The organism is Xanthomonas sp. BRIP62411, from assembly GCF_003993525.1.
Lineage (GTDB): Bacteria > Pseudomonadota > Gammaproteobacteria > Xanthomonadales > Xanthomonadaceae > Xanthomonas > Xanthomonas euroxanthea.
This window is the reverse complement of sequence record NZ_QEZI01000027.1, coordinates 57,672-170,506: the sequence shown is the minus strand read 5'-3', so window position 1 is coordinate 170,506 and position 112,835 is coordinate 57,672. Positions and strand designations below refer to the sequence as shown.

Sequence of the window (112,835 nt, the reverse complement as noted above, 5' to 3'; positions counted from 1 at the left end):
GGCCATCGTCAACTTCGTCACCCGCCAGGGCGGCGACACACCCGAAGGCGCGGTGCGCACCACCGTCGGCGACACCGGGCTGTACCGGCTCGACGGCTATTGGTCGGGCAAGCTGGCCGACGGCTGGTATCTGGCTGCCGGCGGCTTCGTGCGCCGCAACGACGGCTACCGCGACGTGGACTTTCCGGCCGACGAGGGCGGGCAGTTCCGCATGAACCTCACGCACACGCTGGACCACGGCAAGATCACCTTCACTGCCAAGCATCTGGACGACAAGAATGCGTTCTACATGCCGATCCCGCTGTACGACCCGCGCGACACCACGCGTTCGCTGGACCCGTTGATCGACCGCTTCACCGGCACCTTGAGCACTGCGCAACTGAAGCGCGCCAGCATCGTGTCCAGCGATGCCAACGGCGCGCCACAGCGCGAATTGCGCGACCTGTCCGATGGCCGCCACATGAAATTCAACCATCTGGGCGCGAACCTGGACCTGGCCTTCGACAATGGCTGGAGCCTGTCCAACAAGGCCATCGTCAATCGCCTGGACATGACCTTCGACGCGCTGTATTCCAGCAATGCGCCGCAGGACGCCAGCGCGTATGCCAACAGCCGCCGTGCCGCCGCCAGCGCCGCGTTTCCCGGCCTGACATCGCTGGGCTACGTCTACACCGACGATGGCAGCCGCTTCGATCCGGCCAGCACCGACGGCCTGGTGATCCAGGGCCAGTACCGCGCCATGAACGTGCGTGCCGATTCGTTTGCCGACGACCTGCGCCTGCATCGCCGCTTCGACTGGGGCGGCGACACCCACGACATCACGTTGGGCGTGTACGGCGCCTACTACGCGCGTTCCTACAATTCGCGTTACCAGAGCTATCTGTTGGAGATGCGGCAGAACCCGCGCACCATCGACCTGCTCGGCTACGACGCGGCCGGCAACGTGGTCGGCGGCGTGACCAAGGACGGCGTGGTGATCTACGGCGCCGACCGCACCCAGGGCAAGGCCTACACCAGCATGCTGGCGCACTACATCGCCGACACCTGGCAGGTGACCGACAAGCTGCGCCTGGAAGGCGGCGTGCGTCACGAGCGCTACCGCTACCGCGCCTGGAGCATGTTGCGCAGCACCGGCAACCTGGGCATGGCCGACACCCTGGCCGACGATGCCGCGCGCCTGTTCACCGGGGCCCGCGCGCACACCGCGCTGGACGTGGGCGTGACCAACTGGACCGCGGGTTTCAACTACGACATCAACCCGACGGTCGGCATCTATGGCCGCGCCTCGCGTGCGCACCGCGCGCCCAGCGAGGGCGCCAACGAAGGCAACGTCAACATCCCCACCGCCGACCAGTTCGAGCTCGGCACCAAGCTCAACTTCGACACCCTGGACGTGTTCGCCACCGCCTTCTACACCAAGTACGACCCATACAACATCGGCACCAGCGCGGTGAACCCGCAGACCGGCGCGGCCGAATCCAAAGACTACCGCGGCAGCGTCACCAACCCCGGCATCGAACTGGCAGCGGTGTGGACGCCGGCGCAGTGGCTGCGTTTGGATGCCAACCTGACCTACAACGACACCAAGGTCTCCGACCTCACCGAAGTGGTGGCCAATGGCGCGGTGGCGGTGGTCGATGTGGACGGCAACATGCCCAACCGCCAGCCGAAGCTGTACGGCAATGCGGGCCCGACGCTGTACTTCACCACCGGTGCGTTCGACTGGGAAACCTCGTTGCGCTACGCCTACGTCGGCAAGCGCTACGCCGACCTGGAGAACACCACCGAGCTGGCCGCCTACGACACCCTGGCGGCCAACATCCTGATGCGCAACGGGCCGTGGGATGTGCAGCTGTCGGTCGACAACCTGACCAACACCTTTGCGCTGACCGAAGGCAACCCGCGCACCGACACCATCTCCGGCCAGGGCACGCGCGAGCCGATCTACGGCCGCCCGATCTACGAGCGCAACTCGCGGCTGGTAGTGACTTACCACTTCTGAGTGCACCGACGTCCGGGGTGTCGCAGCCTCGCTACCAGCGCTCCACTTCCCGATCCATCGCCTGCAGCGTGGCGTACGCGCTGCAGGCCACAAGGACTGCCATGACACCTTCCCCTCTTGCCTGTGCGCTGCTGTTTGCGGCAGCGACCTGTTCCGGCAATGCCGCCGCCTGGGGCCACCGTGCGCACGCGGCCATCGACAGCGCCGCCGTGCAGGCACTGCCCGACGACGGCCCGGTCTTCCTCAAACAATATGTGCAGGTGATTGCCGACGGCGCCACGCTGCCGGACGGCTGGCGCAGCGAGAGCGAGCCATTTCTCAAGATCGAAGAAGACCCCAACCACGGCTGGTTCCGCGAGCAGTTCGCCTTCATGCAACACCCGCCGCGCTCGCGTTATGCCTTCGTGCTGGCGCTGTATGACGAACAGCGACGCATCGCCAGCAGCGACCCGCAACGGGCGCAGCACATGAACGTACGCTGGGCCGGCACCTTGCCGTATGCGGCCACCGAAGGCTACCAACGCATCGTGGCAACCATGCGGCAACTGCGCACGCTGCGTGCCAAGGGCCAGGACACCCGCGAGCTCGAACGTACCTGCGCGTTCTATGTCAGCTGGTTCGCGCACTACATTGGCGATGGCGCGCAGCCGCAGCACGACAGCATCCACCACGACGGCTGGCAGGGGCCGAACCCGAACGGCTACAGCACCGACCCGAAGGTGCACGGCAAGTTCGAGAGCGATTACGTGGACAAGATTGCGCTGACCCCGCAGGACCTGTTGCGCCGCATGCCGGCCCTGGCGCATCAGCAGGGCGATGTGTTCGAGCAGATCCTGGACTTTCTCGACGTGGGCACCGGCCGTGTCGAGCAGGTCTATCGCCTGGAAAAGGCCGGCGCGTTCGACGATGCCTCCAGCAGCGACGGCCGCGCGATGGTCTATCGCACTGCCGGCGATGGCGCGGCGATGCTGCGCGACCTGCTGGTGCGCGCCTGGCGCGAAAGCGCGCTGCAACCAGAAACATCCACGCTGCCGCGCAGCATGGACCCCAGCCATCCGCAGTACGACCCGGCCACCGGATCTGCACCTGCCGGTAGATCGCCCACCGCATGACCGCCGTTGGCGACATCGGCTGCCGCCAGCGGCGTGCCGACCCGCGCGCCGGCACCGCTCGCTGCGCGCCTGTCGGCAGGACGGCGCAGCGGGCCCTGCGGCTCGGGCCTGCCGTCACGCGGCGTCAATGGACCTTGTTGAGCTGTTGGACAAAGCGCAGCAGATCCTGATTGACAAGCGCTGCCACCGGCAACCGCGCGCGCCAGCTTTTACGATTCCCGATTCCCGATTCCACCAAGCCAGCCACCCGCATGCCGGGCATGCCCATGCGACGCGCAGCTGGCGTCCATATCGGCCTCGGTGGTTCCCGGATGCTCGCGCCGGTCGCTCATCACTCGCCGCGTGCGGGATGCGGCGCAAAGCGCCCGTACGGCCGCGCGTCGTCGGCGCGCTGGCGCAGCACGTAGGCCGCCGCGAAGGCGAGCGCCAGCAAGGTCAGGCACATGCCGACCAGGGCGCCCCAGCCACCGTGCTGCCAGAACCAGCCGCCGAGCGCACCGATTACGCTGGAGCCGGCGTAATACGCCAGCAGATACAGCGATGCGGCATGGCTGCGGTGCGCACCGCCGAGCCGGCTCACCCACGCGCTGGCGGCCGAATGCGCAATAAAGAAGCCGATCGTCAGCAGCACGATGCCGGCCACCACCAGCGCCAGCACATGCGCCAGGGTCAGTGCCACGCCGAGCACGCACAGCACGATACCGGTGCTGACCACAGGGCCGCGCCCGAAACGATCCGACGCCGCGCCGGCCACCGACGAACTGACGATGCCGAACACATAGGCGCTGAAGATCATGCCGATCTGGCTCTGGCTCAGGCCGAATTCCGGCCCGCCCAGCCGGAAGCCGGCGTAGTTGTAGAGGCACACGAACACCCCCATCAGCAGGAACGGCAGCGCGAACAGGAACGGCAGGTTGCGGTCGCGCAGATGCCCGGCCCAGGCGCGCAGATGGAAGCGCAGATTGATGCCGTGCCGGCGCACGAAGTTGCGCGACGGCGGCAGCAACCAGAAGAACGCCAGCGCACACAGCAGGTCGAACACGCTCAACATCGCCAGTGCGGTGCGCCAGTCGTAGTGATCGGTCAGCACGCTCATCACGATGCGTCCGCTCATGCCGCCAAAGGCATTGCCGGCCACATACAGGCCGGTGGCCGCGCCCATCTTGTTGGCCGGCAGCTCTTCGCCCAGGTACACCATCGCCACCGCCGGCACCCCGCCCAGCGCGATACCGGACAAGGTGCGCACCAGCACCAGCGCGCCCCAGTGCGGCAGAAACGCGGCGAGCAGGTTGAGCAGCGCGGCCAGCGCGATCGACACGAACATCAGCCCGCGCCGGCCCAGGTTCTCCGACACCGCGCCGGCGCAGAAGATCGCCAGGGCCAGCGCGCCGGTGGCCAGCGACAACGGCAGCGAGGCGGTGGCCGCGTCCACGCCGAAGGCGCGCGCAAACTCGGGCAGCACCGGCTGCACGCTGTACAGCAGCGAGAAGGTGGCAAAGCCGGCCAGGAACAAGGCCAGCCGGATGCGGCCGCTGGCGGGCGCGTCGGCGGCGGGTGCGTCGGCAAGGCCGGCGTGCGTGCCCGGCGAGCTGCCGGCGCGGCGATCAGGAGAGGACACGGGCGCAGCATCGAGACAGGGACGGCGAGTATTCGCCCGCTACGACCCCCTGTCCAATATATGATGCTGGCAGTTGCCATATGCAGGACAGATAGCATGGAACTTCGCCACTTACGCTATTTCCTGGCCGTCGCCGAAGAGGGCAACTTCACCCGGGCCGCAACGCGGGTGGGGATCGGCCAGCCGCCGTTGAGCCAGCAGATCCAGGCGCTGGAGCGCGATCTGGGCACGCCGCTGTTCCGGCGCACCCACAGCGGCGCCGAGCTGACCCCGGCCGGCGAGGCCTTCCTGGTCGAGGTACGCCGCGTGCTCGCCGACGTGGAGCGCGCCGCAGAAACCGCGCGGCGGGTGGCGCGTGGCGAATCCGGCCGGCTGCGCCTGGGCTTCACCGCCTCGGCCGCCTTCAATCCGGTGGTGCCGCATTTGATCCGCGACTTTCGCCGGCAATGGCCGCGGGTGGAGCTGTTGCTGGAAGAAACCAATACCGCCGGACTGCTGGTGGCCCTGGCCGAAGGCCGCCTGGACGCGGCCTTCGTGCGCTACGGCCTGAGCACGCCGCCCGACCTGCAATTGCTGCGCTTTGCCGACGAGCCGATGAAGATCGCCGTGCCCACCGCGCATCGGCTGGCCGCCCGCAACAGCGCGCCGTTGGCGGCGCTGGCGGGCGAGCCGTTCATCCTGTTTCCGCGCAGCTTCGGTTCCAGCCTGTACGACGAGATCCTCGCCGCCTGCCGGCAATCCGGCGTGACCTTGCGCATCACCCAGGAAGCGCCACAGATGTCGTCCATCGTCAATCTGGTCGCCGCCGAACTGGGCGTGTCGGTGGTGCCCGCCTCCACCGCGCAGCTGCAGCTGCCCGGCGTGCGCTATCTGGAGATCGAAGGCCAGATGCCGCTGGCCCGGCTGGCCCTGGCGGTGTCGCCGGGCGCCCTGGAGACGGCGCCGCTGGTCCGGCATCTGTGGGCGCTGGCGGAAGTGCTTTAAGCGAGGTTGCGTTGCGCCAGTAACAGCGAACGCACCGCGGCTGTTGTAGGAGCGCACCTGGGCGCGATGTGGCTGTCCCGGTAACGCCCTCGCGCACGAGTGCGCTCCTACCCGCAGGCAGGCTTACGTTGCTGGGTCGCGTTCCTCACCACCAGCTCTAGCGCTGGCTTTTTTGAGCCGACATCTGACTAACACACCCTGTCAGCCACACAAGCGACCGCTGATCTTGTAGAAGTGCGCATGCGCACGATGCGGCTGGCCTGCAGACATCATCGCGACTGAAGCCTCTGCCACAGACATCACGCGCCTCGCTATCGCTGGCAGATGCTCTACAGAATTCGAACACATGGCTTGACCTCAACCGCGATTGAGGTCGTTCAATGCCCGCTTCTTCCACCACCTGCGCCTGCCATGCATCTTCGTCACCTGTTGCTGCCCTGCCTCGACCCCGACCTCAGCCTGCGCTTCTATCGCGACGTGCTGCAGCTGCCGCAACACGGCAACAGCGTTCGCATTGGCTGGAGCACGCTGGAATGCGTACAGGCGCAGCAGCCGGTGGGCAGTGTGCATCTGGCGTTCAACGTGGCGCCCTCGCGCTTCGACGCCGCTGCGCAGTGGATTGGCGCACGCAGCAACCTACTTGCCGATCCGCACGGCCGCCGGGAGTTTCGACTGGATGGCGTATGGCAATCGCACTCGGTGTATTTCGCCGGCCCCGATGGCGCGGTGCTGGAGTTGATCGCGCGCCAGGCGGTGCAGGACGTGCTCACCGGCGACGGCGCGTTCCACGGCGAAGAACTGCTGTGCCTGAGCGAGATCGGGCTGCCCAGCAACGATGTCGCGGTGGTGACCAGCAGCGTCGCCCATCACTTCGGCGTGCGGCCATTTGCGCCGGCGGTCGAGGGCTTTGCCGCGCTGGGCGACGATGATGGCTTGTTGATCGTGGTCGATCAGGCACGCCGCTGGTTTCCACAGCAGCGGCAGCTGCCATGGGCCAGCGGTGTGCGGGTCAGCGTGGATGCACCGCAACCGGGGCTGCGCCTGCGCGATGCGCAGGGCTGGGAGTTGCTGGCGGCGTGATTGCCCACGCCGCGCACGTCATGCCGCGGCTGCAGGCGCGGGCAGACGGAAGAATGCCCGCGCGGCGGCCGTGCTGTTGGCCGCGGTCAGCGCCACGTCCTCGCCACGATCGCGCGCGAGTTCTTCGACGATATGCGACAGGAACCTTGGCTCGTTGCGGCGGTCCTTGGGCATCGGCTTGAGCGTGCGCGGCAGCAGGTAGGGCGCATCGGTTTCGATCATCAACCGGTTGGCCGGGATATTGCGCACCAGCTCACGCAGATGCGCACCGCGCCGCTCGTCGCACAGCCAGCCGGTGATGCCGATGTAGTAATCGCGGTCCAGGTAGTCGAACAGTTCTTCGCGGGTGCCGGTGAAGCAATGCACCACGGCCGGGCCGAGCCGGCCATCGAAGCTGCGCATGATCGACAGGAAATCGTCGTGCGCCTCGCGCTGGTGCAGGAACAGCGGTTTGCCGTTGTCGGCGGCCAATTGCAGCTGGCGCTCGAAGGCCTTGTGCTGCGCCGGGCGCGGGGCGAAATCGCGAAAATAATCCAGCCCGCATTCGCCCACCGCCACCACCTGCGGATGCGCCTGCAGCGTGCGCATTTCAGCCTCGCATTCGGCGGTGAATTCCACTGCGTGGTGCGGGTGCACACCGGCGGTGGCGTAGAGGAATCCGGGGTGCTGCTGGGCCAGCTGCAAGGCCAGCGGCGAATGTTCCCGGCTGGCGCCAGTGATCACCAGTTGCGCAACGCCTGCCTCGCGTGCGCGTTGCAGCACTGCGTCGCGGTCGCGGTCGAAGGAGTCGTGGGTGAGGTTGGCGCCGATATCGATCAACTGCATGCTGCGGTGTCGCCTGAAAGAGCAGATGTGATTGTACTGGGTGGACGTTGCCCTCATCCGCCCTGCGGGCACCTTCTCCCGCAAGCGGGAGAAGGGAAACGCACTGCGTCAGCTGCGTGTCATCGGCATACCTGCATGCGAATGGCGGTACCTGTATGCCCTCATCCGCCCTGCGGGCACCTTCTCCCGCAAGCGGGAGAAGGGAGACACACGGCGTCAGCTGCGTGTTATCGGCGGTGCCTGCATGCGAGTGGCGGTACCTGTATGCCCTCATCCGCCCTGCGGGCACCTTCTCCCGCAGGCGGGAGAAGGGAAACGCACTGCGCCAGCTGCGTGTATCGGCGGTACCTGCATGCGAGTGGCAGTACCTGTATGCCCTCATCCGCCCTGCGGGCACCTTCTCCCGCGGGCGGGAGAAGGGAAACGCACGGCGCCAGCTGCGTTTTATCGGCGTACCTGCATGCGAGTGGCAGTACCTGCATGCCATCGGCCTGCACGAACGCACGGCCTTTCCCCTCTCCCGCCTGCGGGAGAGGGGCAGGGGCGAGGGCCGCTTGCGCAGCACACTCACCCCACCACCGGCACCACCATCGCATCGATCTTCGCCGCCAGCGCCTGGATCGCCAGTTGCGCCGAGCGCGAGAGTTGCCGCTGCGGGGCCACGCACAGCGCCAGCGTCATCGGCTTGGTCAGGTGGCGGCGGAACGGCACGAACGCCAGCCGGCCGTCGGCCACATCCGGTGCGGCATCCAGCCACGACATCAGGCCCACGCCGGCACCGGCGCGCACCAGCCCGCGCAAGGTGCGCACGTCGTTGCAGTGAGTCAGCCGCTTCACGTCGATGTGCTGGCGCTGGTACAGCACCTTGGCATGCTCGCCGACGATCAACGGCGCGGCCGGCAGCAGCAGGCGATGCTCCAGCGTTTCGCTCAGCTGCAGCTCGGTGCGGGTGCTGAGCGGGTGGCCGACCGGCATCGCGATGCCCAGCGGGATGTCGGCAAAGGCGCGCACTTCCAGGTCCACACTGCTCACCGGGTCCAGCAGCAGGCCGATGTCCACATCGGCCGAGGTCACCATTTCCATCACCCGCTGGTTGCGCGCGGTGGACAGGTTGAAGGTGATGCCGGGGTACTCCTGCACCAGCGCGGCCACCGCCGCCGGCACCACGCCCTCGCTGAGCGCGTCGATCATGGCGATCTCCACATGCCCGCGGCGCAGCCCCTTGAGCTCATCGAAGCGCTCTAACGTGCGGGCGTAGGCCTTCTCCCAGCCGCGCACGTCCACCAGCAGCAGCTCGCCGGCGGCGGTCAGCCGCAGCCGCCCGGGCAGGCGCTCGAACAGCTGCGCGCCCAGCTCCTCCTCGGCCTTGAGGATCTGCCGGTCGATCGCCGAGGCCGACACGTGCAGCACCTCCGAGGCCTTGCGGATGCTGCCGCAGCGGGCCACCTCGATGAAGTAACGGGTGAAGCGGGAAAAGGTCAGCATGCGGCGGGGCCCGGTTGGTGTTGCATTTTTTGCAATGGCTTGGCTGAAAATCGATGTTTGATAACACACCCCCGGCTTCCTAGAGTCAATCCGGCACCGCTCCCGCCCTCCGCCAGAGACTGGACCCATGGATGTCGCCGTCCCCGCCCTGCCGCTGCACTGCACCTTCGCCGCCGCCGATTGGCAACGCCTGGCCCAGCACTGGCACGCGGTGGCGCTGAGCAGCGAAGTGGGCGAGGCGCCATTCAAGGCCACCCTGCTGGACGAGCCGCTGGTGCTGTACCGGCTGGGCCAGGAGCTGGTGGCCGCGCGCGATGTCTGCCCGCACCGGGGCGTGCCGCTGAGCATGGGCACCGCCGATGGCGGCGGCGTGGTCTGCGCCTATCACGGGCTGCGCTTCGGCGCGGGCGGGCGCTGCAACCACATCCCGGCCAGTCCCAATCAGAACATCCCGGCCAAGATGCGCCTGCACACCTATGCGGTGGCCGAGCGATATGGCCTGATCTGGGTCTGCCTGGCCAAGCCGGCCGGCGTCAGCGAGGCCGAGGTGCAGATCCCGCCGATGCCGGGCTGGGACGAGGAGGGTTTCCAGCAGATCGTCTGCCCGGCGTTCGATATCGGCGGCAGTGCCGCGCGCCAGCTGGAAGGCTTCATCGACGTGGCGCATTTCGCCTTCGTGCACACCGCCACCTTTGCCCAGCCGGACAAGCGCGAGGTGCCGGCCTACACCACCACCGAAACGCCGACCGGCTTCAATGCCGACTATCTGAGCTCGGTGGCCAATTATTCGGTGGACATGCCGCTGCCGGACGTGGACCCCAACTTCCAGTGGCTACGCCATTTCGAGGTGCACCTGCCGTTCACCGCCACCCTCACCATCCACTTCCCGGTGCCGGGCAAGCGGCTGGTGATCATGAACGCGGCCAGCCCGGTGTCCAAGCACAAGACGCGCCTGCTGGTGCCGATTGCGCGCAACTTCGACACCCATCTGCCGGTGGAGGACGTGCATGCCTTCAACCTGCGCGTGTTCGAGGAAGACCGCGCCATGGTCGAGGCGCAACGCCCCGAATACCTGCCGCTGGACCCGCTGCTGGAAGTGCATATCCCGGCCGACCGCAGTTCCATCGCCTATCGCCGTGGCCTGCGCAGCCAGGGCTATAGCGACTTCTTCCTGCGCTGAAAGCCAAGGAGCACGCCATGCAGTTGCACGAGGTGCGCGTTGCCGAGGTCGTCGACCAGGGCCATCGCCAACGCGCGATCCGGCTGGAGCCGGTCGGCGCGCAATTGCCGGCCTTCGAGGCCGGCGCGCATGTGGATTTGCATCTGCCGGACGGCATGATCCGCCAGTATTCGATCGCCAGCGCGCCGCATGTGCGTGACCACTATGTGCTGTGCGTGAAGCTGGCCGACGCCTCGCGCGGCGGCTCGCGGCATCTGTGCGAGCAGCTGAGCACCGGCGACCGCCTGCGCATCTCCACACCGCGCAACCTGTTTCCCCTGCATCCGGGCGAGCGCCATGTCCTGCTGGCCGCCGGCATCGGCATCACCCCGCTGCTGTCGATGGCCGAAGCGCTGGAAGCGCGTGGCGAGCCCTTCGTGCTGCATTACTACGCGCGCCGGCACGCCGATGTGGCGTTCGGGCAGCGGCTGCAGCAGGGCTTCACGCACGGCCAGGTGCAGGTGCATCTGAGCGACGGCGGCGAAAGCCCGCGCGTGCATGTGCCCGACGAACTGGCACAGGCACGTGCGCGCGACCAGCTGTACCTGTGCGGGCCGGCCGCCTTCATGGACCATTTCACGGCGCTCGCCAAGGCACACGGCTGGACGTCCGAGCAACTGCACCGCGAACACTTCGCCGCTGCCGAAACCAGCCTGGCCCACGATGCCGACAGCGCCTTCGAAGTGGAGCTGGCCGCCAGCGGCCGCGTGGTGCAGGTGCCGGCCGAGTGCAGCATCGCCAGCGCCCTGCTGGATGCCGGCATCGAGGTACCGCTGTCCTGCGAGCAAGGCATGTGCGGCGCCTGCCTGACAGGCGTGATTGCCGGAACGCCCGACCACCGCGACAGTGTGCTCAGCGACAGCGAGCACGCGCAGAACCGGCAGATCACGCTGTGCTGTTCGCGTAGCCGCACGCCGCGGCTGGTGCTGGATCTTTGAAGGTGCCTGTCTGTCGTGACTGCCTAAGCACTGACATTGCCACCACGGCTGTGCACGCGTGACGACCGCACTGACCGACGCAGCCGGCGACCACGGCGCATGACAACCCGCGATGACGATGGGCCCGACACGCTGCCCAGCATCGCAAGGGCACTGTGTCCGTCCGAGACAGCGATGCAATGCGCACCGCGCAGGCTCCCGCACGTATCGTGTGCCCGACGTCGGAGAGCACTCCGTCCATGCAGCGCGATTGTTTGCAATCGCCGCTGTGCGTGTCACGCCAACTATGCGGGCGCGCAGCATGCAATACAGCGTGTCCGCAAGCCGCAGCGCTGGAAGCAAGGCTCCGCATCTGGCGGGCGACATGCGCAGCTGCTCACGCGTTACGTCATGCAACGCGGAGGTGTCTTGCAGCCTCACCCGTGCAACGTGCGGCCGGCGTGATCTCCCGTACCGACCTAAACCACCTCAACCGCTGGCCGTCCACCGCGCTGCAAGGCATGCTTTGCGTCTACCGGCGGCGTGATTGCGCCATTGTTTTTTCTTTCCGAGTTCTCCAACGCATGTCCATCGTTCATCGCAGCCTGCTTTTGGCGTTATGCGTCCTGTTGCCCACCGCCGCGCAGGCACGCAACCAAGCCTCGCCTGCACAGCAACGCGAGCAGCAGGTGGCGCAGCTGTTGCGCACCGCCGCCGATCACCCTGCACAACTGCGTGCCTGGCTGCAGGCGATGCCCAAGGGCGGCGACCTGCACAATCATCTGTCCGGCTCGGTGTATGCCGAGGACTACCTGCAGTGGGCCAGCGACGATGGCGCCTGCGTGCAACTGGACGACCTAAGCCTGCGTGCGCCGCCATGCGCCAAGGGTCAGGAGCCCGCACGCGACCTGGCCACGCGCAATGCCGCGCTGTATGGCCAGCTGGTGGATGCCCTGTCGATGCGCAAGTTCCTGCCCAGCCCGTCGCAGCCCACCGGACACGACCAGTTCTTCAGCACCTTCGGCAAGTTCGACGCGGTGGTGCGCATGCGCGTTGCCGACACCGTGGCCGCGGTGCTGGAACAGGCCGCGCGCGACCGCGTGCCGTATGTGGAAATCATCGCCAACCCGCCACAGATGGACCAGGCGGCAACACAGATGCAGTCCCTGCCCTGGCAGGGCGACGACGACGCGGCCAACCTGCGCGCCCTGCAGGATGCCTTGCCGCCCCTGGTGCAGGCCGCACAAGCCGCGCTTGCCGACACCGACGCGCAGGTGCGCCGTGTGCTGCACTGCGACCAGCCCACTGCGCGTCCCGGCTGCCAGGTGACGTACCGCTACGTGCCTTATGTGCTGCGCGTGTTGCCGCAGCCGATGGTGTTCGGGCAGATGGCGCTGGCGCACGCGCTGATCGCCGCCGGCGGCAGCCGCGCGGTGGCGCTGAACATCGTCGCGCCCGAAGACAACCCGGTGGCGCTGGCCGATTACACCCGCCACATGGCGATGTTCCGCTTCTTCGCCGCGCGCTATCCCGACGTGCCGCTGTCCCTGCATGCCGGCGAGCTGGCACTGGGCCTGGTGCCGCCGGCGCAACTGCGCTCGCACATCCGCCAGGCGGTGGATGTCGGTGCACGCCGCATCGGGCACGGCGTGGACCTGCCCTACGAAGACGACGTCGATGGACTGCTGCAGCGCATGCGCGACCAACAGGTTGCGGTAGAGATCAACCTCACCAGCAACGATGTGATCCTTGGCGTCAAAGGCGCCGCGCATCCGCTGGCGATGTATCTGCGCGCCGGTGTGCCGGTGGTGCTGTCCACCGACGATGCCGGCGTCTCCCGCGCGGACATGACCCACGAATATCAACGCGCGATGCAGGAACAAGGCATCGATTACCCCACGCTCAAGCAGCTGGCCCGCAACGGCCTGACCTACAGCTTCCTGTCGGGCGCCAGCCTGTGGGATGCCGACGGTAACGCTGCGCAGGCCTGCGCCACCGCATTGCAGCGCGACACCGATGATGCGGCCTGTCGAGCATTCCGCCAGGGCAGCGAGAAGGCTCGGCTGCAATGGCAGCTGGAAACCGACCTGGCCCAGTACGAACGCACGCTGTTGCATGGAGGAGCGCGCCCGAGCGCGAACGGGCTTTCCCAGTAACGCCACATCGCGCGCAGGCACGCTCCTGCCAACGCGCCTTCCGATCCATCGCCGCTGCAATGCATCCCACCTTCCACGACAAAAACGCAATGACCGACCCGCACACCCCCTCCTCCAAACGCCGCGTCATTCTCGAAGACGACATCGACGGCTTTACACCCGCGCAGCTGTTGCTGTTGCAGTCGCCCGAGGTCGAGGTGCTGGGCATCAGCGCGGTCAGCGGCAACATCTGGCGCGACGAGGTGCTGGCGCATACCTGCCGCCTGCTGGAACTGGCTGGCCATCCCGACATCCCCGTGCTGCCCGGCCCGGTGCATCCGCTGCTCAACAGCGAACTGGCCACCGAGCGCTGGGAAGCGCTCTACGGCAAGCTGGTCTGGAAAGGGGCCTGGACCAGGCATTGGGTGGATGGCGACACCGTGCAGAGCGCGCCGCGCTATCACGCCCACGACGTGGTGCCGGAGCTGGCACTGGGCAATCCCAGCGTGGTGCGCGCGCATGAGGAGCCGGCCGCGTTGTTCATGCTGCGCATGGTGCGCCAGTATCCGGGCGAGGTGAGCATCATCGCCACCGGCCCGTTGACCAACCTGGCGCTTGCGCAATCGCTGGATCCGGCCTTCGCCACGCTGGCGCGCGAACTGGTCTACATGGGTGGCAGCCTCAACCCGCGGCAGCAACGCAACAGCATCAGCGCGCAACAGTTCGCACGCGAGTTCGTCAACTCGCCACGCCGCGAATTCAATATCCGCTGGGATCCGGAGGCGGCCAGCATCGTCATGCGCGCGCCCTGGCGCAAGATCACCATGGTGCCGGTGGACCCATCGACCGCAACCGAACTCACCCCCGACCTGCTTGCGCGCATGAGCGCTGCCGAGACCAGCATCGGCCACGCATTGCGGCGCCGCGAACCGGGCTTTCCGATGTGGGACGAGCTGGCCACCGCGGTGTGGCTGCGCCCGGAGCTGGCGACGCGGACCGAGACGCTCTATGTCGATACCAACACCGCCTTCGACGCGGGCTACGGCGATATCCTGTCGTGGGCGCCGGGCTATCAACCGGGCCTGGGCGAGCAGGCGCAGACCGTGGTGCACGCGGTGGATGTACCGGCGTTCGAGCAATTGCTGGTCGACCACCTCACTGCGCCGCAACCACCGGCAGTCGGCTTGCCGCTCCCCAGTCTCCCCTCGGGAGAAGATGCCCGAGGCGCGGATGAGGCTGCGCCCCCGAGCCGTGGCGATTGACTGGCAATGCTGAAACGCCGCGCCTGTCATCCACCTTGGTCGTGGCAGCAACCGCAGCTCACTTGACGCATCTGTGCATCCTGCACCATCCGCCGCAGCCCAGCAGCCGGTCCAGCAGCGGCGCATTCGCACCACCGCAGGCCGCGACATCGAATCCCGACTCCCAGCCCTCAATCAGGTGACCCCATGCAACTCCCAGCGCAGTGGCAGGCCGGCATCGATCGCAATACCGAGGTGCTGCGTGGCCACGCGCAGCTGCTCGCCAGCTTCAACGCGCCTCGCCCCGCAGCGCCGGACACCACCACGCCGCGCGGGCTGATCGGCTCCATCGTCAGCACCACCCGCAGCCAGCCCACCCTGGCTGCACGCCATGCCACCCAGACGCTGACGCGCATCAACCAGGCCAACGACAGCCTGCGCGCGATCACCCGCCTGCTGCCCGCACGCGCCGCCGCCGATGCCGCGCGCGTGCAGGCCGCGCTGGCCGGCGGCAGCGACGGCGGTGCGTTGGCCGGCGTGCCGTTCGTGGTCAAGGATCTGTTCGACGTCGCCGGCCAGGTCACCACCGCTGGCGCCGCCGTGCGCGCGCACTGCGCGCCCGCCAGCCGCGATGCGGCCGTGGTGCAACGGCTGAGCGATGCCGGCGCGTTACTGGTCGGCACCGCCAACATGGACGAGTTCGCCTACGGCTTTGCCACCGTCAACGCGCACTACGGCACCACCGCCAACCCCCACGATCACCGCCATCTGGCCGGCGGTTCGTCGGGCGGCTCGGCCGCCGCGGTCGCCGCCGGACTGGTGCCGTTCGCGCTGGGCTCGGACACCAATGGCTCCATCCGCGTGCCGGCCGCGCTGTGCGGTGTGTACGGGCTGCGTCCCACGCACGGCACGCTGCCACTGGAGGGCGTGTTCGGCTTCGTCGATGCGCTGGATGTGGTGGGCCCGTTCGCCACCTCCATCGCCGACCTGCGCCGCGTCTACGAAGTGATGCTGGGGCAGCCACTGGCCCACTGCACTGCCGGCAACTTGCGCATCGCCCGCCTGGGCGGCTGGTTCCAGCGCAACCTGGATCCCGCGCTGGACGCCGGCCTGGGCGAACTGCTCACCGCCTGCAATAGCACCGCCCTAATCGAACTCCCCGACGCAGAGCGCGCCCGCGCCGCCGCCTTCGTGCTCACCGCCGCCGAGGGCGGCCACCGCCATCGCGCCGGCCTGGGCACGCACGCCGAGCAGTTCGACCCGGCCACCCGCGACCGCCTGCTCGCCGGCCTGCAACTGCCCGCCAGCGCGGTGGCCGATGCGCACCGCTTCGCGCAGTGGTTTGGCGCGGCCATGCAGCGCCTCTGGGACACGGTGGATGTATTGATCGCGCCGGCCACACCCTGCGTGGCACCGCGCATCGACCAGGACAGCATCCAGATCGACGGCCTGCCGGTATCCGCACGCGCCAACCTGGGCATCTTCACCCAGCCGCTCGGCCTGGCCGCGTGCCCGGTGCTGGCCGCGCCGTTGCCGCGCCCCGGTCGCCTGCCGCTGGGCGTGCAGCTGATTGCCGCACCCGGCCGCGAAGACCGCCTGTTCGCGCTCGCCGCGCACCTCGAACGCGACGGCCTGCTCGCCTTCAGCCCGCCAGCGGAGACACGCTGATGCTGCATACCTTGCGCGCACGCCGCGGCATGGTCGTGGCCCCGCATCACCTTGCCGCGCAGGCCGGGCGCGATGTGCTGCGCGACGGCGGCAACGCCATCGAAGCCGCCGTCGCCACCGCCGCCTGCCTGGCCGTGGTCTACCCGCACATGACCGGCATCGGTGGCGACGGCTTCTGGCTGATCCACGACCCCGACGGCCGCGTGCATGCCATCGACGCCTGCGGCCGTGCGGCACAGGCCGCGACCCTGGACTTCTATCGCGGCCACGCCAGCATTCCGTGGCGCGGCCCGGGCGCGGCCAATACCGTCGCCGGCACCGTCTCCGGCTGGGCGCTGGCCCTGCAACAGGCAGGCGGCGGCCTGTCGCTGCAGCGCCTGTTGCAGGACGCCATCCACCACGCCGGCGATGGCGTGCCGGTCACGCTGGGCGGCGCGCACATCGCCGCCAGCAAGAGTGCCGAACTGCGCGTCCAACCCGGTGCCTACGCCAGCATCTTCGAACCGCACGGCGCGCCGCTGCACGAAGGCGCACTGCTGCAACAACCGCAACTCGCACACACCCTGCAGCGGCTGGCCGACCAGGGCCTGGACAGTTTCTATCGCGGCGCACTGGCCGAGGACATCGCCGCCGACCTGCAGGCGCTCGGCAGCCCGCTGCGCGCGCACGATCTCGCAAGTCATCGCGCCGAGCCCAGCGTACCGCTCTCGGTCGCCATCCACGGCGCACGCCTCTACAACCACGCACCGCCCACGCAAGGCCTGGCCTCGCTGCTGATCCTTGCCCTGTTCGATCGCCTGCAGGCCGAACACCCCGACAGCTATGCGCACCTGCACGGCCTGATCGAAGCCACCAAACAGGCCTTCCTGATCCGCGACGCGCACCTCGGCGACCCCGCCTGGATGACGCTGGACGCACAGGCGCTGCTCGACGACAGCGCCGCGCTCGACGCGCTCGCCGCACGCATCGACATGCGCAGCGCGCTGCCCTGGCCGCAGCCCTCGCAGGCCGGCGACACCGTCTGGTTCGGCGCCATCGATGCGCACGGCCGCGCGGTCAGTTGCATCCAGTCCACCTATTTCGAATTCGGCTCCGGCCTGGTGCTGCCGCGCACCGGCATCACCTGGCAGAACCGTGGCTGCAGCTTCCGCCTCGCCGCCGACGGCTGGAACGCGCTCGCCCCGGGCCGCAAACCCTTCCACACCCTCAACCCTGCCCTGGCCACCTTCGACGACGGCCGCGTCATGGCCTACGGCACCATGGGCGGCGAAGGCCAGCCACAAACCCAGGCCGCGATCTTCTCCCGCTACGCGCGCTTCGGCATGCCGCTGCAACAGGCCATCACCGCGCCACGCTGGCTGCTCGGCCGCACCTGGGGCGAAGACAGCACGTCACTGAAGCTGGAAGACCGCTTTGATCCGGCACTGGTGCAGGCACTGTGCGATGCCGGGCATGCGGTGGAGCTGTTGCCCGCCTACACCTCGGTGATGGGACACGCCGGCGCACTGGTGCGCGAAGTGAACGGCGTGCTCAGCGGGGCAAGCGATCCGCGCTCCGATGGTGCGGCGGCCGGGTGGTGATGGTCGGGGCTTGTCGGCGCTTCCTGCATCTGCCTCGGTGAGGGGTGGACGTTGTTGGTAGCCAGCTGCGCCATCGCGCCGGAGCGGCGGCTTGTACGCTGGCAGAGGCGAGCGCTAGCGATCAGGACTCCAGCCAGGGCGGAACATGGCATAGACTCCGGGCATGCTCTCCAAGGCGATGATGGCGGACTCAACCACGCCGTTCACTGAACAGGACGTACCTGCTTTCTTGGGCATGCGGGGCGATGAAGAGGGATGTCGCCGCGCTTATTCGACACACGCATCAACCCTTCCACCAAGGAGAGCCACATGACAGAGCAAGACGACAATCAACCGAACCTGGAGGACGTCAAGCTGGCGTTCGACGGCCAGAGCGTGGATTGGTATCTGCAGAAGCTGGTTGCCACCGTCAACACCTCGAACGTGCAGTTCGGCATCACGCTGTTTGTCGAAGGCATCATCGTGTCGGGCCAGCTGGTCAGCGGGAAGCAGTACTTCGAGGCGTTTGCGCATGAATTCTCTGCCGCCTATCCCGGCGATGCCGAGGAAAAAGAGGATATCCGTCGTGCGTTTGCCAGCCACGCCAGCATCTACGACACCGAGGAAGATGCCGAGCAGAGCAGCACGCCGCCGCAGTTCCTCCACCTGATCGACTCGCGTTGCTTCTCGCCCGGCGGCCAGCCCCTGCCCAGCAACCGTGGCGTGCTCTGGCGCGGCAAGCTCAATGCCGTGTCCGGCTTCACGCTGGGATCGCTGTCGGCGGATTGAGCCTGGCAAGCTCCGTTTTGGTGTGAGGTGCCTGTCACCTCACAGTGGACTGTTGGAAATAACGCCAGGAGCACGCTCACGGCTGCACAGCAGCCAAGCGTGCTTGCGCTTGCTGACAACGGTGCGCTCGCCAACGCCTTCCGTTGGCTCTCGGCATCAGACCGGCGCTGCTCGAATGGCAGCAGCGCCGCGCAGCAATGCCGACGCAGACAGCTTGAGCGTGGGCCGCGGGCTGTGGCCGATGGCAAACGTCACTGCCGCGCAAGGCACGCGCGCTCGTGGCTTCGTGATGCGCTTCAGAAAATCCGCTGCCGCCCTCGCGTCGTTGCGTGGCACGAACTGGCCTCCACGCACTGCGCGCTGCATCGCGCAACCGCCGGCACTCACGGCTGCAAACGATCGCCCCGCCCTGCAACCAGGGACGAGGCCAGCAGCAACACGCTGGCACCGACGAAGGTGGCGCCGATCGACACATGATCCAGCAGCACGCCGCCTGCGGCGCCGCCCAGCAGGATCGAGAGCTGGATTGCGGCCACCATCAGGCCGCCACCGCTTTCCGGTGCGTCCTTGACGCAGCGGCTCAGCCAGGTGGACCAGGCCACCGGCATCGCCGAATTGAGCGTGCCCCAGGCAATCATCGCCACGGCCACGGCCCACACCAGATGGCCGGCCAGCAGCATGCTGATGGTCGCCACACCCAACGCAACCGGCAGCACGCTGAGCAGGGTGAACAAGCGCTTGGGCACCAGCGCGGTGGCGGCATAGGTCCCGACGAATCCGGCCAGGCCCAGGCCGAGCAGCAGCAACGACAGCTGCGACACATCGACCTGCGCGACGGTTTCCAGAAACGGGCGGAAGTAGGTGAACGCAGAAAACGCGCCGGCAAACCCGAGCATTATCGCCAGCATGGCGCGCGCCACATACCCACGCTTCAACAAGGTGACGATGCCACCCAGCGAAGTGGCGCCCTGCGCGGGCATCGATGGCAGGCTGCGCCATTGCCAGAAAATGGTCAGCGCCACCAGCGGCACCATGCCCCAGAACACCCCGCGCCAGCCGGTGGCCGCGCCCAGGTAGCTGCCCAGGGGCGCGGCGAATGCGGCAGCAACCGCGTTACCGATGAATATGATGCCCAAGGCCTTGGGCACCGCATGCTCGGGCATGATGCGCATCACCGTGGCAGTGGACAACGCCCAGAACCCGCCGATGGTGATGCCGAGCAGCGCGCGTGCCACCATCAACATGCCAAAGCTGTGCGCGTTGGCGATCAACAGCAGCGACACCAACATCACCCCGGTCAGGGCGAGCAACACATGGCGCCGGTTGAAGCGCGACGACAACGGTGCGATCAGCAGGCTGGCGGCCACCGCGAACAGGCCGGAGATCGAAATCGCCTGGCCGGCCATGCCGGCACTGGCGTGCAGATCGGCAGCAATTGGCGTGAGCAGGCTGACCGGCATGAACTCGGAGGCGATCAGCAGCGCAACGCAGAGCGACATCGAGCCGACCGCGCTCCAGGAACGGCGTGTTGCGACAGGTGCGGCGCGCGAAGATGGATCGGTAGCGAGCGAACTGGCTTGCATAGTGGGCCCTTGTGCGAAGTGGTGTGCGAAACGAACGCCACGCCGCAAACGCGCTGACGCGGCGCTCGATGGCGAACGTGGTGTCCGGAAGGAATGCGCTGCAGGCAGCGATGCACTGCATCGACCTGCCACCGCAGCGACGCACGACGGGCGCAATGCAGCAACGGATGCTGCGGCTAGTGCGTGCATGTGTCTGGAGGTGCCGCAGCTTACGCAGGCAGCGGGCGGCGATAAAGCTGGTGGATTGGCACAGGCCTATGAAGCCGGCTCATCAACCGCGCATCCGTAGGTGATCGTGCAACGTGATGCGTCACCATCGTTCGACACCGACTTCGGTTTGCGCGAGTGCAGCGCAGGCGTGCGCCCATGCTGCGATCGCACCGGAACGATCGGTCGGTGCCAGCTGTGCCGGCTGCGCGCATCGGTGCTGCCGGCAACGCGGCAGATCCATTAGCCTTTGTAGCGCAAGGCGTCGACCACCAGGTTGAAGGCGGAGGAGGAATGTCGGCGGCTGGGGTAGAACGCGTGCAAGCCCGGCCAGGTCGGCGACCAGTCCTTCATCACCCAGCGCAGCCGCCCGGCCTTGATGTGCGGGCGTGCCAGATCCTCCTGCACGAACGCGATACCGAAGCCGTCCACCGCCGCGTCCAGTGCTTCGTAAGTGCCGTTGAAGGTCAGCTGGCCGTCCACGCGCACGATGACTTCGCGGCCGTCCTTTTCCAGCTCCCAGGCATAGATGCCGCCGGCGGTTTTCATGCGCAGGTTGATGCAGCTGTGCGCGGTGAGGTCCTGCGGCGTCCTGGGAACGGGGCGGCGCGCGAGATAGGACGGCGCGGCGACGATGGCCATGCGCATGTCCGGCGCGATGCGCGCGGCGATCATGTCCTTCTCGACCTGATCGCCCAGCCGCACACCCAGGTCGTAACGGTCGGCGACGATGTCGGTCAAGCCGTTGTCGACCACGATTTCGACCTTGATTTCGGGGTAGTCGCGCAGCAGCCCGGACAGCTTGGGCCACAGGATCGCGCGCGCGGCGTAGTCGGTGGCGGTGATGCGCACGATGCCTGCGGGGGTGTCACGCATGTCGCCGAGCGCAGCCAGCGCCTCCTCGATTTCCGCAAAGCGCGGCGCCACCGTCTGGATCAGCCGCTCGCCGGCTTCGGTCGGCGCCACGCTGCGGGTGGTGCGGGTCAGCAGGCGCACACCCAGCGTCGCTTCCAGCCCGCGGATGGTGTGACTCAGCGCAGACTGCGAAACCCCCAGCTTGGCGGCAGCACGGGTGAAGCTGCCCTCGCGAACGATGGCGATCAGCGCCAACAGGTCCTTGAAGTTGTCGCGCGCCATTGGTGAATCTCTTTCATGGAATACGGGAAACTGTAGCAGCTGGTGCCATGGAGACCGCGTGGACTGCGCTTCTCCCGCTGGGGACGCTGATGCAGCGCCTGCACGCGACGAGCGTGCTTGCAGTGGTGCGACCGCGCCAGCGATTTCTCGACCAGGTAGCCGGTCAGGAACTCCAGCCCGATGCGGTCGGCTGCCCAGCGCGGACCGGGGCGCTGCGCAAAGGTTCGGGTGGAGGGTACGTGGCCAAGCAGGCGATGTGTCACTTCTGAAGCCGCGTGGCGGCGCGTTTGTCATTGCAAGGGCTGACAGCCCTGTGCGGCGCCCCCTCATCCGCCCTGCGGGCACCTTCTCCCGGCGGGAGAAGGTGCACAACGCTATACCAGCTGCCTGTCGCTTTTTTTGCAACGCGCACCCCTAAAAAAACCGCTTTGGGGTGACAGGGCCGGTTCGTATAGTCGAATCGACAGGCGCCGCCTGCCACGCGCGCCTGTCGCCACGATGTCACCGGGCAATCGCCGGGCAATGGACCGCCCAGCGTGCTCCCCCTTTCCACGCCGCCTGCGGAGGCCTCATGCACCAGTTCCTGTGGCATCGCGGTCCTGGCAGCGGCGGTAGAACACCACATTCGCACGGCACCCCATGCTGAGCGCGCAACGCACCTCATCCGCCCCCTGCTCGGGCGCACGCGCGGTTGCCCGCTGCGATGCCCTGGGACTGGCGCCCTACAGCGACACCCCCGCCGGGCTGTTCCGCGCCTGGCTCAGCCCGGCGCATCGCGCCGCCGTCGCACAGGTGGGCGAATGGATGCGCCAGGCCGGCATGCAGGTGCGGCTGGATGCAGCGGCCAATCTGGTCGGGCGCTACGAAGGCGCACGCGCCGACGCACCGGCGCTGCTGATCGGCAGCCATCTGGACAGCGTGCGCGATGCCGGGCGTTACGACGGCCCGCTCGGTATCCTGCTCGGCATCGAATGCGTCGCCGCGCTGCATGCGCAGGAGCGGCGCCTGCCATTCGCGATCGAGGTGATCGCCTTCGGCGACGAGGAAGGGTCGCGCTTTCCTGCCTCGATGTTCTGCAGCCGTGCAGTCGCCGGCACGCTCGACCCCGCCACGTTGGCGGTCACCGATGCGGCCGGCATCGACGTGGCCAAAGCGCTGGCGGACTGGGACCTGGATATCGCCCAGATCCAGCAGGCCGCACGCGCGCCCGGCAGCGTGCTGGCCTATCTGGAAACCCATATCGAACAAGGCCCGGTGCTGGAAGCGGCAGGCCTGCCGGTCGGCATCGTCACCGCGATCGCGGCGCAGCGGCGCTTTGCGCTGCGCTTCGACGGCCGCGCCGGCCACGCCGGCACCACCACCATGGCCCTGCGTCGCGATGCATTGAGCGCCGCTGCCGAGGCCCTGCTGGCGATCGAAGGGATTGCATGCGCCGGCAGCGACGACCTGGTCGCCACGGTCGGCAAGCTGCAGGTCGCACCCGGTGCCACCAACGTGGTGCCGGGCCGGGTGGACTGCACGCTGGACGTGCGCGCCGGCGACGACGCAACGCGCGATGTAGCAGTGCAGGAGATCGAACAGGCGCTTGCACGGATCAGCGCCAGCCGCGGCATCGCCATCGCCCTCGATCCACTGCAGACCTTGGCCGCCAGCCCCTGCGCACCGGCGCTGATGACCCGTCTGCAACACGCAGTCGCCGCACAAGGCATCGCGCCACGCCAGCTGGTGTCCGGCGCCGGCCACGATGCGATGGTGATGGCCGCGCTCTGCCCCACCGCGATGCTGTTCGTGCGCTGCGCCAGCGGCATCAGCCATCATCCGGACGAACACGTGGCTCCGGCCGATGCCGAGCTCGCACTGGCAGTCATGCGCCACTTCATCGAACACCTGGGAGATCCCCTTGTCACCTGATCTGCGTCACCTGCACACCTTCGGCGAACTCGATCCCCCGCAACGGCTGTTGATGGGCCCGGGCCCGGTCAATGCGCATCCGCGTGTGCTGCGCGCGATGGCGGCCGACCTGCTCGGCCAGTTCGACCCGGAAATGACCACCTACATGAACGAGGTGATGGCGCTGTACCGGCCGCTGTTCGGCACCGAGAATCGCTGGACGTTTCTGGTCGATGGCACCGCGCGCGCCGGTATCGAAGCGGCGCTGGTATCGCTGGTCAGACCGGGCGACCGCGTGCTGGTGATCAACTTCGGCCGTTTCGGCCTGCTGCTCACCGAAATCCTCGGCCGGCTCGGTGCCGACGTGCACACCGTGGATGCGCCCTGGGGCGAAGTGGTGCCGCTTGCTGCAATCGCCGAGGCGATCGAGCGCGTGGCCCCCAAGCTGGTCGCTACCGTGCACGGCGACACCTCCACCACCATGGCCCAGCCGCTGGATGGCGTAGGCGCGCTGTGCCGCGCGGCCGGCGCGCTGAGTTACGTGGATGCCACTGCCACCATCGGCGGCATGGAGATCGCCAGCGATCGCTGGGACGTGGACGTGGTCACCGGCGGCCTGCAGAAATGCCTGGGCGGGCCGTCCGGCTCGGCACCGATCACCGTCTCCAACGCGGCGGCCGAGGCGATCTTCGCGCGCCGCCATGTCGAACGCGGCATCGTGCGCGCCGACATCGTCAACGGCAGCGGGCCGCGCATCGCCTCCAATTATTTCGATCTGGCGATGATCATGGATTACTGGTCCGACAAGCGCCTCAATCACCACACCGAAGCCACCACCATGTTGTACGGCGCCCGCGAATGCGCGCGCGTGGCGCTGCAGGAAGGCCTGGATGCCCGCTTCGCCCGCCACGCCGCCGCCGGACGTGCGGTGAGCGCGGGCATCCGCGCGTTGGGGCTGGAGGTGTTCGGCGGCGATGCGCACCGCATGAGCAATGTCACCGGCGTGGTGATTCCACCCGGCATCGACAGCGATGCGGTACGCCGACGCATGCGCGAGGATTTCGAAATCGAGATCGGCACCGCGTTCGGCCCGCTGCAGGGCAGGATCTGGCGCATCGGCGCAATGGGCTACAACGCGATGAAGCACAAGGTGCTGATCACCCTGGCCGCGCTGGAAGCGGTGCTGCGCGCCGAAGGCTACGCCTGCACACCGGGGCTGGCGGTGGACGCCGCCCTTGCGGCCTGGCACGCGGAGCCGCATGCATGAACACCGCGCGCGACCTGGTCGGCTATGGCGCCACCCCACCTGCGGTGCAGTGGCCCGGGGGCGCACGCATCGCGGTGCAGTTCGTCATCAACTACGAAGAGGGCGCGGAGAACTGCGTGCTCAACGGCGATGCCGGCTCGGAAGCCTTCCTGTCGGAAATGGTCGGCGCCCAGTCGCAGCCCGGCGCGCGCGCCATGGCGATGGAAAGCCTGTACGAATACGGCAGCCGCGCCGGCTTCTGGCGGCTGCATCGGCTGTTCACCACGCGCAACGTGCCGGTGACCGTGTTCGGCGTGGCGCAGGCACTGGCCTCCAACCCCGAGGCGGTGGCCGCGATGCAGGCGGCCGACTGGGAAATCGCCAGCCACGGCCTGCGCTGGATCGATTACCAGCAGGTGGACGAGGCCACCGAGCGCGCGCATATCGCGCAGGCCATCGCCGTGCACACCCGTGTCACCGGCAGCCGCCCACTGGGCTGGTACCAGGGCCGCACCAGCCCCAACACCGCGCGCCTGGTCGCCGAAGAAGGCGGCTTTGTCTACGACGCCGACAGCTATGCCGACGATGTGCCGTATTACGACACGCGCCACGGCCGCGCGCAGTTGATCGTGCCGTACACACTGGACGCCAACGACATGAAGTTCGTCGCCTACAACGGCTTTGCCGATGGCGAGCCATTCTTCCGCTACCTGCGCGATGGCTTCGAGCAACTGCGCAGCGAGGGGGGCCGCATGCTGTCGGTCGGCCTGCACGGGCGCATCGTCGGCAAGCCGGCGCGCGCCGCGGCCCTGGCGCGGTTTGTCGATCACGTGCTGGCCAGCGGCGATGCCTGGATTGCGCGCCGCATCGATATCGCGCGGCATTGGCTGCAGGTCCATCCGGCATGAGCATCGACACCACCGACATCGACCTGCCCGAGGTGATCGCGCAAGTGACCGCGGCCTTCCATGCCTACGAACAGGCGCTGATGGACGACGACATCGCCGCGATGGATGCGCTGTTCCACCCCGCACCCAGCACGGTGCGCTACGGCGTGGGCGAAGTGCTGTACGGCATCGAGGCGATCCGCGCCTTTCGCATCGGGCGCGGCGGCTCGCCGCAACGCCAGCTCGTGCAGGTGCAGGTGCACGGCTTCGGTCACGACTTCGCCACCACACATGCGGAATTCGTTCGTGCCGGCAGCAGCGCGCGCGGCCGCCAGAGCCAGAGCTGGGTGCGGTTCTCCGACGGCTGGAAGGTGGTCGCCGCGCATGTCTCGCTGCAGGGGACGCATGCATGAGCGCGCTCGACGACAACATGCTGGACGATGCCGCCTTCGTGGCGCGCTACCGCGAGCTGTTCGAGCATTCGCCGTGGGTGGTCGAACGCGCTGCACGGCGGCGCCCGTTCGCCGATGTGTACCGCGGGCTGATGCAGGTGGTGTTCGACGCGTCGCAGGAGGACCAGGTTGCGTTGATCCGCGCCCATCCGGAGCTGGCCGGCAAGGCGGCAATCGACCGCACGCTCACCGCCGCGTCGGCGGCCGAGCAGGCCGCGGCCGGATTGGACAGGCTCAGCGACGCCGAGTTCAAGCGCTTCCACGCGCTCAATCAGGCCTATCGCCACCGGTTCGGATTTCCGTTCGTGATCTGCGTGCGGCTGCACGACAAGGCCGGCATCCTGGCCGCACTGGAACGCCGGCTGGATGCATCGCGCAGCGAAGAACTGTCCACCGCCCTCGCCGAGATCGCCAAGATCGTATCCCTGCGCCTGGAGGCACTGCCATGAGCCTGGCCCAACTCGAACGCGAGCTCCACCACGATCTGCAACGCCTGGCCCACGGCGGCGATGCATGGACGCAGCCGCGCGTGCATCCGGCCGGGCACGTGTATGACGTGGTGATCGTCGGCGCCGGCCAGAGCGGCCTGGGCGCGGCGTTCGCACTGCAACGCGAGCGCGTGCACAACGTGCTGGTCATCGATGAAAACGCCGCGGGGCAGGAAGGTCCGTGGGTGACCTATGCGCGCATGCAGACCCTGCGCACGCCCAAGCAGATCACCTCGATCGACCTGGGCGTGCCGTCGCTGACCTTCCGCGCCTGGTGGGAAGCCCAGCACGGCAGCGCCGGCTGGGACGCGCTGGACAAGATTCCACGCGGCAGCTGGATGGACTATCTGCGTTGGTACCGCGCGGTGCTGCGCCTGCCGGTGCGCAATGCCACCCAGCTGGCACGCGTGGAGCCGGACGTGGCGCCGGGCATCCACCGCCTGCATCTGGCCATGGGCGCGCCGCTGCTCACGCGCAAGCTGATCCTGGCCACCGGCATCCAGGGCGGCGGCCAATGGATGGTGCCGGACTGGATCAGCCGCGCCCTGCCCGCAGAGCGCTACGCGCACACCTCCGGCCACATCGACTTCGCCGCGCTGGCCGGCAAGCGCGTGGGCATCCTGGGCGGCGGCGCCTCGGCATTCGACAATGCCTGTTTCGCGCTGGATCAAGGCGTCGCCAGTGCGGAGGTGTTCGTGCGCCGCAGCGCATTGCCGCGCATCAATCCGTTCCGCCACATGGAACAGGCCGGCATCATTCCGCGCTTTCTCACGCTGCCGGATGCGGACAAGTACCGGATGATGGCCAGCTTCTTCGCACACAACCAGCCGCCGACCAACGACACCTTCCAACGCGCCTGCGCGCATGCCGGCTTTGCGCTGCACCTGGGCGCGCCGTGGCTGGAGGTGGCCGAGCGCGATGGCGAAGTAGTGGTCCGTACGCCGCAGGGCGAGCATCGCTTCGACTTCCTCGCCGTTGCCACCGGCCTGGTCACCGACCCGCAGCTGCGCCCGGAACTGGCCGCGCTGTCCGGGCGCATCGCCTGCTGGGCCGACCGCTACCAGCCGCCGCCGGGCCAGGCCAATCCGGTATTGGATGCACATCCCTACCTGGGGCCGGGCTTCGAACTGCTGCCGCGCACGCCCGAGGATGCCGCGCTGCTGCATGGGGTGTTCGCCTTCAACTATTCGGCGCTGATCAACCACGGCCCGTCGGCGGCAGCGCTGTCCGGGCTCAAGGTCGCGCTGCCGCGGCTGGCCCGCGCGGTGGCCGATCAGCTGTTCCTGGACGACCGCCAGGCCATCGTCGACTGCTACCTGGCCTACGACCAGCCCGAATTCGTCGGCCAATGGCCGCAACCGACCCAGGCGGTGGCATGAGCACGCTGTCCACCCATGTGCTGGATACCGCCACCGGCCGCCCCGCCGCCGGCATCGCCTTGCGCCTGTACGCCGACGCCGGCCTGCACTTTGCCGGGGTCACCAACCAGGACGGGCGTTGCCCCGAACTGGCCGCGCTCACGCTGCAACCCGGCCGCTACCGGCTGGAGTTCGAGGTGGCCGGCTATTGGCGTGCCACCGGCACCGCACTGCCGGACCCGCCATTCCTGGAGCAAATCCCGATCGCGTTCGGCATCGCCGACGACGGCCATTACCACGTGCCGCTGCTGCTTTCGCCGTACGGGTATTCCACCTACCGCGGCAGCTGAGCGTCCGCCGCTTCGGCAACGGACCGGCGGGGCATACGCCGCGTTGCGCATCGGCCCCGTAGAATGGCGCCTTTCCGGCGACAGGCCGGGGCCCCGGAATTGTCATGATCCACAACGATGTACTGCGCAGCATCCGCTACATGCTCGACCTCAGCGACGACAAGGTAGTGGAGATCACCCACCTGGCCGACCCGGAGTTCGCGCTCGACAAGCCGCAGGTACAGGCCTGGCTGAAGAAGGAGGACGAGCCCGGCTTCGAGCCCTGCACCGACGCGATGCTGGCGCGCTTCCTCGACGGCCTGGTGCTGCGTTTCCGCGGCCGCGACGAAAGCCAGCCGGTACGTCCGCTGGAAACCCGTGTCGGCAACAACCTGGTGCTGAAGAAACTGCGCGTGGCCTTCGAGCTGAAAGACGTGGACATGCACGCCATCTTCGCCAGCGCCGGCTTCCCGCTGTCCAAGCCGGAACTGTCCGCGCTGTTCCGCCAGCCCGGCCACAAGAATTTCCGCCCCTGCGGCGACCAGCTGTTGCGCGCCTTCCTCAAGGGCCTGACCGCCCGGATGCGCGAAGCGGGTTGACGACCTGATACCGAGGTCGGCCTGGTTTGGCCTGATCGTGCGACGACGCCGCGACTTGAATTCGCAGGTTTTTAGCGCAGTTTTCGTGTATCTCGAAGTGGCTGGATAGTGTCGATGGATCGATCGTGGAGCGGTCGATCTGTTGCTTGGCTGCACGGCCCTTGCCCGCCCACCATCGCAGGACACGCCGTGAATCCGTCCATGGAGGCTCTGGCGCGGCATCCATGCCGCTCAAGGTCCCGCGACGGTGGGCAGGCAAGGACCAGTCGAGATGGTCGGTGTGCTTGGTGCAAGCAATGCACGACGTGCGTTGTTCGGATTGTGGGAGCCCAGTGAGCCCCTCAATCGAAGCCGAGCAACAGGCAAGCGTTGAACAAGGCGATCTCAAACTCCTCTGCGTTCCAAAGCAAAACAGGTTTTGACCCGGCCACCGACCAACGCTCTGGTGCGGTGTCCTCGTCGATTGCGGGACCGTGTGGCGGCATCGATGCCGCCACCGAGCCTCACGGATGGATTCACGGCGTGTCCCGCGAGCGGTGAGGGCACCGCACGCTCGACCGACCAGGCGTTTGACCTAGCTGTTGACTGCAGCTAGGCGTGTGCCGGGCGCCTTTGTTCGTGGTCCTGTGTCACGCCGCAGCCGCCAGGCGCGGCCGGCGTGCATCCAGACGGAACACCGCTACCGCTTCGCTCAGTTCCACCGCCTGCTCTTGCATTGCACGTGCCGCGGCGGAGGCCTCTTCCACCAGTGCGGCATTGCGCTGGGTGGTTTCGTCCATGTCGTTGACCGTGCGGGCGACCTGCTCGATGCCGGACGACTGCTCGCGCGATGCCGCGGAAATTTCCGCGATCAAGGTGGTGACCTGCTGCACCGACTGCACGATCTGCTGCATCGTCTGCCCGGCCTGATCCACGCGCGCGCTGCCCCGCTCCACGCTGTCCACCGAGGCATCGATCAGGTGCTTGATCTCCTTGGCCGCGCCGGCCGAACGCTGCGCCAGCGCGCGCACTTCCGAGGCGACCACGGCGAAACCACGGCCCTGTTCGCCCGCCCGTGCGGCTTCCACCGCCGCGTTCAAGGCCAGGATGTTGGTCTGGAACGCGATGCCGTCGATGACGCTGATGATCTCGGCGATCTTCTTCGACGAGACCTCGATCTCGCCCATGGTGTCGACCACACTGGCCACCATCTCGCCGCCGCGGCCGGCGATCTCCGCGGCCGCCTGCGCGCCGCGGCTGGCCTGCTGCGCGGTGTCGGCGTTCTGGCGCACGGTGGAGGTGAGTTCTTCCATCGAGGCGGCGGTTTCTTCCAGGTTGGCGGCCTGCTGTTCGGTGCGCTGCGCCAGGTCGTTGTTGCCGGCAGCAATCTCCGCCGAGGCGGTGCGGATGGTCTGCGCGGCCAGGGTGATGTCGCCGACGATATCGGTCAGGCGCTGCACGGTGGCGTTGGCATCGTCGCGCATGCGCGCGAACACGCCTTGCTGGTTGCCGTGCATGCGCGCGGTCAGGTCGCCATCGGCAATCGCCTTGAGCAGCTGCGACAGCTCGGCCAGGTTCTGGTCCACGTTCTGCATCAGACCGTTGACGCCGCTGACCATGGCGCGGAATTCGAACTGGTAGGCCTCAGCGTTGCCGCGCGTGGCGAAGTCGCCGGCCGCAGCCGCGTCGACCAGGCCACGGATTTCGCCGTTGATCGCCGCCAGGTTGCGCTTGGTGGTGTCCATCGCCTCGGTGATCTGCGCCTTCTCGCCCGGCAGGCGCGGCATGTCCACCGACATGTCGCCCACGGCGTAATGCTGCATCACCTGCAGCATGTCGCCGATCAGACCGACCTGTGCGCCGATCAGGCCATTGGTGTCGTCGACCATGCGGCCGTACGCGCCCGGGAAGGCCTGCGCGTCCATGCGGTAACTCATCTGCCCGGCTTCGTGGCGCTGCGCCATGTCGGCCTGCGCGGTGGAGACATCGCTGAGCGTGTTGACCACCTGGCCCATGGCCTGGCCGAGCAGACCGATTTCATCGCGATTGCTGACCGCCGCACGCACCGACAGATCGCCGGCTGCCACCTGGCGCGCCGCGCGTGCGACGTGTTCGATCGGGCGCACGATCGAGCGACGGATCCACCAGCCCAGCACCGCTACCAGGCACAACGCCGCCACGATGGTGGCCACCGCCGACAGCACCAGCTTGTGCTGCGCCGATTGCGAACCGGCCAGCACCGCGGCATCGGCCAGGGTCTTGCTGCGCGTCACCAGCGCTTCCAGCGTCTGGCTAGGCGCGCGGTCCTGGCCCTTGACCAGCTGGTCGCCGACCTGGGTGTCGTAACCGGCTTCGGCAAACCTGCCCAGCGCTGCTTCATAGTGGCGCTGCAGGCCCAGATGCGCCTTGGCAAAGTCCTGCGCCAGCGTTCGCACCTGCGGATCCCGGGTGGCCTTGGCCAGCGCTTCGGTGCCTGCCTGCACCTTCCTGCCCTGCTCGCGGAAGGCGCCCAGGTGCTTGTCCAGCTGCGCCGGGTCGCGTCCGCGGATCAGGACATTCTTCCACTCCTGCACCTGCAGGCGGAAGTCGCGGGTGATCTCCTCGCTGCTGGAGGCCTGCGCCACCTCCGGCGGTACCTTGCCCGACAGGCTCAGCCACGCCGTGCCCAAACCACCGAGGGCACACAGCAGGATGACCGACAGACCCAGCGCGAGCGCGCCGAGCAGCTTGCTTTGCAGGCTGACGAATTTCGGTGTGGCAACAGACATGGGGCATCCAGAGTGGGAATTGCACCGGTTATCGACAGGTGTATTACCGATCTGAAGCAGCGCCCGGCGCCAGAATCTGCCTTGAATGCCCAAAGAGGTGAGCACTTCCGGATTCCCCGACAGGCTTCACCCGTCCGCCCGACCATCGCGCCATCTGTGGCGGCCCCGTATCCTTCCCGCGCATGACCGAGCCTGCTTTTCCGATCTCCCCCCTGCTGCCGCAGCTGTGCGACAGCCTGGCCACCCATCCGCGGCTGGTGCTGGAAGCCCCGCCCGGCGCCGGCAAGACCACCCAGGTGCCGCTGGCCTTGCTGGACGCGCCGTGGCTGGCCGGTCGCAAGATCGTGATGCTCGAACCGCGCCGCGTGGCCGCCCGCAGCGCCGCCGTGTTCATGGCGCGCCAGCTGGGCGAGCCGGTCGGCGAGACCGTGGGCTACCGCATCCGCTTCGAGAACAAGACCTCCGCGCGCACCCGCATCGAGGTCGTCACCGAGGGCATCCTGACCCGCATGATCCAGGACGACCCGATGCTGGAGCACGTCGGCGCGCTGCTGTTCGACGAATTCCACGAACGCCATCTGGCCGGCGACCTCGGCCTGGCGCTGGCGCTGGACGTGCAGGCGCAGGTGCGCGAAGACCTGCGCATCGTGGCGATGTCGGCCACGCTCGATGGCGAGCGCCTGGCCGGCTTTCTCGACGCGCCGCGCCTGAGCAGCGCCGGGCGCAGCTTCCCGGTGGAGGTCGCGCACTTCCCCGCACGCCGCGACGAAGCGCTGGAGCCGCAGACCCGGCGCGCGGTGGAACACGCCCTGGCCGCCCATCCGGGCGATGTGCTGGTGTTCCTGCCCGGCCAACGCGAGATCGCACGCGTGCACGGCGCCCTGCAGGACGTGCTGGACCCGGCGGTGCAGGTGCTGCCGCTGCATGGCGAGCTGTCGGTCGAGGCGCAAAGCCAGGTGCTGCAGCCGGACCCGTCGGGGCGCCGCCGCGTGGTGCTGGCAACCAATGTGGCCGAGTCCTCGGTGACCCTGCCCGGCGTGCGCGTGGTCATCGACAGCGGGCTGGCGCGCGAGCCGCACTACGACCCCAACAGCGGTTTCTCGCGGCTGGACATCACCACCATTGCGCAGGCCTCGGCCGACCAGCGCGCCGGCCGCGCGGGGCGCGTGGCCAGCGGCTGGGCGTACCGGCTGTGGCCGCAGTCGCAACGGCTGGAACCGCAGCGGCGCGCGGAGATCACCCAGGTGGAACTGGCCGGCCTGGCGCTGGAGCTCGCCGCCTGGGGCAGCGCCGCGCTGCGTTTCGTCGATGCACCGCCGGCCGGCGCGCTGGCCGCCGCGCACGAGTTGCTGCAGCGACTGGGCGCACTCACCGGCAGCGGCGGCATCACCGCGCTGGGCCGGCGCATGCTCGCGCTGGGCACCCATCCGCGCCTGGCCGCGATGCTGGTGCAGGCCGGCGATGCGACCCGCGTGGCGCTGGCCTGCGACCTGGCCGCCTTGCTGGAAGCACGCGACCCGCTGCGTCAGGGCGGCGATGGGCTGGCCGCGCGCTGGCGCGCACTGGCTGCCTTCCGGCAAGGCCGCAGCGCGCACGATGCCAACCGCGGCGGCCTGGCCGCGATCGACAGCGCCGCCAGGCAATGGCGACGCCGGCTGCGCTGCGACAGCGCCCCGCCCGCCAGCGTGGAGGCGCATGCACTGGGCGACCTGCTCTCGCGCGCCTTCCCCGACCGCATTGCCGCGCGCCACCCCAACGACCCGCTGCGCTACCTGCTTGCCAACGGCCGCAGCGCGCGCCTGTTCGACCACAGCGACCTGCGCGGCGAGCCGTGGCTGGTCGCCAGCGAACTGCGTTACGAAGCCAAGGACGCGCTGCTGCTGCGCGCCGCGCCGGTGGACGAAGGCTATCTGCGCCGCAGCGTGCCAGAGCGCTTCGTGCAGCAGGACCTGGTGCAATGGGATGCGGACAAGCGCGCCCTGGTCGCGCGCCGGCAATCCAGCTTCGACCGCATCGTGCTCGACAGCCGCCCGGCCGGCCGCGTCGATCCGGCGCAAGCCGCCGGCGCCCTGACCGAGGCTGTGCGTCAGCTGGGCCTGGATGCCTTGCCCTGGACCGACGGCCTGCGCCAATGGCGTGCCCGCCTGCAGTCGTTGCGTGCCTGGATGCCCGAGCTGGCGCTGCCCGATCTGTCCGATACGGCGCTGCTGGACACGCTGGACACCTGGCTGCGCCCGGCCTTCGCCGGCAAGACCCGCCTGGATGCGCTGGACGAGGCCAATCTGGGCGAAGCGCTCAAGGCCGCCCTGCCGTGGGACCGCCGCCAGTTGATCGACCGCCACGCGCCCAACCGCATCAGCGTGCCCTCGGGCATGGAGCGGCAGATCGTTTATGCCCTCGACCACGCCGGGCAGCCGTTGCCGCCGGTGCTGGCGGTCAAGTTGCAGGAACTGTTCGGTCTGGCCGAAACCCCGCGCATTGCCGACGGCCGCATCCCGCTGACCCTGCATCTGCTCTCGCCCGGCGGGCGCCCGTTGCAGGTCACCCAGGATCTGAAGAGCTTCTGGGTCACGACCTATCCGGATGTCAGGAAGGAGATGAAGGGGCGGTATCCCAGACATCCGTGGCCCGACGATCCTTGGACTGCGACTGCAACCCATAGAGCAAAACCACGTGGCACTTGAGGCCCCTCTCCCCGCGGGAGAGGGACTGGGTGAGGGTACGAGCGAAGCCACGTGCGGTGGAACAACGCGAGGGCTTCGCCCGTACCCGCATCCGCCCTTCGGGCACCTTTTCCCGGTGGGAGAAGGGAAGCGACGCGCATGCGCATCGCTCTGTCATTTACCGCTACTCAGACGCCCGCGCCCAATGCGCCCCACCGCATTACTTAACCGCAAGCCAAACAAGCTCCACCACCGCTAACACGGTCTATACGCATCAGCCCACACACTGCGGCCCACGTACTCAGAAAGGAAACGCCTCCAATGAGCAAGCTGACTGTGATCACCGAACGCGCCCTGGAGCGTGCCCTGGAACTGGCTGGCAATGCTGGCGACCACCTGCGTCACGCCGCATCCAATGCTGGTGATCAGGCCCGTCATGCAGGCAGCAGCCTGCGTCATTTCGGCCCGGGCGCCAGCGAATGGTTGAAGACCGGCGCAGCACTGGGTGCCGTGCGGACCGGCGGCAAGGTCGTTGGCAAAGCGGTCAAGCGCAACCCGGCCGTCACCGTGGCTGCTGCCGTCGCCGGCCTGGGCCTGATCGGTTATGCCGTGTATCGCAAGCGCCAGCGTGACCAGCAGCTCCCCGGCGGCAACGTGCACCGCCTGGATCGCGAAAACGCCAGCAATGCCAGCGCACGTCGCGCGGCCTACCAGCGCCGCGGCGCAGTGACGCCGAGCGACGGCATCGAATAAGCCGTCCTTCCAGGCACAAACAACAACGCCACGGCCCTGCGCCGTGGCGTTGTTGTTTGCGGATGACATCGGTGCGACCACCTCGCTAAGTCATCGACACCCACTCGCGCGGTCGAGGAATGCGGCACACCATGTGCGGGTCCAGACCATCACCGACCACGTGGGTCGCATTGCCTGTCCACACCCGCGCCCCTCTCAGCAAGCATGTCCTGAAGCACTGCAGGTCGAGGCATCGTTGGAATGGATCGGCCATCCAGACACACTCAACCGTCGCATCCTTCCTGCGTTGCCAATCCAGCGGGTAATGCTGCATGGGCGGTGCAGTAAAGCGACCGGTGTACTGAATGCATCAACTCAGCGTCGCGTGCGGTGAAGCTACCGCGGTACCGGATGCATCAGGCTCAGCGTCGCGTCCTGCCCGGCCGCGCGGGATGCGGCTGTTCGACGCGCCATTGGCCGGGCGCAAGCGCATCCAGTCTCCAGTCGCCGATCGCCACGCGGATCAGACGCAGGGTCGGAAGGCCGACCGAGGCGGTCATGCGCCGCACCTGGCGATTGCGGCCTTCGGTGATCTGCAGTTCCAGCCAGGCATCGGGCACGGTCTTGCGGGCCCGCACCGGCGGATCGCGGGGCCACAGGTCCGGTGCCGGGTCGAGCCTGCGCACCTTGGCCGGACGGGTCGGGCCGTCGTTGAGCAGCACGCCATCGCGCAAGGCCTGCAGGTGCGCAGGCGCCGGGTCGCCTTCCACCTGCACCCAATAGGTCTTGGGTTGCTTGTGGCGCGGGTCGGTCAGGCGATGCGCCAATGCGCCATCGTCGGTCAGCAACAACAAGCCTTCGCTGTCGTGGTCCAGACGGCCCGCCGCGTACACATCGCCCGGCAGGCCGAATTCGGCCAGCGTGCGTTTGGGCGGCTGCGAGCGGTCGCTGAATTGCGACAGCACGCCATAGGGTTTGTTCAACAACACCAACATGCCAGTCCTGTTGCGCAAGAGCGTTGCATGCCACGCGCGTGGCGCGTGGGTCGTGCACCGGGTTGAAGAAATCGCGCCGCGCGCGACGCCGAGGCGCTGCACCTGCCTGCAACGGCGATGAACGCTGACGCAGCAAGCATCGCGACGCGGGCGCTGCTGCAGCATTGGCCTGCTGCGGGCGACCACCGCAGCGTCGGCCTGGCTGGCCGTCACGGCGCTGGCCGCGCTATCTGTATGGCTGTGCGCCTGGTAGCGCCGTCATCGCATGGCGCACGTCATTCCAGCAGCGACGCACCACGACGGACCGCCAGAGACCTGCACGCCGACGCGCAATGCGTCGGCATGCAGGCAAAGCCTCACTGCTTGACGAACTTCAGGGTCATGCGGTCGCTCTCGCCGATCGCCTTGTACTTGGCATCGTCGGCCTTGTCGTGGCTGTTGCTTGGCGGCAAGGTCCACACGCCAGCGGGATAGTCCTTGGTGTCGCGCGGATTGGCATTGACCTCGCTCTTGCCGGCCAGCTTGAACCCGGCCGCTTCTGCCATCGCAATCAACTGCGCCTGGCCGACATAGCCGCTCTTGTCGTCGGCCGGCACGTCGGCCTTGGCTCGGTGCTCGACCACGCCAAGCACACCGCCGGGCTTGAGCACCTTGTAGAAGCCGGCAAACATCGCCTCGGCATTGCCGGCCATGCGCCAGTTGTGCACGTTGCGGAAGGTCAGCACCAGATCGGCCGAATTGTCCACGCCGAACGAGGGCGTCTTGGGCACATAAGAGACGAACGACGGCTTGCCGTACACCTGCGGCTTGGCGGCAAACTTCTTCTCCAGCTCGTCGCGCCCGCGCTGTGCGGAATCGCGGCCACGGCCTTCCGGCACCGCCGCCGGGTCGACCACTGCCGCCACGTACTTGCCCTTGTCGCGCAGGTACGGCGCCAGGATTTCCGAGTACCAGCCGCCGCCCGGCGTGATTTCGATGACGGTCTGGGTCGGCTTGATGCCGAAGAACGCCAGCGTCTGGCCCGGATGACGATAGACATCGCGCTGCACGTAGACACGATCGCGCCAGTTGCCGTCGATGGCTTTCTGCAGCGCCGCGTCGGGCGCCGGCAGGCTGGCGCTATCGGCCGGTTTCATTGCCATTGCCAGTGGCGCGCTCATCGCCACTGCCATCCCCACCACACATGCACACACCAGCTTGTTGCGGATCATCGCAGCGCCCTTTACGGGAAAAAGTAGCGCGAGCCTAGCATGCGGCCGGAAGCCTGCCATGTGCATGGATCAAGGCGCCGCATGACGCGCCGCACCAGCGGGAAGCGACATGTTCAAATGATGTGAGTCGATGAGGGCGATCGGCGGAACGCAGAATCCACGCAGGTGTCACACGCAACATCGACACGCATGACTATGCTGTCGGCAGTTCGAATCAGGAGCATCCGTGATGACCCATTCCCGCGCGTTAGGCCGCTCCGGCCTGCAGGTTCAACCGATCGTGTTCGGTGGCAATGTGTTTGGCTGGAGCGCCGACGAGGCGACCTCGTTTGCGTTGCTCGATGCCTTCGTCGATGCCGGTTTCAATCTGGTCGACACCGCCGATGCGTACTCCGGCTGGGTGCCGGGCAACCGCGGTGGCGAGTCGGAAACCATCATCGGGCGCTGGCTCGCACGCAGCGGCAAACGCGACAAGGTATTGATCGCCACCAAGGTGGCCAAGTGGAGCGAGCATCCGGGCCTGTCGCCGGAGAATATCGCCGCTGCCGTGGACGATTCGCTGCGCCGTCTGCAGACCGATGTGATCGATCTGTACCAGGCGCACGAAGACGACGCATCGATTCCGCTGGAAGCCACGCTGGCCGCGTTCGGCCGCTTGATCGAACAGGGCAAGGTGCGCGCGATCGGCGCGTCCAACTACAGCGCCGCCCGCCTGCGCGACGCCCTGGATGTTTCCGAGCAGTACAAGCTGCCGCGTTACGAAAGCCTGCAACCGGAATACAACCTCTACGACCGCGCCGGCTATGAAGCCGAGCTGGAGCCGCTGGTGCGCGAACGCGAACTCGGCGTGATCAGCTACTACTCGCTGGCCAGCGGCTTTCTGACCGGCAAGTACCGCAGCGCCGACGACGCCGGCAAGAGCAGCGCGCGTGGCGCCTCGGTGGTCAAGCAATACGTCAATCCGCGCGGCCTGCGCATCCTGCAGGCGCTGGACGATCTGGCGGCCACCCACACTGCGACGCCGGCCCAGATCGCACTGGCCTGGCTGATCGCGCGTCCGGGCCTGACCGCACCGATCGTCAGTGCCACCAGCGTGACCCAGTTGCACGATGTGCTGGCCGCTGCACAGCTGTCGCTGAGCGCCGATCAGATCGCACAGCTCGATGCCGCAAGCGCCCCCGAGCCGGCCGACGCGGCCTGACGCATCGGTTTGCAGCACGCGCGCATCGCAGCGACGGACACACGTCTCCCGCTTGCAGCCGCCAGCGCGGCTGTGCCTTCCGGCCGCGTACGCGCGGCCCTTTCCGCAAGGAATCCCCATGACATCGATCACCAACCGCCGCATCGTGCTGGCTTCGCGCCCGCACGGCGAGCCGAGCGCCGACAATTTCCGCATTGAAGAGGTTGCCCTGCCGCCCACCGGGCACGAACAGATCCTGGTGCGCAACCGCTTCCTGTCGCTGGACCCGTACATGCGCGGACGCATGGACGACGGCCCGTCCTACGCCGCACCGGTGGAGATTGACGCAGTGATGGAAGGCGGCACCGTCGGCGAGGTGCTCGAGTCGCACCATGCCGGCTATCAGCCCGGCGACCTGCTGGTGCTGCCCGGCGGTTGGCAGAGCCATAGCCTGCTCACGCCCACCACGCCGCTGCGCAAGCTACCCAAGGACGATGCCCTGCCGCCCAGCACCGCGCTGGGCGTATACGGCATGCCCGGCTTCACCGCCTACGCCGGCCTGCACGAAATCGGCAAGCCGCAGGCCGGCGAAACCCTGGTGGTGGCGGCGGCCAGCGGGCCGGTCGGCGCCACCGTGGCCCAGCTGGCGCGCCTGCAGGGCCTGCGCGTGGTGGCCATTGCCGGTGGCGAGGAAAAGGTGCGGTACCTGCGCGAGGTGCTGCGCGTGGACGTGGCACTGGACCACCGCGCCGACGACTTCGCCGAGCAGCTGCGCGCGGCCACCCCGGACGGGATCGACGTCTACTTCGAGAATGTCGGCGGCAAGGTCTTCGACGCGGTACTGCCGCAATTGAACGACTTCGCGCGCATCCCGGTCTGCGGCGTGATCGCCACCTACAACAGCCGCGGCCAGGCCTCGCCGGGGCCGGATCGCCTGCCGGAGTTCATGGGCCAGGTGCTGCGCAAGCGGCTGACCGTGCGCGGCTTCATCCAGCACGATTTCATCCGCCTGATGCCCGCCTTCCTGCGCGAGATGGGCCAGTGGCTGCGCGAGGGCCAGATCCAGTACCGCGAACACGTCCTGCACGGCCTGGACAGCGCCCCGCAGGGCCTGATCAGCCTGCTGCGCGGCGAGAACTTCGGCAAGGCCGTCGTTGCCCTCGACTAGCTCGACTCGCAGCGCCAGATACGTTCCCCGCTTTTACGATTCCCCATTCCCGATTACCAAAGGAACACAATGACAGTCCCCGCATTCGGCCTCGGTACCTTTCGCCTCAAGGACCAGGTCGTCATCGACTCGGTGCGCAACGCACTGGCGTTGGGCTACCGCGCCATCGATACCGCGCAGATCTACGACAACGAAGAGCAGGTCGGCCAGGCCATCGCCGCCTCCGGGCTGCCGCGCGACCAGCTGTACCTGACCACCAAGATCTGGGTCGACAAGTTCGAACGCAGCGCCTTGCTGCCCAGCCTGCAGGACAGCCTGCGCAAACTGGGCACCGACCATGTCGACCTGACCCTGATCCACTGGCCTTCGCCGAAGGATCAGGTGCCGATGCGCGAGTATCTGGAAGCCTTGAACGAGGCTCGGCAGCAGGGCCTGACCCGTGCGATCGGTGTGTCCAACTTCACCATCGCGCTGATCAGGCAGGCCATCGAGATCCTGGGCGCCGATGCCATCGCCACCAATCAGATCGAAGTGCATCCCTACCTGCAGAACCGCACCCTGATCGCGTTCTTGCGCGAGCAGGGCATCCATGTCACCTCGTACATGACGCTGGCCGTGGGCGAGGTGCTGAAGGATCCGGTGATCCAGGCAATCGCTGCGCGCCATGACGCCACTGCGGCGCAGGTCACGCTGGCCTGGGCCTTGCAGCAGGGGTATTCGGTGATTCCGTCCTCGACCAAGCGCGACAATCTCGAAAGCAATCTCAAGGCGCAAACGCTGCGGTTGAGCGAGCAGGACATGACCGAGATCGCCGCCCTGGACCGCGGCCAGCGCCTGGCCAATCCGAAGGCCATCGCACCCGACTGGGATTGAGGTCCCGGCGGTGCCACGGATCGGCGCTGTCCGGTCCGTGGCACCGCCACCGCGGCGACCGCTCGTCGTCGCGTGCTGGTTGCACACGGCAGGCGCTGCTACGGTGCCAGGCACAGGGGGGTAGCCTCGGCAACCGAGTCCTACCCATGCACAGCGCATCCGTCTTGACCCGCCGCACCGTCAATCTCGATACAGAGATCGCCTACTGGCGCAATGTCCACGCCGAAGGCCATCTGGGTGGCTACGCCTTTGCCGATTACGCCCGGTTACTGACGCTCGGCTACGACATCTATCTGGCCTATCCGCGCGCGACCGAAGCGCAGCTGTACCGCGTGCTGCAGGACGGCTATTACCACTATCGACCGATGCTGTCGGTGCCCTGGGACCAGGCGCGCTGGATCGTGCGACATGCCTGGCGCCATCTGGAAGAAGCCGCGGTCCGGCATTGAAGCGAGCGTCCTGACCTAACGTGACCACTGCGACCACTGCGCAGCCCGTGCGGCCGCGCAGCGTTTCAGCTCACTGCCCCAGCGCCATCGCCTGGCGATCGATGCGGTGCTTGTCGGCCAGTGCCTGCATGCCCTGCAGCGTGGCGGCGATCAGGCTGGCATAGCGCAGCCGCCACAGCGTGGCGCGGGCGTTGTCGTCGTGGGTATTGCCCAGGCCATCGAGCACCTGCGGCAGACGGCGGTCGGCCAGTGCGGAAGCGGCCAGGTACGGCTTTTCCGGTGCAATCACGTCCACCGGTGCGCGCCAGTCGTTGGCAACCTGCTGGGAAATGCCGGCCAGGTGCGAGAGCTGGTGCATGCCGATCAGCGTCTCGTGCAGCATCTCGCGGCACGCCCACTGCCAGAGCGCCACCTTCTCCGATGGGTCCTTGGCAATCTCGGTGAGTGCCAGATCAACCTTGTCGATGCGTGAGTCGCGCATTGCTGAGCTCCGATGCTGCTGTGCAACATAATTCACACCATACACCGTGAGTATCGAGTGAGCCAAACGTTTGAAAGATGTGGGCGCGCCGATGCTCGACCCCGCTCACGCGGTGCGCCATCGGCCCCGGCCGCCGCCGCGGCACCCTGACTTCCTGCCCATGGCAAGGCGCGCAGCCGCGCGCCATGCTGCCGCATCCCCGCTCCCAGGCATCGTCATGCGCTTGCCCACCGTCCTGGCCCCGCTCCTGCTGCTGGCGGCCTGTAGCGCACAGGCCACAGACGCCATGCCGCAGGTGTCCGCCGAGCAGTGCGATGTCAGTACCTCCTACGACGTGCTGGCCGACAGCGGCGGCATCTGGCTGCGTCGCAAGCAAGGCATACCGCGCGAGATTTTCTTCCACGGTGGCGAGCTCAACATCGACCGCCAGCCACAACCGGTCAGCGCTGCCGATGCGCAACGCCTGCGCGACCTCGAGCAAGGTGCCCGCGCCTTGATGCCGGCCGTGACCGCCATTGCCCGCTCGGTGGTCGACATCAGCTTCGACGCACTGGCCGGGGTGGTGCAGATGCTCACCGACAGTACGCGCCAGGAGCGCAAGGTCGAGCGCCTGCGCGGCACCGCGCTTGCGCAGGTCGATGCCACGCTGGGGCGTGGGCGCTGGGAACAGGCACTGTTCGACGAACGGTTCGAAGCCAGTGTCGAACGCGCTGCCGACGACCTGGCCGGTAGCCTGACCCGCAGCGTCATGTGGACGGTGATGACCGGACGCACTGCGCAGCTGGAGCAGCGCGGCGAACAACTGGACGCACGCATGGAGCAGCAGATGCAGGCACGCAGTCAGGCGCTGGAAGCGCAGGCACGGACGCTGTGCACGCAGGCGCAGGCACTGTATGGGCTGCAGCAGGCGCTGGAATATCGCTTCCGGGGCGAGCGGCTGCAGATGCTGGAACTCGACACGCACCGGCAGAACGACCAATCCGATCTACCGGCGTCCAACAGCGTCGTGGTGACGGCGGCGCACTGACAGCGGCGATGCAGTGCAGGCGGCATGGGCGTACCTGCAAATCGGTTCTCGCAGCACACTGGCTCGTATCGGCTGTCCGGTTGCGGTGAGTGCGCATGCCATGATGCGTGCATGCATCACGTATCAGCCAACGGCGCGTTGATGGTCTTGCCAGAACCGCTGGTCTGGAGCTGGCTCAGTCCGCGCTGGTTGACGCCATCTGCCGCAGGGCGGTCGCACGGCCACAGGCGTGGTTGCGTCAGCTCGGCTGCCGCAGCGTCAGGTGAGCAACCAGTGGCGCAGCGCATCCGATACCGCCTGCGGCTGCTCCAGTGGCGACAGATGCCCGCAGGCAGGCACCTTTACCAGCCGCGCGTGTGCTGCCAGTGCGGCCATTTCCTCGTGCAATGCAGGCGGAGTGATCGCATCGTCCTGACCGCACAGCACCAGCAGCGGGCCGGCATAGGCGCGCAGCAGTGCGCGGCCGTCCTCCCGCTCCAGCCGGTTCTGCCGCAGGAATACCTCCACGCCCAGACGCTGGGTCATGCCACGCACCCGTTCCAGCAAGGCCTCGTCGTGCCAGCGCGAGGGGTGCACATAGTGCCGCAGCAGCCGCTCGCCGAATCCGTGGAAGGCACTGGCGCCACGCACGCTCGCTTCCTGTGCGCGCCGTTGTGCCGCGCGCTCGGGCGAGTCGGCACGTGCAGAGGTATCCAGCAACGCCAGCCGCTCGACGCGCTCAGGGGCGATACGCAGGATTTCCTGCGCGACATAGCCACCCAGCGAAAACCCCGCCAATGCAAAGCGCGGCGGCATCTGCGCCAGCAGCTGCGTTGCCAGCGCGCGCATGCTCTCGCCCTGGGTGAGGTCGCCGACCACGCAGTCGGCAACGTCGGCCAGTGCCGCGCGCTGGGCGTGCCACAACTGCGCATCGTTGAGCAGACCGGGAAGCAGTAACAAGGTGGGACGCGTCGCGCTCATGCGCAGCAGCGTCCGATCGAGGGCGCAGAAACAGGCACTGTCATCGCCACAGTGTGCCGCGCAGCGATGCACATCGCCAGCCTGCAAAAGTCCCCGGACGCGCGTCGCATCGCCTGCTATGGCGTGTCGTCCCGCGGGCGTGCCAGGTTGCGCTGTCGCCGGTCGCCGGTCGCCGGTCGCCGGTGGTTCTGCGCAGCGGCGCCGCGCTGCTGCAACAAAACGGCCCGACGCATGCGCCGGGCCGTTTCTGGCGCCACCCCATGGCGCGGGTGGCGATGCTGGCGTGGATCAGGCCAGGGTCAGGGTGACGTCGATGTTGCCGCGGGTCGCGTTGGAGTACGGGCAGACCTGGTGAGCCTTGTCGACCAGCGCCTGCAGTTCGGCCTGATCCATGCCCGGCACTGCGATGCGCAGTTCCACGGCAATGCCGAAGCCGCCCGGAATCTGGCCGATGCCGACGCTGCTGTCGATGCTCACTTCGCCCGGCAGCTTGAGCTTGTCCTGGGCCGCGACAGCCTTCATCGCGCCGATGAAGCAGGCAGCGTAGCCGGCAGCAAACAGCTGCTCCGGGTTGGTGCCATCGCCGCCGGCACCGCCAAGCTCGCGCGGGGTGGACAGCTTGGCGTCCAGGGCCTTGTCGGAAGACACGGCGCGGCCTTCGCGGCCACCGGTGGCAGTGGCGTGGGCGGTGTAGAGGACTTTTTCAAGTACAGCCATGGTGGTTCTCCAGGTGAGCGCTGTCAGCGCGTGATGTGAATGAATAGTTGGCGATTGAATCGTGTGCGACATGTTGCATGATACATAGGCACTGCTGGCTCGCCTTACCCCGCGCCGAGGTTGGAGCGTAATGTCTCCAGCTGCTGCTTGAGGTGGCGCAGTTCCTCCAGGGAGCACGCCGAGGCACAGAAGACCTGCTCGGGTACTGCGCCGGCCTTGGCGCGCAGCGCGCGGCCGCTATCGGTCAGCGCGATGATCACCTGACGCTCGTCGCTGGCAGCGCGCGTGCGGGTGACCAGTCCGGCGGCCTGCAGCCGCTTGAGCAGCGGGGTCAGCGTGGCCGAGTCCAGGAACAGGCGCTCGCCGATCTCCGACACGCTGCGGCCGTCGGTTTCCCACAGCACCAGCAGCACCAGATATTGCGGATAGGTCAGGTCCAGCGTCTTGAGCAGCCCGCGGTAGAGCTTGTGCATCGCCAGGTTGGCCGAATACAGCGCAAAGCACAGCTGGTTGTCGAGCTGTAGCAGCGCGTCGGTCCGGGCGGTGGGGGCTGTGGCGGTGTCCATGCCTACAATCTACATCGCACGCTATTTAATAGCAAGCGATTTCCGGCGTGCCGTTGTCGCGGGTAAGCGGCTGCGCCACTGCCGCGCCACCACCTTGAGCCACGGCTCAGGTGAACTGGATGAAGAAATGCCCCGCCCCAGCGCCGTCGCCCAGCTTCCTGGCACGCTGGTCTGCAAACAGATAACCGGTGCCATCACCGAACAGGCCGGCGTAGCCGGGATCGACGCGGCGTAATTGCGACTCTACAAACTGGGCAAGGAAGTAGTAGCGCGGGCTCGTATGGATGGGATCGTGCACCCAACACGGTCGCCCAAGTTGCTTGCTCATCCCTGCGCCGTTGTCGTCGTCTTCCAGTTCTTCGGCCATGTCGTCGTCATTGAATGGCTGCAGACCGATCCAATGACGCCCCAGCAACAACGCACCGTCACCGACGCACACCTCCTGCGCGGCACGTCGATGCAGCAGCACCTTGCTGTGGCCCAGTGCGAGCTTGTCGCATTCACCTTGCTGATTGACGGTGAGCCTGCGGAGCGACGATCGGCTGTGACCGCCGCCAGGTCGTTCGATTGAGGCGAAGACGGTCAGCGCCATCTCCTCGGGCAGATACGGCGTGGGCAGGAACGACCCGGTAAGCATGACGATGGGCAGCATCGGCTGTCCGGTCGCTGGATCCGTTGGCCATTGCGCGGCATCGTGCAACCAGGCACCGCCGCCGAACTGGCCCAGGCCGCGGTCTTCGTCGGCAACGACGATCTTGTGGAGTCCGGGGCCGGGACGCGCCTGCATGCCTATGCGCGATGCGCGGTGGCCAGATAGTCGGCGCTCTGCATCTCGATCAGGCGCGAGGCAGTGCGCTCGAATGCGCCGGCCAGGCGCTGGCCGCTGTACAACGCCGGCGGGGCGTCCTGGGCGGTGCAGACCAGGTTGACATGGCGGTCGTACAACTCGTCGATCAGATTGACGAAGCGGCGCGCGGCGTCCTCGTTCATGCGGTCGAAGTGCGGGATGCCGCCCAGCAACACGGTGGTGAACTCACGCGCGATCTCGATATAGTCGCCCGGGCCGCGCGGGCCCTCGCACAGCGCGGCAAAATCGAACCAGGCGATGCTCTTGCCGCGCGCACGCACGGCAATCTTGCGTGCCTCGATTTCGATGTTGCCGCTGCGCGCCTCGGAATTTCCGCTCAGTTCGCCCCAGCGCTGCAGCAGCCACGCGTCGGCCTGCGCATCCAGCGGCGCGCGATACACCGGCGAGCGCGTCAGCGCGCGCATGCGGTAATCCTCGGTGCCTTCGGCATAGAGTTCCACGCAGAACTTCTGCAGCAGGCCGATCGCCGGCATGAAGCTGTCGCGTTGCAGGCCGTTGGCGTAGAGGTTTTCCGGCGCGGTGTTGGAGGTGGTCACCAGGGTCACGCCTTCGGCGAACAGGCGTTCCAGCAGGCGCGCCAGCAGCATTGCATCGCCGATGTCGGTGACGAAGAATTCGTCCAGCACCAGCACGCGCAGATTCTCCCGCCACTGCTGCGCGATCTTGGCCAGCGGATCGCTCTGCCCGGCGTGCTCGCGCAATTGCTCGTGCACCCCGCGCATGAAGCGATGGAAATGCGTGCGGTATTTCTGCTTGATCGGCAGGCCGTCGTAGAACAGGTCGACCAGAAAGGTCTTGCCGCGCCCCACCCCACCCCAGAAATACAGGCCGCGCACCGGCTCGGGCTTCTTCCAGAACGCCGACAGCCGGTCCAGCCAGCCGTCCTGCGCGCTGTCCACCAGTGCCTCGTGGATGCGGTCCAGTTCCGCCAGGGCCGCCTGCTGCGCGGGGTCGGCGCGCCAGTCGCCGCGTTGTACGCCGGCGGCGTAGCGCTGCGACGGGGTCATCTCACTCATCGTGTTCTCCGCGGGCCGGCTGCTGCCTTGCCCGCTCAACGGCGCATCGCCGGGCGATACGCATGGGCCCTGCCGCAGTCAGACGGCGGCCGGCAACCAGCGCCGGACACCATGCTGGATCGCACCGCGCAGGTCGATCAACTTGCGGTGGAAAAAATGGCTGGTGTCGGGCATGCGGACCAGTTCGGGCTGCTGCTCCAGGGTTTCCAACCAGTCGTACACCGCCTGCGGGTCGACGATTTCGTCGGCATCGCCCTGGATCACCAGCCAGTGCGCCGGCGGCTGCACGTCGCTGAAATCCCAGCGCCCGGCCGGCGGCGCGATCGAGATCAGCACCTGCGGCTCGAGCGAGCCGGCAGCACGCAACGACACATAGGCACCGAAGCTGAAACCGGCCAGCCACAGCGTGTCGCCCGGGCGCTGGCTGCGCACCCACGCGGCGACCGCGCGCAGGTCGTCCTGCTCGCCATCGCCATGGTCGAACGCACCGGCCGAATTGCCGACACTGCGGAAATTGAAGCGCACCACGGTGATCCCCAGCTCGCGCAGCGCGCGCGCCGCCATGGTGACGACCTTGTTGTGCATGCTGCCGCCCTCGGTGGAGAGCGGGTGGCAGACGATGGCGGTGACCGGTTGCACGGCGGCATCCGGCTCGGGCAGATCGACCGCGACATCCAGCGGGCCGACCGGCCCATCCAGCGTCAACGCAGCCGATTCGGTGGGGAATAAGGGATTGGACATACCGTCATAATAGCCGCCCCGCCGGCCGCGTTCATCGCCCTGCCTGCACACTTCGTTGCGTTGCCCATGCATTTTCTGTTGTTTGCCGTCGTTTGCAGTGTCCTGGTGTCGGTGGTCCTCAAGCTGCTGCCGCGCTATCGCCTGGACGCTGCGCAGGCGATCACCTGGAACTACGCCACCGCCGCGCTGCTGGCGTGGCTGACCCTGCATCCGTCGCTGGACACGCTGCGCGCGCCGACCACGCCCTGGCTGGCACTGTTCGCATTGGCGGTGGCGCTGCCTGCGATCTTCATGCTGCTGGCACGTGCGGTCGCCACCGCCGGCATCGTACGCACCGACATTGCACAACGGCTCTCGCTCCTGCTCTCGCTGGCGGCGGCCTTCACGCTCTTCGGTGAACCGGTCAATGCCTGGAAGCTGGCCGGACTGGGGCTGGGCCTGCTGGCCATCGTCTGCATCCTGCAACGGCCACGTCACCACACCGGCGCGGATGCAACGCCGACCTCCATCGGCTGGCCGTGGCTGGCAGGCGTGTGGATGGGCTTTGCCCTGATCGACCTGCTGCTCAAGCACATTGCACAGGCCGGCACGCCGTCGTTGACGTCATTGACGCTGTGCTTTGCCCTGGCATGGGTACTGATGCTTGGCTTGCAAGGCATCCGCCGGGGCGGTGTCGCAGGTCTGAGCTTGCGCAACCTGCTCGCCGGCGTACTCCTAGGCGCGCTCAACTTCGGCAACATCCTGTGTTACGTGCGCGCCCATCAGCTGCTGCCGCATAGCCCGGCCACCGTCTTCGCCAGCATGAACCTGGGCGTGGTCGTCCTGGGAGCGCTCGTCGGCAAACTGGGGTTTGGCGAGCACATCGGCCGCCGTGGATGGGTGGGGCTGTTGCTGGCGGCACCGGCAATTGCGGCGATCGCCTGGGGGATGCGGTTGGGCTGACGAAGGCATTCGGCCGGCGCGACTCCGGTTCGCAACTCGCCTCGAGGGCGCGGCAGCGCTGGCTATCATGCGTGCAGATGACCCACGGGAGTGTGTGATGCGCCTGAGTCACTTATTCGGCAGCCGTCCTCGTGTCGCGCCGGACCCGCACAGCGCCAACTCGACCGAAACGACGCCGTTGATTGCAGGCGCCTCACCCCAGCACCCGCTGTCTCGAGCCCCCAAGTCCGCCGCAGCACAGGGCACACCGAACTCGCATCGCGGCATGCTCGCCTCCGCGCGTAGATCGCTGGCATCGTTGCGCAAGCAGCTGCCGTTGACGTGCATGGGCTCCCCGACGCTTGAATCAGTGGAGAGCCCACCTGCACGCACGCCACCGGTGACGCCCGGTCGCACGCAGCAGATGCACGGGAAGCAAACCCGCGTCGATGAGCGTCGGCAGCCACCCATGCCCCATAGAACGGATCATCAGCGGGTGCAGTGGCCGCGACCGCAGCAGGCGCCGCCCACCAGGCCGTCCGTTTCGATTCCGTCTAAGCCATCGCGTGCGCAGCAGCTGCACGGGCAGCAACGTCCCATCGATCCGAGAATGCAAGCGCCTGTCCCCGAAAGAATGCGCCGTGACGAGGGGCCACCGCCGCAGCACGGCATGCCGGCGTCGGATTCGGTGCCGATCACGCCCAAGCCCTCGCGATCGTCGGTGCCCTCTCCACGCCCCCAGCTCGGAAGGTCCCCCTCCTTGCGCAGCCTGGATCGGGAATTGGCCGAGATAACCAAGCGGTGCAGCGACATTCAAAAACAGCTGTTCATCGAGGACCGCGAGGCCACTCCGGAGGAGCAACAACTGCTCGAGACGCGTGCGGTCCTGATCGCCCGGCGCAATGAGGTCCGCGACAGTCAGCTCGATGCACTCTTGGTCGCGCTTGCACCGATGGAAGACATCCGTGCACCACGGACCACGACCAGCGGCCTGGCCATGGTCCAGATGGACGTCATGCAGCACAATCGCCGCGAAGTCCTCAAGGCACGGCGCAAATCCGTCGACAGAGCTGCCCTGGCCAAAAACTATGCGCGCGCGGAACGACGCCTGGAGTCCCTGAAGAAAGGCGACGCACCCGACGACCAGATACGGCGCCTGCAACGCATGATGCAGGGCTACCGAAACATGCTCGCGTTGGAACAGATCGTCAAAAACACCGACGACCAGTTGGAAAGGCTGGGAGCGCCACGCCTGATGGCCGGCATCCCCACCACCGCCGAAGAGCGCCGGCAGTCCGTCAGGAAAGAAAGAGATGCCCATCAGGAGGCCATCGACAACGGCTACTTCTGAGGGTCCGGACAGCGCTGCTTGCACGTGCGCGCTGCCCGGCTGCCACCTGTGAGGCATGCGACGCGTCGCCACGTAGCGGCGCATCTGCACGCCACACCGAAGATGCAAGCCCGCAGCCGTTCGCATCCAGACAACGAACGACGGATGTCCACAGCGTAATCCAGCCATCAACGCTCCCAGTGCGGAAACGGATCGTCCAGCAGTTGCCACTGCGCCGGGCCCTGGCGCAGTTCGTGGTCGCTGAGCAGGCAGGCATCCAGCGCAGCGCGCGTGCGTGGCGCATCCATGTCCACGCCGATCACCGCCAGCTCCTGGCGGCGGTCGCCCCACAACGGGTGCCATAACCGCCGCATCGCAGCGTATTCGCCGGCATCGCCCACTTCGTGCAGGCGCGGCAGTGGCGCGGTCCAGCATTGCGTCTGCTGACGCTGCCAGCCGATATCGGTATACGGCAGTGGCGTGATGATGGTCTGCAGCGGCTCGCCGATGGCGTGCGCATCCACCCGGTGGCGTGCGGCGAACCAGAAGCCGGCTGCATTGGTCTGGGTCGCGCCGCCGACGCTGGACAATTCGCCGACCCAATCCATGCGGCTGGCCAGCCAGAAAAAGCCCTTGCTGCGAATCACCTGCGGCAGCCCGCGCTGCACCATGCGCGCAAAGCGCTGCGGGTGGAACGGCCGGCGTGCGCGATAGACGAAACTGCTGATGCCGTATTCCTCGGTCTCCGGCGTGTGCTGGCCGCGCAGTTCCTGCATCCAGCCCGGTGCCAGCTGCGCACGGGTGAAATCGAAGCGGCCGGTATCGAGCAACTGTTCCAGCGGTACCTGACCCTGCACGGCGTCCACGATCGCCGCCTCGCGATTGAGCGCACGCAACACCGCGCGCAGGCGTTGCAACTGCCGTGCGTCGATCTGGTCGCACTTGCTGATCACCAGCACGTCGGCGAACTCAACCTGTTCGCCCAGCAACTGCACCAGCCCGCGGGTATCGTCCGGGCCGGCCTGCTGGCCGAGCTCGGCCAGCGTGGCGGCCGAGCCGAAATCCTGCAGGAAGCGGCTGCCGTCCACCACCGTCACCATGGTGTCGAGCCGGGCGATGTCGGCCAGGCTGAAGCCGTCGGCATCGCGCACCGCAAAGGTGGCCGCCACCGGCATCGGTTCGGCAATGCCGGTCGATTCGATCAGCAGATAGTCGTAGCGCTTCTGCTCGGCCAGCCGCCGCACTTCCTGCAGCAGATCATCGCGCAACGTGCAGCAGATGCAGCCATTGCTGAATTCCACCAGCGTCTCTTCGGTGCGTCGCAAGGCCGCACCGCCATCGCGCACCAGTTGCGCGTCGATGTTGATCTCGCTCATGTCGTTGACGATCACCGCCACGCGCAGGCCGGCGCGGTTGTGCAGGAGGCGATTGAGCAAGGTGGTCTTGCCTGCGCCAAGAAAGCCGGACAACACGGTGACGGGGAGGCGTGGATCGCGCTTGGGGGACAGGGACATCCTGAGAGCCTGGCTGGAGTGAAGTGTTACTATATAACACTTACTCGACAGGACCCCGCTCCATGCGCGTTACCGCTTCTGTGCTGGACAACTCGGCCATCGCTCTTTCCAGTCTGTGCCTGCTGCACTGCCTGGCCTTACCATTGCTGGCCGCCGCGCTGCCGCTGCTGGGCGCGTGGAGCCGGGCCGAATGGGTGCATGTGGTGTTCGCCGCGGCAGCCGTGCCGCTGAGCGGTTATGCGCTATGGAGCAGCCATCGCCGGCATGCACTGCCAGCGCCGGTATGGGCACTGGCGGTCTTCGGGCTGGCCGGTCTGGTCCTGGGCGCAAGCGGCGTGGCCGGCGCGGCGCTGGAAACCCCGGTCACGGTAACCGGCAGCCTGCTGCTGGCCAGCACACACCTGGTCAATCTGCGGCTACGTCGCCGGCATGGAAAGTGCGCGCGCTAGGAGCACGGCCGACCACCGGCGCTGCTACAGCGAAAAGCCCAGCAACACCGGGTCGTGGTCGGAACTGCGCCACGGGCCGGGCAGGTTGCGCTTGGCGTAGCCGGCGTCGTCGCTGGCATCGGCGTTGATATGCCATTCCACCGCGCCGCGCAGCTGCTTGGCCATCGCCGGGCTCAACAACGCATGATCCAGCCGTCCGCTCATGCCGTCGTAGACGTAGCTGTAGGGCTGCTTCACGCCGGCCACCGCGAAGGCGTCCTGCCAGCCGCTGGCGCGCAGGCTGCGCATCGGGGTTTCCATGGCGTAGGCGTTGAAGTCACCCAACAGCACGGCCAGTTTGGTCTGCGCGCCGGTGGGGTCGGTCTGCAGCCACTGGTGCAGGCGCTTGGCCGACTCGGTACGGGTGGCGTTCCAGCAGGCCTGGCCATCGCGCTGGTCGGCATCGGCGCCGCTGGCGCTACCGCAGCCCTTGGACTTGAAGTGGTTGGCGACCACCACGAAGGTTGCCCCGCGGGTGCTGCGGAAGGCTTGCGCCAGCGGCACCCGGCTATGGCTGTCGAACGGGCCGCCGGTCAGCGTGGCCGGCTTGCCGACCGGGGTGACCTGGGAACTGCGATACACGATGCCGACCCGGATGTCGTCATCGCCCGGGCCGCTGCCGGTGTCCACGAACTGCCAGTCCTTGTCGGTGCCGGCCGCGTTGAGCGCGGCGACCAGTTGCGCCACGGCCGCATCGGCGCCATTGCCGTCGTTTTCCAGCTCCATCAACGCGGCCACATCGGCGCGCAACGGCACGATGGTGGACACCAGCTTGGTCAGCTGGGCCTGGAACTGCTCATGCGTGCGCGCACCGCGCTTGGTCGGGAAGCCGCCGCCGCGGCCATTGCCGTTGAAGAAGTTCTCCAGATTGAACGAGGCGATCCGTAGATCGCCGCCCACCTGCGGCGCCACCGCGGTCGGTATGGCCGGCAGCGTCAACGGAGTCAGCACCTGGATGCGGTAGTTGCCGTCGTAGCGCTGGTCGACAATGCCATCGACCGACTTGAGCAGGCTGCCGGTGCGCAGCGCAGGATCGGCCGGCAGATAGGCCACCGTCTTGGGGCTGCGGCCGTTGCGTGCATCGTCCAGCACCACCCGGCGACGGGCGTTGTCAGCCTCCACCTGCGCAAAGGCCGGGGTGCCGGCGGCGGCCACTTCGCTGGGCTGCCACAGGCGCCCGCCGAAGGCGGCGACCAGCTCGCCGTCGGCGTCCAGGCGATCGCTGCCGTTGAGCGTCAGCGCGGCGATGCGCACGTGCTCGCCTTCCAGCGCTTCCCAGCTGGCCGGCGGCCCGCTGAGCATGCGCACCGGTACCGGCTGGCCGCTGGCGAGCCGCTCGATGCTGCTGGCATCCAGCGTGGTCAGACTCGCCTCGCCGCCTGCCGACACCTCGCGCACCGTACCGACGATGCGCACGCGGTCGCCCACCGCCACCTCGGCATTGCCGGCACCGGTGACGAACAGGCCATGCGAGCGCCGCGGCTCGAAGCCGGGCTGCTGCACGAACAGCCCGCCCAGGCCGACGCGCGTATCGGCGGTGACGATGCCCTCCACGTCGACCACACGGCCGTCGTGGGGGCTACGGGTGTCTTCGCCCTGGACGTCGGCGATGGACAGACGTTGCGGCGCGCCCTCGGCGGCACTGCCCAGCAGTGGCGCCAACAGACCGATCACACCGAGCACAACCAGCGAGCAACGCGACATCGACACACTCCGGAAAGACCTGGACCACCTGCAGGCGCCGCCTTGAAGGCGGCGCGTGAGAACCGTGACAGGCTAGCAAAACGTTGCAAGTGGCGACCAGCTGCTGCGTGGATGACCCGGCCGGTGCACAGCTGCCGGCAATTGCGGCATTCCCCTAAAGCAACGGCGCTGAGGCGGTCGCGCAAGGCTGGCGTCGTCGTGCAAACACGTCGCGCAGCGAGCGCAAACGCGCGCGCAATGCCTGCCGCCTATAAGAAAAAGCTTGCTCCCGTGCGCGCAGGCCTCGCGGTTGCCAGTCGACGCACCCGCGCACGGCATGCGGCCACCTGGCCACACACCGACTGCCTGTGTCAGCCACGTGTTCCAGGCGCTTGCTGCTTTAGAGGCTTACTTCAGATTGCTCAGCATCCAATCGACCGTGGCCCGCACCTGCTCCTCGGTCAGCGCCGGGTTGCCACCCTTGGGCGGCATGATGCCGCCGTCCGGACCGGTGTAGCCCTCGATCGCGTGCTTGTACAAGGTGTCCTTGCCCTGGGCGATGCGCGCGTCCCAATGCGCATGGTCCAGCGTCGGCGCCTTGCCCACGCCGGTGGTGTGGCAGGCCGTGCACAGGTTGTCGAAGATGGTCTTGCCGTCGGTGCTGCCACCGTAGGCGGACTGCGAGGCGGCCTTGGCCAGCGCTGCGGCCTGGGCCGCGGCCTGTGCGGACGCACCGGTGGTGCCGGCATAGACCGCGCCGGCCGGGGCGATGCGTTGCTGCACGCGTTTGGCCGCGGTGGGCGAGACTTCGTCGGGAATGGCGCGTTGCAAATAGGCTGCCAGGGCAATCAGGCCCAGGGTGATCACCACCAGTAGTCCGATCACCATCGAGAATTTCTTCAGGAACTCGAGGTCGTAATTCCGCACGCGCTCACCCCTGGCTGTTGGTCGAAGACCTCTGCTAGCGCCGGAGTATAGAGCACAGTTCGCGCCCGTCTGGCCACTGTGTATGACAGTGATTGCAGCGGTGTGCGCTGCGCCCTGGCGCGCTATGGGTCCTGCAGGCACGCCGGTCTGCGCAGCCCGATGAATTGCCGCAATGCCGCATGACACGTTGGTCTCGTCCAGGGGAATTGCGTATCATTCCCATCAATCCACGGTGACGCGGTTCTCGCCTCGCCCGGTCCCGCCTACGAGGAGTCGCCGCGATGAAGTCCTTCCTGCTGTCCTGCCTGGCCTTGGCCAGCATCAGCCTGTCTGCCCAGGCCCACGAGATCTGGATCGAGCGCGACGGCAGCGGCCCGGTGCGCATCTACTTCGGCGAACCGGCGCAGGACACCCTCGACCATGGCGAAGACGAGATCAAGCGCGTGGTCAAGCCGACCGTGTTCGGCACGGCCGGCAAGGCCGGCGCGCTGCAGCGCGGCAGCGCGTTCCTCACCGCGCCGCTGTCCGGCACCGGCGATGCGTGGCTGAGCGACGACAGCGTGTTCGAGCCGTGGAAGGGCGAAGCCGGCGGCTTCGAGACGGTGAGCTACTACGCACGCGCCGGGCGCGCCACGCCGTCGGCCAAGCTCGATTTCGAGCTGGTACCCACCGCTGCCAACAGCAATACGCTGACCGTGCTCTATCGCAACAAGCCGCTGCCCAAGGTCGAGGTGACGGTGATCGACCCGCAGAAGTGGCAGAAGACGCTGACCTCCGATGCCAACGGCCAGGTGACCCTGCCCAAGCTGCGCGCCGGCCGGCACATCCTGGTCGCCACCAACAAGGAGCCGGTGAAGCGTGAGATCGCCGGCAAGCAGGTGGCGATGATCCACCACATCAGCACGTTGACCTTCCTGGCCGAGTAAGCCGGCCACACGCGCCGCCGATCCGATGGCTACCGCACCGTCCCTGCCGCTTCCCTGGTTCAGGCGCCCCTGGCTGGGCGTGCTTGCACGCACGCTGGCGGCGATGTTTGGGGGCTATGCGCTCGCCAGCGCCACCAATCTGCTGCTGGCGCTGGTGTTGCCGCTGCCACGCAGCGAAGCGGTGCTGACCAGCATGCTGGTCGGCATCGTGGTGTGCGCCTGCGCGCCGCTATGGGCCTTCGCCACCGCCAGCGTGTGGCGCGCCTGGGCCGGCATCGCCGTGCCGGCGGCGCTGATGTTCGCACTGGCCGCATGGCTGCAACGGGGCGTGGCATGAAGCAGGGATTCCGCCAGTCGATGGCGTGGCTGCACACCTGGACCGGGCTGCTGGTCGGCTGGGTGTTGCTGTTGATCTTCATGGGCGGCACGGCGAGTTATTACCGCGACGAAATCAGCCGCTGGATGCGCCCGGAACTGCCCACCACCACGGTGAGCAGCGCGACCGCGCTGCGCAGTGCCGAGCAGTATCTGCAGACGCATGCCGCCGATGCGCAGAGCTGGAACATCACCTTGCCGGACGCGCGCAATCCAGTGGTCAGCATGTACTGGCAAAACCCCGCGCCAACCGATGGCAAACCGGCCAGTCGCCGCGAGATGTATGGCAACGCCATCATCGACCCGGCCACCGGCAAGGAGATCGCCGCGCGCGACACCCTGGGCGGCGAATTCTTCTACCGGCTGCATTTCGATCTGCATTATCTGCCGGTGATGTGGTCGCGCTATATCGTGGGTTTCTGCGCGATGTTCATGCTGGTGGCGATCATCAGCGGCGTGATCACGCACAAGAAGATCTTCAAGGATTTCTTCACCTTCCGCCCGGGCAAGGGCCTGCGCTCGTGGCTGGATTTCCACAACGTCAGCGCGGTGACCGCGTTGCCGTACCACGCGATGATCACCTACACCGGCATCGTGACCTTGATGTTCATGTACCTGCCGTGGGGCATCAAGGCGCAGTACCCGGACAACGAAATGCGGTTCTACGAAGAATCCGCCAACCGGGTCGCCGATACGCGACAAGCGTCTGGTACCCCGGCGCGCATGCTGCCGCTGGAGCAATTCGTGGCGCGTGCGCGCAGCCACTGGCGCGGTGGTGAGGTCGGCAACGTGGCGGTGTCGCTGCCCAACGATGCGCACGCAGCGGTCGGCGTCACCCAGGTGTCCGATCGTCTGTCCACCAATGCGCCATCGATCCTGTTCGATGCGGTCAGCGGCCAGCGCCTGCAGCACAGCGGACCGCCCGGTGGCGCCAGCCAGACGCGCGGGGTGATGGTGGGCCTGCATATCGCCCACTTCGCCGGGCCATGGATGCGCGCGCTGTTCTTCGGCTCCGGCTTGCTCGGTTGCCTGATGGTGGCCAGCGGCGTGGTGATGTGGGCGGTGAAGGAACGCCCCAAACACCTGAAGGCCGGGCGCATCGGTTTCGGGCTGCGGCTGGTGGATGCGCTCAACATCGGCACGGTCGCCGGCTTGCCGATCGCCTTCGCCAGTTTCTTCTGGGCCAACCGGGTGTTGCCGGTGAGCCTGGAGGCGCGCGCGGCGATGGAGGCCAACCTGTTCTTTGCCGCATGGGCCGCTGCATTGCTGGCGGCGTTCGTGTGGCCACGGCGCGCGATGTGGAGCTGGCAGCTGTATCTGGGCGCGGCCTTGTTCGCCTTGGTGCCGGTGGTCAATGCGATCACCACCGATGTGCATCTGGGCGTGACGCTGCCGGCCGGGCAATGGATGTTGGCCGGGGTCGATCTGGTCTGCCTGTTCCTTGGCATGTCGCTGGGCGTGGCGGGCTGGCGCCTGCAGCAGTGGAAGGCACCGCAAGCCGCATCGGCGCGACGCGCACGCGCCACTGCCGCCGCGCCTGCGCAGGGCAGCGTGCCGCTGCAGGAAAGCGCATGAGCGTGTGGCTGCTGCTGGCGCTGAATTTTTCCGGATTCGCCGCGCTGTGCCTGGCGATGGACAAGCATCAGCAGGACGTCACGGGTCGCACGCTGGGCGCGGCGCGCTCGCGGCAACTGCGCGTGCTGGGCTGGCTGCTGGTGCTGCTCACCTTCGGCCTGGCGGTACACGCACAAGGCTGGGGCGTCGGCCCGGTGCTGTGGCTGGGCACATTGACCGGCGCTGCCGCGTTGCTGTCGCTGTGGTTGCTGCCGTATCGGCGTGGATTGATCCTGCCCACGGCAGTGGCCGCGCCGCTGCTGGCGGGTGCGCTGCAGCTGTTGGTGGGGTGAAGGACGTCCGTCGCTACGCCACGATCGGCGGATCGCCCCAGCTGCGCCCGTCGCGCGGCAGGCGACCATCGTCGAGCACGCGTAACACGTGTTCGGGCTGCAGCATGTCCATGAACAGCACCACGTTGATGCCCTCCGGCAGCGCCATGCTGGGAAAGATCACGCCAGGAATCTGCGCCTCGCGCAGCAGGTCGCCGAGCACCCAGCTGACCGGTTCGATCTTGTTGACCAGCGCCTTGCGCCAGTCCTCGGTCCAGTCGGCCCAGAGCGGATCCCAGCTCGCATCGAGCAGGCGCAGATCGGCCAGCGCCGGCAGGTCGGCGGCATAACTGACCAAGGTCAATGGCGGCAGGAACAGCGCCGCTTGCGCGTATTCGGCGGCGGCGGTCTCCAGTTGCAGCGATAAATACAGGGCCGGCTGTCCAAAGCGATTGAAGCGCCCGCCCGAGCGTGCCGCACCGGCGCCGCTCAACGGTTCGGCAGCCCAGCGCGGCGTGAAGGCGCGATACAGCGTGCAGTGCGCCGGAGCGCTCAGCTTCAACCGGCGGCCCCCGCGGCAACGGTGCGCAGATAGGTCAGCGCATCGTCGGTGCGGCCCTGTTTGACCACTTCCAGCAGGGTGGCGAACTCGAACGCCGGAATCGGGGTGTTCTTGAGATGGAACACCACCTGGCGTTCGTCCGGCTGGACTTGCGTCATCGCCACCAGCAGGCGCGACAGGTTGCGCAGCAGGTCCTGTACGCGCGGGCTTTCCGGATGCACGCGCAGGCTGTTGCGATGCACACCGGCCAGCTCGGCCAGTTCCTGCTGCGACAGATCCAGCAGGCCGGCCATGGCCGAGGGCGACAGGATGGTGCGATCCGGCACGCGCAGGCGTTCGGTCAGGGCCAGGGGATTGAAAACGGCGACCATTGCACGACTCCGGCAGGGCGAGTGCACAGTATATGCACAGTTATCTGCCTCGGCACAGCCCAGCAGCACGCCCGGTCAGTGCACTGTCAGACCGCCGGCTGCCGCGCGCCCACCGCGCGCAGGCAGAACCCGCAGATCGCATCGACCAGCTGCTCGCCCTGCTGCGGATCGCTGCGACTGGGGGCGATCGGTCCCACCAGGGCCTCGGTGAAGGCGCCGACGATGCACGCCGCCGCCGCGTCCAGCGACTGCTGCGGGAACTCGCCGGCCGCCACGCCTTCGGCGAGCAACTGGCGGAACACCTCGCCGAACAGGCGTCGGCCACGGATGCGCTCGGCATCCACCTCGCTTTCCACCGGCTCGGCAATGAAGGCGTACGCCAGCGCGGGACCGGCCAGGGCCCGCCGCACGAACGTGGCGATCGCATTGCGCAGGCGCTCGGCAGCACTGGCCTGGGTGGTGGCGATGGCGCGCAGGATGGTCATCTCGCGCTGCACCGCTTCGTTGAGAACTTCCACGAAAAGCTCGGCCTTGGACGGGAAATGACGATAGATCTGCCCGGTGGACACGCCGGCGGCAGCGGCCACGGCGGTCACCGGCGCGTTGCGGTAGCCGCCTTCGGCGATCAGGGCGCGGGCCGCGTGCAGGATGCGTTCGCGGTTGCCGGCCAGGCGTTCTTCCATCAGGGCGGAGCGTCGATAAGCCATGGTGTGATTCTTGGTTCAATAGTTGAATTTTAGTTCACTTTTTTACTGCGGACCGCTAGGCTGCGCACAAGCGCCGTGCGGCCTGCCCGCTCCCACCCGGCACATCCCGATCCCTGCGGAGTCGCTCCATGCTCGTGCCGTCCCTGAATTTTGCGCTTGGCGAAGACATCGATCTGCTGCGCGAAAGCGTGGCGGCCTTTGCCAGCCACCATATTGCCCCGCTCGCGGCCGCGGCCGATCAGGACAATGTCTTTCCCGCCCAGCTGTGGCGCCTGTTCGGCGAACAAGGCCTGCTCGGGCTGACCGTGGAAGAAGAGTACGGCGGCAGCGGCATGGGCTACCTGGCGCATGTGGTGGCGATGGAGGAAATCTCGCGGGCCGGCGGAGCGATCGGCCTGTCGTACGGCGCGCATTCCAACCTATGCCTCAACCAGCTGCGCAAGAACGCAACGCCCGAGCAGAAACAGCGCTACCTGCCCAGGCTGTGCACCGGCGAGCACGTCGGGGCACTGGCGATGAGCGAGGCCGGCGCCGGCTCGGATGTGGTGTCGATGAAGCTGCGCGCCGATGCGCGCGGCGACCGCTATGTGCTCAACGGCAGCAAGATGTGGATCACCAACGGCCCGGACGCCGATGTGCTGGTGGTGTACGCCAAGACCGACCCGGAGGCCGGCGCACGCGGTATCACCGCCTTCATCGTCGAAAAAGGGATGAAGGGATTCTCCACCGCGCAGAAACTCGACAAGCTGGGCATGCGCGGCTCCAACACCTGCGAGCTGGTATTCAGCGATTGCGAAGTGCCGGCCGAGAACGTGCTGGGCACGCTCAACGGTGGCGTGCGTGTGCTGATGTCGGGCCTGGATTTCGAACGTGTGGTGCTGGCCGGCGGCCCGTTGGGCCTGATGGCCGCCGCGATGGATGTGGTGCTGCCGTACGTGCACGAGCGCAAGCAGTTCGGCGCGCCGATCGGCACCTTCCAGTTGATGCAGGCGAAGCTGGCCGACATGTACGTCGGGCTCAACGCCTGCCGCGCCTATGTGTATGCAGTGGCGCGCGCCTGCGACGCGGGGCTGACCACGCGCCAGGATGCGGCCGGTGCGATTCTCTACGCCGCCGAAAAAGCCACCTGGCTCACCGGCCAGGCGATCCAGGTGCTGGGCGGCAACGGCTACATCAACGACTACCCCACCGGGCGCCTGTGGCGCGATGCCAAGCTGTACGAAATCGGTGCGGGCACCTCGGAGATCCGACGCATGCTGATCGGCCGCGAGCTGTTCGAACGCACCGCCTGACGGAGCCACCATGAGCGTGATCACCAGCCAGCTGCAGGCCAGCGGCGAAAGCTTCCAACATAACGCTGCGGCCATGCGCACGGTGATCGAGGATCTGCGCCGCACGCTGGCGCAGACCGCGTTGGGCGGCAGCGATGCCGCGCGTGCCAAGCACACCGCACGCGGCAAGTTGCTGGTGCGCGAGCGCATCGATGCCTTGCTGGATCCGGGCAGCGCCTTGCTGGAAATCGCGCCCCTGGCGGCGCACGGCATGTACGACGATCAGGTGCCATGCGCCGGTGTGGTGGCCGGCATCGGACGGGTGTCCGGGGTGGAATGCGTGATCGTGGCCAACGATGCCACCGTCAAGGGCGGCACCTATTACCCGATGACGGTGAAGAAGCATCTGCGTGCGCAGGAAATCGCCCAGCAGAACCGCTTGCCGTGCATCTACCTGGTCGATTCCGGCGGCGCGTTCCTGCCGTTGCAGGATGAAGTGTTTCCCGACCGCGATCACTTCGGGCGCATCTTCTACAACCAGGCCAACCTTTCGGCCAACGGCATTCCGCAGATCGCCTGCGTGATGGGCTCATGCACCGCTGGCGGTGCGTACGTGCCGGCGATGAGCGATGAAACGGTGATCGTGCGCGAGCAAGGCACCATCTTCCTCGGCGGTCCGCCGCTGGTCAAAGCGGCCACCGGCGAAGAAGTCAGTGCCGAAGAGCTCGGCGGTGCGGATGTGCATACGCGCATCTCCGGCGTGGCCGATCACTTCGCCGACAACGACCTGCAGGCCCTGGCACGCGTGCGCGCCATCATCGCCCGGCTCAACTGGCGCAAGCCGGCGGCATCGCTGGCCCTGCAGGCACCGCTGCCGCCGCGCCATGCGGCCGACGAGCTGTATGGCGTGATTCCCGCCGATACGCGCAAGCCCTTCGATGTGCGCGAAGTGATCGCCCGCATCGTCGACGACTCGCAGCTGGACGAATTCAAGCCGCGTTATGGCAGCACCCTGGTCACCGGCTTTGCGCATCTGCATGGCTACCCGGTCGGCATCATTGCCAACAACGGCATCCTGTTTTCCGAGTCCGCGCTCAAGGGCGCGCACTTCATCGAGCTGTGCACGCAGCGCGGCATTCCGCTGGTGTTCCTGCAGAACATCACCGGCTTCATGGTCGGGCGCAAATACGAACATGGCGGCATCGCCAAGGACGGCGCCAAGCTGGTGATGGCGGTGGCCTGTGCCAAGGTTCCCAAGTTCACCGTGGTGATCGGCGGCTCGTTCGGCGCCGGCAATTACGGCATGTGCGGCCGTGCGTACTCGCCGAACTTCCTGTGGATGTGGCCGAATGCGCGCATCGGTGTGATGGGCGGGGAACAGGCCGCCAGCGTATTAGCCACCGTGCGCCGCGACGGCATCGAAGCCAAGGGTGGCGCCTGGTCGGGCGAGGAAGAGGATGCGTTCAAGGCACCGATCCGTGCCCAGTTCGAGCAGCAGGGCCATCCGTATTATGCCAGCGCGCGCTTGTGGGACGACGGCATCATCGACCCGGCCGACACCCGTCGCGTGCTGGGGCTAGGGCTGTCGGCCGCGTTGAATGCGCCGATCGAGCCGACACGCTTCGGCGTGTTCCGGATGTGAGGTGGTGATGCCCGCTTGCATGTACGGCTCTTCATTGCCAGGCACTGCGCGTGCGCCTGCACGCAGGGTGCCGCGTGTTGCCTGGAGCAGTGCATGAGTGCGCGCACGTTGCCTGATTCAAGCAGCGAATCGCGTTCGGGCGCCGGGGCGTCGGCGGCCATCGCACTGTGTCCCGCGTACTCCGTGCAGCCGTTTTTCCATCGCAGTGCCCGCCGCCATGGCGGGGTGCAGAGACCCTTGCCATGACCCAGCGCGATTCCACCGCCGCAGCAAGACAGCCGTATTTCGACAAGATCCTGATCGCCAATCGCGGCGAGATCGCCTGCCGCGTCATCGCCACCTGCCGCAAGCTCGGCATCGCAACGGTGGCGGTGTACTCGGATGCCGACCGTGATGCGCGGCATGTGCGGCTGGCCGATGAAGCGATCCACATCGGTGCCGCACCGGCGCAGCAGAGTTATCTGCGTGGCGATGCGATCCTGGATGCGGCATGCAGGAGCGGCGCACAGGCAATCCATCCCGGCTATGGATTTCTGTCGGAAAACGCGGCATTTGCCGATGCCTGTGCGCAGGCCGGCGTCGTGTTTATCGGCCCGCCGGCGGCAGCCATCCGCGCGATGGGCGACAAGAGCGCGGCCAAGGCGCTGATGCAACGCGCCGGCGTGCCGCTGACGCCGGGCTACCACGGCGGCGAACAGGCACCGGCCTTCCTGCGTGCACAGGCCGACGCGATCGGCTATCCGGTGTTGATCAAGGCCAGCGCCGGCGGCGGCGGCAAGGGCATGCGCCGGGTGGATGCGAGCGCGGCATTCGAAGAAGCATTGGCCAGTTGCCAGCGCGAGGCGCAGTCGGCATTCGGCAATGCGCAGGTCCTGGTGGAAAAGTACGTCGAGCGGCCGCGCCATGTCGAGATTCAGGTCTTTGGCGATACCCGGGGCGAGGTCGTCTATCTGTTCGAACGCGATTGCTCGGTGCAGCGCCGGCACCAGAAAGTGCTGGAAGAAGCGCCCGCCCCCGGCATGAGCGAACAACGTCGCGCCGCCATGGGCAAGGCGGCCGTGGATGCCGCACGCGCGGTGGGTTATGTCGGCGCCGGCACGGTGGAGTTCATTGCCGGCCCGGATGGCGATTTCTATTTCATGGAAATGAACACCCGGCTGCAGGTCGAGCACCCGGTGACCGAGTTGATCACCGGCACCGATCTGGTCGAGTGGCAATTGCGTGTTGCCGCGGGCGAACCGCTGCCGCTGCGTCAGCAGGAACTGCGCATCCATGGACATGCGCTGGAAGCGCGCCTGTATGCCGAAGATGCCGACCGCGGCTTCCTGCCTTCCACCGGCACGCTGCACCAGTTGCAGTTTCCCGCAGCAAGCGCGCATGTACGTATCGATGCCGGCGTGGAGCAAGGCGACAGCATCAGCCCGTACTACGACCCGATGATTGCCAAGCTGATCGTGTGGGATATGGATCGCCCCGCCGCACTGGCACGCATGCGCCAGGCGCTGGCGCAGTTCCATGCGGTGGGTGTCACCACCAACAGCGCGTTCCTTGCGCGCCTGATCGACACGGCGTCGTTTGCGTCGGCCGATCTGGATACCGCACTGATCGAACGCGAGCAGGCAGTGCTGTTTCCCGATGCGGTGAGTCCGGCCACTGCCTGGTGGTGCCTGGCAGCGGCGTTGAACGCCGAAGCGTTGCCGAAGGCCGCCGCCGATCCAGCCGACCCGTTTTCGCCCTGGCAGCACGCCGATGGTTGGCGCATCGGCGCGCATGCGGCGCACACCATGACGCTGGAAGCGGCAGGCGAGCGCCGCCAGTTCGGCGTGCACCCGCTTGGCGATGGCTGGCAGGTGACGTGCGCGGGCCATACCCACACGCTGCGCTACCACGTACAGGACGGGGCACTGCGCGTGGAAATGGATGGCCGGCAATGGCGCATGCAGGCCCTGCGCGACGGCAATGCACTCACATTGCGCGATGCCACGCAGCGGGCAAGCTTCCGCCACCATGACGCACTGCTCGAAGCCGATCAGCCCGCGCACGACGCCGGCGGCCTGACCGCACCGATGCCGGGCCGCATCGTGTCGCTGGTCGCCCCCGCAGGGCAGCCGGTCACCCGCGGGCAGGCCCTGGTGGTGCTCGAAGCGATGAAGATGGAGCACACCCTGCACGCGCCCAGCGACGGCACGGTGGCGGCGTATCTGGTGGCGGAAGGCGAACTGGTCGCCGAGGGTGTCGCGTTGGTGGAATTCGTGTCCGCGTCTGCGTAGCGGCGCATCGCAGCGTGACCAACGGCACGTCCACAGGGACGGACCTTGGCTCTAGCGTGAGGAAAGCGGCTGGAATGGCCGCGCTCACGACCGGAGACCTCCATGCAACGCCTGCTTCTTGTTTCCAGCATGCTGCTCGCGCTGTCTGCCTGCAGCGATAAAACCGCGCCCGCCACCGACAAGGCCGCCACGCCGGCCCCGGCTGCTTCGGCGGCACCCGCGGCACCGCCCGAACTGATCACCCGCGATGCGCTGTTCGGCAACCCGGAGCGGGCGAACGTGAGCATCAGCCCGGACGGCAAGTACCTCAGCTGGGTCGCGCCGCTGGACGGTGTGCTCAATGTCTGGGTCGCCCCGGTGGATGCACCGGACCAGGCGCGCGCGATCACCAAGGACACCGCACGCGGCATCCGCAATTATTTCTGGACCTATCAACCCAACACGCTGCTGTACCTGCGCGACAACGGTGGCGATGAAGACTTCCATCTGTTCTCGGTGAACCTGAGCGATGGCAGCAGCAAGGACCTCACCCCGTTCAAGAAGACCAACGCCGAGGTGTATCGCGTCAGCGCGCAGCATCCCGACTCGATCATGGTCGGCATGAACGACCGCGACCCCAAATGGCATGACCTGTATCGGGTGGACCTGGCTTCGGGCAAGCGCAGCTTGGTGCAGCAGAACAGCGACAGCCTGGATTCCTACCTGCTTGATGGCAACTACCAGCTGCGCTATGCCACGCGTGCCACCGACGATGCGGGCAGGGAGCTGCTGGTGCCGGACGGCAAGCGCTGGAAGAGCGTGGACCGCATCCCGTTCGAGGATGTCACCAACACCTCGCCCGACGGCCTCACCGACGACGGCAAGACGCTGTACATGCAGGATTCGCGCAATCGCGACACCGCAGCGCTGTATGCCATCGACACTGCCAGCAACGCCCGCACGCTGCTGTTCGAAAACCCGCGCACCGATGTCGGCGCCACCTTGAACGACCCCAGAACCGGCGTGGTGCAGGCCGTGTCCACCGACTACCTGCGCGAGGAGTGGACGGCGCTGGACAACGGCATTGCTGCCGACCTAAACAAGCTCAAGTCGCTCGGCAGCGGCGATGCCAGCGTTGCCGCACGCACGCTCGACGATCGCATCTGGATCGTGGGGTATTCGGCGGCGGAAACACCGCTGACCTACTACCGCTACGACCGTGCAGACGGCGGCAAGCTGACCAAGTTGTTCTCCGCCCGCCCCGCGCTCGACGGCAAGCCGCTGGTGCCGATGTGGCCGCAGGAACTGACCGCCCGCGACGGCCTCAAGCTGGTCAGCTATCTCACCCTGCCCGCCGAGGCCGATGCCAATCACGACGGCAAGGCCGACAAGCCGGTGCCGCTGGTGCTGTTCGTGCATGGCGGCCCGTGGTTGCGCGACAGCTACGGCTACGGGCCGTATGAGCAATGGCTGGCCAATCGCGGCTATGCGGTGCTGGCGGTGAACTTCCGCGGCTCCACCGGCTTCGGCAAGGCCTTCACCAACGCCGGCAACGGCGAGTGGGCCGCCAAGATGCACGACGACCTGCTCGACGCGGTGCAATGGGCGGTCAAGCAAGGAGTGACCAGGCCCGAGGACGCGGCGATCATGGGCGGCAGCTACGGCGGCTACGCCACGCTGGTCGGCCTGACCTTTACCCCGGACGCGTTCAAGTGCGGCGTGGACATCGTCGGCCCGGCCAACCTCAACACCCTGCTCGGCACCGTGCCGCCGTACTGGGCCAGCTTCTACAAGCAGCTGACCAAACGCATGGGCGACCCCGCCACCGACGCCGGCAAGCAGTGGCTGACCGAACGCTCACCGCTCACCCATGTCGACAAGATCAGCAAGCCGCTGCTGATCGGCCAGGGCGCCAACGACCCACGCGTCAAACAGGCCGAGAGCGACCAGATCGTCAACGCGATGAAGGCCAAGAACATTCCGGTCACCTACGTGCTGTTCCCGGACGAAGGCCACGGCTTCCGGCGCCCGGAAAACAGCAAGGCCTTCAACGCGGTGACCGAGGGGTTCCTGGGCCAGTGCCTGGGCGGCCGGGTGCAACCGATCGGCAACGACCTCGCCGGCTCCAGCATCACCGTGCCGGTAGGCGCCGACAAGGTGAACGGCCTGAGCGAAGCGTTGAAGACGCATACGCAGGCGATTCGGCGGTAGGCCTACGTGGTGGCTTGCTTTACATCTACGTCGTCGCTCGCCTGCAAAGACGAGCGACGACGGCTGTATCGATGTTCTCCAACGCGCCGCCACGCCGGTATTCCCGCCCAGCGATCCAGACAGGAAGATGCCTGACTTGGTTGCTCGCTAATGTGGGGCGATGTCCTTGGCGGCCTCTGAATCAAGACCAGCCGGCCACACTGCCCCACCGGGATCCAACTCGGTGTTGTTCATTTCCTCGCCCCGCCAGCCGAACCCACAGATGGCGAGCGGGCCGTCCTGCAGGCCGTCCAGGCCAAGTGCCTGTTCGATATCCACCTCGTTGATTGCCGAGGTGACAAATGCGCCCAGGCCCAGGTCGGTCGCGCTCAGATACAGCGTCTGCGCGATATGGCCGACATCCAGAATCATCGCGCGGTAGGCCTTGGCGTGGTTCCGATACTTCCAGAAACTACGTAAAAACCGCGGCACCAGGATCACCAGCACCGGCGCATCGGCAAACCAGTGCTGCCCGGACACAGCGCGACGCGCGAACTCCGCAAGCGGCTGTGGTGGCGACTGCAATGGCTGCAATGCATGATCGACAGGGCGATAGTGATAGAGACCGCTCGTCATTCCCTCGACACGCTGGACCAGCAAGTAGGTTTCGGTGGGATGGAGACTGCCTCCCGAGGGCACCGGTTTCTTCAAGAATGCGGTGTCGTGCCCCACTTCGATCCGCGCACTTGCCATGACGCTGCGCTCAAGCATCTGGCCAAGCAAGCTGTGTGACAGTGGACGCTGCGTATCGAAGTTGCGACAGGTGACGCGACGCGACAGCAGCTCATCGAACGTGCCCGGGGTTGACCGTGGCAAGGCAATGCGCGCTTCGATGCCCCCCTCGCCTCGGTCTACGATCTCTGCTGGGGGGGCGCCCAGTCGGCCGACCATGCCTTCCGCAGTAGTCAGGCCGTGTGCTTCCATGGTCGCCACGCTGTCCTCGCCGCGCCAGCGCGCCGATCGATGCCACAACGCGGCTAGCGGCCACCAACGCTGCTGCTGCACGCACTCGTCGTTGCGGCGATGCTGAACGTGTTCTGGTTGATCGCTGACCACAAGACCTTGCTCGATCAAACGCTCCACCTGGAACGGCAAGGGCTGCATCTGATCGATGCGATGCCAGCGCGAGGGACTCAACCCGCCCAACCACTCGCGCTCGTCCTTGGAAACCTCCACATCTCCATCAAGATGAGGCGCCAGCGCCAGCCATCGTGTGCGGCGATTCACGCCATCTCCACCGGCAAGCAATCGTGCAAGATCAAACACCGCATCGTCGCGCAGCTCAAAAAACAACGTGGTACAGCGACGAATTTGCATAGGAACATCTCAAGGACGCATGAGCACGGTCGATATTGTGTCAGGTCCCATGTCATACAACACCACAGACCCTCACTCTCCAGGCAAGACACACCATGACCGACTCCGCCCCCCACACCCATCTTCCGTTTGATGCATCCACCGCCGACAAGCTGCTGGAACTACTGGCAACCGACGACGACTTCCGCGACTGCTTTCAATGCAATCCGGCGCAGGCGCTTGCCCGGATCGGTGCACCTGGCGTGAGCGCCGACAATGCCGCCCCCAGCGCAGGACAGGCCTATTACTGCATGACGACCAGTCAGCTCGCGTCCAAGCAGGACATTGCAGCGGCTCGTGCCGAGCTGCAAAGCTACTTGACCGAAAAAGCCAATCACACCGTCATCTTCGCCTTCGAATCGGACAGCATGCGCTCTACCCTGCTGCGTAAATAAGCAGGCAGACCCGATACGGGCCAGGCGCGCACGAATGCCTGCGCCTGTTCGCGCGCCTGCTGGGTATGGCCGAGTGCATGCAGCGACTCGGCCATCCAAAGCTGCGCCAGACGTGTATCGGCAACATTGAGCGGCTGCAGCGTTTGCGACGCATTTGCTTCTATATATGCACGCCCACGATGGAGATACAGCCAACGTGCTTGCTGCAACGCTTCAGCGTGCCGACCACTTTCGTGCAGCAGCATGTATAGCGTCACGCGCGTCTGGAAAAGATCGTCGTCACTGATTGGCAGACGCGCGATGGCGGCCGCGCGGTCGCCCGACAGCGCCAGCTGCTGGGCTTCGACAATGGCGCGCAGTTCGGCAAGCACCGGCGTTTCATGCACAAGTGCCGGCTTGATCGCCGCAAGCGCGCGGACGGTGAGACTGTCATCGCCGGCCCGCTGCGCCTGGCTTGCCAGGATCAGCACCATTGCGGCATTGTCCTGCAGGTTTACCGTTGCCGATCCATCGTCGATGACTGCGGACACCAGCCGATCAAACGTCGGCTTGAGCGTTGCCGCTGTCGACAGGGATGGGTCGCCCAATGCATCGGTGGTCAGTGCAATGACCGAGAATTGGCGATGGTTGAAATCGTCGCCTTGCCTGCTGCGCCTCAGGCCTTGTGTGATTGCTGCGCGTGCGGCGGTCCAGTCGGCCTGATCGATCGCGATGCTGGTGCGATCGATCAAGGGCACCACATCATCGTTGGCATAGCCTTTCTCAACGATCCTGTCGAGTGCCTGTTTCGCTTCGGCATGACGATTCAGCACCGCAAGCGCGTTCGCTTGACGCCGGAGCGGGCCGGCGCGATCGGCATCACCGGGAGCGGAAAAGCGCTGCAGAGCCGCTTCTGCCTTTCCCTGCGCCAGCAAAATACGTCCAACTCGATCAGTCGCAATCGCGCGCAGCGGGTCCTGCGGAACATCAGCCGCCTGCGCATACGGCAGCGCCTCGGCAAATCGATTGGCAACGAACAGGTGCCACGATGCATTGGCGGTACCGGCAAAATTGTCCGGGTAGAGCGAGCCCAACGTTCGCCACAGCGTCAGTGCCTTGTCGGGTGCAAGCAGCTCGGACGCCCATGCATCCAGATACAGTTGATCGCGCTCGGGCAAACGTTGGCGGAAACGAATTGCCTTCTCCAAATACGGGAGCGCGCCACGGCGATCGGAGACCGCCACCTTGATGCGTGCCGCGCCCAGATACGCGAGCGCAAACTCCGGATCTATTCCCACCGCGCGCTCGAACAGTTCCAGACCTTCTTTCCATTGGCCTTTCACCGTTGCATCGACTCCCAGGGCGTACGCCCGCAGTGCATCCAGGCTGGAGGTGGTCACAGCGGGTAACGGCACAGAATTCTTGTCTATCGAGGCCACCACCTCACCCAGGCCCTGCCTGAGCTTACGGGTGACCTGATCCACCGAGGACAGTGCCGATGGCAAGCCATCGCCTTGTACAAACTCCGAGTAGACCGTGGTCTGGGTACGTGGATCCACCAACTCCACGCTGAAACGAAGCTTGCCTCCAATCTCGGCGACAGTCGGCAGCAACACGGCGCTGGCACCATCACGCAGCGCCACTTCCGAGGCGATGGCGCGATCGACGATCACGCGATCCGGATCACGCTTCATCCGGGCCATGGTGTCGCGCACTTTCATATCGCTCAGGACATTGACATAGCGCGACTGTTCCAGACTGATGCGCAGCGCCTGATCAAGCGAACTGTCGAGCAATGTGTTGCCGGTCAGATTACGTAGATCGCCGACCACCACCCACCCACGTTCGGAAAACGCAATGGCTGGCTCGGAACGGGTGAAAAACCACACCGAAACACACACAGCGACGACCAATACCGTCTCCGCCAGAAGTGCCGCCGGCCGCCGCCACAGCGGAACATCGCGCCAGGCCTTCGCCGAATTCTTCGGCGTGCGCAATGGCGTCAGGCCGACTTCGCCGACTTCATAAATCTCCATTGGCGTGGGGACGCCCTTGAAGCGCCAGCGGCCGTGGGATTTCCACAGGATGCGTTCGCCGCGGTCGCCCAGTTCGCGTGCGGCGCGGTGGGTCAATGACTCGGCCACGGCCGACAACAGGATCTGCCCGGGCCGCGCCATCGACATCAGGCGTGCGGCGGTGGGCTTGGCCAGGCCTTCGACTTCCAGCGGTTTGGCACCGATGCTCACCGCTTCGTCGCTGTTGCGCCAGGTCAGCACTTCGCCGACGTGCAGGCCCTGGCGGGCGCACAGCGTCAGCGCGCGGGCATCGCCCATCGCCTTGAGGCCCCGCGCGTAATCCAGCGCAAAGCCCAGGCCGTCGATGGGGCGATCAAACAGCAACAGCAATCCGTCCGAACGGTCGATCAGCCGGCCACGCCATTGCTGCTGCAGCTTGACCACCAGCCGATCATGCTCGCGAAACAGCGCGGCGGCGGCGTTGTCACCGATGCGCTCGACCAGCGCGGTCGAATCGCACAGGTCGGTCAACAACAAGGTACGCAAGCGCGGTGCCTGGATCGCTTCCGACGACGCATCCTTGCGTGCGTGGGTGCGGGCGCTCATTGCTCAGCGATTGTCCGACGTGGTGGCGTTGCCGGATGGCGGCGTGAGGCCCGACGCCAGCGTGTCATGCATGCACAGCACGTTGCCGCCCTGTCGCTTGGCCTCGTACAACGCGCTGTCGGCCAGCGTGTACCAATCGTTCCATGCCGCATCAGGGTCGATCATGCACAGGCCCAGGCTGACCGAGCAGCCCTGCTCGCTCTGGCCATTGCACAGGCGCGCTTCCACCGCGCGCACGATGCATTCGCCGATGTGGTGCAGCAGCTCCTGGGTGCCTTGCGCGACCAGCACACAGAATTCATCGCCGCCGAGCCGGCAGGCGAGGTCGCCGTCGGCGATCACCGAACGCAGCGCATGGGCGACGTTCTGCAGCACGCGGTCGCCGGCCAGGTGGCCGAACTCGTCGTTGATGCGCTTGAAACGGTCGCAATCGATCAGGATCAGGCCAACGCCGGGCACGTTGCCGGCGCGTCGGCATTCCTGCAGATGCAGGGCGAGCCCGCGGCGGTTGTGCAGGCCGGTGAGTTCGTCGGTGCGGCTGAGTTCTTCGGTGTGGTTGAGCTGGTGCGAGGTGACGTAGAGATTGTCCAGCGCCGCTTCCAGATCGTGGTTGCGGCGGCGCAGCTGGCGGATCAACAACTGCTCGTTGTTGACCACGCGCACGATGGAGCGGCGCAGAAAATGCGCCACCATCGATGGGTCGTGGTCGACCAGGCGCTGGAAGTCCTCGTGCGCCAGCTCGATCAGGCGGGTGTCGGTGGATGCCGTGGCGCCAGCACTGCGCGCATGGTCGCCGATCAGCAGGCCAAGTTCGCCGAAGAATTCGCCCGGGCCCAGGTGCTTGAGCATCAGGTCTTCGCCGAAATCCAGATCGATCTGGCCGCTGACCACGATGAACATCTGCGTGCCCACCGCCCCACGTTCGAACAGCGCCTGGCCGGCCGCCAACTCGCGGGCACGCCCGAAGCGGGCGAAAAACGCCAGCTCCTGGGCAGTCATCAGCGCATGCAGCCCGTCCGACAGCGTCTTTGCAACGCTCCCCGTCGGCTCTACTGCGCCGGCAGTGTTATGGCACGTCATCCAAATCCCTTAGACCGACCTGCAGCGCCGGCCTGCCCTGGCATCGTACAGCAGCGTTTTGTTCAGTACCAGGTCACACTCGTTCTCACAGCACTCGAGACGAAATGACGGGTATCGGCAATAAAAATGGGCTCGGTTCTCCGAGCCCCATCCCCCTCCCGGCAGCGGCCTGCCGGCCATCTGCCACAGACCACGAGCGATGCGGGCGCCGTTTCGCGGCGCTGTTACGGGCCTGCCGGTGGGCATCGACCGCACGCTCCGAACCACCCCACGGCCGCCGGGTGGCCGCCCCGTCGCCCATGCGCTGCCTTAGGCCGCCTTTTCGCCGTGAAACTGCTCTTCCTCGGTCGAGCCACGCAGCGCGGTGGTGGACGACTGACCCTGCTGGATCGCCTGCGTCACCGCGTCGAAGTAGCCGGTGCCCACCTCGCGCTGATGCTTGACCGCGGTAAAGCCCATCTCGGCCGCCGCGAACTCGGCCTGCTGCAACTCGACGAAGGCGCTCATCTGCCGGCGGGCATAGCCGTGCGCCAGGTTGAACATGCCGTAGTTCAGGGCGTGGAAACCGGCCAGGGTGATGAACTGGAATTTATAGCCATAGCCCGCCAGCTCGGTCTGGAACCTGGCGATGGTGGCGTCGTCCAGGTTCTTCTTCCAGTTGAAGCTCGGCGAGCAGTTGTAGGCCAGCAATTTGCCGGGGAACCTCGCATGGATGGCTTGCGCGAAGGCGCGGGCAAATTCCAGATCCGGCTTCCCGGTTTCGCACCAGATCAGGTCCGCGTACGGCGCATAGGCCAGCCCGCGGCTGATCGCCTGATCCAGCCCGTTGCGGGTCTTGAAGAAGCCTTCGACGGTGCGCTGGCCGGTGGTGAAGGGCTGGTCGTTGGCATCCACGTCGCTGGTGATCAGGTCGGCCGCTTCGGCATCGGTGCGTGCAATCAGCAGCGTGGGCACGCCCAGCACATCGGCCGCCAGACGCGCGGCATTCAACTTTTCGATCGCCTCGCGGGTGGGCACCAGCACCTTGCCGCCCATGTGGCCGCACTTCTTCACCGATGCCAGTTGATCTTCGAAGTGCACGCCGGCCGCGCCGGCTTCGATCATCGCCTTCATCAGCTCGAAGGCGTTGAGCACGCCGCCGAAGCCGGCTTCGGCATCGGCCACGATCGGCTGCAGGAAGTCGATGTCATCGTTGCCCTCGGCGTGATGCAGTTGATCGGCCCGCAACAAGGTGTTGTTGATGCGCTTGACCACCGCCGGCACCGAGTCGGCCGGATACAGCGACTGGTCCGGGTACATCTGCCCGGCCAGGTTCGCATCGGCGGCGACCTGCCAGCCGGACAGGTAGATCGCCTTCAAGCCGGCCTTGACCTGCTGCATCGCCTGGTTGCCGGTCAATGCACCCAATGCATTGACGAAGGGCGTGGCGTGCAACGCGTTCCACAACTTGTCCGCGCCCAGCCGTGCCAGCGAATGCTCGACATGCACGGTGCCGCGCAAGCGCACCACATCGGCGGCGGTGTAGTTGCGGGTGATGCCGGCCCAGCGCGGGTTGCTGGCCCAGTCGTGCTGGATCTGTTCGGCGGTCTGCAGTGTGCTGCTCATGGTGCGTTCTCCTGGCAGGAATACGACGGATGCAACGAGGAAGGACGGTGCGTCACGGCGCGCGTGAGGCATGGCAAGGCCGTCGTTGCGCATGGGCGCAACGTGCGGTGTGGTGCATTACGTGGACGGATTGCAGCGACATCGCGCGGACGCCGGCGTGTCGCTGCCGCGTTGGCTCACTCGATCAGGCGATATGCCGGCACGGTGAGGAAATCGGCCAGCGCATCGGCACGGCTGAGTGTGTCCAGCAATGCAATGGCGTCGTCGATGCGTGCGGCGCCCGGCAGTGCATCGGTCGCGCCCAGGCGCGCCGGCAGCGCACGCAACGCGGCCTGCAACAAGGGCTGATCGATGGCGGTGCCGTCGTCCAGATGCTGGCCGTGATGCAACCACTGCCACAGCTGCGCGCGGCTGATCTCGGCAGTGGCGGCGTCTTCCATCAGGTTGTGGATCGGCACGCATCCATTGCCGTCCAGCCATGCGGCCAGATAACGCACGCAGACTTCGACATTGCCTTCGAAACCGGCGCGGGTGATGGTGCCCGGCGAAGGCGCGATCAGCATGTCGCGCGTCACCTGCACGTCGTTGCGCAGGACATGCTGCTGATGCGCGGTGGGCATGTGCTCGTCGAAGATCTTCATCGCCACCGGAATCAACGCCGGATGCGCCACCCAGGTGCCATCGTGGCCGGCGCTGACCTCGCGCAGCTTGTCGGCACGCACCCGTGCCATCGCCTGCTCGTTGGCGGCCTCGTCGTGATTGATCGGAATCTGCGCGGCCATGCCGCCCATCGCATGTGCGCCGCGGCGATGGCAGGTCTTGATCAGCAGTTCCGAATACGCCTTCAGGAATGGCTGGGTCATGGTGACCTGGCCACGTTCGGGCAGCACGCGGTCGCGATGCGCGCGGAAGGTCTTCAGGTACGAAAAGATGTAGTCCCAGCGTCCGCAGTTGAGCCCGACGATGCGCTCGCGCAGCGCGTGCAGGATCTCGTCCATCTCGAACACCGCCGGCAGCGTCTCGATCAGCACGGTCACCTTGATCTGGCCATGCGGCAGGCCGAGCATGGCTTCGATATGCGCCAGCGCGGTCTCCCACAGCGCGGCCTCTTCCATGCTCTGCAGCTTGGGCAGATACAGATACGGGCCGCGATCCCTGGCCAGCAGCGCGCGGGCGTTATGGAAGGCGAACACCGCCGCGTCGAACAGCCCCCCGGCCAGCGGCTGGCCATCGATGAGCACGTGCTTCTCATCCAGATGCCAGCCACGCGGACGCACGATCAGCACTGCGCGCTCGGCTTCCGGGCGCAGCGCGTAGTGCTTGCCGTTGGGCGCATCGAAGCTGAGATCGCCACGCACCGCAGCGGCCAGCGTGCGCTGGCCGGCCAGCAGGTTGCGCCAGGTCGGCGCGGTGGAATCCTCGAAGTCGGCCATGAACACCTTGGCGCCGGAATTGAGCGCGTTGATGACCATCTTCGGATCGGTGGGGCCGGTGATTTCCACCCGGCGGTCCTGCAGCGCCGCCGGTAGCGCGGCCACGCGCCAATCGCCATCGCGGATGGCGCGGGTGTCGGGGCGGAAGTCCGGCAACTGGCCGGCATCGAACTCGGCCTGGCGGACGCGCCGCTGTGCCAGGCGCTGCTGGCGGCCGGGCTCGATGGCCCGGTGCAGCGACACCAGCAAGGCCAGCGCAGCGGCCGGCAGGAGGTCGGCCTGGCCTGCGACCTGCGTGGTCAGCGACAGACCGGGCGTGGCGCGTTCGGTGGGACGTGGGGCGAAAGCGGTGGCAGACATGTCGGGAGTCCTTGTGCATCCGGACCTGCACCGTGCGCCGCATGCAACTATTTGACAAAGCAGTTTTATCAATGCTGTAAATAAGGCAGGCTTATACAGCGTCGTTGCAGACATCCAGATGGCGCCAACTCCTCGATTTTCCTACAAATCTGATCGGCTCAAGCCGCTGCGTGCGTTCTGCCAGACAGTGCGTCTTGGCTCTGTCTCACGGGCGGCTGAGGCGCTTTATGTGAGCCAGCCGGCAGTGACCTTGCAGTTGCAGGCGCTGGAACGTGACCTGGGCGTGGCCCTGTTCGAGCGCTCGGGGCGACGCATGGCACCCAGCCGCGAGGGCCAGCTGCTCTACGACATGGCGCTGCCGCTGGTGGAGAGCCTGGACGGGCTGGAGGCCAGCTTCCGCGAAAAGGTGCGTGGCCTGGATGCCGGTGAACTCAATATCGCCGCCAACAGTTCCACCATCCTGTACCTGCTGCCGCGCATCGTGGCGAAGTTCCGCGCGCGCCACCCGGACGTGCGCCTGACCCTGCACAACGCCATCAGCGCCGACGGCACCGACCTGCTGCGCGAAGATGCAGTGGACCTGGCGATCGGCTCGATGCTGGACGTGCCGGCCGACCTCAATTACGCGCCGGTGTATCGCTTCGAACAATTGCTGATCACCCCGCACGACCACCCGTTGGCCGGCACGTCCACGGTCACGCTGCAGGACCTGTCGCCGTATCCGCTGATCCTGCCGCCACGCCGGCAGGTGACCTATCGGCTGGTCGACCTGGTCTTCCAGCAGGCGCGCGTGCCCTACACCGTGGCACTGGAAGTGGGCGGCTGGGAAGTGATCAAGCAATACGTGGCGATGGGCATGGGCATCTCCATCGTCACCGCGATCTGCGTCACCGAGGCCGACCGCGACACACTCGCCACCCGCTCGCTGAAGGATTACTTCCCCACCCGCAGTTATGGCGTGGTGGTGCGCAAGGGCAAGTATCTGTCGCCGCAGGCACGCGCCTTTATCGAGCTGATCCAGCCGGATCTGTTTCCCCCGCGCGGGTATGACGAAAGTGGTGACTCGGAGCGGTAAGTCTTGTGACTGCTGCAGGCGTGAGTTCGCATGGCGCCTGAGCTTGCTCGCCATGCGCTGCGTATGAGGTCACCATGCGCTCTTCATCGGCGATGCCGTGTGCGGTATGCGGTACGCCATTGAAGGCGTTGCTTGATCAAGCCATGCGCGCGCAGCACTGACGGTTGATTCCAGCGTGCAGCGCGAACCACTCCGGATTGCGCTGCATCGATGTCGGCCCGATCTACTGCACGATGGTTGTCGTCATAGACTAGGCCGATGCTGTGGGTATCACTGCAGGTCATCAACGGCTGGTCAATCCGGGGACTCACTGACCAGATGCGTAGCCGTCCCGCACCGCGGGGCGAGCCGACTCAACCAACCAAGGCTGACGCAATGAACCCGACCACGTTATTGCTGGTGCAGTTGGCGGTGATCCTGGGCGCGTCACGTGCGTGCGGCGCGCTGCTGCAGCGCGTCGGGCAGCCGCCGGTGATCGGCGAAATGGCCGCCGGCCTGCTGCTGGGGCCGATCGCATTCGGCGCGTGGTTGCCGGAATTGCATGGCATGTTGTTCGCCGCCAGCAGTCTGCCGTCGCTGTCGGGCCTGGCCAACATCGGCGTGGTGCTTTTCATGTTCATCGTCGGCGTGGAGCTGCGCGCGCCGGAAGGCACCACCGCGCAGGTGCGTGCGTCGGTGCTGGTGGGCCTGTCCGGCATCGTGCTGCCGTTGCTGCTGGGGCTGGCCGCCGCACCGTGGTTGTTTGCGCGCTTTGCACCGCAGGGCATCGGCTTCTGGCCCTTCGCCTTGTTCATTGCCGCGGCGATGTCGGTGACCGCGTTTCCGGTGCTGGCGCGCATCCTCAAGGATCGCAACATGACCCGCACACCCGCAGGCCGGTTGGCGCTGGGCGCGGCGGTGATCGACGATGCCACGGTGTGGATGTTCCTGGCGATCGTGCTCACCCTGACCGGCGGCAACAACCATGGCGGCGTTGCGTTTACTGCGACAGCTGCGGTGGTGCTGATTGCGGTGGTGTTCGGCGTGTTGAAGCCGCTGTATGCGCGCGTGCTCAAGCCGCGCGCACGCGATGGAGGCTATGCGCCAACTGCGCTGGTGTGGGTGCTGATCGGTCTGCTGGCCTGCGCCGCGGTGGCCGAATGGATCGGCCTGCATGCGATCTTCGGCGCATTCCTGTTCGGCGTCTGCGTGCCGCGCGACGACCGCCTGCTGGAACACCTGGCCGGGCGCATCGAACCCCTGGCGATCACCTTGCTGATGCCGGTGCTGTTTGCGGTCGCCGGCCAGGCCGCCAGCCCCGGTGTGTTCGTCGGCGCAGGTGTGGCCGGCTTTGCGTTGGTGGTCGGCGTGGCAGTGACCGGCAAGCTGGCCGGCTGCACCCTGGGCGCGCGCCTGAGCGGCCACGACTGGCGCGACAGCCTGAGCGTGGGTTCGCTGATGAACGCACGCGGGCTGATGGAACTGGTGGTGATCAAGATCGGCCTGGACAGCGGCGTGATCGGGCCGGACCTGTTCACGCTGCTGTTCGGCATGACGCTGGTGACCACGGTGATGGCCTCGCCGATGGTGGCCTGGTGCCAACGCGGCCGGCAGGCCGCCACTGCTACCGGGCTGGGTGCGGGCCAGTCGCCGCAATGACGAGGCAGCGCTGAAACACGGTGCGGCGTCGTTGCGCGACATGGCGCGTCACGTCTGCCCGCGCAACGCAGGCCATCACGCGCGCCCGTACAAACCCAGGAACATCGCCACCGCCGATTCGGCCACTTGCGTGCGTTGCTGTGGCGACAGTGGCGGCTGGCCCATGGCGATCTGCGGCCAGAACGCGAAGCCCTTGATCAATGCCTGCAGTTGCTGCGCGCCGACCTCCGGCTCCACGCCTGCCAACCGGCCATCGGCCAATGCGGCGCGCACCCAGGTGGTGGTGCCTTCCTCCTTGCTGCCCAATTGCGCGATCAGTTCGCGCGCGCGCGCGGGCGAATGGATGCCTTCGGCAATGGCGACGCGCGACAGGTCGATGAACGCCGGGTCGTCGAGCAGGTGCAGTTTCTGCTGCAGCAGCTGGATCAGCTGCGCACGCAACGGCTGGTCGGGCCGGTAGACCAGAGTCACTGCATCGGCGCTGCGCTGCCACAGCCCGCGCAGGATCTCGCCAAACAACGCGTCCTTGCTGGGGAAGTGGTTGTAGACGGTGCGCTTGGATACGCCCGCGGTGGCCGCCACGCGGTCCATGCTGGTGGCCTCGAAGCCATGCTGGCGGAACTCGGCAATGGCAGCCTCGACGATGGCGAGGCGCTTGCGGTCGGTCAGCCGTTGCGGCGCAGTCGGGGGGGAAGATGCAGTCGACATCGGGTCATTTTACACCGGACAGTTTACTTTCAGCCCGATGAAACTACACTGTTCAGTGTAACTTTCCCCTGCTGTCACCCCCTGCCCGGTCGGACTCCCCAATGGCTTCCTCGCGCCCTTCCCGCTATGCCGCTTCGCCACAGTTTCGCGATGGCCGGTTCCGCAATGCAGTGCCGCTGCCGACCACCGTGCTCAGCCTGCGCGAGCAGATTGGCCTGATGTGGAGGTTCTTCTTCGACAAGCCCAGCACCACGGTGCCGTCCACGCCGCTGCCGGTGCAGCCGCTGACCCGCGCGCAGCTGCTGTCCGCGCCCGACCGCAGCCTGTATCGCCTGGGCCATTCCACCGTGCTGATGAAGCTGGCCGGCGGCTTGTGGCTGACCGACCCGGTGTTCTCCAAGCGCGCCTCGCCGGTGCCCTTCGCCGGACCCAAGCGCTTTCATGCGCCGCCGATCGCGCTGGACGCGCTGCCGCCGCTGGCCGGGGTGATCCTGTCCCACAACCATTACGACCATCTCGATCGCACCAGCATCCGTGCACTGGCCGGCCGCGTCGGCGTGTTCGTCGCGCCCTTGGGCGTGGGCGATCTGCTGGTGCGCTGGGGCGTGGACCCGGCCAAGGTGCGCCAGCTGGACTGGTGGGAGGCGATCACCATCGATGGCCTGCAGCTCACCGCCACCCCATCGCAGCATTTTTCCGGGCGCGGCGTGTTCGATAGCGGGCGTTCGCTCTGGTGCTCCTGGGTGATCCAGGACCGCGAGCTACGCCTGTTCTTCAGCGGAGACGGCGGCTACGGCCCGCATTTCAAGACCATCGGCCAACAGCTCGGGCCGTTCGACGTGGCGCTGATCGAAAACGGCGCCTACGACCAGCAATGGCCACACGTGCACATGCAACCGGAGCAGAGTCTGCAGGCCTATCTGGACGTCGGCGGGCAGACCCTGCTGCCGATCCACAACGGCACCTTCGATCTGGCGATGCACGCGTGGCAGGAGCCGCTGGACCGGATCGTGGCATTGGCCGACGGCGCCGGCGTTGCGCTGGCGACGCCGCGCATGGGCGAGCGGGTGGACCTGGAAGCGCCCGCCAATCGCCTGCGCTGGTGGCGACAGGATGCTGCGACGCAAGCCTCGGACGGCCTGGTGGCGACGCGCTAGCTGAGTGCATCGCAGCGTTGGCGTTGGCGCATGAGCGGGCGGCGTTCACGCGCTGCCCTGCGCAGTCGCGGCGGCATGCATGCTTGCTGCCTACAAAACTCTGCGCTGCTTCGTCAGCGCAGGGCTAATGCCGCCGCTTCGGATTATGTGGAAGCGCGCATCACACATCACACATCACAGGCGCCGCCGCTCCAGATGTGGCATCGCCCCCCATCATCTGATGCACCATCCGCAAACAAGAACGGGATGGCGCGTGGCCATCCCGTTGCGATTGCTGACTGCAGCAACTACACACGCATGCGCCAACGACGCATGCACATCACTCGGTCACTCACTCGGTCAGACCGCGATTTTCCAGCAGCGCCTTGACGCTGGGGTCCTTGCCGCGGAAATCGCGATACAACGTGGCCAGGTCGACCGTGTTGCCGCGCGAAAGGATCTTGGCGCGGAAGATGTCGCCATTCTTGCGGTTCAAGCCGCCGTGTTCCTTGAACCACTCGAACGCGTCGTCGTCGAGCACTTCCGACCAGAAATACGCGTAGTACCCGGCCGAATAACCGCCGCCCCAGATGTGGTCGAAATAGCTGCTGCGGTAGCGCGGCGGCACTTCGGACAGGTCCACCTTGAAGCGCTTCAAGGCGTCGGCTTCGAACTTGCTCACGTCCTGCAACGGCGCGTCGGCCGGCTGGGTGTGCCAGGCCAGGTCGAGCAGCGCGGCCGACAGGTACTCGGTGGTGGCGTAGCCGCTGTTGAAGGTCTTGGCCTTCTTGATCTTCTCCACCAGCTCGGCCGGCATCGCTGCGCCGGTTTGATAATGCTTGGCGTAGTTGGCGAAGACCTTGGGATCGGAGGCCCAGTGCTCGTTGAACTGCGAGGGGAATTCCACAAAATCGCGCGAGGTGCTGGTGCCGGCGATCGAGGGATACTTCACCTTGGAGAACATGCCGTGCAGCGCGTGGCCGAACTCATGGAACAGCGTGGTGACGTCGTCGAAGCTCAGCAGCGCCGGCTGGCCGGCGGCCGGCTTGGTGAAGTTGCAGACGTTGTAGACCACCGGCTTGGCACCGGTGAGGCCGTCCTGCTCGACGAACACATCCATCCAGGCACCGCCGGACTTGCTGTCGCGCTTGAAGTAGTCGGTGTAGAACAGCGCTATCGAGGTGCCGTCCGCATCGAACACTTCATACACCTTCATGTCGGCGTGATAGGTCGGGATGTCGGTGCGCTGCTTGAAGGTGATGCCGTACAGCTGCGTGGCTGCGTAGAAGACGCCGTTCTGCAGCACGTTGTCCAGTTCGAAATACGGCTTGATCTGCGCCTCGTCCAGGTCGTACTTGGCCTTGCGCACCTGCTCGGCATAGAAATCCCAATCGGACGCGGCGAGTTTGAAACCACCCTTCTGCGCGTCGATCACCTTCTGCATTTCGGCCACTTCGCGGCGTGCCTTGGCGGTGGCGGCCGGCACGGTGTCGGTCAGCAGCTTGAGTGCGGCATCCGGGCTCTTGGCCATCTGGTCGCCCAGGCTGTAGGCGGCGTAGTTGTCGAAGCCGAGCAACTTGGCCTTTTGCGCGCGCAGCTGCGCCAGGCGCTGGATGGTCTGGCGGGTGTCATTGGCATCGCCCTTTTCCGCGCGCGTTTCCGAGGCCTTGAGCACCTCGGCGCGCAGCTGGCGGTCCTTCAGCGAGGCCAGCACCGGCTGCTGGGTGGTGTTCTGCAGGGTCAGCAGGTACTTGCCATCGAGCTTGCGCGCCTTGGCCGCATCGGCGGCGGCGGCGATATCGCCCTCGCTCAGGCCATCGAGCCTGGCCTTGCCGTCCACCACCACCGCGCCGGCGGCCGAGGCGGCGACCAGGCGGGTATGGAACTGCGTGGAGAGCGTGGTCTCCTCGATATTGAGCTTGCGCAGGCTGGCCTTGTCGGCCTCCGACAGCTGCGCGCCGGCGCGCACCAGCTCTTCGTAGTCGCGTTCGACCAGGCGCTTCTGCTCCGGCTCCAGGCTCAGCGTGTCGCGCTGGTCGTAAATGGTCTTGACCCGCGCAAAGAGCTTCGGGTCGAGATTGATCTCGTCCTGGTGCGCGGCCAGCTTGGGCGCGATCTCTTCCTGGATCTTCTGGCGTGCGTCGCTGGTATCGGCCTGCACCAGGCCGAAGAAGATGCGCGACACGCGCGTGAGCGTTTCGCCGCTGCGCTCCATCGCTTCGATGGTATTGGCGAAGCTGGGCGGCTCGGGGTTGTCGGCGATCTTGCGGATGTCGGCCAGGTGCAGGCGCATGCCTTCCTCGAAGGCCGGCAGGTAATCGGCGTCCTTGATCTTGTCGAACGGCGGCGCCTGGAACGGCAGCGTGCTGGCGGTCAGCAGCGGGTTCGGCGCGGCATCCGCGGCCGGGGTGGTGGCGGTCTTTTCGGGCACGGTGGTGGACTCCTTACCGGACGGCTCTTTTCCGGAACAAGCGGCCAGTGCCAGGGTGATGGCAGCGGCCAGAACGACGGTACGCGACATGGCGTGTGATTCCTGAGTGGGTAGTGCAGCCGGCCACGCTAGCGGGTTTGCGCAGCGTCGGCATGTGCCGTTGGATTGGATGGAGGGGCGCGGTCGAGGATGCGCGCTACAGCGTCTCGTCCTTGAAGATGGCCACGTGCGGGGTGCCGTCGGCGCCGATCCAGCCGCGGTACATGCCCTCGGTATTGAACGGGAATGCGGCGTTGCCCTGTGCGTCCAGCGCGATGGCGCCGCCGTCGCCGCCGGCCTTGGGAATCTGCTGGTCGATCACCGTCTCGGCCGCCTGTTGCAAGGACTGCCCGGCGTATTTCATGCGTGCGCAGATGTCGTAGGCGGCCACCGCGCGGATGTAGAACTCGCCCCAGCCGGTGCCGGACACCGCACACTGGCCGTTGGCGTAGGTGCCGGCACCGATGATCGGCGCATCGCCGACGCGGCCGTAGCGCTTGTTGGTCATGCCGCCGGTGGACGTACCGGCGGCCAGATGGCCGTCGCGATCCAGCGCCAGCGCGCCCACGGTGCCGAAGTGCTTGGCGGTTTCCAGGTCCAGTTCGGCCTGCGCCTGACGGTCGCCGGCTTCGGCCTTAAGCGCTTTTTGCAGCTGCTGCCAGCGCTTGTCGGTGCGGAAATAACTGGGGTCGACCAACGTGACGCCCTGCTCGCGCGCGAATTGTTCGGCGCCGTCACCGACGAGCATCACGTGCTTGGAATGGTCCATGACGCTGCGCGCCAGCTGGATCGGGTTCCTGACCGTGTGCACGCCGGCAATCGCACCGGCCTTGCCGGTGGCGCCATCCATGATCGCGGCATCCAGCTCGTTCTTGCCGTCATGGGTGAACACCGCACCGCGCCCGGCGTTGAACTGCGGCGCGTCCTCCAGCACGGTGATGGTGGCCGCCACCGCGTCCACTGCACTGCCGCCACGTTGCAGCACCGCATGCCCTGCGCGCAGCGCGCGTTGCATCGCCTCGCGCGCCTGGGCCTGTTCCTCGCTGGAAAGACTGGATTTCTCCACGCCTGCGCCGCCGTGGATCACCAGCATCGGCGTGGCCGCCCATACCGGGCCGGCGGCGAGCAGGAGAGAGATGGACAGACACAGTGCACGTGCGGACAGGCCAATCATGGTGTTCCCTCGATGGAGGTCGCAACGTGCCTGGCGACGCCAGGCATGGATGCATGCGACCGGGAGCGACAAAAACCCCGGCGCGGTGGCAAACGGACGTGGTCCTGGCGATCGGTCATCGGCACTCGGGATCGGCACGCAAGGTCGCGCCTGCCAGCACCTGCGCGCGCACAGCCCGCCCTTCGGCAGCGATGTGTGAGGTGCATGAGCGCCTTGCCGCCCGCGGGGGGCACGCTCACAACGTATCGCGATGCTTGCCGCGCCACGGCCGGTACCAGGCGCGGATGGCGGCGATATCGGCGGCCATGTCGGTGCCGGTCCAGAACGGCTCGCCGATGCCCACGGTCTTGCTGGGGTAGTCGAAATACACCGGCAGGATCGGCACCTTGGAATCGGAGGCGATCTTCCAGAAGCCGGCCTTCCAGTGCTCCACCCGCTTGCGGGTGCCCTCGGGGGTGATCACGTACCACATCTGCTCGGAATTACGGATCAGCCGCACCGCCTGGCCGATGGTGCCCTGGGGCGAGCTGCGGTCCAGCGGGATGCCACCGAGCTTGCGCAGCAGCGGGCCCAATGGCCACCAGAACAGCTGCGCCTTGCCCAGCACGCGCACATCGAAGCCCAGCGCGAACTTGGCCGCAAAGCCCAGGAAGCCGTCCCAGTTGGACGAGTGCGGGGCGACGATCATCACCAGCTTGGGTTCGTCGGGCAGTCGCCCGAGCAGGCGCCAGCCGGTCAGGCGCAGCGCCGTGCGCCCCAGCCAGCGGCCGAAGCGGCCGTGGGCGCGGGGCATTCTGGGTGGAGAGGGCTGCAGCAGGATGTTGGCCTGTGTTACCGGTGGCAACGACGGGTCGGTGTGACTCACGCTTACTCCCAGTGGGACGCAGAGCGTCCACGCTTGATATGACTGCGCTCACGCTTGGCATCCAGCCGCCGCAGCTTGGCACCATGACTCGGTTTGGTGGCGACCCGGCGCTTGGGCACCGACAGGCAGGCACTGATGATCTCGGCCAGCCGCTCGCGCGCATCCTCGCGGTTGCGGTCCTGGGTGCGGAAGCGCTGCGCGTCGATCACCAGCACGCCCTCGGCGGTCATGCGCCGGTCGCGCCGCGACAGCAGCCGCGCGCGCAACGGTTCGGGCAGCGACGGCGAGCCGGCCACGTCGAAGCGCAGTTCCACCGCAGTGGAGACCTTGTTGACGTTCTGCCCGCCTGCGCCGCTGGCGCGCACGAAGCGCTCGACGATCTCGCTGGGCGGGATCGTCAGGCTGGGGGTGATCTGGATCGGGTCGCTGGCCATTCAACCCGATTGTATCGGCACCGGCATGGACGCGCGCGCGAACGCCGGCTTCCCGTATGCTGCGGCCGGTTCCCCAGCCTGCAGGATGCTCCGATGACCCCACCCCGTTCCGTCGCCACCGCCCGCGCCTTGGCGCGCCGCCTGATCGTGCTGGCTGCGCTGGCACTGGCCACGCCCGCCGCCTTCGCGCAGGCGCCCAGCGATGCCGACATCAACCGCCTGCTGGCCGCCTCGCGCGCGCAGACCATGCTGGACACGATGCTGCCGCAGATCGAAGCGATGCAGCAGCAACAGTTCGCCCAGCTCACCGCCCAGCGCCAGCTCGACGCCGACCAGCAGGCGCAGCTGCAGCGCATCCAGGAGCGTACCCGCCAGACCGTGCGCAAGGCGCTGTCGTGGTCGGAGCTGCGCCCGATGTATGTGGACATCTACAAGCGCTCGTTCTCGCGCGAGGACGTGCTGGCCATGGCCGAGTTCTACGAGAGTTCGGCCGGCCAGAGCCTGCTGGACAAGACCCCGGCGCTGACCCAGAACCTGATGGGCGCGATCCAGCAGAAGATGCTGCCGCTGTTTGCCGATTTGCAGAAGGATCTGGAGAAGATCGTCAACGAGCCGGCGGCGGCACCGCAGAAGCCCTGACGGGCGGGGATTCGGGATTGGGGAGTCGCAACGGCGTGCTTGCTGCGGCGGTTGCGGATCCGGGGTGAGTGCGTTGCCGGTTATCGCAATGCTTCAACTTTTCCGCTGACCGAAGCAGCCCTCCCCCATCGGGGAGAGCCGCGGTCCTGAGGCTCGGTGGCGATCAGGCCCCCATCCGCCCTTCGGGCACCTTCCCCCGCAAGCGAGGGAAGGAAGCAACTTGGAAGGTGAGCGGAGAAGGCGGCAACGCGGGAACGCGGGGAAGGCGGGCAGTGGGCGTCGTGCTTGAGCCCCTCCCGCCTGCGGGAGAGGGGTTGGGGTGAGGGGGACGCTTGCGCAGCTTTCTTGCATGCCGAGTGGACGTCTCGATCTCTGGACCAGGCACGCCAATCACGCCGCCGGCATGACTCCCAACCCCGGCATCTCCCACCCGAACAACGCGCAGGCCTTGGCGAATTCCACATCCAGCGGCGCAGTGACGCTGATGCGCCGTCCATCGGCCGGATGCGGGAATCCCAGGCGCTCGGCATGCAGCAGCATGCGGTGGATGCCAAGCATGCGGAAGCTGCGGTTGTGCCGGCCATCGCCATGGCTGGTGTCGCCGATCATGTGATGCGACAGGTGTTTCATGTGCCGGCGGATCTGCCGGAACCGCCCGGTCTGCGGCTGGCAGCGCAGCAAGGCATAGCGCGAGGTGGCAAAGCCGGTGGACGGGATCTCCAGCTCGCCGGTGGCCAGGCGCTGGAAGTGGGTCACCGCCGGCTTCTTGACCGGCTTGCCGGGGCCGCCGTCCAGGTCGTGGTCGACGCTGAAGCGCTGCTCGGCCGGCCAGCCGCGGCACACGGTCAGATAGTCCTTCTCCACTTCGCCGGCCATCAAGGCCTTGCCCAGCGCACTGGCGGCCTCGCGATCGAACGCCAGCAGCAGGCAGCCGCTGGTGGCGCGGTCGAGCCGGTGCACCAGGAAGATCGGCCGGCCCAGCTGTTCGCGCAGGCGGTCGGCCAGGAAGTCGTCCTCCCCGCGCGCCAGCTTGCTGTCGTGGACCATCAGCCCGGCAGGTTTGTCGACGACGGCCAGGACCGCGTCCTGGTGGAGAATCTGCAAGTGCTTGGGGGATGTGCTCACCGGCGGATTATCCGCGCCGTGGGCAGCGCATGCCACTGCACCGGCGTGCCACTACGCGATTGACCGCACCCCGGTGCTGGCAGAGCATGTGGCGCCCGCCAGTCACACGCCTTGGGGCGTGAGGTCGTTGCAGGTCAGCGGTGCACGCTCAGCCCGCGCCGCACACCGCCAGCAACTCGCCCTTGCCCACCGGCACCACGCTGCAGGTAACTGCTGGATCGGCAGCCAGCAGCGCGGTGAACGGCGCCAGTTCGTCGGCATGCGAGAGCGCATTGTCGACCACCAGCAGGCCGCCGCCGCGCAGCACGCGGCGCAGTGCCGGCCACCAGCGTACATACTCGCCGCGCGCCGAATCCAGAAAGACCAGATCGATGCTGGCGCTGGCCGCCTGGGCCAGCCATGCGCCGCCATCGCCGTGCACCAGCTCCACCGATGCCGCCAGGCCGCTGCGCGCCAGCGTGGCCTGCGCCAGGGCCACCTTGTCGGCCGCATGTTCCACCGTGGTGACATGCCCACCGATCGCCGCGGCCGCTTCGGCCAGCCATAGCGTCGAATACCCGTTGGAGGTGCCGATCTCCAGAACGCGCCGCGCAGCGGTGGCACGCACCAGCACCGCCAGCAACTGCCCGGTGTCGGGCGTGATGTTGAGCATGCGCCGGTCGCGCGCCAGCTGCTGCGCATCGTTGTCGCTGCCGAACCGTGCCAATTCGTCTTTCAACGCCTGCAGATCGATCATCACCACCTCGCCGGGAACGGCTTCGTCATCGTGCTGCTGCAGGCACCGCCGCTACCCAGCCGGATGCAGCAGGCCACCTGCGGCAGTGCTTCAGCATTAGTGCTTCAGCGCCGCAGCCAGGCGACCAGCAGGGCCACCGAGCCGGCCGCGCCGCTGATCCAGCTCCACACCGGCACCGTGCCCAGGTACCAGCCATTCGGGTGCAGGCCATACAGCACCGCGGCCACCACCAGCAGGCCGCTGCCGGTGATGGCGGTGACCACGCGCGTCTGCAGCTTGCGCAGGCTCAGGTCCAGCGCGCGCAGCTCGGCCGAACGGATGTCGAGCTGATGGCGGCCCTCGACCTGCTGCTTCAACCAGCTGTGCACCAGGCGCGGCATGTCCGGCGCATGCGTCATGATTTCCGGCAGCCGCTTGCGCAGCTCGCCGAGCACGCGGCGCGGGCTGTAACGCTCGCGCAGGATGCGTTCGAGCACCGGCCGTGCCACGGCCCAGATATCCAGCCTGGGGTCGAGCTGGCGGCCGACGCCTTCGATGTTGAGCAAGGTTTTCTGCAGCAGGATCAGCTGCGGCTGCAGCGTCAGTTCGTAGCGCTGCGCGACGCGGAACAGCTTGATCAGCACTTCGGCCAGCGAAATCTCCGACAGCGGCCGGGTGAAGTACGGCTCGCACACCGAGCGCGCGGCCGCTTCCAGTTCGTCGATGCGCACGTTGTCGGGCATCCAGCCCGCTTCCACGTGCAGCTCGGCCATGCGGCGGTAATCCTTGTGGAAGATCGCCATGAAGTTCTCGGCCAGGTAGTACTGATCCTCCTGCGAGAGCTGGCCCATGATGCCGAAATCCAGCGCGATGAAGCGCGGATTGAGCCGGCGCTCCGGATCCGAATCGACCCAGATGTTGCCGGCGTGCGCATCGGCATGGAAGAAGTTGTCGCGGAACACCTGCGTGTAGAACACGCGCACGCCCTTGGCCGCCAGCGCCTTGCGATCGATGCCGGCCGCATCGAGCCTGGCGATGTCGTCGGACGGAATGCCGTACACGCGCTCCAGCGTGAGCGCACGCTCGGCGGTGTGCGACCAGATCACCTCGGGCACGTACAGATCGTCCGAGCCTTCCCAGAACCGGCGCAGCACACTGGCGTTGGCGCCTTCGCGCTGCAGGTCCAGTTCGGCCGACAAGGTGCCTTCGATCTCGGCCACCACCTCGCGCGGCCGGATCTTGTCCGCACGCGGGTGGGTGCGCTCGACCAGCGTGGCCAGCGACTGCAGCAAGGCGATATCGGCATCGATCTGGCGCTCGATGTCCGGGCGCAACACCTTGACCACCACCTCGCGGCGCACGCCGTTGGCATCCGGCGGCAAGGTGGCCGCATGCACCTGCGCGATCGAGGCCGAGGCCAGCGGTACGGTGTCGAACGCGGCAAACGCCACGCTCACCGGCAGGCCCAGCGCGCGCTCGACGATCAGCCGCGCCGCTTCGCCATCGAAGGGCTTGACACGGTCCTGCAGCAGGGTCAATTCATCGGCCACGTCGGCCGGAATCAGGTCGCGCCGGGTCGACAGGATCTGCCCGAACTTGACGAAGATCGGCCCCAGTTCCTGCAACGCCAGCCGCAGCCGCGCACCGCGCGATTGCGCGGCGATCTCGGCACTGGCGCGTGGCACGAACGGCTTGGCCAGGCGCAGCCAGCGCTCGGCCGGGGTGTCCTGCAGCAGGTCGTCCAGGCGATAGCGCAGGATCACCCGGCCGATGCGGCTGGCCCGCAGCAGCGCCTTCATGCCGCACCTCCGGCCGCGCGCAGGCGCGCCACGCGCGCGGCCAGCCGTTCGACGTCGTCGCGCAGTTCGTCGACATCGTCGTGGAAGGCCTCAAGTTCGGCGCGCGGCACCACATCGCGCGATTCCTCTGTCACGAATTCAGCCGCGCTCTGCGCCAGATCCACCGCGCTGCGGCGGGCCTGCTGCAGCGCTGCGCGCACCGCATTGGCGATCTGCACGCCGAGGATCTGCCCGAACACCGCCACGAACGGCAACTGCCAATCCGGATCGAAACGGCCGGCCAGTTGCTGCAGCTGGCGCGCCAGTTCGGCATCGCCGGAGACCTTGAGCCGCCCGGCCGGTGCGCCGCTGCGGCGCGCATTGGCCAGGAACGGCAATTGGCCGAGCAAGCCGGCCAGGCTGCTGCGCACGGCCAGATCCGGCTCCTGCCCCTGGTCCACCGGGCCAACCAGCAAGCGGCGCTCGTGCACGCGGATCTGCAGGGCCAGCGCAGGCGCCTCCAGCGTCAGTGCGATGCGTTGGCCTTCCAGCGGCAGCAGGGCGTCGCGGGTATCGGGGTCCAGTGCCAGCGCGCGATTGAGCGCGGCTTGCAGGGCCTGGCCGGCGAGCGGCTTGAGTGAGTTGAACAGGGATCCGGGCATGGGCGCATTCTACCGTCCCTGCATGTCGCTACTGCTTGATGGTGTGTGGCAGGTGCAGGCCGGAGACCAGGATGACGCGCATCGCAGGGCGCCTCGGCAGCCAGGCCGCTGCAATCGCAGCCGCATCCCCACAACGGACAGACCCGGCCGTTGACCGTGCACCTGCCCTGGATCGCCACACCGCATACGGCGGCGATGCAGGACTTCCGTCGGCGCGCCTGCCGCGGGCATGCTGGCGACCTCATCACGCCAGGTGGCAGGAGCAGGCAATGCGCAAGATCCGGGTCGGTCTCATCTTCGGCGGCAAGTCGGCCGAGCACGAAGTCTCGCTGCAGTCAGCGCGCAACATTCTCGATGCGCTGGACCCGCAGCGCTTCGAGCCGGTGCTGATCGGCATCGACAAGCAAGGCCAGTGGCACGTCAACGACCCCGACAGTTTCCTGCTCAATGCCGACGACCCGGCGCGCATCGCGCTGCATCGCAGCGGTCGCGGCGTCGCTTTGCTGCCGGGCGCGCAGCAACAGCAATTGCGTCCGACCCAGCGGGAGCAGGCGCTGGCGCTGCAACGGCATGCAGACGATCAGGTGCTGCGCAGTGCGGTCGGCCCAGGCGCATGAGCCGGGCCCATGTGCGTGCGGTGCAACGCGACGACCACCGCGCACTGCTCGCGCTCAATAATGCGCATGCCACCGAATTGTCGCTGCTGGATGCCGATGGACTGGCCGCATTGCTGCAACTGGCCTGGCACGCACGCATGGTCGCGCCTGCGGATGGTCTGCTGATCGCGCTGGATCAGCGCGCCGCGTACGCCAACCCGAACTTCGCCTGGATGGCGCAACGCTTCGCGCGCTTTGTCTACATCGACCGCATCGTGATCGCTGCGCATGCACACAGGCGCGGGCTTGCCAGGCAGCTGTATGACGAACTCATCCACGCCGCACGTGCAGCGGCGCAGCCGCGCCTGGTTTGCGAGGTCAACCTGGTCCCACCCAATCCGGCATCGCTGGCGCTGCATCTGCAGCTGGGTTTTCAGCCCATCGGCGATGCGCTGCTCGGCAACGGCAAGCACGTGCAGTATCTCGAAAAACTGCTTTGAAGCAGCCGTAATTGAATTTTTGAGTATCCACAACGCACAGGGCCCGCCTCCTTGCGGAAGCGGGCCCTGTGAGCGTCCGCCGGCAGCGCCGCTGCCGTAACGTATCGCAGCTAGGCGTTATACCTTGCCGCGACGGAACATCGAGATCACTGCCAGGATCAGGAACACCACGAACAGGATCCAGGCGATATTGGTCGCCGCACCGGCGATACCACTGAAGCCCAGCACGGCGGCGATGATGGCGATGACGAAAAAGATGATGGCGTAATGCAGCATGGCAAGGATTCCAGAAGTTGTCGTGCCGAATCGGCGCAGACGTATCCTGAACGCATGACGGTCTTTATCGAGTGATGGCGATGTCGTTGGAAGATGAGGATCGCAGCCGTTGCAGTCCTTCCTCGATGCTGACCTGCGGAACATAGCCGAAATCACGGCGTGCCGGTTCCATGCTGTACCAGTGCGGCGTACACAGCTGTTCCACCAGAAAACGCGTCAACGGCACTTCGCCAGGCAGACGCAACAGTGGCCACATGGTCTCGCAGATTGCACCGATTCTGTATGCGGTCTTGAACGATAGCGAACGCGTCACTGCCGGTGCATCCACTGCGGCCAGCAGGCGATTGAGCAACTCGCGCATCGGCAAGGGCTCGCCGTTGGAGATGAAGTACGCCTTGCCCGCACACGCGGCACCGGGAGCGAGATGCGCGAACGCATCGAAATGCGCCTGCGCGGCATTGTCGATGTAGGTGCTGTCCACCAGGTTGCTGCCGTCGCCGACCATGCGCAGCCGCCCGGCGCGCGCACGCGCGGCCAGGCGCGGCAACAGATGATTGTCACCCGGGCCCCAGATCAGGCGCGGACGCAAGGCCACCGTCGCCAGTTGCGCATCGTTGGCCGCCAGCACCGCGCGCTCGGCGATCGCCTTGGTTGCGGCATATGCAGCGCGCAGATCCTCGCCATACGGCACTTCGTCGGCGCCCAGGCCTTCCACCGGATTGGTGGCGCGATGGGTCACGCTCGGTGTGGAGGTATAGATCAGGCGCGGCACACCGTTGGCCCGACACGCGTCGAGCACGTTCTGCGTGCCCACCACATTGGCCTGGTGATAGCTGTCATAGCTGCCCCATGCACCGGCCTTGGCGGCGTTGTGGAAGACCGCATCGATGCCGGCGAAGGCATGCCGCACCGCCTGCGGATCGGCCAGGTCGCCACGGATCTGGCCCACGCCCAGGGTCTGCAACACCGGGTAATCGCCGCGCTGGAAACTCACCACCTCGTGCCCGCGCGCGCGCAGGCCGCGGCACAACGCCTGGCCAAGAAAGCCACCACCACCGGTCACCAGGATGCGCACGCATCACCTCCATCGCAAGGGTGCACACAATAGCGGGCGCAGCCGGGATTGGCGATGCGGCCAGCCGCCTGCGCGATGTGCATCGACAGCTCAGCCACGTTGCTGCGCCGCCCAGATCGCCAGCGTTTCGCGGCCGATCTTGGCATTGTGGCGGATGTCCACCGGGAACCCCGAATGGCGCAGGAAACGTGTGATGCCTGCGGTGTGCGGATGCGCCGCGCCCAGCGCGCGCAAGGCGGTTTCCACTTGCGCAAACGCCGATGCCGCAACGCCTGGCTGTAGTTCCACGCACAGCACCGGCTGCTGCTGTCCGGGCGCGCCGACGCCGACCAGGGCAGTGCGCCGCACCTGCGGGTGCACGTTGAAGACCGGTTCCACCTGCTCGGTGTAGAGCGGGCCGCTGGCCGTTTCCACGCGGTGGGTCTTGCGCCCGCAGAACCACAAGCGCCCTTCGGCATCGAAATACCCCACATCGCCCATGCGATGCACGATGCGTTCGCTGCCATCCGCGTTGCGCTCACGGATCTTGGCAATCCGCGTGGCCGCGTCGCGGTTGAAGTAGGTGTCGGTGGTGGTGGGACCGGCGACGGTGATCTCGCCGACCTCGCCCACCGCCAGCACGCGCGCGCCGCTCCATTCGGGAATGGCTGCATCGTCGATGGCGATGATGCGTACCTCGTTGGGCGCGACGACCTGGCCGACACAGGTGCCGGCGCCGGCCTCGGTGGCCGCGCGGGTGGCATCCAGCGTGCGCCCTTCTATCGCCGCCACCGGCAGGCATTCGGTGGCGCCATACGGCGTCCAGAATTGCGCATCTGCCGGCAACAGCGTGCGGATCTTGGCCACCACATCCGGCGGCACCGGCGCACCGGCCGAGGTGGCCAGGCGCACGTTGGGAAGCGGCTGCCCGTAATCGGCCAGCACGCGCATCAACGCCGGCGAGCCGAACAACTGCGTCACGCCGAAGCGGTCGATCGCATCGTGCAATTTGCGCGGATCGGCGGTGGCCGGGCGGGTCGGATCCATGTCCGGAATCACCGAGGTCAGCCCCAGTGCCGGATCGAACAACGCAAATGGCGGGAACGTCGGCAGATCCACGCCGCCGGGCTGCATGCCGAAGGCATTGCGCAGCAACTCGATCTGGCCGACGAAATGCCGGTGTCGGTACACCACCCCCTTGGGTACGCCGGTCGAGCCGCTGGTGAACAGGATGGCGGCCACATCGCCCGGCCCGGTGTTGGCCAGCTGGCTGCCGGCGCCGGCGCCATCGCGTTCCACGCGCGCCAATGTCACCCCGCCCCAGCCGTAACGGCCGCCGACGCTGACGATCTGCTTTGCAGAACGCGCCCAACGCAACAGGCGACGCGCCAGCTGCGCAAGCGGAATGCCGATAAACGCCTGCGGCTGCGCTTCGTCCAGGCACTGCTTGAGCGCGCGCTTGTCGATGCCCGGATCCACCAGCACCGGCACCGCGCCGGCCTTGAACAAGGCAAACATCAGCAGGAAGAACTCCGGCGACGGCCGCACCATCACCACCGCGCGCGCACCGCGTCCGATACCGTGCAGCGCCAGCCCGGCGGCGATCGCATCGCTGCGCGCATCCAGCTCGGCATAGCTCAAGGTCACATCGTAGGCGGCAACCCCATTGGCGCCGCGGCGGCCCGGGCAACGGATGGCGATCTGGTCGGGGCGCTCGCGCGCGAGCTCCGGCAGGGTGGCGGCGATATTGCAAAGAGTGGTCATTGCCGCATTATCACCCATCCGCCGACGGTACCGGCCGCTTGCATCCGGCTCAACGTCGCAGATGCACGCGACGCTCGGCGACGGCACAACGATGGTTTTCCCTGCAAGGCAACCAGGCCTTGGCAGCGCAAGTGTGCAGTAATCACTGCCACCTCCGCGCCTGCGTCTTTTATTTTTAGGCGCATTGCAACGTGGTCGAGTGCCTGCGAAAAGCGCGCGTCAGCGATTCCCCCGGTCGCTGGTGATCGTTCTACACGCGAACACTCTGGCAATGCCGACGCGGCAGGCGGTCGTCAGCACCCGACAGGCAACCTGCTCGCCCCCAGCGCGCGCCGCTCCTCCGGCGCGCACGCGCATGAATCACTAACCTGCCGCCGCGATGCGCCACTTGTATCGCGCCGTGGTTCGGTCAGAATGCCGCGCTCTCCACGTTGTTTTGCCGCGCAAGGCCCGGCATTCCATGGCACATCCCTGCCTTACCTGCGGCGCCTGCTGCGCCTACTTCCGCGTCAGTTTCCACTGGAGCGAAGCCGACCCCGCATTGGGCGGCAGGGTGCCGATCGAGCTGACCGATGCGCTGCGCACGCACGAGCGGGTCATGCGCGGCACGTCGCAATCGCAGCCGCGCTGCATCGCGCTGGACGCAGACATCGGCCGCTACAGCCGCTGCAGCATCCATGATCGCCGACCCTCCTCCTGTGCCGCCGTACCGGCCTCGCTGGAGTTTGGCCAGCGCAGCGCGCAATGCGACAAATCCCGGTTGGCGCACGGCCTGCATGCACTGACCGAAGCCGACTGGCTGGGCGTGGACGATGCCCAGCGCAATCCGCTGCCGCCGCTGTAGCGACTATCGCTGCGGGTGCATGCACGTCTGTTTACGGCGCGCGGCACCGCACGCGACGCGGCCGATGCCCGGCATCGGCCTGGCCACTGACCTACTCCAGCCCCGGCGCGTGCCCGCACCTACCTGCCGGGCGCCCGCGGCATCCTGATGACCGGGTCAGAGCGGATTGCGCTCCAGGAACGCACGGATCGCCGGCACCAGCACTTCGTGCTTGTCTTCCAGCACGTAGTGATTGGCATCGTCGAACGCGGTGACTTCGGCGTTCGGCAATGCCTTGCGAAAGCCGGCCAGGAAGTGCTTGTCGAAGCAGATGTCGCGCAATCCCCAGGCGATAAACGCCGGCCGGTCGGCGAACGCGGGCAATGCCTGCGCCGAGCGCTCCAGCAGCGACCAGGCCTGGTCGGCCGGCGACAGCGGAATATCCTGCATGAAGCGAATGGTGGAGATGCGGTTGCGCCAATTGTTGTAGGGCGCCACATACGCACGGCGTACATCGGCCGGCATCCGCCGCGACACGCCGAACCAGGACGCACCGGAGGAAAACGCATTGAACGTGCGGATGAACCACTCGCCCGGGCCCCAATGCCGGCCCATCGCGATCTGCCACGGCATCGGCTTTTCCGGCGGCAACGGGAACGCAGCGGTATTGGTGATCACCAGCCGCTTGACCTGCGCATGATGCGACAACGCCCAGCCGAACCCGATCATGCCGCCCCAGTCGTGTACCGCCAGCGTGACCGGGCCGGTGATGCCCAGATGCCGCAACAGCGTGTCCAGGTCGTCCACGCGCGACTGCAGCGTGTAGTCGTAACGTGGCTGCGCGTCGGGCGCATCGTCCGGCTTGTCGGACAGCCCCATGCCGATATGGTCCGGCACGATGCAGCGGTAACGGTCCGACAGGCCGCTCACCAGATTCCGCCACAGGTAGCTCCACGACGGATTGCCGTGCAGCATCACGACCACCTCGCCATCGCGCGGACCTTCGTCCAGATACGACATCGCAATACCGGGACGCACCTCAAGGCGCTGGGAAGTGAAGGGATAGCCGGGGTAGTTCATGGATCTCTCTATTTGCTAAAGCTTGGACTGGGTGCGTCTGGCACGTCGCCAGCTACATCGCCACGACAGTATCGAACATACGCCAGGTGTCTCTGCGTCGTCGGGAACGGCCGTGCACAAACGAATCGCTCACAGCGGCTGCGCTCCTTCGCTGAGGATGTCGAGATAGGCGTGATAGGCAAAAATACGATGCCGCTGCTGGCCGGTGAGTTCGTTGACGATTTCCAGCTCCTGCAGGGTGCGTACTGCGGCACGGATGGTGGGCGCACTCAACGACAGGGCGGGCGCCACTTGCGGCACCGCCAATACCACGCGCCGCGCAAACTGCTCAAACACCAGGCCGACGTTACCTGCTCGCTGGCCCAAAGCGGCAATGCGGGCCCGATCACGTGCCAACAGTGCCAGCAGGCGCTGCGCGGTGTCGACGGCTTGTTGCGCGGTCTCTGCCATACCATCCAGAAAGAAACCCAGCCATCCTTCCCAGTCACCGTTGAGTCGCACCGCATTGAGGCGGTCGTAGTAATCGGCACGACGGCGCTTGAAATACAGGCTCAGGTTCGACATCGTCGACAGGCACGCCCGCTGCCGCATCCATCTCGAACAGCAATAGGTCCGAGAGCGATGACTGGGTCCCTTCGATCTGGGACGACAGCAAGGCTTCCTTGCGGATGTACTGATAAAGAAACAGTTCCGGGTCCGGCAGCATCAGCGTGATGCCGTCCAGTCGCCCTGATGCCTGGTCGGCGCGCTCTTTTCGGGCCACCAGTTCGGCCTGTGCGAAATCCGGTGCCGGCACTGGCGGCAACGGATCAGGAACGAACGCCTGGTAACGGCTCCCTGCGAGAGCGCCAGCAACGTCGTGTCCGGTGATGCGCTGAGCCATCGTCTTTCCTTACAGACCGCATGCATTCCTGCAAGGAAACTTAGATACCACTTCTTTACCTAAGCAGTAATATTGCCCGGCGTACAAGAGCAGCGACCGGGCACTATCACACGCATCACCAGACCACTTCGGCCATCGAGCAGTTCAGCCCCGAGCCGATGCCCATCAACGCGATGCGGTCGCCCTTCTTCAGGCGGCCGAGTTCCTTGAGCTTGCTCAGCACAATCGGTACCGAAGCCGGGCCGATGTTGCCGTGTTCGCCGAAGATGGTCATGACCTTGGCCGGATCGATGCCGAACGACTTCACGAATGAAGCGGTATGCGGGCGGCTGACCTGGTGGATGACGAACTGGTCCAGCTCGTCCACTGCCCAGCCCATCGCCTGCTTGGCGGCCAGGAAGGTCTTCTGTGCCAGCTTGATGCCTTCGATCAGCAACAGGCGGGTGTCGGTGACCATGCGGTCCAGGTTGCCGCGACACAGCTTGTTCCACTCGGTGGCCGACCGGGTCACGCCACCCTTGTAGCGCGGCGCGTCGGGCACCAGCTCGGTGCGCGCCATCACCATGGCCGCGGCGCCGCAACCCAGGGTCAACGCAGCGAGTTCATTGCGGAACTCTTCTTCGGTGACGTCGGGCGAGGTCATGCGCTCGAGGGTCTTCTCGTACACCAGGTTGGCGGTTTCACCGTCGACGACCAGCGCGTAGTCGATCTCGCCGCGCTCGAGCATGCGGGCGGCGATGTCCATGCCGTTGATGAAGGCGAGGCAGGCGTTGGCCACGTCGAAGGTGACGCAGTGATCGCCGACCCCGAGGTTGCCGGACACGATGGAGGCCGTGGACGGCTCCAGGTAGTCGCGGCTCACCGAGGTGTTGACCAGCAGGCCGATCTTCTCGATGCCGATGCCGGCGTCGAGCAGTGCCTTGCGTGCAGCCTGGGTGGCGGCGTCCGAGGCCTGGACATCCTGGTCCCACAAGCGCCGTGCATGGATACCCGCAACGTCGCCCAACACGTCGGTCCGAATCCCGAGGCGGTCGTAGGTCGGTTGCAGGCGCTCGTTGATTTCCTTGGAAGTCAGCGTGTGCGGCGCATCAATATGCGCCAGTCCCGCGATGGAGACATTCTGGAAGAGCATCGAAGTAGCGCCATGGCGTCAGGCGAGGGGGCGCTAGTCTAGCCGCTGGCTCGTTTTACCGCATCTTTACAATTGCAGCGGCCGCGCCCCAGCCCAACGGTTCAGCGCGGCGGGCAGCGGAAGGCATTGAAACGCTGGCTGCCATCGGCCGGCTGACCCTGCGCCTGGACCGTGTTGGCATTGGCGCCCGGCGCCTCGTTGCGTGCCAGCGTTTCCAGCTCTTCCTGCACCCGCAACGGGTTGCGGTTGTAGAAGCCAACCTTGCTCTTGACCGATACCACCACCTCGCCCTGCTGCTGACAGCCAGCTGGCACAGGGCCTGCGGGCAGCACCTGCACGTTTTTGCCGCTTTGTTCGATGGGCACCCAGGTGCAGGCCGCGGTGGTGGCGGCAACCAGAACAGACAGCATCAGCACGCGCATAAGTCGTAGACCCCTGAGGACGAAGCCGGATTGTGCCGCAGTTGCCGGCCGGCGATCGGGTTGCGCCGCATGGCCGCACGCCACTCGTTCAGCGCACTGAACATCGCCCCGATCGTCGTGTTTTCTCGATTCCAGCGGTGTCCGCCGCCCGCACACACGTCCGGGTGTCCGGACGCGGACACGGCCTCCGCGCGCAAATCCCTTGCAAAACAATGATCTGCCATTGGCACGTTGCTTGCTCCATGTCATGGGCAAGCAACGAAGCCAGTTGTCTCGACGACTGAAAATGACTGCAAGCTGAATAAATAAAATCGCGCCACGAAAGTCGTTGCGCTTACCGAAACGGTGTACTACCTTACTACCACACCACTGACCACCCACACCAAGAGACCTCGCCATGAAGACCCAGACCCTGCGCATCGCCCTCTCCGCCGCCCTGCTTGCCGGCACCACCCTGGCCGGTTTCGCCCAGGCCGGCAGCCTGACCACGCTGGACACCGTGCAGGTGCGCCCATCGGCCGACCAGCTTGCCCAGCAGACGCTGGAACGCACCAGCGCCATCCGCACCCTGGCCGCCGTGCAGGTGCGTCCGTCCGCCGATCAGCTGGCCGCCTTGGCCGCCGAACAGGCCGGCCCGCGCGTCGTCACCCTCGCTGCGGTGCAGGTGCGTCCGTCGGCCGACCAGCGCGCCGAACTGGTGACCCGCAGCACCGCTGCCACCGCGCAGAGCACCTCCGGCCAGGCTGCCGCTGCCATCGGCGCGCTGATGGGCCAGGTCATCGTCAACCTGCCGGTGCCGCAGCTGCAGCCGGCGCCGGTCGAACTGGAAGCGCTGGTCAACGCCGCCATCAGCCTTTGAGCATGCGCGCAGCTACACTGCGCGCATGTCAGCCCCCGTCCTCGATGTCATCCTGTTCCAACCGGAAATTCCGCCCAATACGGGCAATGTGATTCGCCTGTGCGCCAACACCGGCGCGCGCCTGCACCTGATCGAGCCGCTCGGCTTCGACCTCAGCGACAAGCAGCTCAAACGCGCCGGCCTGGACTATCACGAATACGCCACCCTGCAGGTGCATGCCGACCTGCCCACCGCCCTGGCAGCGATCGCGCCCAAGCGCGTGTTTGCACTGAGTACGCGCAGCACCGTGCGTTACGACGCACCGCAGTTTGCCGATGGGGATGCCTTCCTGTTCGGCCCGGAAACCCGCGGCCTGCCCGCCGACGTACTGGAGTCGATCCCGCCGCAGCACCGGCTGCGCCTGCCGATGCGCCCGGACAACCGCAGCCTCAATCTGTCCAACACCGTTGCGGTGATGGTGTTCGAAGCCTGGCGCCAGTGGGACTTCAGCGGCGGCAGATAGCCGCGGCGATGCGGACGGCTGCCTGGCGGGGAATCCGTCCGCCCGCTGCCGACGCGCTGCATGCCGCACACGGCGGTCCAGCGTCCGGCGCATGCTTCACGCGCATGACCGCCCCGGGCGTTGCGGTTTGCTTGCCGCTGCGGTGCCCGTGCCAACGCCTCACTGCATCACCCGGCATCGGTTGCTGCCTGCAGCATGCCACGGCAGCCTGCCCACAACGCCACCGCCAGCACGGCGATGCCGCCCAGCGCCAGAAACGCGATGCGATAGCCGAAGGCATGCGCCAGCCAGCCACCCAAGGCAGGGCTCAGTGCTGCGCCCACGCCCTGCACCGTCATCACCGCGCCCTGGCCGACATTGACGCGCCCGGTGCCCTGCAGCAATCGCGCCACCAGCGCAGGCACCACCACGGCCTGCAGGCCGGCGCCGAGTCCGTCGAGGATCTGCACCGGAAACACGCCCCAGCCCTGGATCAGCGACGCAGCCACCAGCGCACGCAGTGGCAAGGCCATGAAGGCCACCAGCAGCACCCACCAATGCCCGTGCACGCGGATCCAGCGCATCGCCAACAATGCCACCACCACCATCGTGGCTTGCGCGACCACGATGGTGGTGGCCGTCAGCGCGTTCGCATCGCCTGCATGCGCAGCCACGATGGCCATGCCGTAGAGCGGCAACATCGCCGCATTGCCCAGGTGGAACAACCCCAGGGTGATGGCCAGCAAGGCCAGCGGTCGGCAGGTCAACAACACCCGCCAGCCGCTGAGGCTGTCCGCGCCATCGGCCTGGCCCAGGCCGCGCGCGGCGCGGTGGTCGATGGCTGCAGACGGAATCAGCAGCACCGCCGCGATCGCCAGCACGCCGAAGGCCGCAGTGAGCACGAACACCGCCGCAAATCCGAAACGCCACCCCAGCCAGCCGGCCAGCACTGCGGCCAGCATGTTGCCGGCGTGGTTGGCGACCTGATTGCGCGCCAGTTGATGATCGAACCCGCGCGCGTGCACCAGGCCCAGGGTGATGCCGGTGAGCGCAGGGCCAATACCGGCTGCCGCCAACGCCGAGACGATCTGCGCGGTCACCACGCCGGAGGACGTCGGGTGCAGCCAGATCAGCGCCGTGGCCAGCAGGATGGCCAAGCAGCCAACCACCACCACGGCGCGCTTGCGCCGGGTGGTGTCGACCAGTGCGCCGGCCGGGGTGGTGGCAAGCATGCCGGCGATGCCGCCCGCACTCATCACCGTGCCGATCGCTGCCACCGACCAGCCCCTGGATTGCAGGAACACGCTGAGAAACGGCCCCAGCCCGTCCTGCACGTCGGCCACGCTGAAATGCAGCGCCTCCAGTGCGCGGCTGCCACGGGGACGCGGTGTGCTCATGCGCATCGGCGCTCTCCACGAAACGATGAAAGGCGACTGCGCGCGCTGGGCTGCATGGGCAACCCGATGCCGATCGCATCGCGCCAACGCGGCAGTCGCATTGCGTACTGCTAGTGCTTCGGCTTCGGCTTATGCGCACCCGGGCCATGCGGATGCTCGATCTGCTTCAGCAACGCGGCCTTGGTGCCCAGCGCATGCGCGTGGATCAGCACGCCGTGCGGGGTTGTCCTGGTATCGCCTTCGGCCACCAGCGTCTTGCCGACCACCAGTTGTTTGGCGAAGTCCGCACCGGCGTGCGGCGGAAACCGCACCGTGACCTCGTCGTCCAGCAACACGCCATGCACCTGCCCATGCGGGCCATGCAGCAAGCGCGCGATGGTGCCGCTGTGCTGGCTGAGCTGCGGCTTGGGCGGCTTGCCGGCGGGCGGTTTGGGCTTGGGCTTGGCGTGCGGCCCGTGCGGGCCGTCATCGACGATGCGCTTGCCGCCTTCCGGATCGATCGCCAGAGCCACCAGCATGTCCACATCGCGCGGCTTGAGGCCACGCACGGTCAAGGTGCTGCCGGGCTTGAGCGCCTTGAGCAAGGCGGCGGACAGATGCGGCGGCGTGTGCACTTCGGTGCCGTCGGTCAGCAGCAGACCGTCGATATCGGCCTTGGGGTTGAGCAGAAAGCGCGCCAGCGTGCCGCGGGTTTCGGGGAGGAAATCAGGATCGACCCAATGCATGAAAGAACTCCAGAGAAGGAAGGACCGGCCACTGCCGGCAAGCCGCGCCCGCCGCCACGCATGACACGTGGCGGAAGGTGCATAAAGGAAAGCGCAACGGAGGTACGCGCCACCGCGTGGACGGCGACGCCGTGAATCAACGCGGCGCCGGAGCTGGCGCCGGCGGTGCGGCCGGCGGGACAGGCGGCGCCGGTGGTGCGGGCGGCACCGGGCCGTCCGGGCGCGGTGGGCTGAACAACGCGCGCTGCGAGGCGCGATCGCGGCCCAGTTGCGTGGCTTCGATGGCGCGGCCGTTGGCGGTGGCCACCCCGAACCCGCTCACGCTCAACGGCGCGCCAGCCCGCAGCAGATCGCCGAACTGCAGCGCCAGGTGCGGCGGCATCCGCACCAGCGTGCCATCGCTGAGCAATGCACCATTGGTCTCGCCACCCGGGCCGTAGACCAGCCGCTCGATGCGGCCTTCCGCCTGCAACGGCGTCAAGGCAGCAGGTGCCGGGGGCGCTGGCGGCATGGCGGCGGTTGGCGGGCGATCGACCACCTCACGCCCTCCACGATTGGAACGGATGCTGCTGGCGCGTAGCACCGGCAGGCTGCCCAGGCGATAGCCCTGCACGCTCACCGTATCGCCACGGCGCACCGCTTCCTGCAACTGCCCGGACAGATGCGGCGCAAACGCCACCTGGGTGCCATCGCGCAACCACAGGCCATCGACCTCGCCGTTGGGATTGAGCATGAAACGCTCGACCGTGCCGGTGATGCGTACCGGCGTGGCGGCCAGCGGGGCAGGCGGTGCGGGCGGCAGCGGCGGTGCCGGCGGTGGCGTGCCGACCGGCGCACGCGGTGCCACCGGTGCCGCAGGCGGCGTGGGAGCCTGCGCGGCGGCGGTCGCCACGCTGCAGGCCAGCGCGAAAGCAAGTGCGGTCTGACGAATCATGCGATGTCTCCAACGCGGCAGGGATGCCGCTCGCCCTGGAGATAAAGCAGCAATCGTGCCAACGTCGAATCCGTTGTTTTACAAGGGGTTTGCAGGTGCACGCTTACGGACAGGCGTCTGCGTTTCATACACCGCTGTCCGCTTTACAGACACTTTGTAGCCAGGGGTGTGCGTCGACTCTGCAGGGCAAGAACGTGTTGGACACGCTCAACGGCGGCACGCGTGTGCGGATGTCAGGGCTGGATTCACACGTGTGGTGCTGCACTTTCGGCTGCACCGTTTGACTGTTTGCTGGTGGAATGCCCTTGGCCAATGCTGCGAGTGGCAGCGGCGGCAAGCAACCTGCAGCAGTGCGCGCGACAACAAGTGCGCGTGCTGCTGTGCGCTTCCTGCGTGGTGACCAACGCGTCATCCTGCACACATGGCGTTGGGCCTGATCGCTGCGACTACTGCAAGCCGTACTCATCGAGCTTGCGGTACAGCAGCTGGCGATGGATGCCGAGCCGGCGCGCGGCTTCGGCGCGGTTGCCGCTGCTGTGCGCCAGTGCGTCCTGGATCATCTGCTTCTCCAGCCGCGCCACTGCCTCGGGCAGGGTGCCTTGCAGCGGCGCGGCCGTCGGGGGTTGCTCGGCACTGTGATCGAGCGCGTCGTCCAGATCCGCGCCAACGATGCTGTGGCCGCGCACCAGCAGCTGGCTGCGTTGCATGACATTGCGCAGCTCGCGCACGTTGCCGGGCCATGGGTAGGCCAGCAGCCGCGCTTGCGCATCCGCCGACAACGCACGCGCCGCACCGTCGCCGGTACGCAGGAAGTACTGCGCGAGCAGCACGATGTCCTGTCCGCGCTCGCGCAGCGGCGGCAGTTCGATCGGCACCACATTCAGGCGATAACGCAGATCGCTGCGGAACTGCCCTGCGGCCACCCACGCGGCCAGATCGCGGTGCGTGGCCGCCAGCACGCGCACATCCACCTTCTGCGCGCCGCGCCCGCCCAGCGGCGTCACCTCGCCTTCCTGCAGGAAGCGCAACAACTTGGCCTGCATCGGCAGCGGCATGTCGCCGATCTCGTCCAGAAACAAGGTGCCGCCATCGGCTTCGCGAATCAGGCCGATGCGGTCGCTGGTCGCCCCGGAAAAGGCGCCCTTGCGATGGCCGAACAATTCGCTTTCCATCAACTCCAACGGAATCGCCGCGCAATTGACCGCAACGAATGCCGACGCCGCGCGTGCGCTGGCGCGATGCAGGGCGCGCGCGACCAGTTCCTTGCCGGTACCAGTTTCGCCGGTGATCAACACCGGCAGATCGGAAGCCGCCGCCAGCCCGATGCGTTTATGCACGTTGCGCATCGCCGGGCTGTGGCCGACCAGGCCATCGTCGTCGGAAGGTTCGCTCGCTGCGGTATCTGCGTTGGCATCGGCGCGACTTGCCAATGCACGCTCCACCACCTCGACGATATCGGCACGCCCCACCGGCTTGACCAGATGATCGAATGCACCCAGCGTCATCGCCTCGATGGTGTTGCCGCTGGACGCGTACGCGGTGAGCATCACCAGCGGCACCTGGCGCGCGCGCGGATCGTCCGCACGCGCACGCAGCACCTGGATCCCGTCCATCCCGGGCATGCGGAAGTCCACGAACGCCAGCGCGATGCCGCCCTCGCTCAGGCGCATCAATCCATCGGCGCCGTTATCGACCGCGATCACCGTATGGCCGAGCGAGCGCAGCGTTGCCTGCAAGGTGGCCAGAAACGCCGCGTCGTCGTCGATGATCAGGATGCGCGCCATGGCAGCTCCAGGATGAAATGGGTCATGCCGTCGGCGTGTGCGTAACGCACCTGCCCTCCATGTGCGCGGGCGATCTCGCGCACCAGCGCAAGCCCCAGGCCATTGCCGTCGCTGCGGCCGCTGACGAACGGCTCGAACAGCTGCGCCGCGATGGTCTCGGCGATGGCCGCGCCACGATTGCTCACCTGTAGCTGCAGCAACCCATCGCCGGCGCTGGCCTCCAGTGTCACCGTGCTGCCGGCATCGGCGTGCTGCAGCGCGTTGCGCAGCAGATTGTGCACGGCGCGCCCGAGCTGCTGTGGGTCGAACTTCCACTGCAGCGGCGTGTCCGGGGCACGCAACCGGGGCGCAGGCGCGCCTGGTGGGCGCAAGGCCGGATCGAGCAAGGTCGCCAGCCACTCCTGCACCACCACCGTTTCCAGCTGCAGGCGGATCGGCTGCACCATGCCGAGCAGGCTTTCGACCACCCCGTCCAGGCGACGGATCTGCCCCAGCATCAGCTCGCCGTGTGCGGCATCGTCCGGCGTGCCCTGGCGCATGGCGATGTCGTTCTCCACCGCCAGGCGCATCGTGGCGATGGGGTTGCGAATCTCGTGTGCCACCGTGGCCGTCAGGCGCCCGAGCGCGGCCAGCCGCTCGTGCCGTGCCAGCTCCTCGGCCAGCCGCCGTGTCTGCGCCAGGGCCTGCGCATTGCGCTGTGCGTAATCGCTCACCGCAGCGCCCAGCCGGTCCAGTTCGGGGGCACCGGTGACCGGAATCTGCGGAAGTTCGGTATCGGCAGCCAGCGCCTGCTGGATGCGCTGCAGGCGCTGGCTCCAGCGCCGCACCACCACGCCCAGCGCGATCGCCGACACCGCCACCATGGCGAAGATCAGCAACATGCCGATCACCAATGGCCGCCAGGCATCGGAGGTGCTCGCCGGCACCCGCGACATGGTCCATGCCGCGGTGCCGGCGGCCAACGGGCAGGCGCTGATCAACACCACTTCACGGCTGCCGTCGCGACGGAACTCCACGGCCTTGTTGCCCACCGCACTCTGCCGTGCAGTGCTGACGATCGTGGTCCACTCGGCAGCCGGGATGTCGGTCTTGTGATCGCTGCCGTCATAGGTGGGATAGGCGTAGGCAACGAATCCCTTGTCGAGATTCCACACCCCACCCTCCACACCGGGCGCATCGGCCAGCACCAGTTGCACCACCACTGCAGCCAGCCCGGCGCCGTTGTCGCCGCTGCGCGCCGCCTCGCTCGCGCCGGCGTAGCGCTGCACGATGCGCGTGCACTGCGCGGTCAACTGCTGGCGCGCCTCGTCCAGGCGCACGCCTTCGGTCTGTCGGTACAGGCCATACAGCATCGTGGCCACGCCCACGCAGGCAGCCAGGATCACCACCCAGATCAGCAGCAACTGGCGCAACAACGAACGTGGCATGCGAGGGTCCGGTAAAGACGTGCGGTTCTAGAGCGCTGCCACTGTGTCAGCGCATGTTGGTCTTGACCAGATCGATCACTTCATCGCCGCGCCCGCTCATCACTGCCTTGAGCAGATACAGGCCCATGCCCTTGGCCTGTTCCAGCTTGATGGCCGGCGGCACTGCCAGTTCCTGCGTGGCGATGCGCACATCCACCAGCGCCGGGCCGGAATGCGCGAAGGCCTGCCGCAATGCGCGCTCCAGTTGCGCGGACTCATCGACGCGGATACCCAGGATGCCCATTGCATTGCTCATGGCAGCGAAGTCCGGATTACGCAGCTCAGTGCCGGTATCCAGATAGCCGGCAGCCTTCATCTCCATCGCCACGAAGCCGAGCGAGGCATTGTTGAACACCACGATCTTCACCGGCAGGCGCAGCTGCGCCAGCGAGATGAAATCGCCCATCAGCATCGCAAAGCCGCCATCACCGGACAGCGCAATCACCTGACGGCCCGGATATGCCGACTGTGCACCCAGCGCCTGCGGCATCGCATTGGCCATCGAACCGTGGTTGAACGAACCCAGCAAGCGGCGTTGTCCGTTCATGCGCAGGTAGCGTGCGGCCCACACCGTCGGCGTGCCGACATCGCAGGTGAACACCGCATCCTGGTCGGCGATCTGGCTGATCATGCGCGCCACGAATTGCGGATGCAGCGGCTCGCCCGGATCGGCCGGCACCGCCAGATCGTCCAGCCCTTCGCGCGCCTTGCGATAGTGCGCCAGCGACTTGTCCAGGAAGTCGCGTTTTTCGCGCCGCTGCAGCTGCGGCAGCAAGGCGGCGATGGTTTCGCCCACGTCCGCGGCAATGCCCAGCTGCAATGGCGTGCGCCGTCCCAGCGCGCCCGGGTCGCGATCCACCTGCACGATGGTCGCGTCCTTCGGGTAGAACTGCCGATACGGGAAGTCCGTGCCCAGCATGATCAAGGTGTCGCAGTTGAGCATCGCGTGGTAGCCGGAGCTGAACCCGATCAGGCCGGTCATGCCGACGTCGAACGGGTTTTCCCACTCCACGTGTTCCTTGCCGCGCAAGGCATGCACGATCGGCGCGCCCAGGGTGTCGGCCAATGCCACCACCGCATCGTGCGCACCCGCGCAACCGCTGCCGCACAGCAGCGTGACTGCTTCGCTGCGCTGCAGCAGTTCGGCCAGCTGCTGCACATCTTCGGCGGCCGGCAGCACGCGCGGCTGGCGCAGTGGCGGCCAGGCCGTGGGGAGGTGCTTGTCCACTTCCAGCAGCGCGATATCGCCGGGGATCACCACCACTGCCACACCTTGCTGCAGGATGGCCGCACGCATCGCGCGGTGCAGCACTTCCGGGAGCTGCGCCGGGTTGGTCACCAACTCCACGAAATGACTGCACTCGCGGAACAGTTCCTGCGGATGCGTCTCTTGAAAATAGTTCAGCCCGATCTCGGACGAGGGAATATGCGCGGCGATCGCCAGCACCGGCTGGCGGCTGCGATGGCAATCGAACAGCCCGTTGATCAGGTGCAGGTTGCCCGGCCCGCAGCTCCCCGCACAGACCGCCAGCTTGCCGGTCACCGCCGCCTCGGCGCCGGCGGCAAACGCGGCCACCTCTTCATGGCGCACATGCATCCACTCGATCGTCTGCATCTCGCGCAGGGCATCGGTCAGGCCGTTGAGGCTGTCGCCGGTCAACCCCCAGATCCGCTCCACCCCCGCGCTCTGCAGCGTCTCGGCCAGAAACCGCGCCAACGTCTTTTTCTTCGCCACGATGCAGCTCCACGCTTGTTCGACAAGCCTGGCATGCTCCCAGCCACGGCGTCAGCACAATGTGCTTGCAGGCCGCAAACGCGGCAAACATCACTGAAAAACAGCTGCTTCTAGACATGCGCGTCACATCGACGCGAGGTAACCACCAATGCATCACGCTTTGTACGTGCGCTGCGCGCATTGCGTTTTGATGACAAGGAAGCGCAGCTGAACCGGGCGCGATGATTTACGCACCAGTCAGTTCAAAATTCAGGCCGCGTTCCATCGAATAACGGAGAATTTACATCTCGGCAGCGAACGGCATCCGCCTCAGCGCCGGCCCAAACCATAAGTACAGGTATCGATCATGAAGAATTCACTGCTGGCCCTCGGCCTTCTCGCAGCCCTGCCGTTTGCGGCCTCCGCTGCTGAAAACCTCTCCTACAACTTCGTCGAAGGCGACTATGTGCGCACCCCGACCGAAGGCCGCGATGCGGATGGTTGGGGCGTGAAGGCGTCCTACGCCGTCGCTCCGAACTTCCACGTGTTCGGCGATTACAGCAAGCAGAACGCTGACGACAACGACAACGTGTTCGAAAGCTCCAACTCCGACTTCCAGCAGTGGGGCGTCGGCGTGGGTTACAACCAGGAGATCGCCACCAGCACCGACTTCATTGCCCGCGTTGCCTACCGCAAGCTGGACCTGGACACCCCGAACATCAGCTTCGACGGTTACAGCGTTGAAGCCGGCCTGCGTAATGCCTTCGGCGAGCACTTCGAAGTCTACGCCCTGGCTGGCTACGAAGACTTCTCCAAGAAGCGCGGCATCGACATCGGCGACAACTTCTACGGCCGCCTCGGCGCCCAGGTCAAGTTGAACCAGAACTGGGGCATCAACGGCGACATCCGTATGGATGGCGACGGCAACAAGGAATGGTCGGTCGGCCCGCGCTTCAGCTGGTAAGCCGCACGTTTGACTGCAACGCGACTCTCTCTCCCGCGTTGCATTGGAAGCCCGGTCCCCCGACCGGGCTTCTTTCTTTTGCGCGATCGGTTGGCGATACGATGCGCATCGCTGCACGGCGGTGGTGGGTAATGCGGGTCCTGCAGGCGCATGGAACCTCGCGCTCAGGCTGTTCGTCTTCCCGCCGGTCGTTGCGATCCGCATCAACAAAAAGCCCGGCATTGCCGGGCTTTTTGTTGATGTCCATGCAATGCGCGCCAACGCGCCATGCCGCAATCAGGTGAACAAGGTCTGCGGATATTCGGGCTTGCGCTCGCGTGCCAGCAATTCCTTCAAGCCTGCTTCCGGGGTGATCTCGCCATGCAGCACCGCACGCACGGCGTTGGAGATCGGCAGCTCGATGCCGTGATGCTCGGCCTGGCGCATGACTTCGTCGGCGGTCTGCACCGATTCCACCACCTGGCCGATCTCGCGGATGGCATCGCTCAGGCTCTGTCCGCGCCCCAGTGCCAATCCCAGCCGTCGGTTGCGCGACAGATCGCCGGTGCAGGTCAGCACCAGGTCGCCCAGGCCAGCCAGACCCATCAAGGTTTCCGGACGCGCACCGATCGCCGCCGCCAGCCGCAGCATCTCGTTCAAGCCGCGCGTGATCAGGCCGGCACGTGCGTTGAGGCCCAGCTGCATGCCATCGGCCACACCGGTGGCCACGGCCAGCACGTTCTTCATCGCGCCACCAAGCTCGGCACCCACCATGTCATCGCCGGTGTAGGCGCGGAAGGTGGGGCCATGCATGGCATCGGCCACGACCTGCGCAAACGCCGCATCGTCGCCGTGCACGGTGATGGCGGTCGGCAGGCCGAGCGTGACTTCCTTGGCGAAGGACGGCCCGGTCACCACGGCCAGCGGAACGCTGGGGCCGAGGATGTCGCGCGCCACTTCGTGCAGGAACCGCCCGGAGCCGGGCTCAAAGCCCTTGGTCGCCCACGCCACGCCGGCACCGGCCGGACGCAACGGTGCGATCAACCGGATCGTCTCGGTGAACGCATGCGAAGGCACCACGACCAGGATCCAGCCAGCATCGGCAATGGCCAGCTGCAGGTCGGTGGTCGCGCGCAGGCTGTCGGGCAAGGCAATGCCCGGCAGATAGCGTACGTTTTCATGACGGCGGTCGATGGCATCCACCATCGCCGCATCGCGTCCCCAGAGCACGGTCGGGTGACCGTGTCTGGCGAGCAGCGCGGCCAGGGCCGTGCCCCAGGAGCCGGCGCCGAGAACGGCGATCTTCTGTGTCGAATCGCTCATCGGCGCACGCAAGGCTCAGGCGTTGCCAGCCGGCTCGGAATCGGCCAGCGAGGTGCCTTCGCCCTGCGAACGCTGGCGCAGGGTTTCTGCATACAGCGCTTCGAAGTTGATCGGCTGCAGGTAGAACGGCGGGAAGCCGCCGGCCTGGATCAGATCGCTGACCAGCGTGCGCACGTACGGGAACAGGATGTTCGGGCACTGGGTACCGAGCAGCACGTCGATTGCCTGCGGCTCCAGGCCGACCAGGCCGAACACGCCGGCCTGCTGCACTTCGGCCACATAGGCGGTCTTGCCACCGGCGGTGCAGGTCAGGGTCACGGCCAGCACGACTTCGAAGGCGTTGTCGTTGAGGCGCTGCACCTTCTGGTTGAGGTTCAGCTGCAGCTCGGGCTGGTTGGCGTCATTGAAGACAGCCGGCGCGTTCGGCGATTCGAAGGAAACGTCCTTGACGTAAATCTTCTCGATGGTGAAAGCGGGGCCAGCAGCGGCGTCGGCCGGCGCAACCGCGCCGTTGATGATTTCGTCGGACATTCCTAACTCCAGAAACGGTTCGGTGGATGCAGCGTTGAATGATGCAGACGTGAAAGTGCAAGTCTCTCACGCCAGCAATGGGGACTTGCCCGGCGCCTCACAAGATGCGGTCAGGCGCGGCCCTTGACCAGCGGCAGCTCGGCGATCTGCCAGGCGGCCACGCCGCCCTCGAGCCAGTAGACCTGCTCGAAACCGGCTTTCTTCAGCGTCTTGGCCGCGCCTGCGGAGGCATTGCCGTTGCGGCACACCACCACCACCGGCGATGCCTTGGCGTTGGCGAGCAGCTTGCCGGCCGGGTCGAACTTGGCCAGCGCCACGTTGCGGCTGCCGGCGATATGGCCTTTTTCGAAGTCGGCGGTGGGCGACAGGTCGATCACCAGCGCGTTCTCGCTGTTGATCAGGCGGGTCAGCTCGGCCGGCTTGAGTGCGCGGTACCCACGGAACAGGCGCGCGACCTCGGTGACGATCAGGGCAATGGTCAGGCCCACCAGGGCCAGCGACAACATGGGGTTGCGGCCGACAAAGGCCTGCAGCTCTTCGAAATTCACGGGGTCAGGGTCAGTCAAGCGGGCGGGAATTGTCGCACAGCTGGCGCGCGCGCCGGCCAGCGCCCTCGGCACGGGCTATTGGCCCTGCCACAGATCGGGCAGGCCGCTGGCCAGCCACCAGCGTTTGTGCTCGGCGTCCCAGCGCCACAGCTCGATGCTGCGCACCAGCCGTTCGGCCTGGGTATTGCGGTTGATCACCCGCAGCTCGACCTCGCGGCGCAGGTCGCCGTTGACGTCTTCGCCCACCCGCAGCTCGCGGTAGCCGGAGATCTGCACCTGTTCGTAGCGCGAGCGTTCCAGGTCGCTGAGCGGATGCGCCTGGGCATAGGTCGGTTCGACAAAGCCCTGCGCGGCATCGAAATCGCTCCAGCGCACGGCGGCCGTGTAGGCGGCCTGGGTGGTTTCCAGCGCGCGTGCCTGGGCACGGCTGCCGGCAGACACCACCCCGCTGACCATCGTCAGCCCGAGCAACAGCATTGCCCCGATCACTGCACGCATGCGCATTCCCCCAAGTCCAGCGCGCATCCTACCGTTTTGGAAACGCCACGAAGCGCCCGCTCAAGGTGGCCGCCGCCGCGCCGGAACCCAGCGCGATCTGCGCACGCATGCCGATGCGCGCCTTGCCGCGCTGCCGGAAGGTCGCCAGGAACGCCTCCCAGCTGCCGAGTTCGGACGGCTCGGCATTGGCCACCAGGTCTTCGTAGACCGGGGCGACGTAGCGCAGCTGGCTGTCGGCCACGTAGACATCGGCACTGTGCCCGGCCAGTTGCAGCTGCAGCGTCAGCCAGCCCCAGCTGGCCAGCGTCATCAACGACGCCAGGCTGCCGCCGAACGCATTGGCCTTGTCGTTGACGTTGGCCTGCAGCGGCGCACGCAAGCGCAACGCGCCGTCATGCAGGCCGTCCACGGCAATGCCCATCGACAGGACCGGCGGCATGGCGATGAACTGTTGCTGCAGCGACTGCAGGGCGGATGCGAGCGTGCACGAAGGAGTCATCGGCAAAGGCTGGAAGACGGCGAAGGCCGGCATCATGCCGCAATGTTCCGCGAGCGTCTTGTGCACTGGAATGACATGCGGTACCGCATGGTAAAACACGTTCAGCGCCGTCTCGTTGCACGCCTTCGCTAGCGCGCCGCTCAGGGCGCGAACACGACCTTGCGGTAGCCCTGCGCCACCCGCAGCAACGCGGTGGCCCTGGCCTTCCACTGCGCACTGCGCTGCTTCTGCGCCTGCGTCAACGGCGCATCGATGGTGCTGGTGAACACGATCTGCTCCGGAGCGGCGTGGAAGAACTTGTCCTGGATGCACGCGGCCGGCGACAGCTGATAGGTAGACAGTTGCTGTGCGACCGGCGATTCGTTCCAGCCGAACAGGAAGATGTCGGCCATGGTGTGCCAGCGCACATCGGCCGCCAGCAGCAGGCGCGCCGCCTCGCGGCTGAGGAGCAACGCCCCGGCGCAGACCGGCCAGCAGTGTTGATGGGGCGAGGGACGCACCAGGCGCAGCTGCCGCCCACCGACTTCGGCGACCTTGGCGTCGAGCTTGATGCGGTTGTAGGACGGCTCCAGCCGCACGATGCTGTTGCCGCCCGGCAGCCACGCGCTGCTGCGCAGCAGCACCGGCAGCGCGTCGGACAGATGCATGTCGTCTTCGAAGATCCCGGTGTAGGCGTCGTCGGAGTCGGCTGCGATGCGCCACGCGGCCTGATGGCTCAGGAAGCAGCCGATGTTGGAGGCGGTCCACTTGCGCGGGCCGGTGCTGAAGGCATCCCCGGAGCCTTCCAGCGGCCGCGCGCGTGCGAAGTCGGCAATCTGCGCAGGCGTCAGGGTGGCGCCATCGACCGCGGCAATCCGCTCGAACGGCAGGCCCAGCGCCTGGAACCGCGTCGCCATCGCCTGCAGGCGGTCACCGCTGCGCTGCATGTTGATGAGGTAGGACTTGATCACGGCGCCACTCCAGCTCGATTGTCGTGGCGGAGCGTGGGCGGAAGCGATCAGTGGCACAGACACGGGGACGAGGTTCTGGCCGCAGAAACGCAGGCATCG

The 112,835-nt window shown here is 66.9% G+C and carries 102 protein-coding genes and 2 pseudogenes (1 of these 104 only partly in view); 49 read left to right on the top strand and 55 right to left on the bottom strand.

Annotated elements, in window-relative coordinates; all coding sequences use genetic code 11:
• Together EO139_RS20345 and EO139_RS20340 are read left to right on the top strand one after the other, a co-directional pair.
• Positions 1-2,002 carry the 3' portion of a TonB-dependent receptor gene (locus EO139_RS20345; RefSeq protein WP_241235991.1) on the top strand. Its footprint begins 482 nt before the window's first position, so 2,002 of the gene's 2,484 nt are visible here — the last part of the coding sequence; the start codon falls outside the window, past its left edge; its stop codon occupies positions 2,000-2,002.
• A gap of 101 nt (positions 2,003-2,103) precedes the next feature.
• Positions 2,104-3,114 carry a nuclease gene (locus tag EO139_RS20340; RefSeq protein WP_126972224.1) on the top strand — a complete coding sequence of 337 codons (1,011 nt, stop codon included), beginning with the start codon at positions 2,104-2,106 and terminating at the stop codon, positions 3,112-3,114.
• A gap of 331 nt (positions 3,115-3,445) precedes the next feature.
• Here EO139_RS20340 and EO139_RS20335 read toward each other — a convergent pair whose 3' ends face one another.
• On the bottom strand, positions 3,446-4,732 hold the full coding sequence (locus EO139_RS20335) for an MFS transporter (RefSeq protein WP_201798616.1): 1,287 nt from the start codon (positions 4,730-4,732) through the stop codon (positions 3,446-3,448).
• Positions 4,733-4,828: 96 nt separating this feature from the next.
• Between EO139_RS20335 and EO139_RS20330 the strand changes: the two genes are divergently transcribed.
• Together EO139_RS20330 and EO139_RS20325 are read left to right on the top strand one after the other, a co-directional pair.
• Entirely contained in the window at positions 4,829-5,716 is an 888-nt protein-coding gene (locus EO139_RS20330; RefSeq protein WP_126972222.1) for a LysR family transcriptional regulator, read from the top strand.
• A gap of 411 nt (positions 5,717-6,127) precedes the next feature.
• Positions 6,128-6,796: a hypothetical protein gene (locus tag EO139_RS20325; RefSeq protein WP_126972221.1), complete on the top strand. Its 669-nt coding sequence runs from the start codon at positions 6,128-6,130 to the stop codon at positions 6,794-6,796.
• Between the two features lie 18 nt (positions 6,797-6,814).
• On the opposite strand, the gene EO139_RS20320 is transcribed toward EO139_RS20325, so the two are convergent.
• Together EO139_RS20320 and EO139_RS20315 are read right to left on the bottom strand one after the other, a co-directional pair.
• Complete coding sequence (locus EO139_RS20320) at positions 6,815-7,621, bottom strand: TatD family hydrolase (protein WP_115675691.1); 807 nt, start codon at positions 7,619-7,621, stop codon at positions 6,815-6,817.
• A 567-nt stretch (positions 7,622-8,188) separates the two neighbouring features.
• Complete coding sequence (locus tag EO139_RS20315) at positions 8,189-9,106, bottom strand: LysR family transcriptional regulator (protein WP_104583904.1); 918 nt, start codon at positions 9,104-9,106, stop codon at positions 8,189-8,191.
• Between the two features lie 127 nt (positions 9,107-9,233).
• Here EO139_RS20315 and EO139_RS20310 point away from each other — a divergent pair, with 127 nt between their 5' ends.
• From EO139_RS20310 to gvpU, 7 genes are all read left to right on the top strand, one after another.
• Positions 9,234-10,286 carry an aromatic ring-hydroxylating dioxygenase subunit alpha gene (locus tag EO139_RS20310; RefSeq protein ID WP_126972219.1) on the top strand — a complete coding sequence of 351 codons (1,053 nt, stop codon included), beginning with the start codon at positions 9,234-9,236 and terminating at the stop codon, positions 10,284-10,286.
• A 17-nt stretch (positions 10,287-10,303) separates the two neighbouring features.
• Positions 10,304-11,263 (top strand): PDR/VanB family oxidoreductase, encoded by a 960-nt coding sequence (locus tag EO139_RS20305; protein WP_126972217.1) that lies wholly within the window; start codon positions 10,304-10,306, stop codon positions 11,261-11,263.
• Positions 11,264-11,826: 563 nt separating this feature from the next.
• Positions 11,827-13,398, top strand: coding sequence for an adenosine deaminase (locus EO139_RS20300; protein WP_164739947.1), 1,572 nt, complete (start codon positions 11,827-11,829; stop codon positions 13,396-13,398).
• An 89-nt stretch (positions 13,399-13,487) separates the two neighbouring features.
• Positions 13,488-14,639 carry a nucleoside hydrolase gene (locus EO139_RS20295; RefSeq protein ID WP_126972215.1) on the top strand — a complete coding sequence of 384 codons (1,152 nt, stop codon included), beginning with the start codon at positions 13,488-13,490 and terminating at the stop codon, positions 14,637-14,639.
• Positions 14,640-14,825: 186 nt separating this feature from the next.
• Entirely contained in the window at positions 14,826-16,286 is a 1,461-nt protein-coding gene (locus EO139_RS20290) for an AtzE family amidohydrolase (RefSeq protein ID WP_126972213.1), read from the top strand.
• Positions 16,286-17,866 (top strand): gamma-glutamyltransferase family protein, encoded by a 1,581-nt coding sequence (locus tag EO139_RS20285; protein WP_126972211.1) that lies wholly within the window; start codon positions 16,286-16,288, stop codon positions 17,864-17,866. The genes EO139_RS20290 and EO139_RS20285 overlap by 1 nt, the downstream gene beginning before the upstream one ends.
• 309 nt (positions 17,867-18,175) lie before the next feature.
• A complete protein-coding gene (gene gvpU / locus EO139_RS20280) occupies positions 18,176-18,634 on the top strand; it encodes a gas vesicle accessory protein GvpU (protein WP_126972209.1) in 459 nt (152 codons plus the stop codon).
• A gap of 383 nt (positions 18,635-19,017) precedes the next feature.
• Here gvpU and EO139_RS20275 read toward each other — a convergent pair whose 3' ends face one another.
• Together EO139_RS20275 and EO139_RS20270 are read right to left on the bottom strand one after the other, a co-directional pair.
• Positions 19,018-20,217: an MFS transporter gene (locus EO139_RS20275; RefSeq protein WP_126972207.1), complete on the bottom strand. Its 1,200-nt coding sequence runs from the start codon at positions 20,215-20,217 to the stop codon at positions 19,018-19,020.
• Between the two features lie 450 nt (positions 20,218-20,667).
• The gene (locus EO139_RS20270; protein ID WP_126972205.1) at positions 20,668-21,561 is read right to left on the bottom strand and encodes a LysR family transcriptional regulator; all 894 of its coding nucleotides are present in this window, start codon (positions 21,559-21,561) and stop codon (positions 20,668-20,670) included.
• A 47-nt stretch (positions 21,562-21,608) separates the two neighbouring features.
• Between EO139_RS20270 and EO139_RS21495 the strand changes: the two genes are divergently transcribed.
• The 9 genes from EO139_RS21495 (at position 21,609) to EO139_RS20225 (ending at position 28,810) form a co-directional block, all read left to right on the top strand.
• Complete coding sequence (locus EO139_RS21495) at positions 21,609-21,830, top strand: hypothetical protein (RefSeq protein WP_164739935.1); 222 nt, start codon at positions 21,609-21,611, stop codon at positions 21,828-21,830.
• A gap of 370 nt (positions 21,831-22,200) precedes the next feature.
• On the top strand, positions 22,201-23,472 hold the full coding sequence (locus EO139_RS20260) for an allantoate amidohydrolase (RefSeq protein ID WP_126972201.1): 1,272 nt from the start codon (positions 22,201-22,203) through the stop codon (positions 23,470-23,472).
• Complete coding sequence (locus EO139_RS20255; protein ID WP_126972199.1) at positions 23,462-24,718, top strand: alanine--glyoxylate aminotransferase family protein; 1,257 nt, start codon at positions 23,462-23,464, stop codon at positions 24,716-24,718. Before EO139_RS20260 ends, EO139_RS20255 begins: the two co-directional genes overlap by 11 nt.
• On the top strand, positions 24,715-25,605 hold the full coding sequence (puuE, locus tag EO139_RS20250) for an allantoinase PuuE (RefSeq protein ID WP_119129326.1): 891 nt from the start codon (positions 24,715-24,717) through the stop codon (positions 25,603-25,605). Before EO139_RS20255 ends, puuE begins: the two co-directional genes overlap by 4 nt.
• Positions 25,602-25,997, top strand: coding sequence for an oxalurate catabolism protein HpxZ (gene hpxZ / locus EO139_RS20245; protein ID WP_104583916.1), 396 nt, complete (start codon positions 25,602-25,604; stop codon positions 25,995-25,997). The genes puuE and hpxZ overlap by 4 nt, the downstream gene beginning before the upstream one ends.
• Positions 25,994-26,485, top strand: coding sequence for a 2-oxo-4-hydroxy-4-carboxy-5-ureidoimidazoline decarboxylase (uraD, locus tag EO139_RS20240; protein WP_126972197.1), 492 nt, complete (start codon positions 25,994-25,996; stop codon positions 26,483-26,485). Before hpxZ ends, uraD begins: the two co-directional genes overlap by 4 nt.
• Positions 26,482-27,903 carry an FAD-dependent urate hydroxylase HpyO gene (gene hpyO, locus EO139_RS20235; protein ID WP_126941607.1) on the top strand — a complete coding sequence of 474 codons (1,422 nt, stop codon included), beginning with the start codon at positions 26,482-26,484 and terminating at the stop codon, positions 27,901-27,903. The genes uraD and hpyO overlap by 4 nt, the downstream gene beginning before the upstream one ends.
• A complete protein-coding gene (uraH, locus tag EO139_RS20230) occupies positions 27,873-28,232 on the top strand; it encodes a hydroxyisourate hydrolase (protein ID WP_126972195.1) in 360 nt (119 codons plus the stop codon). Before hpyO ends, uraH begins: the two co-directional genes overlap by 31 nt.
• Positions 28,233-28,336: 104 nt before the next feature.
• Complete coding sequence (locus EO139_RS20225) at positions 28,337-28,810, top strand: DUF1456 family protein (RefSeq protein ID WP_016901421.1); 474 nt, start codon at positions 28,337-28,339, stop codon at positions 28,808-28,810.
• 629 nt (positions 28,811-29,439) lie between these two features.
• On the opposite strand, the gene EO139_RS20215 is transcribed toward EO139_RS20225, so the two are convergent.
• Positions 29,440-31,557, bottom strand: coding sequence for a methyl-accepting chemotaxis protein (locus EO139_RS20215; protein WP_164739945.1), 2,118 nt, complete (start codon positions 31,555-31,557; stop codon positions 29,440-29,442).
• Positions 31,558-31,739: 182 nt separating this feature from the next.
• On the opposite strand from EO139_RS20215, the gene hrpB reads away from it, so the two are divergent.
• On the top strand, positions 31,740-34,241 hold the full coding sequence (hrpB, locus tag EO139_RS20210; RefSeq protein ID WP_126972191.1) for an ATP-dependent helicase HrpB: 2,502 nt from the start codon (positions 31,740-31,742) through the stop codon (positions 34,239-34,241).
• Between the two features lie 300 nt (positions 34,242-34,541).
• Positions 34,542-34,973: a hypothetical protein gene (locus EO139_RS20205; RefSeq protein WP_104583920.1), complete on the top strand. Its 432-nt coding sequence runs from the start codon at positions 34,542-34,544 to the stop codon at positions 34,971-34,973.
• A gap of 401 nt (positions 34,974-35,374) precedes the next feature.
• Here EO139_RS20205 and EO139_RS20200 read toward each other — a convergent pair whose 3' ends face one another.
• Together EO139_RS20200 and EO139_RS20195 are read right to left on the bottom strand one after the other, a co-directional pair.
• Complete coding sequence (locus tag EO139_RS20200) at positions 35,375-35,947, bottom strand: pseudouridine synthase (RefSeq protein ID WP_115675673.1); 573 nt, start codon at positions 35,945-35,947, stop codon at positions 35,375-35,377.
• Between the two features lie 356 nt (positions 35,948-36,303).
• On the bottom strand, positions 36,304-37,158 hold the full coding sequence (locus EO139_RS20195; RefSeq protein WP_104583921.1) for a class I SAM-dependent methyltransferase: 855 nt from the start codon (positions 37,156-37,158) through the stop codon (positions 36,304-36,306).
• Positions 37,159-37,387: 229 nt separating this feature from the next.
• On the opposite strand from EO139_RS20195, the gene EO139_RS20190 reads away from it, so the two are divergent.
• From EO139_RS20190 to EO139_RS20175, 4 genes are all read left to right on the top strand, one after another.
• Positions 37,388-38,359, top strand: a complete 972-nt coding sequence (locus tag EO139_RS20190; protein ID WP_104583922.1) for an aldo/keto reductase — start codon at positions 37,388-37,390, stop codon at positions 38,357-38,359.
• 118 nt (positions 38,360-38,477) lie between these two features.
• Positions 38,478-39,506 carry an NADP-dependent oxidoreductase gene (locus EO139_RS20185; RefSeq protein ID WP_126945230.1) on the top strand — a complete coding sequence of 343 codons (1,029 nt, stop codon included), beginning with the start codon at positions 38,478-38,480 and terminating at the stop codon, positions 39,504-39,506.
• A gap of 69 nt (positions 39,507-39,575) precedes the next feature.
• Positions 39,576-40,379, top strand: coding sequence for a 2,5-didehydrogluconate reductase DkgB (dkgB, locus tag EO139_RS20180; protein WP_126972189.1), 804 nt, complete (start codon positions 39,576-39,578; stop codon positions 40,377-40,379).
• Between the two features lie 146 nt (positions 40,380-40,525).
• Complete coding sequence (locus tag EO139_RS20175; protein WP_104583925.1) at positions 40,526-40,828, top strand: hypothetical protein; 303 nt, start codon at positions 40,526-40,528, stop codon at positions 40,826-40,828.
• Positions 40,829-40,898: 70 nt separating this feature from the next.
• Here the strand turns inward: EO139_RS20175 and EO139_RS20170 are convergent, their stop codons facing one another.
• Positions 40,899-41,309 carry a hypothetical protein gene (locus EO139_RS20170; RefSeq protein WP_164739289.1) on the bottom strand — a complete coding sequence of 137 codons (411 nt, stop codon included), beginning with the start codon at positions 41,307-41,309 and terminating at the stop codon, positions 40,899-40,901.
• Positions 41,310-41,469: 160 nt separating this feature from the next.
• Between EO139_RS20170 and EO139_RS20165 the strand changes: the two genes are divergently transcribed.
• Positions 41,470-42,336, top strand: a complete 867-nt coding sequence (locus tag EO139_RS20165; protein ID WP_126972187.1) for a DUF2884 family protein — start codon at positions 41,470-41,472, stop codon at positions 42,334-42,336.
• Positions 42,337-42,594: 258 nt separating this feature from the next.
• Here EO139_RS20165 and EO139_RS20160 read toward each other — a convergent pair whose 3' ends face one another.
• The 6 genes from EO139_RS20160 to EO139_RS20135 form a co-directional block, all read right to left on the bottom strand.
• Positions 42,595-43,296: an alpha/beta fold hydrolase gene (locus EO139_RS20160; protein ID WP_126972185.1), complete on the bottom strand. Its 702-nt coding sequence runs from the start codon at positions 43,294-43,296 to the stop codon at positions 42,595-42,597.
• 288 nt (positions 43,297-43,584) lie between these two features.
• Positions 43,585-44,013: an organic hydroperoxide resistance protein gene (locus tag EO139_RS20155; protein WP_104583929.1), complete on the bottom strand. Its 429-nt coding sequence runs from the start codon at positions 44,011-44,013 to the stop codon at positions 43,585-43,587.
• 104 nt (positions 44,014-44,117) lie between these two features.
• Entirely contained in the window at positions 44,118-44,579 is a 462-nt protein-coding gene (locus EO139_RS20150) for a MarR family transcriptional regulator (protein ID WP_104583930.1), read from the bottom strand.
• A 106-nt stretch (positions 44,580-44,685) separates the two neighbouring features.
• Positions 44,686-45,366 carry a hypothetical protein gene (locus EO139_RS20145; protein WP_241235990.1) on the bottom strand — a complete coding sequence of 227 codons (681 nt, stop codon included), beginning with the start codon at positions 45,364-45,366 and terminating at the stop codon, positions 44,686-44,688.
• A 2-nt stretch (positions 45,367-45,368) separates the two neighbouring features.
• Positions 45,369-46,463 carry a cell division protein ZapE gene (gene zapE / locus EO139_RS20140; protein WP_104649585.1) on the bottom strand — a complete coding sequence of 365 codons (1,095 nt, stop codon included), beginning with the start codon at positions 46,461-46,463 and terminating at the stop codon, positions 45,369-45,371.
• Between the two features lie 78 nt (positions 46,464-46,541).
• Positions 46,542-47,204 (bottom strand): alpha/beta hydrolase, encoded by a 663-nt coding sequence (locus EO139_RS20135; protein ID WP_104583978.1) that lies wholly within the window; start codon positions 47,202-47,204, stop codon positions 46,542-46,544.
• Positions 47,205-47,270: 66 nt separating this feature from the next.
• Between EO139_RS20135 and EO139_RS20130 the strand changes: the two genes are divergently transcribed.
• Together EO139_RS20130 and xopR are read left to right on the top strand one after the other, a co-directional pair.
• Positions 47,271-48,146, top strand: a complete 876-nt coding sequence (locus tag EO139_RS20130) for an EamA family transporter (protein ID WP_164739944.1) — start codon at positions 47,271-47,273, stop codon at positions 48,144-48,146.
• Positions 48,147-48,213: 67 nt separating this feature from the next.
• Positions 48,214-49,476, top strand: a complete 1,263-nt coding sequence (gene xopR / locus EO139_RS21790; RefSeq protein WP_343136472.1) for a type III secretion system effector protein XopR — start codon at positions 48,214-48,216, stop codon at positions 49,474-49,476.
• 167 nt (positions 49,477-49,643) lie between these two features.
• On the opposite strand, the gene EO139_RS20120 is transcribed toward xopR, so the two are convergent.
• Positions 49,644-50,969, bottom strand: coding sequence for a GTP-binding protein (locus EO139_RS20120; RefSeq protein WP_126972179.1), 1,326 nt, complete (start codon positions 50,967-50,969; stop codon positions 49,644-49,646).
• Between the two features lie 62 nt (positions 50,970-51,031).
• On the opposite strand from EO139_RS20120, the gene EO139_RS20115 reads away from it, so the two are divergent.
• Positions 51,032-51,418, top strand: a complete 387-nt coding sequence (locus EO139_RS20115) for a MerC family mercury resistance protein (protein ID WP_115675662.1) — start codon at positions 51,032-51,034, stop codon at positions 51,416-51,418.
• Between the two features lie 24 nt (positions 51,419-51,442).
• Here EO139_RS20115 and EO139_RS20110 read toward each other — a convergent pair whose 3' ends face one another.
• Entirely contained in the window at positions 51,443-53,161 is a 1,719-nt protein-coding gene (locus tag EO139_RS20110; protein WP_126972177.1) for an ExeM/NucH family extracellular endonuclease, read from the bottom strand.
• 387 nt (positions 53,162-53,548) lie between these two features.
• Positions 53,549-54,067, bottom strand: coding sequence for a c-type cytochrome (locus tag EO139_RS20105; RefSeq protein ID WP_016902056.1), 519 nt, complete (start codon positions 54,065-54,067; stop codon positions 53,549-53,551).
• A gap of 281 nt (positions 54,068-54,348) precedes the next feature.
• Here EO139_RS20105 and EO139_RS20100 point away from each other — a divergent pair, with 281 nt between their 5' ends.
• The 4 genes from EO139_RS20100 to EO139_RS20085 are packed head-to-tail and all read left to right on the top strand — an operon-like array spanning position 54,349 to position 57,275.
• A complete protein-coding gene (locus EO139_RS20100; RefSeq protein ID WP_126972175.1) occupies positions 54,349-54,993 on the top strand; it encodes a DUF4198 domain-containing protein in 645 nt (214 codons plus the stop codon).
• A gap of 25 nt (positions 54,994-55,018) precedes the next feature.
• Positions 55,019-55,330 carry a DUF3649 domain-containing protein gene (locus EO139_RS20095; RefSeq protein WP_104649592.1) on the top strand — a complete coding sequence of 104 codons (312 nt, stop codon included), beginning with the start codon at positions 55,019-55,021 and terminating at the stop codon, positions 55,328-55,330.
• Positions 55,327-56,943, top strand: a complete 1,617-nt coding sequence (locus EO139_RS20090; RefSeq protein ID WP_104583937.1) for a PepSY-associated TM helix domain-containing protein — start codon at positions 55,327-55,329, stop codon at positions 56,941-56,943. The genes EO139_RS20095 and EO139_RS20090 overlap by 4 nt, the downstream gene beginning before the upstream one ends.
• Positions 56,940-57,275: a DUF3325 domain-containing protein gene (locus EO139_RS20085; RefSeq protein WP_104583938.1), complete on the top strand. Its 336-nt coding sequence runs from the start codon at positions 56,940-56,942 to the stop codon at positions 57,273-57,275. Before EO139_RS20090 ends, EO139_RS20085 begins: the two co-directional genes overlap by 4 nt.
• A gap of 13 nt (positions 57,276-57,288) precedes the next feature.
• Here the strand turns inward: EO139_RS20085 and EO139_RS20080 are convergent, their stop codons facing one another.
• The 3 genes from EO139_RS20080 to EO139_RS20070 all read right to left on the bottom strand — a co-directional run bounded on the left by EO139_RS20080 (position 57,289) and on the right by EO139_RS20070 (position 58,894).
• A complete protein-coding gene (locus EO139_RS20080) occupies positions 57,289-57,816 on the bottom strand; it encodes an RES family NAD+ phosphorylase (protein WP_115675657.1) in 528 nt (175 codons plus the stop codon).
• Entirely contained in the window at positions 57,813-58,187 is a 375-nt protein-coding gene (locus EO139_RS20075; protein ID WP_164739943.1) for a DNA-binding protein, read from the bottom strand. The genes EO139_RS20080 and EO139_RS20075 overlap by 4 nt, the downstream gene beginning before the upstream one ends.
• 86 nt (positions 58,188-58,273) lie before the next feature.
• Positions 58,274-58,894 (bottom strand): TetR/AcrR family transcriptional regulator, encoded by a 621-nt coding sequence (locus EO139_RS20070; RefSeq protein ID WP_126972171.1) that lies wholly within the window; start codon positions 58,892-58,894, stop codon positions 58,274-58,276.
• Positions 58,895-59,022: 128 nt separating this feature from the next.
• Here EO139_RS20070 and EO139_RS20065 point away from each other — a divergent pair, with 128 nt between their 5' ends.
• The 4 genes from EO139_RS20065 (at position 59,023) to EO139_RS20050 (ending at position 66,267) form a co-directional block, all read left to right on the top strand.
• Complete coding sequence (locus EO139_RS20065; RefSeq protein ID WP_126972169.1) at positions 59,023-60,186, top strand: isovaleryl-CoA dehydrogenase; 1,164 nt, start codon at positions 59,023-59,025, stop codon at positions 60,184-60,186.
• Between the two features lie 10 nt (positions 60,187-60,196).
• A complete protein-coding gene (locus EO139_RS20060) occupies positions 60,197-61,807 on the top strand; it encodes a carboxyl transferase domain-containing protein (protein ID WP_126972167.1) in 1,611 nt (536 codons plus the stop codon).
• Positions 61,808-62,049: 242 nt separating this feature from the next.
• The gene (locus EO139_RS20055) at positions 62,050-64,077 is read left to right on the top strand and encodes an acetyl/propionyl/methylcrotonyl-CoA carboxylase subunit alpha (RefSeq protein ID WP_126972165.1); all 2,028 of its coding nucleotides are present in this window, start codon (positions 62,050-62,052) and stop codon (positions 64,075-64,077) included.
• Between the two features lie 102 nt (positions 64,078-64,179).
• Complete coding sequence (locus tag EO139_RS20050; RefSeq protein WP_126972163.1) at positions 64,180-66,267, top strand: S9 family peptidase; 2,088 nt, start codon at positions 64,180-64,182, stop codon at positions 66,265-66,267.
• Positions 66,268-66,414: 147 nt separating this feature from the next.
• Here the strand turns inward: EO139_RS20050 and EO139_RS20045 are convergent, their stop codons facing one another.
• Positions 66,415-67,623 carry a putative peptide maturation dehydrogenase gene (locus EO139_RS20045; protein WP_104583945.1) on the bottom strand — a complete coding sequence of 403 codons (1,209 nt, stop codon included), beginning with the start codon at positions 67,621-67,623 and terminating at the stop codon, positions 66,415-66,417.
• Positions 67,624-67,718: 95 nt separating this feature from the next.
• On the opposite strand from EO139_RS20045, the gene EO139_RS20040 reads away from it, so the two are divergent.
• A complete protein-coding gene (locus EO139_RS20040; protein WP_104583946.1) occupies positions 67,719-68,057 on the top strand; it encodes an NHLP-related RiPP peptide in 339 nt (112 codons plus the stop codon).
• Here EO139_RS20040 and EO139_RS20035 read toward each other — a convergent pair.
• The 4 genes from EO139_RS20035 to aceB form a co-directional block, all read right to left on the bottom strand.
• Positions 67,997-70,657, bottom strand: a complete 2,661-nt coding sequence (locus EO139_RS20035) for a putative peptide modification system cyclase (RefSeq protein ID WP_126972161.1) — start codon at positions 70,655-70,657, stop codon at positions 67,997-67,999. The genes EO139_RS20040 and EO139_RS20035 overlap by 61 nt on opposite strands.
• Positions 70,658-70,660: 3 nt before the next feature.
• Entirely contained in the window at positions 70,661-71,737 is a 1,077-nt protein-coding gene (locus EO139_RS20030; protein WP_104583948.1) for a GGDEF domain-containing protein, read from the bottom strand.
• Positions 71,738-72,046: 309 nt separating this feature from the next.
• Positions 72,047-73,342 carry an isocitrate lyase gene (gene aceA / locus EO139_RS20025; RefSeq protein WP_104649604.1) on the bottom strand — a complete coding sequence of 432 codons (1,296 nt, stop codon included), beginning with the start codon at positions 73,340-73,342 and terminating at the stop codon, positions 72,047-72,049.
• A gap of 176 nt (positions 73,343-73,518) precedes the next feature.
• On the bottom strand, positions 73,519-75,135 hold the full coding sequence (gene aceB / locus EO139_RS20020) for a malate synthase A (protein WP_126972159.1): 1,617 nt from the start codon (positions 75,133-75,135) through the stop codon (positions 73,519-73,521).
• 118 nt (positions 75,136-75,253) lie between these two features.
• On the opposite strand from aceB, the gene EO139_RS20015 reads away from it, so the two are divergent.
• Both EO139_RS20015 and EO139_RS20010 read left to right on the top strand, forming a co-directional pair.
• Positions 75,254-76,210 (top strand): LysR family transcriptional regulator, encoded by a 957-nt coding sequence (locus EO139_RS20015; protein WP_104583950.1) that lies wholly within the window; start codon positions 75,254-75,256, stop codon positions 76,208-76,210.
• Between the two features lie 375 nt (positions 76,211-76,585).
• The gene (locus tag EO139_RS20010; RefSeq protein ID WP_126972157.1) at positions 76,586-77,848 is read left to right on the top strand and encodes a cation:proton antiporter; all 1,263 of its coding nucleotides are present in this window, start codon (positions 76,586-76,588) and stop codon (positions 77,846-77,848) included.
• 75 nt (positions 77,849-77,923) lie between these two features.
• On the opposite strand, the gene EO139_RS20005 is transcribed toward EO139_RS20010, so the two are convergent.
• On the bottom strand, positions 77,924-78,556 hold the full coding sequence (locus EO139_RS20005; protein ID WP_119129297.1) for a TetR/AcrR family transcriptional regulator: 633 nt from the start codon (positions 78,554-78,556) through the stop codon (positions 77,924-77,926).
• 101 nt (positions 78,557-78,657) lie between these two features.
• Between EO139_RS20005 and EO139_RS20000 the strand changes: the two genes are divergently transcribed.
• Positions 78,658-79,713: an MBL fold metallo-hydrolase gene (locus EO139_RS20000; RefSeq protein WP_126972155.1), complete on the top strand. Its 1,056-nt coding sequence runs from the start codon at positions 78,658-78,660 to the stop codon at positions 79,711-79,713.
• 331 nt (positions 79,714-80,044) lie between these two features.
• On the opposite strand, the gene dcp is transcribed toward EO139_RS20000, so the two are convergent.
• The 4 genes from dcp to arfB all read right to left on the bottom strand — a co-directional run bounded on the left by dcp (position 80,045) and on the right by arfB (position 84,635).
• A complete protein-coding gene (gene dcp, locus EO139_RS19995) occupies positions 80,045-82,213 on the bottom strand; it encodes a peptidyl-dipeptidase Dcp (RefSeq protein ID WP_164739942.1) in 2,169 nt (722 codons plus the stop codon).
• Positions 82,214-82,319: 106 nt separating this feature from the next.
• Positions 82,320-83,336: an isoaspartyl peptidase/L-asparaginase gene (locus tag EO139_RS19990; protein WP_164739941.1), complete on the bottom strand. Its 1,017-nt coding sequence runs from the start codon at positions 83,334-83,336 to the stop codon at positions 82,320-82,322.
• 235 nt (positions 83,337-83,571) lie between these two features.
• On the bottom strand, positions 83,572-84,201 hold the full coding sequence (locus tag EO139_RS19985) for a lysophosphatidylcholine acyltransferase (protein ID WP_104583954.1): 630 nt from the start codon (positions 84,199-84,201) through the stop codon (positions 83,572-83,574).
• A 2-nt stretch (positions 84,202-84,203) separates the two neighbouring features.
• Positions 84,204-84,635: an alternative ribosome rescue aminoacyl-tRNA hydrolase ArfB gene (gene arfB / locus EO139_RS19980; RefSeq protein ID WP_104583955.1), complete on the bottom strand. Its 432-nt coding sequence runs from the start codon at positions 84,633-84,635 to the stop codon at positions 84,204-84,206.
• Positions 84,636-84,728: 93 nt separating this feature from the next.
• Between arfB and EO139_RS19975 the strand changes: the two genes are divergently transcribed.
• Entirely contained in the window at positions 84,729-85,274 is a 546-nt protein-coding gene (locus tag EO139_RS19975; RefSeq protein WP_104583956.1) for a DUF2059 domain-containing protein, read from the top strand.
• A gap of 390 nt (positions 85,275-85,664) precedes the next feature.
• On the opposite strand, the gene EO139_RS19970 is transcribed toward EO139_RS19975, so the two are convergent.
• The 4 genes from EO139_RS19970 to EO139_RS19955 form a co-directional block, all read right to left on the bottom strand.
• Positions 85,665-86,435: a pseudouridine synthase gene (locus EO139_RS19970; protein WP_164739940.1), complete on the bottom strand. Its 771-nt coding sequence runs from the start codon at positions 86,433-86,435 to the stop codon at positions 85,665-85,667.
• A gap of 112 nt (positions 86,436-86,547) precedes the next feature.
• On the bottom strand, positions 86,548-87,135 hold the full coding sequence (locus EO139_RS19965) for a class I SAM-dependent methyltransferase (protein WP_126972151.1): 588 nt from the start codon (positions 87,133-87,135) through the stop codon (positions 86,548-86,550).
• A 104-nt stretch (positions 87,136-87,239) separates the two neighbouring features.
• Entirely contained in the window at positions 87,240-88,913 is a 1,674-nt protein-coding gene (gene ubiB, locus EO139_RS19960) for a ubiquinone biosynthesis regulatory protein kinase UbiB (protein ID WP_104583959.1), read from the bottom strand.
• Entirely contained in the window at positions 88,910-89,554 is a 645-nt protein-coding gene (locus tag EO139_RS19955) for an SCP2 sterol-binding domain-containing protein (protein WP_126972149.1), read from the bottom strand. The genes ubiB and EO139_RS19955 overlap by 4 nt, the downstream gene beginning before the upstream one ends.
• 269 nt (positions 89,555-89,823) lie before the next feature.
• On the opposite strand from EO139_RS19955, the pseudogene EO139_RS19950 reads away from it, so the two are divergent.
• Positions 89,824-90,114: pseudogene (locus EO139_RS19950) on the top strand (D-alanine--D-alanine ligase A); the annotation flags it as partial.
• Positions 90,115-90,167: 53 nt separating this feature from the next.
• Positions 90,168-90,650 carry a GNAT family N-acetyltransferase gene (locus EO139_RS19945; RefSeq protein ID WP_126972147.1) on the top strand — a complete coding sequence of 161 codons (483 nt, stop codon included), beginning with the start codon at positions 90,168-90,170 and terminating at the stop codon, positions 90,648-90,650.
• 117 nt (positions 90,651-90,767) lie between these two features.
• Here the strand turns inward: EO139_RS19945 and EO139_RS19940 are convergent, their stop codons facing one another.
• From EO139_RS19940 to oleC, 3 genes are all read right to left on the bottom strand, one after another.
• Positions 90,768-90,926 carry a DUF1328 domain-containing protein gene (locus EO139_RS19940; protein ID WP_003468167.1) on the bottom strand — a complete coding sequence of 53 codons (159 nt, stop codon included), beginning with the start codon at positions 90,924-90,926 and terminating at the stop codon, positions 90,768-90,770.
• A 64-nt stretch (positions 90,927-90,990) separates the two neighbouring features.
• Positions 90,991-92,001 carry a 2-alkyl-3-oxoalkanoate reductase gene (gene oleD, locus EO139_RS19935; protein ID WP_104649615.1) on the bottom strand — a complete coding sequence of 337 codons (1,011 nt, stop codon included), beginning with the start codon at positions 91,999-92,001 and terminating at the stop codon, positions 90,991-90,993.
• 90 nt (positions 92,002-92,091) lie between these two features.
• On the bottom strand, positions 92,092-93,744 hold the full coding sequence (oleC, locus tag EO139_RS19930; protein ID WP_126972145.1) for an olefin beta-lactone synthetase: 1,653 nt from the start codon (positions 93,742-93,744) through the stop codon (positions 92,092-92,094).
• A 460-nt stretch (positions 93,745-94,204) separates the two neighbouring features.
• On the opposite strand from oleC, the gene EO139_RS19925 reads away from it, so the two are divergent.
• The gene (locus tag EO139_RS19925) at positions 94,205-94,588 is read left to right on the top strand and encodes a YkgJ family cysteine cluster protein (RefSeq protein ID WP_104585398.1); all 384 of its coding nucleotides are present in this window, start codon (positions 94,205-94,207) and stop codon (positions 94,586-94,588) included.
• Positions 94,589-94,744: 156 nt separating this feature from the next.
• On the opposite strand, the gene EO139_RS19920 is transcribed toward EO139_RS19925, so the two are convergent.
• From EO139_RS19920 to EO139_RS19905, 4 genes and pseudogenes are all read right to left on the bottom strand, one after another.
• A complete protein-coding gene (locus tag EO139_RS19920; RefSeq protein WP_126972143.1) occupies positions 94,745-95,647 on the bottom strand; it encodes an alpha/beta fold hydrolase in 903 nt (300 codons plus the stop codon).
• Between the two features lie 129 nt (positions 95,648-95,776).
• Positions 95,777-96,530, bottom strand: a pseudogene (locus EO139_RS21840) (Fic/DOC family N-terminal domain-containing protein).
• 115 nt (positions 96,531-96,645) lie between these two features.
• On the bottom strand, positions 96,646-97,662 hold the full coding sequence (locus tag EO139_RS19910) for a 3-oxoacyl-ACP synthase III (protein WP_016903994.1): 1,017 nt from the start codon (positions 97,660-97,662) through the stop codon (positions 96,646-96,648).
• Between the two features lie 101 nt (positions 97,663-97,763).
• Positions 97,764-98,084: a DUF4156 domain-containing protein gene (locus EO139_RS19905; RefSeq protein ID WP_104649618.1), complete on the bottom strand. Its 321-nt coding sequence runs from the start codon at positions 98,082-98,084 to the stop codon at positions 97,764-97,766.
• A gap of 397 nt (positions 98,085-98,481) precedes the next feature.
• Here EO139_RS19905 and EO139_RS19900 point away from each other — a divergent pair, with 397 nt between their 5' ends.
• Together EO139_RS19900 and EO139_RS19895 are read left to right on the top strand one after the other, a co-directional pair.
• A complete protein-coding gene (locus EO139_RS19900) occupies positions 98,482-98,943 on the top strand; it encodes a hypothetical protein (RefSeq protein WP_119129287.1) in 462 nt (153 codons plus the stop codon).
• Between the two features lie 25 nt (positions 98,944-98,968).
• Positions 98,969-99,445 carry a tRNA (cytidine(34)-2'-O)-methyltransferase gene (locus tag EO139_RS19895; protein ID WP_104585404.1) on the top strand — a complete coding sequence of 159 codons (477 nt, stop codon included), beginning with the start codon at positions 98,969-98,971 and terminating at the stop codon, positions 99,443-99,445.
• A 167-nt stretch (positions 99,446-99,612) separates the two neighbouring features.
• Here EO139_RS19895 and EO139_RS19890 read toward each other — a convergent pair whose 3' ends face one another.
• The 6 genes from EO139_RS19890 to poxB form a co-directional block, all read right to left on the bottom strand.
• Positions 99,613-100,827, bottom strand: a complete 1,215-nt coding sequence (locus EO139_RS19890) for an MFS transporter (protein ID WP_126972141.1) — start codon at positions 100,825-100,827, stop codon at positions 99,613-99,615.
• Positions 100,828-100,931: 104 nt separating this feature from the next.
• On the bottom strand, positions 100,932-101,546 hold the full coding sequence (locus tag EO139_RS19885) for a hypothetical protein (protein WP_126972139.1): 615 nt from the start codon (positions 101,544-101,546) through the stop codon (positions 100,932-100,934).
• Between the two features lie 136 nt (positions 101,547-101,682).
• Positions 101,683-102,480 (bottom strand): hypothetical protein, encoded by a 798-nt coding sequence (locus EO139_RS19880; RefSeq protein ID WP_104585410.1) that lies wholly within the window; start codon positions 102,478-102,480, stop codon positions 101,683-101,685.
• Between the two features lie 446 nt (positions 102,481-102,926).
• On the bottom strand, positions 102,927-104,264 hold the full coding sequence (locus EO139_RS19875; protein ID WP_126972137.1) for a sigma-54 dependent transcriptional regulator: 1,338 nt from the start codon (positions 104,262-104,264) through the stop codon (positions 102,927-102,929).
• A complete protein-coding gene (locus EO139_RS19870) occupies positions 104,249-105,691 on the bottom strand; it encodes an ATP-binding protein (protein WP_126972135.1) in 1,443 nt (480 codons plus the stop codon). The genes EO139_RS19875 and EO139_RS19870 overlap by 16 nt, the downstream gene beginning before the upstream one ends.
• Before the next feature lie 46 nt (positions 105,692-105,737).
• Positions 105,738-107,447, bottom strand: coding sequence for a ubiquinone-dependent pyruvate dehydrogenase (poxB, locus tag EO139_RS19865; RefSeq protein ID WP_184649790.1), 1,710 nt, complete (start codon positions 107,445-107,447; stop codon positions 105,738-105,740).
• 364 nt (positions 107,448-107,811) lie between these two features.
• Here poxB and EO139_RS19860 point away from each other — a divergent pair, with 364 nt between their 5' ends.
• Positions 107,812-108,408 (top strand): diffusible signal factor-reguated Ax21 faimly virulence factor, encoded by a 597-nt coding sequence (locus EO139_RS19860; protein ID WP_104585418.1) that lies wholly within the window; start codon positions 107,812-107,814, stop codon positions 108,406-108,408.
• On the opposite strand, the gene EO139_RS19855 is transcribed toward EO139_RS19860, so the two are convergent.
• From EO139_RS19855 to EO139_RS19825, 7 genes are all read right to left on the bottom strand, one after another.
• The gene (locus EO139_RS19855) at positions 108,398-108,655 is read right to left on the bottom strand and encodes a hypothetical protein (protein WP_126941652.1); all 258 of its coding nucleotides are present in this window, start codon (positions 108,653-108,655) and stop codon (positions 108,398-108,400) included. The two genes, EO139_RS19860 and EO139_RS19855, sit on opposite strands and share 11 nt — an antisense overlap.
• A 29-nt stretch (positions 108,656-108,684) precedes the next feature.
• The gene (locus EO139_RS19850; protein WP_104585456.1) at positions 108,685-109,710 is read right to left on the bottom strand and encodes an NAD(P)H-dependent glycerol-3-phosphate dehydrogenase; all 1,026 of its coding nucleotides are present in this window, start codon (positions 109,708-109,710) and stop codon (positions 108,685-108,687) included.
• 15 nt (positions 109,711-109,725) lie between these two features.
• Positions 109,726-110,241: a protein-export chaperone SecB gene (secB, locus tag EO139_RS19845; protein WP_006451124.1), complete on the bottom strand. Its 516-nt coding sequence runs from the start codon at positions 110,239-110,241 to the stop codon at positions 109,726-109,728.
• 110 nt (positions 110,242-110,351) lie between these two features.
• On the bottom strand, positions 110,352-110,789 hold the full coding sequence (locus EO139_RS19840) for a rhodanese-like domain-containing protein (RefSeq protein ID WP_104585420.1): 438 nt from the start codon (positions 110,787-110,789) through the stop codon (positions 110,352-110,354).
• Between the two features lie 75 nt (positions 110,790-110,864).
• Positions 110,865-111,287, bottom strand: coding sequence for a hypothetical protein (locus EO139_RS19835; RefSeq protein ID WP_119130615.1), 423 nt, complete (start codon positions 111,285-111,287; stop codon positions 110,865-110,867).
• Between the two features lie 28 nt (positions 111,288-111,315).
• A complete protein-coding gene (locus tag EO139_RS19830; protein ID WP_026064546.1) occupies positions 111,316-111,786 on the bottom strand; it encodes a YiiD C-terminal domain-containing protein in 471 nt (156 codons plus the stop codon).
• A gap of 140 nt (positions 111,787-111,926) precedes the next feature.
• Positions 111,927-112,736, bottom strand: coding sequence for a glycosyltransferase family 25 protein (locus EO139_RS19825; protein WP_126972133.1), 810 nt, complete (start codon positions 112,734-112,736; stop codon positions 111,927-111,929).
• Between the last annotated feature and the right edge of the window lie 99 nt (positions 112,737-112,835).

What these genes read in the sequence shown, in the direction of transcription:
- EO139_RS20340 (WP_126972224.1), top strand. Translation starts at nt 2,104, where the DNA reads ATGACACCTTCCCCTCTTGCCTGTGCGCTGCTGTTTGCGGCAGCGACC.
- EO139_RS20330 (WP_126972222.1), top strand. Translation starts at nt 4,829, where the DNA reads ATGGAACTTCGCCACTTACGCTATTTCCTGGCCGTCGCCGAAGAGGGC.
- EO139_RS20325 (WP_126972221.1), top strand. Translation starts at nt 6,128, where the DNA reads ATGCATCTTCGTCACCTGTTGCTGCCCTGCCTCGACCCCGACCTCAGC.
- EO139_RS20320 (WP_115675691.1), bottom strand. Translation starts at nt 7,621, where the DNA reads ATGCAGTTGATCGATATCGGCGCCAACCTCACCCACGACTCCTTCGAC.
- EO139_RS20315 (WP_104583904.1), bottom strand. Translation starts at nt 9,106, where the DNA reads ATGCTGACCTTTTCCCGCTTCACCCGTTACTTCATCGAGGTGGCCCGC.
- EO139_RS20310 (WP_126972219.1), top strand. Translation starts at nt 9,234, where the DNA reads ATGGATGTCGCCGTCCCCGCCCTGCCGCTGCACTGCACCTTCGCCGCC.
- EO139_RS20305 (WP_126972217.1), top strand. Translation starts at nt 10,304, where the DNA reads ATGCAGTTGCACGAGGTGCGCGTTGCCGAGGTCGTCGACCAGGGCCAT.
- EO139_RS20300 (WP_164739947.1), top strand. Translation starts at nt 11,827, where the DNA reads ATGTCCATCGTTCATCGCAGCCTGCTTTTGGCGTTATGCGTCCTGTTG.
- EO139_RS20295 (WP_126972215.1), top strand. Translation starts at nt 13,488, where the DNA reads ATGACCGACCCGCACACCCCCTCCTCCAAACGCCGCGTCATTCTCGAA.
- EO139_RS20290 (WP_126972213.1), top strand. Translation starts at nt 14,826, where the DNA reads ATGCAACTCCCAGCGCAGTGGCAGGCCGGCATCGATCGCAATACCGAG.
- EO139_RS20285 (WP_126972211.1), top strand. Translation starts at nt 16,286, where the DNA reads ATGCTGCATACCTTGCGCGCACGCCGCGGCATGGTCGTGGCCCCGCAT.
- gvpU (WP_126972209.1), top strand. Translation starts at nt 18,176, where the DNA reads ATGACAGAGCAAGACGACAATCAACCGAACCTGGAGGACGTCAAGCTG.
- EO139_RS20275 (WP_126972207.1), bottom strand. Translation starts at nt 20,217, where the DNA reads ATGCAAGCCAGTTCGCTCGCTACCGATCCATCTTCGCGCGCCGCACCT.
- EO139_RS20270 (WP_126972205.1), bottom strand. Translation starts at nt 21,561, where the DNA reads ATGGCGCGCGACAACTTCAAGGACCTGTTGGCGCTGATCGCCATCGTT.
- EO139_RS21495 (WP_164739935.1), top strand. Translation starts at nt 21,609, where the DNA reads ATGGAGACCGCGTGGACTGCGCTTCTCCCGCTGGGGACGCTGATGCAG.
- EO139_RS20260 (WP_126972201.1), top strand. Translation starts at nt 22,201, where the DNA reads ATGCTGAGCGCGCAACGCACCTCATCCGCCCCCTGCTCGGGCGCACGC.
- puuE (WP_119129326.1), top strand. Translation starts at nt 24,715, where the DNA reads ATGAACACCGCGCGCGACCTGGTCGGCTATGGCGCCACCCCACCTGCG.
- hpxZ (WP_104583916.1), top strand. Translation starts at nt 25,602, where the DNA reads ATGAGCATCGACACCACCGACATCGACCTGCCCGAGGTGATCGCGCAA.
- uraD (WP_126972197.1), top strand. Translation starts at nt 25,994, where the DNA reads ATGAGCGCGCTCGACGACAACATGCTGGACGATGCCGCCTTCGTGGCG.
- hpyO (WP_126941607.1), top strand. Translation starts at nt 26,482, where the DNA reads ATGAGCCTGGCCCAACTCGAACGCGAGCTCCACCACGATCTGCAACGC.
- uraH (WP_126972195.1), top strand. Translation starts at nt 27,873, where the DNA reads ATGGCCGCAACCGACCCAGGCGGTGGCATGAGCACGCTGTCCACCCAT.
- EO139_RS20225 (WP_016901421.1), top strand. Translation starts at nt 28,337, where the DNA reads ATGATCCACAACGATGTACTGCGCAGCATCCGCTACATGCTCGACCTC.
- EO139_RS20215 (WP_164739945.1), bottom strand. Translation starts at nt 31,557, where the DNA reads ATGTCTGTTGCCACACCGAAATTCGTCAGCCTGCAAAGCAAGCTGCTC.
- hrpB (WP_126972191.1), top strand. Translation starts at nt 31,740, where the DNA reads ATGACCGAGCCTGCTTTTCCGATCTCCCCCCTGCTGCCGCAGCTGTGC.
- EO139_RS20205 (WP_104583920.1), top strand. Translation starts at nt 34,542, where the DNA reads ATGAGCAAGCTGACTGTGATCACCGAACGCGCCCTGGAGCGTGCCCTG.
- EO139_RS20200 (WP_115675673.1), bottom strand. Translation starts at nt 35,947, where the DNA reads ATGTTGGTGTTGTTGAACAAACCCTATGGCGTGCTGTCGCAATTCAGC.
- EO139_RS20195 (WP_104583921.1), bottom strand. Translation starts at nt 37,158, where the DNA reads ATGATCCGCAACAAGCTGGTGTGTGCATGTGTGGTGGGGATGGCAGTG.
- EO139_RS20190 (WP_104583922.1), top strand. Translation starts at nt 37,388, where the DNA reads ATGACCCATTCCCGCGCGTTAGGCCGCTCCGGCCTGCAGGTTCAACCG.
- EO139_RS20185 (WP_126945230.1), top strand. Translation starts at nt 38,478, where the DNA reads ATGACATCGATCACCAACCGCCGCATCGTGCTGGCTTCGCGCCCGCAC.
- dkgB (WP_126972189.1), top strand. Translation starts at nt 39,576, where the DNA reads ATGACAGTCCCCGCATTCGGCCTCGGTACCTTTCGCCTCAAGGACCAG.
- EO139_RS20175 (WP_104583925.1), top strand. Translation starts at nt 40,526, where the DNA reads ATGCACAGCGCATCCGTCTTGACCCGCCGCACCGTCAATCTCGATACA.
- EO139_RS20170 (WP_164739289.1), bottom strand. Translation starts at nt 41,309, where the DNA reads ATGCGCGACTCACGCATCGACAAGGTTGATCTGGCACTCACCGAGATT.
- EO139_RS20165 (WP_126972187.1), top strand. Translation starts at nt 41,470, where the DNA reads ATGGCAAGGCGCGCAGCCGCGCGCCATGCTGCCGCATCCCCGCTCCCA.
- EO139_RS20160 (WP_126972185.1), bottom strand. Translation starts at nt 43,296, where the DNA reads ATGAGCGCGACGCGTCCCACCTTGTTACTGCTTCCCGGTCTGCTCAAC.
- EO139_RS20155 (WP_104583929.1), bottom strand. Translation starts at nt 44,013, where the DNA reads ATGGCTGTACTTGAAAAAGTCCTCTACACCGCCCACGCCACTGCCACC.
- EO139_RS20150 (WP_104583930.1), bottom strand. Translation starts at nt 44,579, where the DNA reads ATGGACACCGCCACAGCCCCCACCGCCCGGACCGACGCGCTGCTACAG.
- EO139_RS20145 (WP_241235990.1), bottom strand. Translation starts at nt 45,366, where the DNA reads ATGCAGGCGCGTCCCGGCCCCGGACTCCACAAGATCGTCGTTGCCGAC.
- zapE (WP_104649585.1), bottom strand. Translation starts at nt 46,463, where the DNA reads ATGAGTGAGATGACCCCGTCGCAGCGCTACGCCGCCGGCGTACAACGC.
- EO139_RS20135 (WP_104583978.1), bottom strand. Translation starts at nt 47,204, where the DNA reads ATGTCCAATCCCTTATTCCCCACCGAATCGGCTGCGTTGACGCTGGAT.
- EO139_RS20130 (WP_164739944.1), top strand. Translation starts at nt 47,271, where the DNA reads ATGCATTTTCTGTTGTTTGCCGTCGTTTGCAGTGTCCTGGTGTCGGTG.
- xopR (WP_343136472.1), top strand. Translation starts at nt 48,214, where the DNA reads ATGCGTGCAGATGACCCACGGGAGTGTGTGATGCGCCTGAGTCACTTA.
- EO139_RS20120 (WP_126972179.1), bottom strand. Translation starts at nt 50,969, where the DNA reads ATGTCCCTGTCCCCCAAGCGCGATCCACGCCTCCCCGTCACCGTGTTG.
- EO139_RS20115 (WP_115675662.1), top strand. Translation starts at nt 51,032, where the DNA reads ATGCGCGTTACCGCTTCTGTGCTGGACAACTCGGCCATCGCTCTTTCC.
- EO139_RS20110 (WP_126972177.1), bottom strand. Translation starts at nt 53,161, where the DNA reads ATGTCGCGTTGCTCGCTGGTTGTGCTCGGTGTGATCGGTCTGTTGGCG.
- EO139_RS20100 (WP_126972175.1), top strand. Translation starts at nt 54,349, where the DNA reads ATGAAGTCCTTCCTGCTGTCCTGCCTGGCCTTGGCCAGCATCAGCCTG.
- EO139_RS20095 (WP_104649592.1), top strand. Translation starts at nt 55,019, where the DNA reads ATGGCTACCGCACCGTCCCTGCCGCTTCCCTGGTTCAGGCGCCCCTGG.
- EO139_RS20090 (WP_104583937.1), top strand. Translation starts at nt 55,327, where the DNA reads ATGAAGCAGGGATTCCGCCAGTCGATGGCGTGGCTGCACACCTGGACC.
- EO139_RS20085 (WP_104583938.1), top strand. Translation starts at nt 56,940, where the DNA reads ATGAGCGTGTGGCTGCTGCTGGCGCTGAATTTTTCCGGATTCGCCGCG.
- EO139_RS20075 (WP_164739943.1), bottom strand. Translation starts at nt 58,187, where the DNA reads ATGGTCGCCGTTTTCAATCCCCTGGCCCTGACCGAACGCCTGCGCGTG.
- EO139_RS20070 (WP_126972171.1), bottom strand. Translation starts at nt 58,894, where the DNA reads ATGGCTTATCGACGCTCCGCCCTGATGGAAGAACGCCTGGCCGGCAAC.
- EO139_RS20065 (WP_126972169.1), top strand. Translation starts at nt 59,023, where the DNA reads ATGCTCGTGCCGTCCCTGAATTTTGCGCTTGGCGAAGACATCGATCTG.
- EO139_RS20060 (WP_126972167.1), top strand. Translation starts at nt 60,197, where the DNA reads ATGAGCGTGATCACCAGCCAGCTGCAGGCCAGCGGCGAAAGCTTCCAA.
- EO139_RS20055 (WP_126972165.1), top strand. Translation starts at nt 62,050, where the DNA reads ATGACCCAGCGCGATTCCACCGCCGCAGCAAGACAGCCGTATTTCGAC.
- EO139_RS20050 (WP_126972163.1), top strand. Translation starts at nt 64,180, where the DNA reads ATGCAACGCCTGCTTCTTGTTTCCAGCATGCTGCTCGCGCTGTCTGCC.
- EO139_RS20045 (WP_104583945.1), bottom strand. Translation starts at nt 67,623, where the DNA reads ATGCAAATTCGTCGCTGTACCACGTTGTTTTTTGAGCTGCGCGACGAT.
- EO139_RS20040 (WP_104583946.1), top strand. Translation starts at nt 67,719, where the DNA reads ATGACCGACTCCGCCCCCCACACCCATCTTCCGTTTGATGCATCCACC.
- EO139_RS20035 (WP_126972161.1), bottom strand. Translation starts at nt 70,657, where the DNA reads ATGAGCGCCCGCACCCACGCACGCAAGGATGCGTCGTCGGAAGCGATC.
- EO139_RS20030 (WP_104583948.1), bottom strand. Translation starts at nt 71,737, where the DNA reads ATGACGTGCCATAACACTGCCGGCGCAGTAGAGCCGACGGGGAGCGTT.
- aceA (WP_104649604.1), bottom strand. Translation starts at nt 73,342, where the DNA reads ATGAGCAGCACACTGCAGACCGCCGAACAGATCCAGCACGACTGGGCC.
- aceB (WP_126972159.1), bottom strand. Translation starts at nt 75,135, where the DNA reads ATGTCTGCCACCGCTTTCGCCCCACGTCCCACCGAACGCGCCACGCCC.
- EO139_RS20015 (WP_104583950.1), top strand. Translation starts at nt 75,254, where the DNA reads ATGGCGCCAACTCCTCGATTTTCCTACAAATCTGATCGGCTCAAGCCG.
- EO139_RS20010 (WP_126972157.1), top strand. Translation starts at nt 76,586, where the DNA reads ATGAACCCGACCACGTTATTGCTGGTGCAGTTGGCGGTGATCCTGGGC.
- EO139_RS20005 (WP_119129297.1), bottom strand. Translation starts at nt 78,556, where the DNA reads ATGTCGACTGCATCTTCCCCCCCGACTGCGCCGCAACGGCTGACCGAC.
- EO139_RS20000 (WP_126972155.1), top strand. Translation starts at nt 78,658, where the DNA reads ATGGCTTCCTCGCGCCCTTCCCGCTATGCCGCTTCGCCACAGTTTCGC.
- dcp (WP_164739942.1), bottom strand. Translation starts at nt 82,213, where the DNA reads ATGTCGCGTACCGTCGTTCTGGCCGCTGCCATCACCCTGGCACTGGCC.
- EO139_RS19990 (WP_164739941.1), bottom strand. Translation starts at nt 83,336, where the DNA reads ATGATTGGCCTGTCCGCACGTGCACTGTGTCTGTCCATCTCTCTCCTG.
- arfB (WP_104583955.1), bottom strand. Translation starts at nt 84,635, where the DNA reads ATGGCCAGCGACCCGATCCAGATCACCCCCAGCCTGACGATCCCGCCC.
- EO139_RS19975 (WP_104583956.1), top strand. Translation starts at nt 84,729, where the DNA reads ATGACCCCACCCCGTTCCGTCGCCACCGCCCGCGCCTTGGCGCGCCGC.
- EO139_RS19965 (WP_126972151.1), bottom strand. Translation starts at nt 87,135, where the DNA reads ATGATCGATCTGCAGGCGTTGAAAGACGAATTGGCACGGTTCGGCAGC.
- ubiB (WP_104583959.1), bottom strand. Translation starts at nt 88,913, where the DNA reads ATGAAGGCGCTGCTGCGGGCCAGCCGCATCGGCCGGGTGATCCTGCGC.
- EO139_RS19955 (WP_126972149.1), bottom strand. Translation starts at nt 89,554, where the DNA reads ATGCCCGGATCCCTGTTCAACTCACTCAAGCCGCTCGCCGGCCAGGCC.
- EO139_RS19945 (WP_126972147.1), top strand. Translation starts at nt 90,168, where the DNA reads ATGAGCCGGGCCCATGTGCGTGCGGTGCAACGCGACGACCACCGCGCA.
- EO139_RS19940 (WP_003468167.1), bottom strand. Translation starts at nt 90,926, where the DNA reads ATGCTGCATTACGCCATCATCTTTTTCGTCATCGCCATCATCGCCGCC.
- oleC (WP_126972145.1), bottom strand. Translation starts at nt 93,744, where the DNA reads ATGACCACTCTTTGCAATATCGCCGCCACCCTGCCGGAGCTCGCGCGC.
- EO139_RS19925 (WP_104585398.1), top strand. Translation starts at nt 94,205, where the DNA reads ATGGCACATCCCTGCCTTACCTGCGGCGCCTGCTGCGCCTACTTCCGC.
- EO139_RS19920 (WP_126972143.1), bottom strand. Translation starts at nt 95,647, where the DNA reads ATGAACTACCCCGGCTATCCCTTCACTTCCCAGCGCCTTGAGGTGCGT.
- EO139_RS19910 (WP_016903994.1), bottom strand. Translation starts at nt 97,662, where the DNA reads ATGCTCTTCCAGAATGTCTCCATCGCGGGACTGGCGCATATTGATGCG.
- EO139_RS19905 (WP_104649618.1), bottom strand. Translation starts at nt 98,084, where the DNA reads ATGCGCGTGCTGATGCTGTCTGTTCTGGTTGCCGCCACCACCGCGGCC.
- EO139_RS19900 (WP_119129287.1), top strand. Translation starts at nt 98,482, where the DNA reads ATGAAGACCCAGACCCTGCGCATCGCCCTCTCCGCCGCCCTGCTTGCC.
- EO139_RS19895 (WP_104585404.1), top strand. Translation starts at nt 98,969, where the DNA reads ATGTCAGCCCCCGTCCTCGATGTCATCCTGTTCCAACCGGAAATTCCG.
- EO139_RS19890 (WP_126972141.1), bottom strand. Translation starts at nt 100,827, where the DNA reads ATGCGCATGAGCACACCGCGTCCCCGTGGCAGCCGCGCACTGGAGGCG.
- EO139_RS19885 (WP_126972139.1), bottom strand. Translation starts at nt 101,546, where the DNA reads ATGCATTGGGTCGATCCTGATTTCCTCCCCGAAACCCGCGGCACGCTG.
- EO139_RS19880 (WP_104585410.1), bottom strand. Translation starts at nt 102,480, where the DNA reads ATGATTCGTCAGACCGCACTTGCTTTCGCGCTGGCCTGCAGCGTGGCG.
- EO139_RS19875 (WP_126972137.1), bottom strand. Translation starts at nt 104,264, where the DNA reads ATGGCGCGCATCCTGATCATCGACGACGACGCGGCGTTTCTGGCCACC.
- EO139_RS19870 (WP_126972135.1), bottom strand. Translation starts at nt 105,691, where the DNA reads ATGCCACGTTCGTTGTTGCGCCAGTTGCTGCTGATCTGGGTGGTGATC.
- EO139_RS19860 (WP_104585418.1), top strand. Translation starts at nt 107,812, where the DNA reads ATGAAGAATTCACTGCTGGCCCTCGGCCTTCTCGCAGCCCTGCCGTTT.
- EO139_RS19855 (WP_126941652.1), bottom strand. Translation starts at nt 108,655, where the DNA reads ATGGACATCAACAAAAAGCCCGGCAATGCCGGGCTTTTTGTTGATGCG.
- EO139_RS19850 (WP_104585456.1), bottom strand. Translation starts at nt 109,710, where the DNA reads ATGAGCGATTCGACACAGAAGATCGCCGTTCTCGGCGCCGGCTCCTGG.
- secB (WP_006451124.1), bottom strand. Translation starts at nt 110,241, where the DNA reads ATGTCCGACGAAATCATCAACGGCGCGGTTGCGCCGGCCGACGCCGCT.
- EO139_RS19835 (WP_119130615.1), bottom strand. Translation starts at nt 111,287, where the DNA reads ATGCGTGCAGTGATCGGGGCAATGCTGTTGCTCGGGCTGACGATGGTC.
- EO139_RS19830 (WP_026064546.1), bottom strand. Translation starts at nt 111,786, where the DNA reads ATGACTCCTTCGTGCACGCTCGCATCCGCCCTGCAGTCGCTGCAGCAA.